The 113104-nt window shown below is 71.7% G+C and carries 96 protein-coding genes and 1 tRNA gene (1 of these 97 running past the window's edge); 66 read left to right on the top strand and 31 right to left on the bottom strand.

Annotated features, from left to right (window positions below; all coding sequences use genetic code 11):
- Window positions 1-71, top strand: partial view of a phospho-sugar mutase gene (locus EDF27_RS17520; protein ID WP_132050238.1) — the 3' portion only. It extends 1600 nt beyond the left edge of the window; only the last 71 of its 1671 coding nucleotides appear in the window; its start codon lies beyond the left edge, outside the window; the stop codon is at window positions 69-71.
- Between the two features lie 255 nt (window positions 72-326).
- Window positions 327-1280 carry a hypothetical protein gene (locus EDF27_RS17525; protein ID WP_132050240.1) on the top strand — a complete coding sequence of 318 codons (954 nt, stop codon included), beginning with the start codon at window positions 327-329 and terminating at the stop codon, window positions 1278-1280.
- Window positions 1281-1493: 213 nt separating this feature from the next.
- Here the strand turns inward: EDF27_RS17525 and EDF27_RS17530 are convergent, their stop codons facing one another.
- The gene (locus tag EDF27_RS17530; protein ID WP_132050242.1) at window positions 1494-3275 is read right to left on the bottom strand and encodes a biotin carboxylase N-terminal domain-containing protein; all 1782 of its coding nucleotides are present in this window, start codon (window positions 3273-3275) and stop codon (window positions 1494-1496) included.
- 79 nt (window positions 3276-3354) lie between these two features.
- Window positions 3355-4134 carry a Maf family protein gene (locus EDF27_RS17535; protein WP_132050244.1) on the bottom strand — a complete coding sequence of 260 codons (780 nt, stop codon included), beginning with the start codon at window positions 4132-4134 and terminating at the stop codon, window positions 3355-3357.
- 14 nt (window positions 4135-4148) lie between these two features.
- Here EDF27_RS17535 and EDF27_RS17540 point away from each other — a divergent pair, with 14 nt between their 5' ends.
- The 4 genes from EDF27_RS17540 (at window position 4149) to EDF27_RS17555 (ending at window position 8579) form a co-directional block, all read left to right on the top strand.
- Window positions 4149-5408 carry a TRAM domain-containing protein gene (locus EDF27_RS17540; protein ID WP_123702441.1) on the top strand — a complete coding sequence of 420 codons (1260 nt, stop codon included), beginning with the start codon at window positions 4149-4151 and terminating at the stop codon, window positions 5406-5408.
- A gap of 105 nt (window positions 5409-5513) precedes the next feature.
- Window positions 5514-6230, top strand: a complete 717-nt coding sequence (locus EDF27_RS17545; protein ID WP_123656123.1) for a response regulator transcription factor — start codon at window positions 5514-5516, stop codon at window positions 6228-6230.
- A 13-nt stretch (window positions 6231-6243) separates the two neighbouring features.
- The gene (locus EDF27_RS17550) at window positions 6244-7527 is read left to right on the top strand and encodes an ATP-binding protein (protein WP_132050246.1); all 1284 of its coding nucleotides are present in this window, start codon (window positions 6244-6246) and stop codon (window positions 7525-7527) included.
- Window positions 7524-8579 carry a hypothetical protein gene (locus tag EDF27_RS17555; RefSeq protein WP_243698412.1) on the top strand — a complete coding sequence of 352 codons (1056 nt, stop codon included), beginning with the start codon at window positions 7524-7526 and terminating at the stop codon, window positions 8577-8579. The genes EDF27_RS17550 and EDF27_RS17555 overlap by 4 nt, the downstream gene beginning before the upstream one ends.
- Window positions 8580-9667: 1088 nt before the next feature.
- Here EDF27_RS17555 and EDF27_RS17560 read toward each other — a convergent pair.
- Together EDF27_RS17560 and EDF27_RS17565 are read right to left on the bottom strand one after the other, a co-directional pair.
- Window positions 9668-9925: an acyl-CoA carboxylase subunit epsilon gene (locus EDF27_RS17560; RefSeq protein WP_243698413.1), complete on the bottom strand. Its 258-nt coding sequence runs from the start codon at window positions 9923-9925 to the stop codon at window positions 9668-9670.
- Window positions 9922-11517, bottom strand: a complete 1596-nt coding sequence (locus tag EDF27_RS17565; protein WP_123656125.1) for an acyl-CoA carboxylase subunit beta — start codon at window positions 11515-11517, stop codon at window positions 9922-9924. Before EDF27_RS17565 ends, EDF27_RS17560 begins: the two co-directional genes overlap by 4 nt.
- Window positions 11518-11591: 74 nt before the next feature.
- Between EDF27_RS17565 and EDF27_RS17570 the strand changes: the two genes are divergently transcribed.
- Genes EDF27_RS17570 through EDF27_RS17580 form a run of 3 tightly spaced genes read left to right on the top strand, consistent with a single transcriptional unit; the run spans window position 11592 to window position 14387 of the window.
- Entirely contained in the window at window positions 11592-12470 is an 879-nt protein-coding gene (locus EDF27_RS17570; RefSeq protein WP_132050248.1) for a biotin--[acetyl-CoA-carboxylase] ligase, read from the top strand.
- 4 nt (window positions 12471-12474) lie between these two features.
- Window positions 12475-13023: a PH domain-containing protein gene (locus EDF27_RS17575; RefSeq protein ID WP_165931557.1), complete on the top strand. Its 549-nt coding sequence runs from the start codon at window positions 12475-12477 to the stop codon at window positions 13021-13023.
- Between the two features lie 47 nt (window positions 13024-13070).
- The gene (locus tag EDF27_RS17580; protein ID WP_123656128.1) at window positions 13071-14387 is read left to right on the top strand and encodes a UDP-glucose/GDP-mannose dehydrogenase family protein; all 1317 of its coding nucleotides are present in this window, start codon (window positions 13071-13073) and stop codon (window positions 14385-14387) included.
- A 110-nt stretch (window positions 14388-14497) separates the two neighbouring features.
- Here the strand turns inward: EDF27_RS17580 and EDF27_RS17585 are convergent, their stop codons facing one another.
- Together EDF27_RS17585 and EDF27_RS17590 are read right to left on the bottom strand one after the other, a co-directional pair.
- Complete coding sequence (locus tag EDF27_RS17585) at window positions 14498-16024, bottom strand: DUF2142 domain-containing protein (RefSeq protein ID WP_132050250.1); 1527 nt, start codon at window positions 16022-16024, stop codon at window positions 14498-14500.
- The gene (locus EDF27_RS17590) at window positions 16021-16560 is read right to left on the bottom strand and encodes a GtrA family protein (protein WP_132050252.1); all 540 of its coding nucleotides are present in this window, start codon (window positions 16558-16560) and stop codon (window positions 16021-16023) included. Before EDF27_RS17590 ends, EDF27_RS17585 begins: the two co-directional genes overlap by 4 nt.
- 103 nt (window positions 16561-16663) lie before the next feature.
- On the opposite strand from EDF27_RS17590, the gene EDF27_RS17595 reads away from it, so the two are divergent.
- The 4 genes from EDF27_RS17595 (at window position 16664) to purE (ending at window position 21876) form a co-directional block, all read left to right on the top strand.
- Window positions 16664-17827 (top strand): 5-(carboxyamino)imidazole ribonucleotide synthase, encoded by a 1164-nt coding sequence (locus EDF27_RS17595; RefSeq protein ID WP_311316794.1) that lies wholly within the window; start codon window positions 16664-16666, stop codon window positions 17825-17827.
- A 213-nt stretch (window positions 17828-18040) separates the two neighbouring features.
- Window positions 18041-20095: a glycoside hydrolase family 6 protein gene (locus EDF27_RS17600; protein WP_132050254.1), complete on the top strand. Its 2055-nt coding sequence runs from the start codon at window positions 18041-18043 to the stop codon at window positions 20093-20095.
- 35 nt (window positions 20096-20130) lie between these two features.
- Window positions 20131-21348 carry a glycosyltransferase gene (locus EDF27_RS17605; RefSeq protein WP_132050256.1) on the top strand — a complete coding sequence of 406 codons (1218 nt, stop codon included), beginning with the start codon at window positions 20131-20133 and terminating at the stop codon, window positions 21346-21348.
- A 9-nt stretch (window positions 21349-21357) separates the two neighbouring features.
- On the top strand, window positions 21358-21876 hold the full coding sequence (purE, locus tag EDF27_RS17610; RefSeq protein WP_132050258.1) for a 5-(carboxyamino)imidazole ribonucleotide mutase: 519 nt from the start codon (window positions 21358-21360) through the stop codon (window positions 21874-21876).
- Window positions 21877-21943: 67 nt separating this feature from the next.
- On the opposite strand, the gene EDF27_RS17615 is transcribed toward purE, so the two are convergent.
- Both EDF27_RS17615 and EDF27_RS17620 read right to left on the bottom strand, forming a co-directional pair.
- Window positions 21944-23086, bottom strand: coding sequence for a glycosyltransferase family 1 protein (locus EDF27_RS17615; RefSeq protein ID WP_123656135.1), 1143 nt, complete (start codon window positions 23084-23086; stop codon window positions 21944-21946).
- A 67-nt stretch (window positions 23087-23153) separates the two neighbouring features.
- Entirely contained in the window at window positions 23154-24119 is a 966-nt protein-coding gene (locus tag EDF27_RS17620) for a lysylphosphatidylglycerol synthase domain-containing protein (protein ID WP_123656136.1), read from the bottom strand.
- Window positions 24120-24238: 119 nt separating this feature from the next.
- On the opposite strand from EDF27_RS17620, the gene EDF27_RS17625 reads away from it, so the two are divergent.
- Complete coding sequence (locus EDF27_RS17625; RefSeq protein WP_243698414.1) at window positions 24239-25303, top strand: glycosyltransferase; 1065 nt, start codon at window positions 24239-24241, stop codon at window positions 25301-25303.
- 243 nt (window positions 25304-25546) lie between these two features.
- Here the strand turns inward: EDF27_RS17625 and rfbD are convergent, their stop codons facing one another.
- From rfbD to EDF27_RS17645, 4 genes are all read right to left on the bottom strand, one after another.
- The gene (gene rfbD / locus EDF27_RS17630; protein WP_132050260.1) at window positions 25547-26398 is read right to left on the bottom strand and encodes a dTDP-4-dehydrorhamnose reductase; all 852 of its coding nucleotides are present in this window, start codon (window positions 26396-26398) and stop codon (window positions 25547-25549) included.
- A complete protein-coding gene (gene rfbB / locus EDF27_RS17635) occupies window positions 26395-27381 on the bottom strand; it encodes a dTDP-glucose 4,6-dehydratase (RefSeq protein ID WP_132050262.1) in 987 nt (328 codons plus the stop codon). Before rfbB ends, rfbD begins: the two co-directional genes overlap by 4 nt.
- A 65-nt stretch (window positions 27382-27446) precedes the next feature.
- Window positions 27447-30284, bottom strand: coding sequence for a hypothetical protein (locus EDF27_RS17640; RefSeq protein ID WP_132050264.1), 2838 nt, complete (start codon window positions 30282-30284; stop codon window positions 27447-27449).
- Between the two features lie 16 nt (window positions 30285-30300).
- Complete coding sequence (locus EDF27_RS17645) at window positions 30301-31242, bottom strand: glycosyltransferase family 2 protein (RefSeq protein WP_123656140.1); 942 nt, start codon at window positions 31240-31242, stop codon at window positions 30301-30303.
- A 107-nt stretch (window positions 31243-31349) separates the two neighbouring features.
- Here EDF27_RS17645 and EDF27_RS17650 point away from each other — a divergent pair, with 107 nt between their 5' ends.
- From EDF27_RS17650 to EDF27_RS17665, 4 genes are read left to right on the top strand one after another with little or no spacing between them, the layout of a single operon-like run.
- On the top strand, window positions 31350-32822 hold the full coding sequence (locus tag EDF27_RS17650) for a glycosyltransferase family 39 protein (protein ID WP_132050266.1): 1473 nt from the start codon (window positions 31350-31352) through the stop codon (window positions 32820-32822).
- Between the two features lie 9 nt (window positions 32823-32831).
- Entirely contained in the window at window positions 32832-33440 is a 609-nt protein-coding gene (gene rfbC / locus EDF27_RS17655; RefSeq protein ID WP_123656142.1) for a dTDP-4-dehydrorhamnose 3,5-epimerase, read from the top strand.
- 12 nt (window positions 33441-33452) lie between these two features.
- Window positions 33453-34316: a glucose-1-phosphate thymidylyltransferase RfbA gene (gene rfbA / locus EDF27_RS17660; RefSeq protein WP_123656143.1), complete on the top strand. Its 864-nt coding sequence runs from the start codon at window positions 33453-33455 to the stop codon at window positions 34314-34316.
- 8 nt (window positions 34317-34324) lie between these two features.
- On the top strand, window positions 34325-36265 hold the full coding sequence (locus tag EDF27_RS17665) for a glycosyltransferase (protein ID WP_132050268.1): 1941 nt from the start codon (window positions 34325-34327) through the stop codon (window positions 36263-36265).
- Window positions 36266-36439: 174 nt separating this feature from the next.
- On the opposite strand, the gene EDF27_RS17670 is transcribed toward EDF27_RS17665, so the two are convergent.
- The 5 genes from EDF27_RS17670 to EDF27_RS17690 form a co-directional block, all read right to left on the bottom strand.
- Complete coding sequence (locus EDF27_RS17670; RefSeq protein ID WP_123702662.1) at window positions 36440-37303, bottom strand: glycosyltransferase family 2 protein; 864 nt, start codon at window positions 37301-37303, stop codon at window positions 36440-36442.
- Window positions 37300-38532 (bottom strand): glycosyltransferase family 1 protein, encoded by a 1233-nt coding sequence (locus EDF27_RS17675; RefSeq protein ID WP_132050270.1) that lies wholly within the window; start codon window positions 38530-38532, stop codon window positions 37300-37302. Before EDF27_RS17675 ends, EDF27_RS17670 begins: the two co-directional genes overlap by 4 nt.
- 107 nt (window positions 38533-38639) lie before the next feature.
- Complete coding sequence (locus tag EDF27_RS17680; RefSeq protein WP_207909658.1) at window positions 38640-39764, bottom strand: glycosyltransferase family 2 protein; 1125 nt, start codon at window positions 39762-39764, stop codon at window positions 38640-38642.
- A complete protein-coding gene (locus EDF27_RS17685) occupies window positions 39683-40909 on the bottom strand; it encodes an ABC transporter ATP-binding protein (RefSeq protein WP_123656146.1) in 1227 nt (408 codons plus the stop codon). The genes EDF27_RS17680 and EDF27_RS17685 overlap by 82 nt, the downstream gene beginning before the upstream one ends.
- A 3-nt stretch (window positions 40910-40912) precedes the next feature.
- A complete protein-coding gene (locus tag EDF27_RS17690; RefSeq protein ID WP_123656147.1) occupies window positions 40913-41815 on the bottom strand; it encodes an ABC transporter permease in 903 nt (300 codons plus the stop codon).
- Window positions 41816-41996: 181 nt separating this feature from the next.
- Between EDF27_RS17690 and EDF27_RS17695 the strand changes: the two genes are divergently transcribed.
- Together EDF27_RS17695 and EDF27_RS17700 are read left to right on the top strand one after the other, a co-directional pair.
- Window positions 41997-42572: a hypothetical protein gene (locus tag EDF27_RS17695; protein WP_123656148.1), complete on the top strand. Its 576-nt coding sequence runs from the start codon at window positions 41997-41999 to the stop codon at window positions 42570-42572.
- Between the two features lie 11 nt (window positions 42573-42583).
- Window positions 42584-45025 (top strand): hypothetical protein, encoded by a 2442-nt coding sequence (locus EDF27_RS17700; protein ID WP_132050272.1) that lies wholly within the window; start codon window positions 42584-42586, stop codon window positions 45023-45025.
- Between the two features lie 115 nt (window positions 45026-45140).
- Here EDF27_RS17700 and EDF27_RS17705 read toward each other — a convergent pair whose 3' ends face one another.
- A complete protein-coding gene (locus EDF27_RS17705) occupies window positions 45141-46463 on the bottom strand; it encodes a glycosyltransferase (protein ID WP_132050274.1) in 1323 nt (440 codons plus the stop codon).
- Between the two features lie 212 nt (window positions 46464-46675).
- Here EDF27_RS17705 and EDF27_RS17710 point away from each other — a divergent pair, with 212 nt between their 5' ends.
- Complete coding sequence (locus tag EDF27_RS17710; protein WP_123702477.1) at window positions 46676-49165, top strand: glycosyltransferase; 2490 nt, start codon at window positions 46676-46678, stop codon at window positions 49163-49165.
- Window positions 49162-49905, top strand: coding sequence for a polyprenol monophosphomannose synthase (locus EDF27_RS17715; protein ID WP_132050276.1), 744 nt, complete (start codon window positions 49162-49164; stop codon window positions 49903-49905). The genes EDF27_RS17710 and EDF27_RS17715 overlap by 4 nt, the downstream gene beginning before the upstream one ends.
- Here EDF27_RS17715 and EDF27_RS17720 read toward each other — a convergent pair.
- Both EDF27_RS17720 and EDF27_RS17725 read right to left on the bottom strand, forming a co-directional pair.
- Entirely contained in the window at window positions 49853-51226 is a 1374-nt protein-coding gene (locus EDF27_RS17720) for a hypothetical protein (RefSeq protein ID WP_132050278.1), read from the bottom strand. The genes EDF27_RS17715 and EDF27_RS17720 overlap by 53 nt on opposite strands.
- A gap of 17 nt (window positions 51227-51243) precedes the next feature.
- Window positions 51244-52557, bottom strand: coding sequence for an exopolysaccharide production protein (locus EDF27_RS17725; RefSeq protein WP_123656154.1), 1314 nt, complete (start codon window positions 52555-52557; stop codon window positions 51244-51246).
- Window positions 52558-52639: 82 nt separating this feature from the next.
- On the opposite strand from EDF27_RS17725, the gene EDF27_RS19865 reads away from it, so the two are divergent.
- Window positions 52640-54007 (top strand): hypothetical protein, encoded by a 1368-nt coding sequence (locus tag EDF27_RS19865; RefSeq protein WP_165931559.1) that lies wholly within the window; start codon window positions 52640-52642, stop codon window positions 54005-54007.
- 42 nt (window positions 54008-54049) lie between these two features.
- Here EDF27_RS19865 and EDF27_RS17740 read toward each other — a convergent pair whose 3' ends face one another.
- Complete coding sequence (locus EDF27_RS17740; RefSeq protein ID WP_132050280.1) at window positions 54050-55429, bottom strand: O-antigen ligase family protein; 1380 nt, start codon at window positions 55427-55429, stop codon at window positions 54050-54052.
- Window positions 55430-55473: 44 nt separating this feature from the next.
- Here EDF27_RS17740 and manA point away from each other — a divergent pair, with 44 nt between their 5' ends.
- The 5 genes from manA (at window position 55474) to EDF27_RS17765 (ending at window position 62730) form a co-directional block, all read left to right on the top strand.
- Window positions 55474-56676, top strand: coding sequence for a mannose-6-phosphate isomerase, class I (manA, locus tag EDF27_RS17745; RefSeq protein ID WP_123702487.1), 1203 nt, complete (start codon window positions 55474-55476; stop codon window positions 56674-56676).
- Between the two features lie 67 nt (window positions 56677-56743).
- Window positions 56744-57706: a UDP-glucose 4-epimerase GalE gene (gene galE, locus EDF27_RS17750; protein ID WP_123702489.1), complete on the top strand. Its 963-nt coding sequence runs from the start codon at window positions 56744-56746 to the stop codon at window positions 57704-57706.
- 363 nt (window positions 57707-58069) lie between these two features.
- Window positions 58070-58393, top strand: coding sequence for a WhiB family transcriptional regulator (locus tag EDF27_RS17755; RefSeq protein ID WP_123656158.1), 324 nt, complete (start codon window positions 58070-58072; stop codon window positions 58391-58393).
- A gap of 93 nt (window positions 58394-58486) precedes the next feature.
- Window positions 58487-61339 carry a glycosyltransferase family 2 protein gene (locus EDF27_RS17760; protein WP_123656159.1) on the top strand — a complete coding sequence of 951 codons (2853 nt, stop codon included), beginning with the start codon at window positions 58487-58489 and terminating at the stop codon, window positions 61337-61339.
- The gene (locus tag EDF27_RS17765) at window positions 61336-62730 is read left to right on the top strand and encodes a DUF5719 family protein (protein WP_132050282.1); all 1395 of its coding nucleotides are present in this window, start codon (window positions 61336-61338) and stop codon (window positions 62728-62730) included. The genes EDF27_RS17760 and EDF27_RS17765 overlap by 4 nt, the downstream gene beginning before the upstream one ends.
- Window positions 62731-62795: 65 nt before the next feature.
- Here EDF27_RS17765 and EDF27_RS17770 read toward each other — a convergent pair whose 3' ends face one another.
- A complete protein-coding gene (locus EDF27_RS17770) occupies window positions 62796-63236 on the bottom strand; it encodes a metallopeptidase family protein (RefSeq protein ID WP_123656161.1) in 441 nt (146 codons plus the stop codon).
- A 57-nt stretch (window positions 63237-63293) separates the two neighbouring features.
- Between EDF27_RS17770 and EDF27_RS17775 the strand changes: the two genes are divergently transcribed.
- From EDF27_RS17775 to secA, 8 genes are all read left to right on the top strand, one after another.
- Window positions 63294-63515: a DUF3499 family protein gene (locus EDF27_RS17775; protein ID WP_123702496.1), complete on the top strand. Its 222-nt coding sequence runs from the start codon at window positions 63294-63296 to the stop codon at window positions 63513-63515.
- Between the two features lie 116 nt (window positions 63516-63631).
- Window positions 63632-65110 (top strand): adenosylhomocysteinase, encoded by a 1479-nt coding sequence (ahcY, locus tag EDF27_RS17780; RefSeq protein WP_132050284.1) that lies wholly within the window; start codon window positions 63632-63634, stop codon window positions 65108-65110.
- Window positions 65111-65264: 154 nt separating this feature from the next.
- Window positions 65265-65939 (top strand): MtrAB system response regulator MtrA, encoded by a 675-nt coding sequence (gene mtrA, locus EDF27_RS17785; RefSeq protein ID WP_123656163.1) that lies wholly within the window; start codon window positions 65265-65267, stop codon window positions 65937-65939.
- Between the two features lie 5 nt (window positions 65940-65944).
- Window positions 65945-67606, top strand: a complete 1662-nt coding sequence (mtrB, locus tag EDF27_RS17790) for an MtrAB system histidine kinase MtrB (RefSeq protein WP_243698416.1) — start codon at window positions 65945-65947, stop codon at window positions 67604-67606.
- On the top strand, window positions 67603-69291 hold the full coding sequence (locus EDF27_RS17795; RefSeq protein WP_123702501.1) for an LpqB family beta-propeller domain-containing protein: 1689 nt from the start codon (window positions 67603-67605) through the stop codon (window positions 69289-69291). The genes mtrB and EDF27_RS17795 overlap by 4 nt, the downstream gene beginning before the upstream one ends.
- Before the next feature lie 142 nt (window positions 69292-69433).
- Window positions 69434-70117 carry a phosphoribosyltransferase family protein gene (locus EDF27_RS17800; protein WP_132050286.1) on the top strand — a complete coding sequence of 228 codons (684 nt, stop codon included), beginning with the start codon at window positions 69434-69436 and terminating at the stop codon, window positions 70115-70117.
- 267 nt (window positions 70118-70384) lie between these two features.
- The gene (gene raiA / locus EDF27_RS17805) at window positions 70385-71083 is read left to right on the top strand and encodes a ribosome-associated translation inhibitor RaiA (protein WP_123702665.1); all 699 of its coding nucleotides are present in this window, start codon (window positions 70385-70387) and stop codon (window positions 71081-71083) included.
- A gap of 159 nt (window positions 71084-71242) precedes the next feature.
- Complete coding sequence (secA, locus tag EDF27_RS17810) at window positions 71243-74023, top strand: preprotein translocase subunit SecA (RefSeq protein WP_123702505.1); 2781 nt, start codon at window positions 71243-71245, stop codon at window positions 74021-74023.
- A 109-nt stretch (window positions 74024-74132) separates the two neighbouring features.
- Here the strand turns inward: secA and EDF27_RS17815 are convergent, their stop codons facing one another.
- Entirely contained in the window at window positions 74133-74627 is a 495-nt protein-coding gene (locus EDF27_RS17815) for an Rv3235 family protein (protein ID WP_132050288.1), read from the bottom strand.
- Window positions 74628-74745: 118 nt separating this feature from the next.
- Here EDF27_RS17815 and EDF27_RS17820 point away from each other — a divergent pair, with 118 nt between their 5' ends.
- Window positions 74746-76245, top strand: coding sequence for a PAS domain-containing sensor histidine kinase (locus tag EDF27_RS17820; protein ID WP_132050290.1), 1500 nt, complete (start codon window positions 74746-74748; stop codon window positions 76243-76245).
- Window positions 76246-76826: 581 nt separating this feature from the next.
- Here EDF27_RS17820 and EDF27_RS17825 read toward each other — a convergent pair.
- Complete coding sequence (locus EDF27_RS17825; RefSeq protein ID WP_017888820.1) at window positions 76827-77075, bottom strand: WhiB family transcriptional regulator; 249 nt, start codon at window positions 77073-77075, stop codon at window positions 76827-76829.
- A gap of 265 nt (window positions 77076-77340) precedes the next feature.
- On the opposite strand from EDF27_RS17825, the gene EDF27_RS17830 reads away from it, so the two are divergent.
- Entirely contained in the window at window positions 77341-77763 is a 423-nt protein-coding gene (locus EDF27_RS17830; RefSeq protein ID WP_132050292.1) for a hypothetical protein, read from the top strand.
- 72 nt (window positions 77764-77835) lie between these two features.
- Here the strand turns inward: EDF27_RS17830 and bcp are convergent, their stop codons facing one another.
- On the bottom strand, window positions 77836-78306 hold the full coding sequence (bcp, locus tag EDF27_RS17835; protein ID WP_123656170.1) for a thioredoxin-dependent thiol peroxidase: 471 nt from the start codon (window positions 78304-78306) through the stop codon (window positions 77836-77838).
- A gap of 113 nt (window positions 78307-78419) precedes the next feature.
- Here bcp and EDF27_RS17840 point away from each other — a divergent pair.
- From EDF27_RS17840 to EDF27_RS17880, 9 genes are all read left to right on the top strand, one after another.
- Window positions 78420-78495, top strand: a tRNA-Lys gene (locus tag EDF27_RS17840).
- A gap of 59 nt (window positions 78496-78554) precedes the next feature.
- The gene (locus EDF27_RS17845; protein WP_123656171.1) at window positions 78555-78995 is read left to right on the top strand and encodes a hypothetical protein; all 441 of its coding nucleotides are present in this window, start codon (window positions 78555-78557) and stop codon (window positions 78993-78995) included.
- Entirely contained in the window at window positions 78992-79468 is a 477-nt protein-coding gene (locus tag EDF27_RS17850) for an ImmA/IrrE family metallo-endopeptidase (RefSeq protein WP_165931560.1), read from the top strand. The genes EDF27_RS17845 and EDF27_RS17850 overlap by 4 nt, the downstream gene beginning before the upstream one ends.
- 5 nt (window positions 79469-79473) lie before the next feature.
- Complete coding sequence (locus tag EDF27_RS17855; protein ID WP_132050296.1) at window positions 79474-80397, top strand: hypothetical protein; 924 nt, start codon at window positions 79474-79476, stop codon at window positions 80395-80397.
- A 119-nt stretch (window positions 80398-80516) separates the two neighbouring features.
- Window positions 80517-80729 carry a hypothetical protein gene (locus EDF27_RS17860; protein ID WP_132050298.1) on the top strand — a complete coding sequence of 71 codons (213 nt, stop codon included), beginning with the start codon at window positions 80517-80519 and terminating at the stop codon, window positions 80727-80729.
- Between the two features lie 143 nt (window positions 80730-80872).
- Window positions 80873-81550, top strand: a complete 678-nt coding sequence (locus EDF27_RS17865) for a response regulator transcription factor (RefSeq protein ID WP_132050300.1) — start codon at window positions 80873-80875, stop codon at window positions 81548-81550.
- A complete protein-coding gene (locus tag EDF27_RS17870; protein WP_132050302.1) occupies window positions 81543-82901 on the top strand; it encodes a HAMP domain-containing sensor histidine kinase in 1359 nt (452 codons plus the stop codon). Before EDF27_RS17865 ends, EDF27_RS17870 begins: the two co-directional genes overlap by 8 nt.
- Window positions 82902-82949: 48 nt before the next feature.
- Window positions 82950-83567, top strand: a complete 618-nt coding sequence (locus tag EDF27_RS17875) for a PepSY domain-containing protein (RefSeq protein ID WP_132050304.1) — start codon at window positions 82950-82952, stop codon at window positions 83565-83567.
- 78 nt (window positions 83568-83645) lie between these two features.
- Window positions 83646-84482: a VOC family protein gene (locus EDF27_RS17880; RefSeq protein WP_132050306.1), complete on the top strand. Its 837-nt coding sequence runs from the start codon at window positions 83646-83648 to the stop codon at window positions 84480-84482.
- Between the two features lie 11 nt (window positions 84483-84493).
- On the opposite strand, the gene EDF27_RS17885 is transcribed toward EDF27_RS17880, so the two are convergent.
- A complete protein-coding gene (locus tag EDF27_RS17885) occupies window positions 84494-85069 on the bottom strand; it encodes a TetR/AcrR family transcriptional regulator (protein ID WP_132050308.1) in 576 nt (191 codons plus the stop codon).
- A 74-nt stretch (window positions 85070-85143) separates the two neighbouring features.
- Here EDF27_RS17885 and EDF27_RS17890 point away from each other — a divergent pair, with 74 nt between their 5' ends.
- The gene (locus EDF27_RS17890; protein ID WP_132050310.1) at window positions 85144-86079 is read left to right on the top strand and encodes an aldo/keto reductase; all 936 of its coding nucleotides are present in this window, start codon (window positions 85144-85146) and stop codon (window positions 86077-86079) included.
- Here the strand turns inward: EDF27_RS17890 and EDF27_RS17895 are convergent.
- Together EDF27_RS17895 and EDF27_RS17900 are read right to left on the bottom strand one after the other, a co-directional pair.
- Complete coding sequence (locus EDF27_RS17895) at window positions 86076-86381, bottom strand: hypothetical protein (protein ID WP_123656181.1); 306 nt, start codon at window positions 86379-86381, stop codon at window positions 86076-86078. The genes EDF27_RS17890 and EDF27_RS17895 overlap by 4 nt on opposite strands.
- Before the next feature lie 81 nt (window positions 86382-86462).
- Entirely contained in the window at window positions 86463-88004 is a 1542-nt protein-coding gene (locus tag EDF27_RS17900; protein ID WP_123702527.1) for an amino acid permease, read from the bottom strand.
- A gap of 329 nt (window positions 88005-88333) precedes the next feature.
- On the opposite strand from EDF27_RS17900, the gene EDF27_RS17905 reads away from it, so the two are divergent.
- The 4 genes from EDF27_RS17905 (at window position 88334) to EDF27_RS17920 (ending at window position 92796) form a co-directional block, all read left to right on the top strand.
- Entirely contained in the window at window positions 88334-89659 is a 1326-nt protein-coding gene (locus tag EDF27_RS17905) for a glycine betaine/L-proline ABC transporter ATP-binding protein (RefSeq protein ID WP_123702669.1), read from the top strand.
- Window positions 89656-90633 carry a proline/glycine betaine ABC transporter permease gene (locus tag EDF27_RS17910; RefSeq protein WP_132050313.1) on the top strand — a complete coding sequence of 326 codons (978 nt, stop codon included), beginning with the start codon at window positions 89656-89658 and terminating at the stop codon, window positions 90631-90633. The genes EDF27_RS17905 and EDF27_RS17910 overlap by 4 nt, the downstream gene beginning before the upstream one ends.
- A gap of 14 nt (window positions 90634-90647) precedes the next feature.
- Window positions 90648-91562, top strand: coding sequence for a glycine betaine ABC transporter substrate-binding protein (locus EDF27_RS17915; protein WP_132050315.1), 915 nt, complete (start codon window positions 90648-90650; stop codon window positions 91560-91562).
- 70 nt (window positions 91563-91632) lie between these two features.
- Window positions 91633-92796, top strand: a complete 1164-nt coding sequence (locus EDF27_RS17920; protein ID WP_132050317.1) for a mechanosensitive ion channel domain-containing protein — start codon at window positions 91633-91635, stop codon at window positions 92794-92796.
- A gap of 114 nt (window positions 92797-92910) precedes the next feature.
- Here the strand turns inward: EDF27_RS17920 and EDF27_RS17925 are convergent, their stop codons facing one another.
- The gene (locus EDF27_RS17925) at window positions 92911-93102 is read right to left on the bottom strand and encodes a hypothetical protein (RefSeq protein ID WP_123656186.1); all 192 of its coding nucleotides are present in this window, start codon (window positions 93100-93102) and stop codon (window positions 92911-92913) included.
- 85 nt (window positions 93103-93187) lie between these two features.
- On the opposite strand from EDF27_RS17925, the gene EDF27_RS17930 reads away from it, so the two are divergent.
- The gene (locus EDF27_RS17930; protein WP_132050319.1) at window positions 93188-94339 is read left to right on the top strand and encodes an SLC13 family permease; all 1152 of its coding nucleotides are present in this window, start codon (window positions 93188-93190) and stop codon (window positions 94337-94339) included.
- Window positions 94340-94393: 54 nt separating this feature from the next.
- Here the strand turns inward: EDF27_RS17930 and EDF27_RS17935 are convergent, their stop codons facing one another.
- Both EDF27_RS17935 and EDF27_RS17940 read right to left on the bottom strand, forming a co-directional pair.
- Window positions 94394-95365 (bottom strand): magnesium transporter CorA family protein, encoded by a 972-nt coding sequence (locus EDF27_RS17935; RefSeq protein WP_123656188.1) that lies wholly within the window; start codon window positions 95363-95365, stop codon window positions 94394-94396.
- Window positions 95366-95387: 22 nt separating this feature from the next.
- The gene (locus EDF27_RS17940) at window positions 95388-97829 is read right to left on the bottom strand and encodes a hypothetical protein (protein WP_132050321.1); all 2442 of its coding nucleotides are present in this window, start codon (window positions 97827-97829) and stop codon (window positions 95388-95390) included.
- 133 nt (window positions 97830-97962) lie between these two features.
- On the opposite strand from EDF27_RS17940, the gene otsA reads away from it, so the two are divergent.
- From otsA to EDF27_RS18005, 13 genes are all read left to right on the top strand, one after another.
- On the top strand, window positions 97963-99555 hold the full coding sequence (gene otsA, locus EDF27_RS17945; protein WP_123656190.1) for an alpha,alpha-trehalose-phosphate synthase (UDP-forming): 1593 nt from the start codon (window positions 97963-97965) through the stop codon (window positions 99553-99555).
- Entirely contained in the window at window positions 99548-100345 is a 798-nt protein-coding gene (otsB, locus tag EDF27_RS17950) for a trehalose-phosphatase (RefSeq protein ID WP_132050323.1), read from the top strand. Before otsA ends, otsB begins: the two co-directional genes overlap by 8 nt.
- 91 nt (window positions 100346-100436) lie before the next feature.
- The gene (gene ilvD / locus EDF27_RS17955) at window positions 100437-102131 is read left to right on the top strand and encodes a dihydroxy-acid dehydratase (RefSeq protein ID WP_132050325.1); all 1695 of its coding nucleotides are present in this window, start codon (window positions 100437-100439) and stop codon (window positions 102129-102131) included.
- 47 nt (window positions 102132-102178) lie between these two features.
- On the top strand, window positions 102179-104002 hold the full coding sequence (locus EDF27_RS17960) for an acetolactate synthase large subunit (protein WP_123702539.1): 1824 nt from the start codon (window positions 102179-102181) through the stop codon (window positions 104000-104002).
- The gene (gene ilvN, locus EDF27_RS17965) at window positions 103999-104499 is read left to right on the top strand and encodes an acetolactate synthase small subunit (protein WP_123656194.1); all 501 of its coding nucleotides are present in this window, start codon (window positions 103999-104001) and stop codon (window positions 104497-104499) included. The genes EDF27_RS17960 and ilvN overlap by 4 nt, the downstream gene beginning before the upstream one ends.
- Window positions 104500-104545: 46 nt before the next feature.
- Window positions 104546-105571: a ketol-acid reductoisomerase gene (gene ilvC / locus EDF27_RS17970; RefSeq protein WP_123656195.1), complete on the top strand. Its 1026-nt coding sequence runs from the start codon at window positions 104546-104548 to the stop codon at window positions 105569-105571.
- 213 nt (window positions 105572-105784) lie between these two features.
- A complete protein-coding gene (locus EDF27_RS17975; RefSeq protein ID WP_123656196.1) occupies window positions 105785-106975 on the top strand; it encodes a mannitol-1-phosphate 5-dehydrogenase in 1191 nt (396 codons plus the stop codon).
- A gap of 65 nt (window positions 106976-107040) precedes the next feature.
- Window positions 107041-107505 (top strand): hypothetical protein, encoded by a 465-nt coding sequence (locus EDF27_RS17980; protein WP_123656197.1) that lies wholly within the window; start codon window positions 107041-107043, stop codon window positions 107503-107505.
- Entirely contained in the window at window positions 107502-107879 is a 378-nt protein-coding gene (locus EDF27_RS17985; RefSeq protein WP_123656198.1) for a hypothetical protein, read from the top strand. Before EDF27_RS17980 ends, EDF27_RS17985 begins: the two co-directional genes overlap by 4 nt.
- A 157-nt stretch (window positions 107880-108036) precedes the next feature.
- Entirely contained in the window at window positions 108037-109626 is a 1590-nt protein-coding gene (serA, locus tag EDF27_RS17990) for a phosphoglycerate dehydrogenase (protein ID WP_123656199.1), read from the top strand.
- A 12-nt stretch (window positions 109627-109638) separates the two neighbouring features.
- Complete coding sequence (locus EDF27_RS17995) at window positions 109639-110706, top strand: 3-isopropylmalate dehydrogenase (protein ID WP_132050327.1); 1068 nt, start codon at window positions 109639-109641, stop codon at window positions 110704-110706.
- A gap of 15 nt (window positions 110707-110721) precedes the next feature.
- On the top strand, window positions 110722-111861 hold the full coding sequence (locus tag EDF27_RS18000; RefSeq protein ID WP_132050329.1) for a branched-chain amino acid aminotransferase: 1140 nt from the start codon (window positions 110722-110724) through the stop codon (window positions 111859-111861).
- Window positions 111862-111891: 30 nt separating this feature from the next.
- Entirely contained in the window at window positions 111892-112662 is a 771-nt protein-coding gene (locus tag EDF27_RS18005) for a fumarylacetoacetate hydrolase family protein (protein ID WP_123656202.1), read from the top strand.
- Window positions 112663-113104 lie beyond the last annotated feature (442 nt).

The raw sequence follows: 113104 nt of genomic DNA on the forward strand, positions 1-113104 counted from the left end.
CGGCCACCCCCGCCGAGGCCAAGTCGCTCGTCGACGCCCTCGCCGCCGACATCCGCCCCCGCGTCTCGTAGCGCGCTGCGCGCGCTGCGCGCGCTGCTGCCGCGCGCCGCGCTCGGCGCTGACGTGCCGGCCGCGGTGCGTCTTGGCAGCGCACAACCGAAACCGGCTCGAACCACGGTCATCCGCGGTTCGAGCCGTTTTTGGTTGTTCGAGCTCCGCGCGGAGGACGCGTGGGGGAGTCCTCCACAAGGGGTCGGCCCGCCGAGGTTGTGCACAGATCGGGCGCGCGAGCACCCGTCTTGAGCGGTCCCCGAGACGATGCGGGGATGGAACGACTCGAGATCCTCGTGGGTGGGGCTGCGGACACGACCGGGCGCCGCGGTGCACGGCTGAGCGCCGCGGCGGACACCGGCCGGCTGCTCCGCCTGGCACCTGCGCGCTATGTCGACGCTGACGCCTGGCGTCGAGCGCACCCGGGCACGAGACACGTCGCGCGGGTCCGAGCGGTCCACGGTCGACTCTCCGAACGACTGATCATGTCGCACGCCTCGGCGGCCGCGCTCCACGGGCTCCCCTGGCGGGGTGAGTTCCCGGATGTGGTGGAGGTGATCGACACGCAGCGGACCACGACCCAGTCGCTCCGGTCCGTGCGGAAACATCCCGGACAGAACCGCTCGTTGCAGACCGTCCGGATGACGACGACGGGGCGGCGCGTGACCGACATCGTGGTGACGGCGATCGACATCGCCATCGCGTACGAACTGCGGTTGTCCGTCCCGATCCTCGACGTGGTTCTCCGACGCGGCGTCGATCGGGCTGCGCTCACCACGGAGCTCGCAGGGCGATCGGCGGTGCACGGTCGTGCTCGCGCCACCGCCGCGATCGAGCTCGCGGACGCACTGAGCGGTTCTCCCGGGGAGTCGGTCGCCCGGGTCGCGCTCGATGAGGTCGGGGCACCGCGGCCCGAGCTCCAGCGCGAGTTCCACGACGATGCGGGGTTCGTCGCGCGCGTCGACTTCTGGTTCCCGGAGCAGGGCATCGTGCTCGAGTTCGACGGCCGAGCGAAGTACACCGACGCGTCGATGCGCGACGCGGGCACCACTGCGGCCGATGTCGTCTACGCCGAGAAGCGGCGCGAGGACCGACTCCGTCGGGTTCCGGGGGTGAACGGCATCGGACGCTTCGGCTGGACTGAGGCGAACGACGCAGAACTCCTCCGCGCTCTGCTCCGCTCGTGCGGGGTCCCGATGGTCGAACGCTCGTTCCGCACGGTGCGCTGAACGATGTCGATCGTCACCGCACAACGGAAACCGGTTCGAACCACGGACATCCGCGGTTCGAACCGGTTTCGGTGGTGCGCTGCCGAACGGCACCACGGGGCGCCGCGGCGCGCAGCGCGCAGCGCGCAGCGCGCAGCACGCAGCGCCCGCGGCGCGCAGCGCGCGCAGCGCGCGCAGCGCGCAGCGCCCGCGGCGCGCAGCGCGCGCAGCGCGCTACGCGAGCTCGAGCAGCACGTGGCCGGACGAGATCGTCTGGCCGACGGGGGCGTTCAGCGCGGTGACGACGCCGTCCTTGTGGGCCTGCACGGGCTGCTCCATCTTCATGGCCTCGAGCACCACGAGCAGGTCGCCCTTCACGACGGTGTCACCCTCGGCGACCGCGAGCTTCACGACGGTGGCCTGCATCGGCGACGCCACGGACGACCCGGAGACGGTGCGGCCACCGCGGACGGCCGAGGTGCGGCGACGCGGGGGAGCGGACGGTCCGGCCGGACGACGACCTGCGGCCGCGCCGGCACCGCCGCCGACGATCGACGGCATGGTGACCTCGATGCGCTTGCCCTGCACCTCGACCACGACGGTGTCGCGGGACGCGGGCGCCGGAAGTTCCTCGGGGGAACCGCTCCACGCCGGGATGTCGTTGTCGAAGTCGGTCTCGATCCACTGCGTGTACACGCTGAACGGGACGTCGTCGGGAGTGGCGAACGCCGGGTCCGACACGACCGCGCGGTGGAACGGGATGACCGTCGGCAGTCCGGCGACCTCGAACTCGGCGAGTGCGCGCCGCGAGCGTTCGAGCGCCTCGGCACGCGTGGCGCCGGTGACGATGAGCTTCGCGAGCATCGAGTCGAACGAGCCGGACACGACGTCGCCGGACACGACGCCCGAGTCGACGCGGACGCCGGGGCCGGACGGCGCGTGGAACACGTGCACGGGGCCGGGTGCCGGGAAGAAGTTGCGACCCGGGTCCTCGCCGTTGATGCGGAACTCGAACGAGTGACCGCGCGGGATCGGGTCGGAGTAGTCGAGCACGCCGCCCTCGGCGATGCGGAACTGCTCGCGCACCAGGTCGATGCCGGTGACCTCTTCGGACACGCAGTGCTCGACCTGCAGGCGGGTGTTCACCTCGAGGAAGGACACCGTGCCGTCGGCCCCGATGAGGAACTCGCAGGTGCCGGCACCGACGTAGCCGACCTCGCGCAGGATCGCCTTCGACGCCGAGTACAGCGCGGACTCCTGTGCGGGCGTCAGGTACGGCGCGGGCGCTTCCTCGACGAGCTTCTGGTGGCGGCGCTGCAGCGAGCAGTCGCGCGTGGAGACCACGACGACGTTGCCGTGCTCGTCCGCCAGGCACTGGGTCTCGACGTGGCGCGGCTTGTCGAGGTACTTCTCGACGAAGCACTCGCCACGACCGAAGGCCGCGATCGCCTCGCGCGTGGCCGACTCGAAGAGCTCCTCGACCGAGGACCGGTCGCGCACGACCTTGAGCCCACGGCCGCCACCGCCGAACGCGGCCTTGATCGCGACGGGGAGGCCGACCTGGTCGACGAAGTCGAAGACCTCGGACACGTCCTGCACGGGTTCGATGGTGCCGGGTGCGAGCGGCGCGCCGACCTTCTCGGCGACGTGGCGCGCGGAGACCTTGTCACCGAGACGCTCGATGGACTCGGGCGACGGCCCGATCCAGGTCAGCCCGGCGTCGATGACGGCGCGGGCGAAGTCGGCGTTCTCGGCGAGGAAGCCGTAGCCGGGGTGCACGGCGTCGGCACCGGAGCGGCGGGCGACCGAGATGATCTTGTCGATCACCAGGTACGTGTCGGCGCTCGTGGTGCCGTTGAGCGCGTACGCCTCGTCAGCGAGGCGGGCGTGCAGGGCGTCACGGTCCTGGTCGGCGTAGACCGCGACCGAGGCCTTGCCAGCATCGCGGGCCGCACGGATGATGCGGACGGCGATCTCGCCGCGGTTCGCGATGAGGACCTTGCTGATACGGGGCATGACACATCAGCGTATTCGCGCCGGAGCAGGTCGAATTGACCGGCATCGACAAGAAAGCCGGGCAAATGCAGGTGGATGTCTACAGCGCCCAGAGGTCGTGCCAGGAGACGCCGAAGCCGCGCAGCAGCATGGACCGCAGCACGGGCAGCGACAGCCCGACGACGGCGGACGGTGCACCGTCGATGCGGGTGATGTACGCCGCGGCGCGCCCGTCGATGGTGAACGCACCGGCGACCTCGAGCGGCTCGCCGGTCGCCACGTACGCGTCGATCTCGTCCGCGGACACGTCGTCGGCGAAGGTGAGCACCGCGCTGTCGACCGCGACCACGCGGTCGCCGTCGACGGCCAGGGCGGATCCGCCGGGCGCGACGTCCCCCAGGAGCGGCACGGTGGACACGGGGCCGGCAACGTGCCGGACGGGAGGCTCGGTGCGGGCCGGATCCGAGCCTCCAGGCCGGTGTGTGGTCGGGTCCAGGTCCCGGCGCCGGTCGAGCACACAGTGGCCGCTCCAGAGCGTGCCGCCGCCGGCGGCCAGCATCTGCCGCCACCGGTCCCGCGCGACGGCCGGGTCGTGCGGCTTGCCGTACAGGTGCCCGTCGACCTCGAACGCGGAGTCCCCGCCGAACACGAAGCCGTCGACCGGTGACCCGGCGACGGAGGCGTCCGCGACGGCGGAGGCCTTCGCGACCGCCAGCAGCGAGACGAGCTCCGGACCGGTGAGGTCACGGCCGAGCTCCGCCGCGGCGGCCGCCCCGGCGGCGTCCTCGTCGACCCCGGGTGACACGAGCACCGGCTCGATCCCGGACTGGGCGAGGAGGGCCCGGCGGGCGGGGGAGGTACTCGCGAGGTACAGACGCATGGGAACATCGAACCATGGGTGAATCGGTCGGAACGCTGCTCGAGCTCGACGTCACCGGGATCGCCCACGGCGGGATCTCGGTGGCACGACACGACGGGCGGGTGGTGTTCGTCTCGGACGCGATCCCGGGGGAGCGTGTCGTCGCGCGGGTGACGGAGGACCGGAAGAAGTCGTTCTGGCGCGCCGACACGGTCAGCGTCATCACGCCGAGCGAGCACCGCGTCGACCACGTCTGGCCGGAAGCCGGTCTCGACCGCGACCCGGCGGAGCGACCCGGCGGCGCCGAGTTCGGCCACATCGCACTCGCCCACCAGCGCACCCTGAAGCACGACGTGCTCGTGGACTCGTTCGCACGCTTCGGGCACATCGACCTCGCGGAGGTGCTCGGGCACGACGTCGTCGTCGAGGCGGCACCCGGCGACGACGAGGCGAACGGCCTCGGCTGGCGCACCCGCGTCCGCCTGCACGTCGCCGAGGACGGCACCCCCGGACCGTTCGCGGCCCGCTCCCACGACGTCGTCCCGGTGACCGCGCTCCCGCTCGCGACCGCCGCCGTGCAGGCGAGCGCCCCGCTCGGTCGCGGCTCGATGCCCGGCGCGTCCGTCGTCGACGTCGTCGCGCCGTCGGACTCCGAGGGCGCGCGCCTCGTGATCGACACGCAGACCCCCACGATCGTGACCGAGACCGTCGGCGAGCGGACGTTCCAGGTGGACGACAACGGCTTCTGGCAGGTGCACCACCGTGCCGCCGAGGTGCTGACCGGAGCCGTGCAGGACCTCGTCGACCGCGATCGTCTCGACGCCGACGGCACGCACCTGGACCTCTACGGCGGTGTCGGGCTGCTCGCGGCGGCGCTCGGCGACCTGGTCGGCCCGAAGGCCCGCATCACGAGCGTGGAGAGCTCCGGGCGCGCCACCGAGCACGCGCAGGAGAACCTCGCCGAGTGGATCGGTGCCCGCGCCGAGACCGGACGGGTCGACCGCTGGCTGGCCCGCACCGTGTCCGCCGCGACCGCCGCCGAGAAGCAGCGGTACCGCGCGGGCACGATCGTGCTCGACCCGCCGCGCGCCGGTGCCGGGCGAGAGGTCGTGGTGCAGATCGCCGCGCTCCAGCCGGCGCAGGTCGTGTACGTCGCCTGCGACCCCGTCGCCCTCGCCCGGGACGTCGCCACGTTCGCCGATCTCGGCTACCGGCTCGAGGCGCTGCGGGCCTTCGACCTCTTCCCGCACACCCACCACGTGGAGGCCGTCGCGCGCCTGGTGCCGATCGCGTAGCGGCCTCTTGTGCGGCGGGGACGGAACCTGGGTCCGACCTGGGTATCCTTGCCTCTGACGGCAGTCCGGTTTCAGGGGCCGGGCGCGTCGGAACGAGAGGTCACCGTGCCAGCAGACACGACCACAACACCAGGGACGACCGGACTCACCACGAGGCCGGTTCGCGTCGCGATCGTCGACGACCACGAGTCCGTCCGGCTCGGCATCCAGGCCGCATGCCAGAACGAGGGCTTCGAGGTCGTGCTGACCGCGGCGAGCGTGCCGGAGTACATCGCGAACCTCGACGGGCGGGAAGTCGACGTCGTCGTCCTCGACCTGTCCCTCGGAGACGGCTCGACCGTGACCGAGAACGTCAAGGGCGTGCAGGGGACCGGCTCGGCCGTGCTCGTGCACAGCATCGCCGACCGCGTCGCGAACGTGCGAGAGGCACTGGCGGCGGGGGCCGCCGGCGTCATCCCGAAGTCCTCCGCGACGAAGACCGTGATGGCCGCCGTCGCGACCGTCGCGCGCGGTGACGTGCTCAACAACCTCGAGTGGGCGAGCGCGATCGACGCCGACCGGGACTTCGCGAAGGCCCAGCTCGGGCGCCGTGAGCGCGAGATCCTGCACCTCTACGCATCGGGGCTCCCGCTGAAGCTCGCCGCACAGCAGCTCGGCATCGGCTACTCGACGGCGCGCGAGTACCTCGACCGCATCCGCGTGAAGTACGTCGAGGTCGGGCGTCCCGCACCGACCAAGGTCGACCTGCTCCGTCGCGCTGTGGAGGACGGCATCCTGCCGGGCCTCGACTCCGGGATCGACCCGGACGGCGACGGGCGCTGACGCGGTCACGACCATGACGACCGAGGTCTCGCCGTTCGGTGCCGACCCCGCGCGGAGCGTCCGGGCGACGATCACGCAGGGGTCCACCGAGCGCGCCTTCGCGATCCTGCTCGCCGTCGCGGCGATCGGGTTCGGCGCGGCCTTCGCGCCGTCGGTGGTGGCGCAGCTGCCGTACCTCGACCCGGTGTGGGGACCCGTCTCCGCACTCGCCGTCGGGGCGTCCTTCCTGCTCGTCGGCGTCTCCGCCTTCGTGCAGCGGCTCGCGCAGCCGGCGCAGATCATCTGCGCCGTCCTGTTCCTCGTCGTGCTGGTCACGTGGCCGTCCACGGTGCGCGACGCGCTGCCGTCGACGCAGCTGCCGTGGCCGTGGTGGCTGTGCAACGTCGGCACGATCGCCGCCGCCATGGGGTTCGCCACGTGGCGGGCGACCGTGTACAACGCGCTCGTGCCGGCGGTCTACATCGTGATCCGTCTGACGCCGGCCGGCGGCGAGGTCGGCATCACCCGCGCGCTCCTCGACGGCGTGTACACGGCGATCCTCGGCGGTGCGGCGCTCGTGCTCATCGTCGTGCTCCGACGTGCTGCGGCCGCCGTCGACACCGCGCAGGCGACGGCGGTGCGGCGGTACTCCCGGGCGATCCGTGAGCACGCGACCGAGGTCGAGCGGGTGCAGGTCGACGCCATCGTGCACGACAGCGTCCTCACGACGCTGCTCTCCGCCGCGCGTGCCGACACCGTGGAGGCGAAGACGCTCTCCGCCCGGATGGCCCGGAACGCGATCGACCACCTCGCCGCTGCGGCGTCCGACGGCCCGGGCGAGGTCCCTCCCGTCCCCCTCGTCGAACTGCGGCAGCGCATCACCTCGGCGGTGTCGGCGCTCGCCGCCCCGGTGACGGTCCGCAGTGGGGTGCTCGGCTCCCGACGGTTGCCGGCGGCAGTCGCGGACGCGATGGCCTCCGCCGCGCTGCAGGCCGCGGTGAACAGCGTGCAGCACGCCGGAGCGGACGTCGCCCGGTGGGTGACCGTCGAGCAGGACCGCAGCGGTGTCGTCCGCGTCGAGATCGGGGACGACGGCGCCGGCTTCGACGTCGCGGCGATCCCCGCGGAGCGGCTCGGCGTCCGCCGCTCCATCATCGAGCGGGTCGCGACGGCGGGCGGGCTCGCAGAGATCACCACCGCGCCCGGAGCCGGTACCCGGATCACGCTGACCTGGCCGGCACCGGAGGCGTCCGCGCCCTCGTCAGCGGCGGCGTCCACGTCGTCCGGTTCCGCCGGTGTGTCGGGGGTGTCCGCGTGAAGGTCTCCATCCCGGCCGGCATCGCCACCGGCCTGGCGGCGCTGTTCTCCGTCTACCACCTCGTCCTCGCCGCGACGACGCTGACCCGGGTCACGGACGCCGGTCCGGTCGTCGCGTGCATGGCGCTCTACGCGGCCGCGACGGGCGTCGTGCTGTTCGTCAAGGGCCGTGCGCTGCCGGTGTGGGCCGCGTGCTTCTCACTGGCGACGGCCGTCGTCATGCCCGTCGTCGCCGCACCCGTCGTGGAGCTCGGCGACGCACCCGGGTACGCCACGTGGTGGATCGCCGCGGTCGGCACGCTGATGGTCATCCTCGTCGTCCGGGGGCGCGGGCCGTTCGCCTGGGTCGGCGTGGGCTTCCTCGCGCTGCACACCGTCGCCTGGGCCGGCGTCGGCGCGCTCGGCTCCCTCGGCGTGCTGGGCAGCATCTCCTGGGTCCTCGTCGCGACGGCGTTTGCCGCGGCCATGAACCGCGCCACCCGGATCACCCGGGACTTCGTCCGCGCCGAGCAGGAGACCGCCGACTGGCAGGCCGCGCAGGACGCCCACGTGTTCGAGCGCCAGTTCCGCCTCAGCCAGACCACCCGGATGGCGCTGCCGATGCTGCAGCGGATCATCGACTCCTGCGGCGACCTCAGCGAGGCCGAGCGGACCGAGTGCCTGCACCTCGAACAGGCCATCCGTGACGAGATCCGCGGACGCTCCCTGCTCTCCGACGACGTCCGCGACGAGGTGATGCGCCTGCGCCGTCGCGGGGCCGTCGTCCAGCTGCACGACGACGGCGGGCTCGACGAGCTCGAGGTCGACGACATCCGTCGCATCCACGGGCGCCTGGCGGACGCGCTCCGGCAGGCGCACGACGCCGACAACGTCATCGTGCGCACGGTCCCCGAGGGCTCGGGCGCCGCGGTCACGGTCGTCGGGCTGCGGCTCGACGGCGAGGCGAGCGAGTCGGCAGCGCTCGGCGCCGGACTCCACGACGACGAGGACGACGGCGACGAGGACGACTCCGTCGCGCTCTGGCTCGAGATCCCGCGGCACGAGCCCGCGTAGCCCCCGCCGGGCGCGCCCGGGTGCCCGTCTGCCGTGCTTGCGTGTGCTTGCGTGTGCTTGCGTGCGCATGTTCCGACACAGCAGTGGTGGATCGACTGGCGCGATGTCGATGCATGCGGACGCAGCTGATCCGTCCGCATGTCCCGACACGGCAGAAGTCGATCGACTGGCGCCGTGTCGATGCATGCGGACGCAGCTGATCCGTCCGCATGTTCCGACACCGCAGAAGTCGATCGACTGGCGCCGTGTCGATCGTTGCGTGCGCAAGGAGCGACATCGCGGGTGTCGTACGACAGCGAGCTCGTCGGTGTCGGGCGTGCGCAACTGTTGCGGACGCGCGGGAGCGACAGGACCGCTGTCGTACGACAGCGACGGTGTCGTTCCGCATCGGCAGCGCCCCGTGGCGGGCGGGCTGGCGCCGCACGATCCCCGGCAGCACCGCCATCGTTGCGGACGCAAGGAGCGACATCGCGGGTGTCGTACGACAGCGAGTTCGTCGGTGTCGGGCGTGCGCAACTGTTGCGGACGCGCGGGAGCGACAGGACCGCTGTCGTACGACAGCGACGGTGTCGTTCCGCATCGGCAGCGCCACGGGGCGGACACGCGGCAGCGGCACCACGCGGCGGCACCATGCGGCAGCACGGCGGCGGCACCATGCGGCAGCGCAGCGGCGGCTGCGGCTGCGGCGGCGCGGCGCGGCGGCAGCGGCGCAAGCGCCCGGAAACGGGGAACGGGCCGGTCAGGAAACCCGACCGGCCCGTTCACGACCCGAGGCAGAGCGACAACCCGAATATCGCCCTGGCTCGCAGCGGACAGTGACGTCGTACCCTAGTCGGTCACCGTCCGGCGATGTCTTTCGTTGAAGGACACCGAACACCAGTAACTATGCCGACTACCAAGCCTCGTGTCAGTCGTCATTATGGGGGACAATTCCGACCTTTTCGGTCCCCATCCAGAAACTGTGCCCCCCGTGTGAGGGGAGACCGACCAGGAAGTGCACCCTGCAACGGCGATGCGGTCCACCAGTTCAGGGGTACATCGGGGGACGGATCCCACCAGGGGGGAGCGCGCGCCGGGACGCAAGCGGCTCAGCGCAGCGAACGCGACCAGGCGCCGGGCCCGTGCGGCAGCGGCTTCCGCAGCCCACGAGCGGAGGTCTCCCACCCGACGCGCGGCGAGACCTCGACCTGGGCACGCCCGGCAGCCGCGGCCTCGTCGGCCTGCCGCTGCAGCACGGCGACGACCGCCGCGAGTTCCTCCGGGGTGGGGTCGCCGGAGACGACCTGCACGTCGGCGACCGGGGTGGGCGCCCCCGCGGGGACCGCTGCGGCGTGACGGCCGCTCACAGCGGGATGTTCCCGTGCTTCTTCGGCGGCAGCGTCGCCCGCTTGCCGCGCAGTGCCCGCAGCGCCTTGATCACCGAGACACGGGTGGCGTGCGGCTGGATGATCCCGTCGAGCTCCCCGCGCTCCGCGGCGAGGTACGGCGAGGCGACGTTGTACGTGTACTCGTTGGCGAGCCGGGAGCGGACCGCAGCGACGTCCTCGCCGGCCTCTTCGGCGCGCTTGATCTCCGAGCGGTACAGGATGTTCACGGCGCCCTGGCCGCCCATCACGGCGATCTCCGCGGTCGGCCACGCCAGGTTGATGTCGGCGCCGAGCTGCTTCGAGCCCATCACGATGTACGCGCCGCCGTAGGCCTTGCGCGTGATGACGGTGACGAGCGGCACGGTGGCCTCGGCGTAGGCGTAGAGGAGCTTCGCGCCGCGGCGGATGACCCCGGTCCACTCCTGGTCGGTGCCGGGAAGGTAGCCGGGGACGTCGACGAGCGTGAGGATCGGGATCCCGAAGGCGTCGCAGAACCGCACGAAGCGTGCGGCCTTCTCGCCGGCGTCGATGTTCAGCGTGCCGGCCATGGCCTGCGGCTGGTTCGCGATGATGCCGACGGTGCGGCCCTCGACCCGGCCGAACCCGATGAGGATGTTCGGCGCGAAGAGCGGCTGCACCTCCAAGAAGTCACCGTCGTCGACGATGTGCTCGATGATCTGGGTGACGTCGTACGGCTGGTTCGTGGAGTCCGGGATGACGACGTCGAGCTCGCGGTCGGCGTCGGTGGTCTCGAGCTCGGGGGCGACGTCGTAGGCCGGGGCGTCGGAGAGGTTGTTGTCCGGCAGGAACCCGATCAGCGAGCGGGCGTAGTCGAGCGCGTCGTTCTCGTCGTCGGCGAGGTAGTGCGCGACACCGGAGACCGCGTTGTGGGTCTGCGCGCCGCCGAGCTCTTCGAAGCCGACGTCTTCGCCGGTGACGGTCTTGATGACGTCGGGGCCGGTGACGAACATGTGGCTGGTCTTGTCGACCATGATCACGAAGTCCGTCAGGGCGGGGGAGTACACCGCACCGCCGGCTGCCGGGCCCATCACGATGGAGATCTGCGGGATGACCCCGGACGCCTGCGTGTTGAGGCGGAAGATCTCGCCGTACTTGCCGAGCGCGACCACGCCTTCCTGGATGCGGGCGCCGCCGGAGTCGAGGATGCCGATGATCGGCACGCCGGTCTTCAGCGCGTGCTCCATCACCTTGACGATCTTCTCGCCCGCGACTTCGCCGAGGGAGCCGCCGAAGACGGTGAAGTCCTGCGCGTAGACCGCGACCTGCCGGCCGTGGATCGTGCCGAGCCCGGTGACGACCGCGTCACCGTAGGGCCGCTTCGACTCCATGCCGAAGGCGTGCGTGCGGTGCCGGACGAACTCGTCGAGCTCGACGAAGGAGTTCTCGTCGAGGAGCAGCTCGATGCGCTCGCGCGCGGTCATCTTGCCCTTGGCATGCTGCTTCGCGATCGCGGTTTCGCCCGCGGCGGTCACGGCTTCGTGGTACCGGACGCGGAGGTCGGCGAGCCGGCCGGCCGTCGTGGAGAGATCGGGGGTGTCGCCTGAAGTCACCCGCTCACCCTACCGGGGCGGCTGTGCCCGCCGGTTGGAGGACCCCCACGGTTCCTGCCCGTACATTTGCGTGCATGTCCACACCCGCGTTCCCGGCCTCGCGCGCCGCAGTCGAGTCCACCGGCGCCGTGTTCGACCTCCGGCCGACCACCGGATCGACGAACGCGGACCTGCTGGACGCGGCCCCGACCCTGCCGGACGGCAGCGTGGTCGTGACGCTCGACCAGACCGCGGGGCGCGGCCGCCTCGACCGCACGTGGACGGCGCCGGCCGGGCAGACCCTCGCGGCGAGCCTGCTGGTCCGTGCGCCGCTCGACGACCGGGACCGCGGCTGGCTGCCGCTCGTGGCGGGCGCCGCGATGCGGGACGCGGTGCGCGCGGCACTCGAGCCGGTGCCGGACGACGTGCCCGACCAGGTACCGGACGACGTGCCCGACCAGGCACCGGACGACGTGCCCGACGCTGCGGACACGAGCCGAGCCTCCAGGGCGACCGTGAAGTGGCCCAACGACGTCCTGGTCGACGGCCGGAAGATCTGCGGCATCCTCTGCCAGGTCGCCGCCGACGGCTCCGTCGTCGTCGGCGCCGGCGTCAACCTGACCATTCCCGAAGCCGATCTGCCGACCCCCACGTCGACCTCGCTGGCCGCGTCCGGCGCGACCGGCGACGCGGGCACGCTGGCAGACGCGGTCTTGTCCGCCTTCTGGACGGGCGTCCGGGAGGCGGTGGTCGCCCTCGCCGGCGGCGGCGCGGCTGCCGAGGCGGTCCGGTCGCACGTCCGCGCCGGCTGCGGCACGATCGGCGCGCGGGTGCGCCTGGAGCTGCCGGACGGTTCCGTGGTCGAGGCCGACGCCACCGGCATCGACGACGAGGGCCGCATCACGATCCGGGATCAGGACGGCTCGAGCAGGGGCGTCGCCGTGGGGGACGTCACCCACCTGCGGTATGCATGACGCCATGACCGCCGAGCCCCCGCCCGAACGCGTCGTCGCACGCCTGCGGCCGCACGCGCGGAGCCTGGTGCGCCCGGCGGTGTTCGTCGTGGTCGTCGCGGTCGCCGGCGGGTTCGGGTTCGGCGTGTTCCGGGCGCAGCTCGCGTGGATCAACGTGGCGATCGCGCTGCTCGTCCTCGTCCTCGTCCTGTTCGGCGGGCTGGTGCCCCTGGTCCGCTGGCTGACGCAGCGCTACGTCGTGACCACGAGACGGCTCGTCGTGGTGCGCGGCCTCGGCACCCGGACACGGCAGGAGCTCCTGCACTCGCGGGGCTACGACGTCACCGTGCGCCGCCGGGGCCTGCAGGGGCTGTTCCGCTCCGGCGACGTGCTCGTGTTCCCCGGTGACGACCCCGCCGTGGTGCTCGCGGACGTCCCGCACGCCGACCTCGTCGTCGCGGTGCTGCACGACATGGTCGAGGCGTACGAGGCCCGACGGCGCCACCGGGAGCCGGACTGGGACGAGATCGTCGGCGGCCCGGACCGGCCGTCGTGGGGGCCCGTCGGCGGGTAGCGCCGGGCGCGCAGGCAACGGCGCCGAGAACCCGGTACCGTCTTCCCGTGCGTATCTCTGTCATCGGCTGCGGGTACCTCGGTGCCGTGCACGCCGCATCCATGGCCAAACTCGGACACGAGGTCGTCGCGGTCGACGTCGACCCGGTGAAGATCGAACGACTCGCAGCCGGGGACGCCCCGTTCTTCGAGCCCGGTCTCCCGGAGATCCTCGCCGAGGCGATCGGTTCCGGCCGCATCCGCTTCACCACCGACATGGCCGAGGTCGCCGGGGCACGCGTGCACTTCCTCGCCGTCGGCACCCCGCAGGGCCCGACCGGTGCCGCCGACCTGAAGTACGTCGACGCCGCCGTCGCCGCGCTCACCGAGCACGTGTCCGCCGGGGAGTTCATCGTCGGCAAGTCGACCGTCCCCGTCGGGACCGCCGCGCGGCTCGCCGGTGAGGTCGCCGAGCGCGTGCCCGGTGCGACGCTGGTCTGGAACCCGGAGTTCCTCCGTGAGGGCTTCGCCGTCCAGGACACGATCTCCCCGGACCGCCTGGTCTACGGCGTGCCGGCCGGCGCCGAGGGCGAAGCGGCCGTCGCCGTCCTCGACGAGGTCTACGCCACCACGCTCGCCGAGGGCACCCCGCGCCTGGTCGTCGACCTGGCGACCGCGGAGCTCGTCAAGGTCAGCGCGAACGCGTTCCTCGCGACCAAGATCTCGTTCATCAACGCGATGGCGGAGATCGCCGAGGTCGTCGGCGCCGACGTCACGGCGCTCGCCGACGCGATCGGCCACGACGCCCGCATCGGCCGGAAGTTCCTGAACGCCGGCCTCGGCTTCGGCGGCGGCTGCCTGCCGAAGGACATCCGCGCGTTCCAGGCCCGCGCGTCCGAGCTGGGCGTGGGGGAGTCGCTCGAGTTCCTCGCGGACGTCGACGCGATCAACCTGCGCCGCCGCGCGCACGTCGTGACCCTCGCCCAGGAGCTCCTCGGCGGCGACGGCGGCGACGTCGCGGGCAAGCGCGTCGCCGTCCTCGGCCTCGCGTTCAAGCCGAACTCGGACGACGTCCGCGACTCCCCGGCGCTCGACATCGCCGCGCGCCTGCTGGAGCTCGGCGCGACGGTCGCCGCGTACGACCCGGAGGCGAACGGCACCGCCGCCCGCATCCACCCGGAGATCGCCTACGTCGACTCTGCGGCCGCGGCCCTGCAGGACGCGGACCTGGTCCTCGTGCTCACCGAGTGGACCGAGTTCCGGGAGCTCGACCCGGCCGCCGTCGCGGCGCTCGTGGCGAGCCCCGTCGTGGTCGACGGCCGGAACTGCCTGGACCGCGACGCCTGGACCGCCGCCGGCTTCACGTACCGCGGGATGGGTCGCTGACCCGCTCGCGGCGCGGGATGGGTCGCTGACCCGGAGGGGGTCCTGACAGCAACCGACGGGAGGCCCGGTGCCGGTCCACGGGACCGGTACCGGGCCTCCCGTCGGTCAGGTCACGGACGGAAGGCGCGCTGGGTGGTGAACCCGCGTCGGGCGACGGCCGTGACCGTCAGCACCAGGCCGGTCGCGACGAGGACCGCGAGGACCACGACGGCGGCGAACGGCACGGTGCCGGACACCTCGAACCGGGCGATGCCGGCCGCGGTGACCGGGAAGCGGGCCGCGTTCCAGAACCAGCTCGCGACGACGGACAGGCCGTAGAGCCCGACCACCGGTGCGGCGGCGGCGATGCCGACGGCCAGCGCGCGGCGGCCGCCGGTGGACCGGGGGATGCGGCGCCACGCGACCGCGCTGATCGCGATGAGCGCGACGATCCCGGGGAAGTAGTAGCGGCCCTGCGTCGCGGCGACCTCGGTCGTCGTCAGGTACGACTCGACGCTGTTCTGCATCTGCAGCGCGACGAGGAGCGCCGGGAACACGGCGAGGCAGACGACGGCGGTCCGCTCGGGGCCGCGGCGGAACGCCCAGACGACCACGACCGCCAGGGTCACCACGGTCAGGACGGCGGTCAGCAGGTCGCCGATGCTGACCTGCGCGCGCATGCCGGGGCTGCCCCAGAACGTCCTCGCGACGGTGCCCCACGCGACGTCGAGGAAGTGCCCGACGGTGGGGTGCTCACCGGGTGGGAAGGCCCGTGGCGGCCGCATCGAGGAGTACCCGTCGGTCTGGAGCACGTGGTACACGAGCAGGTTCCGGAGCCACCACCAGCCGCCGAGCGCGCCGCCGATCGCCAGGGCCCCGAGCGCCCGCAGGGCCCGGACACCGAGCGACAGCGTGCCGGCGCCGGCGACGAGGACGACGAGGGCGACGAACGGGATCGCCGGCAGCCCGGTCGCCTTGAGCGAGACGAGCAGCCCGAGCGCCACGCCGAGCGCCACGAGCGTGCGCCGGCGGAGGTCGCCGGTGAGGAGCCGGGTCGCGAGCCACACGACGACCCCGCCGAACAGCATCACCGGCGCGTCGTTCGTGACGGACGCGCCGATCGAGGCGAGCTGCGGCGTGGCGAAGAGCGCGAGCCCGCCGACCAGGGCCGCCCGCGGTGAGCGGGTGAGGCGCCGCACGGTCGCCCACGCGAGCAGGGCGAGGGGCGCCACGAGCACGGCGTCGAACAGGCGCAGCGCGAGGAGGGCGTGGTCCCAGCGGAGGGACCCGAAGTGCACGATGCGGAGGACCGCGGCGTCGAGGACGTAGGCCGTCGGCGGGTGCTGGGTCATCTGGTCGACGGTCGCCGAGTCGCCGGGGTTCGCCGCGAGCAGCTCGCTCATCGTCGACCAGGTCGAGGACGGTCCCGCCGCCTGTTCGGCCTGCGCCGCGACCAGGGCGTTCGAGACGTGCAGCGTGCCGGGAGCAGGCCAACCACCGCCGGTGGCGACGTGCACCGCCGCGCCGAAGTGCGCGGTCTCGTCGGGGGCCTGGAACGGCGGGACGACGACCGCCCAGAGCACCAGCCAGAGCCCGAAGGCGGCGGTGAGCACGGCGATCGCGACGCGCTCCCGGCGCGCGAGCGGCGGTGCCGTCATCGCTCGGTGGTGGCCGTCGCGGGCGCTGCGCTCGTCGGGGTGGTGCTGGTGGTGCTGCTGGTGCCGGTGGTGCTCGTGGTCCCGGTCGTCTCGTCCGCGGGCTGCCGCTCGGTCCGGTCGGGGTGGTAGACCCACACCTTGTAGAGCCAGAACCGGAACGCGGTACCGAGCACCAGGCCGATCACGTTGCCGGAGATGTTGTCCGCGAGCGCCGACGTGAAGCCGAACACGTAGTGCGAGAGCCCGAGGCAGCCGAGCGAGATCACCATGCCGCCGAGGGAGACGACGACGAACTCGATGCCCTCACGGGTGGCGACCGAGCGGCGCTGGTCGCGGAAGGTCCAGTAGCGGTTGCCCATCCAGTTCACGAAGATCGCCACGATCGTGGAGATCACCTTCGCGATGAACGGCCCCGCGTGCACGTCGTCCGGGGAGAGCACGGTGGCACGCAGCAGGTTGAACAGCCCGGTGTCGACGACGAAGCCGATCGCCCCGACGACGCCGAAGCGTGCCAGCTGCGCAATGAGTCGCCGCACGAGGTCTCCAGGATCCGTAGAGTTGTGGATGGCCGGTGTCCCGGCACTTCCCCGGTCGAACACCGGACGAAGAGGATTGTAGACAACTCGCGCTCGTCGGACGATGAGAGCGACGGAAGGAACACTCAGCATGGCGTTGCGGGTCGGGGTCATCGGCGGAGGACAGCTGGCGCGGATGATGGTCCCCGCAGCCGTCGAACTGGGCATCGACATCCGGGTGCTCGCGGAGGGGCCGGGCATGTCCGCGGCGATCGCGGCCACCGCCGAGGGCGACTACCACGACGCCGAGACGGTCCTGGCGTTCGCGCGGGACGTCGACGTCGTCACCTTCGACCACGAGCACGTGCCGCAGGACGTCCTCCGGGCACTCGTCGACGCCGGTGTCGCCGTCCGACCCGGACCCGCGCCGCTCGGCGTCGCGCAGGACAAGATCGAGATGCGCACCCGCCTCACCGAGCTCGGCATCCCGGTGCCCGACTGGGCCGCGGTGCAGGACCCGGACGAGCTCCGCGCGTTCATCGCCGACCACGGCGGCCGCGCCGTCGTGAAGACCGCCCGCGGCGGCTACGACGGCAAGGGCGTCCGCGTGGTGTCCGACCCGGCCGAGGTCGAGGACTGGTTCACCGCCGTCGCCGAAGCGGGCGGCGACCAGGCGCTCCTCGTCGAGGAACTCGTCCCGTTCACCCGGGAACTCGCACAGTCCGTGGCCCGCCGTCCCTCCGGCGAGATCGTCGCCTGGCCGCTCGTCGAGACGGTGCAGCGCGACGGCGTCTGCGCCGAGGTGATCGCCCCGGCACCGGACAGCGCCGGTCGCCTGGCCGACCTCGCTGAGTCGATCGCGGTCCGCGTCGCCGAGGAGCTCGGCGTCACCGGCGTCCTCGCCGTGGAGCTGTTCCAGACCGACGACGAGCGGATCCTCGTCAACGAGCTCGCGATGCGCCCGCACAACACCGGGCACTGGTCGATCGACGGCGCGACGACCAGCCAGTTCGAGCAGCACCTCCGTGCCGTGCTCGACCTGCCGCTCGGGGCGACCGGGATGCACGCCCCCGTGGCGGTCATGATCAACGTGCTCGGCGGGCCTGCCGACGGCGACCTCGCCGCGCGGTACCCGGCGGCGCTCGAGGCGTTCCCGGAGGCGAAGTACCACTTCTACGGCAAGGCGCCCCGGCCCGGGCGGAAGATCGGGCACGTGACGGTGGTCGGGGACGACGTCGAGGACGTCGTGTACCGGGCGCGGTCGGCTGCGTCGCACTTCGACGACTAGTCCGCGGGTCGGGGACACCCCGATCGGCGGACGACTAGTCCGCCGGTCGGGACACCCCGTCGGCGGACGACTGGTCCGCCGATCGGGGGACACCCCCTCGGGTGGCACCCGCACTGGGCGGTGGTCGCCGTCGACGACGCGTGTTGCCATGGATGGGCCGAGGCGCCTGCAGGGGGTGCCGTCCCACGGCGTCGTCCCCAGGGGGTCCAGCGCATGCGCCGTCGTCCGTTCCGTGCTGCCGTCGCACTCGCGACGACCCTCGTGGTCGCCGGTGGCGTGATCGTCGCGGCGGCCCCGCCGGCGACGGCTGCGACGGCCGCGACGGCCGCGACGGCTGCGACGGCCGCGACGGCTGCGACGGCTGCGACGGCCGCGACGGCTTCGGCTGCTGCCGCGACGACCGCTGCCGCGATGCGCCAGGCGTCCGCCGCGTCCCTCTACGGCGCCGGCCAGTACCGCTCACCCACGAGCGAGGCCGCGAAGGCCGCCACCGCCCTCGCCACCACCGACCCCGCGGGCGCCCGGGCGGCGTCGACCATCGCCCAGTACCCCGTCGCGACCTGGCTCGGGGAGTGGGCACAGGGGACCACGCTCACGAAGACCATCGACACCGCGGTCGCCGGCGCCGCGCAGACCGGCACCACGGCCGTCTTCGTCACCTACGCGATCCCGTCCCGGGACTGCGGCGGGTACTCGGCCGGCGGCTTCGACGAGACGACCTACGACGCATGGGTGGACCAGGTCGTCGCCCGGGTCGCCGGCAAGCGCGCCGCCGTGATCGTCGAGCCGGACTCGCTCGCGATGCTCAGCAACGCCGCGTGCAGCACCACGCTCGACCAGCAGCGCTACCGGATCCTCGCGCGCGAGGTCGCCGCGTTCACCGCCGCCGGGGTCCCCGCGTACCTCGACGCCGGCAACTCGAACTGGGTCCCGGCCGCCACCATGGCCGCACGGCTGAACAGCGCCGGCGTGCAGAACGCCCGCGGGTTCTTCACGAACGTCGCGAACTACTACCCGACCGCGCAGGAGCAGGCGTACGCGCAGAAGGTGTCGGCGGCCACCGGGAACTCGCACTACGTCATCGACACGTCCCGCAACGGCCAGGGCTGGCGCGGCACCTGGTGCAACGGTCCCGGCGCCGGCCTCGGCACCTCGCCCCGGGTCGCCACCGACGGCACGGCGCTCGACGCCCTGCTCTGGGTGAAGACCCCGGGCGCGAGCGACGGCACCTGCAACGGCGCCCCGGCCGCGGGGAAGTGGTACTCGGCCTTCGCCCAGGCCCTCGTCGCCAACGCGGTCCTCGGCGTCCCCGCGGCCGCGCTCGCACCGCAGGGCGCGTTCGAGTCGCTCACCGGGACCGCGGCCGCGCTGCGGATCCGCGGGTGGGCGTTCGACGAGGACGACCCGACGCGTCCGGTCACCGTCCGGGCGACCGTCGACGGTGTGGCCGTGGGAACGGTCGCCGCAGCCGCCAGCCGGCCCGACGTCGACACGGCGTACGGCGTCGGCGCGCCGCACGGCTTCGACGTCACCGTGCCCGCGACCGAGGGCACCAGGAAGGTCTGCGTCACCGCCGTCGACGTCGGTACCGGCCCGGACACCGCGCTCGGGTGCCGGACGGCGACGGTGTACCGGCACGACCCGTACGGGCAGCTCGACTCGGTGTCGGTCCAGGCCGGCGGCATCGGCGTCGTCGGCTGGGCGTTCGACGCCGACCAGCCGTCGGCGTCGACGAGCGTGGCGATCACCGTCGACGGCCGGACCGTCCGGACCCTGACGGCGAACCGTCGGCGCGCGGACGTCGACGGCGTCTGGCACACCGGCACCGCGCACGGCTACACCGGCACCGTCCCCGGGGGAGCCGGGAAGCACACCGTCTGCGCCGTCGCGAAGAACGTCGGATCCGGTACCGACCGGAAGTCCACCTGCCGCTCGGTCACCGTGCCGGCAGCGGCGCCGGCCGCGCACCGCGACAGCGTCCGGTCCTCGGCGCACCGGCGGGTGACCGTCCGCGGGTGGGCCTTCGACCGGGACGCGACCGGGTCGGCCGTCACGGTCCGGGTGAGCGTGGACGGGAAGGCCGCGGGGTCGTTCGCCGCCTCGGGGACACGCGCGGACGTGGACGCCGCGTACGCGGTGGGGACGCAGCACGGACTCGCCGCGGTGCTGGTGGCACCGAGCGGCCGGCGCACGGTGTGCATGACGGCGGTCGGGATCGGCAAGGGCGGGAACACGTCGCTCGGGTGCACGACCCTGACGGTGCGCTGACGCCGCCGGTGGTCCTCCTCCGGGAGAATGGCCGCATGTCAGACCCCCTCCGCCGTGCCGCCGGACGACTCCGCCGCGTCGCGGGACGCGTCCGTCGGGGGATCGCCCCCGGCCGTGCACCCGAGAACGCACCGGCATCGGCACCGGCAGCGGCACCGGCACCGCCGCCCCCTCCGCTCCCGCTCGTCGGGTACGTCGTCGCCGGCGGTGGTGGGGCGCACCCGGCCTCCGCCCACGTCCGCGTCGTCCGCCGGACCGAGCAGCTCGCGGCGAGCGGGACGGCCGAGGTGCACCAGGTGGACCCGGAGACCTTCGTCGACGGTTCCGACGAGCGGCCGTACGTCGCGGTGCTCGTCCAGCGGGACATCCTCCCCGTCGCGAGCGTCGCGCCGTTCCTGGCGGCGGCCGCCGACCGGGACGTGCCCGTCGTGGCCGAGGTCGACGACGACTTCTTCACCGCGTCCGGCCGCGACAGGCTGGCCCGCGCCGAGTACGACCCGGACCGCCTGGCGTCGATCGACGCGCTGGTCCGTGGCGCGGATGTCGTCGTGGTCAGCACGCCGGAGCTCGCGGACGTCGTCCGGCCGATCGCCCGGGAAGTGGTGGTCGTCCCGAACGCGCTCGACCCGACGCTCTGGGTCCCGGAGCCACCCGACAGCGGACCCGACACAGCGGCGCAGCCGGACGACGGCGGTCCCGAGCACCGCGTCCTCTACATGGGCACGCTCACCCACGCCGCCGACCTCGAGCTCCTCCGCGACGTCTTCGACGACCTCACCGCGCGGGACGGCACCCCGATCCGCCTCGAGGTCATCGGCGTCACCGAGGACGACGGCCCCGCCTGGTACCGCCGCGTCGAGGTCCCCGACGGCCACTACCCGGCGTTCGCCCGGTGGCTCGTCGACCACCGGACGCGCTGGCGTGCGGGCGTCGCACCCCTCCGCGACGAGGAGTTCAACCGCGCCAAGAGCGACCTGAAGTTCCTCGAGTACACCGCCCTCGGGCTCCCCGCGGTCGTGTCCGACCGGCCGTCGTACCGGCTGGCGGGGGAGCACGGCGCGGTCCTCGTCCCCGACGACGTCGCGGCGTGGCGGGACGCGGTCCGCACCGCGGTCGAGTCCGGTCGCGCCCCGGAGCGGGCGACCCGCTGGGTGGCGTCGGAGCGGACGCTCGGCGCCGACGGCGATGCGTGGTCGCGGGTGCTCCTCGGCGAGCGTCACCACCGCCCTGGAGGCACGGTGCAGCACCGCTAGGCTCGTCCCGTGACCGACACCGCCGCCTCCACCCCGCCGCTCGTCTCGATCATCATGGGTTCCGACTCCGACTGGCCCACCATGCGTGCGGCTGCGGAGATCCTCACCGAGCTCGGGATCCCCTTCGAGGCGGACGTCATCTCGGCACACCGGACGCCCGACAAGATGACCCGGTTCGCGCGCGGTGCGGCCGAGCGCGGCATCCGCGTCGTGATCGCCGGGGCCGGCGGAGCAGCGCACCTGCCCGGCATGGTGGCGTCGATGACGACCCTGCCGGTGATCGGTGTCCCGGTGCAGCTCGCACGCCTCGACGGCCTCGACTCGCTGCTGTCGATCGTGCAGATGCCCGCCGGCATCCCGGTCGCGACGATGGCGATCAACGGTGCCGCGAACGCCGGGCTCCTGGCCGCGCGGATCATCGGCTCCGCCGAGCCCGCGGTCGCCGCGCGGCTCACGGAGTACGCGGACGGCCTCGAGCGCCTCGTCGAGGAGAAGGCCGCGCGCCTGCGGGACTCCCTCGGCGCCTGACACCGAAGCGATCCGACCGCGTCGGGGACGACCCGCTGCGACCGCGTCGGGGACGACCCGCTGCGGATCAGAGGTCGGCGTGCAGCTGCCAGGTCTCGATCGCGGAGTCGTTCCAGTCGAACATCCGTGCCCGGTCCGGGCCCGCGACGGCGAGCTGCCCGGCGAGGTACGGGTCGTTGACGACCTGGTAGATCGCCTGCGCGAGCCGCTCCGGATAACCGGCACGGGGGTCACGCGCGACCGTCACACCGGCGTCCGAGGCGACTTCCCGCACCGCGGGGTCGTCGGAGTGCACCACGGGGGTGCCGAGGCTCATCGCCTCGATCACGGGGAGGCCGAAGCCCTCCGCGAGACTCGGGAACACGAACACGCTCGCGCGGTCGTAGACCACGGCGAGGTCCGGGTCGTCGACGCGGCCGAGGACCTTGACGCGGTCCGGTGCGAGCCCGGCGCGCTCGGCGGTGCCGATCACGTCGACGTCGCCCCAGCCGTCGGGGCCGGAGATCACGAGGGGGATGTCGGCGGGCGCGTCCGGGTGCGCCATCGCCTCGATCAGGTACGACAGGCCCTTCCGGGGCTCGAGCGTGCCGACGGCGAGGACGTAGCGCTCGGGGAGGCCGAGCCGCTCGGCACGGAGGTCGGCGTCCACCGGGATCCGGAGCCGTCCGCTCGGCGCACCGCCGATGACCCGGAGCCGGTCGTCGAACCGGTGGATCTCGTTGAGGTGCCCGGCGACCGCGTGGGTCGGGACGACGACGGCGTCGGCGTACTTGTACGCCCGCTTCACCATCGCCTTGTGGAAGTGCACGCCGCGCGGCGTCAGGGTCTCCGGGTTCGTCCACGGGACCGTGTCGTGCACCGTGACGACCGTCTGCCGGCCGGGTTCCTGGAAGCGGTTGTGCTTCACGAGGGGCGCGAGGACGCTCGGGGCGTGCACCATGCCGTGCGATGCGCCGCGGGCCACGCCGCCCTGCCAGGCGAGCGCGAGTTCACGGCGGGGCAGCGCCAGGCGGTCGAGACCGGAGAGGCCGGGGAGCAGGGTGCGCAGGTGCTCGACTTCGGCCGGGGAGACGGCGGAGACCACGGCTTCCACGTCGCAGCCGGCGGGTGCCGTCTGGATGAGCTGCCGGGTGAGTTCCTCCGCGTAGCGGCCGATGCCACCGGGGACCGGTGCGACCACCTGGTCGACGATCACGCGGAGAGTGGTCATCTGGTGTTGCTCCTCGAAGGTCGTGCGGGATGGCTGCCCGGCGCGTCGCCAGAGCGTACCAGCGGGGTCAGGGAGTTCCCGGAGTGCGGGCGCGGGTCGCGGCACGACGACGTCGCTCGCCGAGCACCGCGGCGCCGGCGAAGACGAGGTCGACGACGGTGAGCAGCACGCGGGACATCACGGCGACGCTGACTGCTGCGGACGCGCCGAGCGGGACGCCGGCGGTGAGGAGCGCGGTGAGCACGGCCTCGCGCCCGCCGAGCCCGGCCGGCAGGAAGAACACCAGGAACCCGACGAGCCAGGCCAGGGCGTAGGCGCCGATCGTCAGCGTGGTGACGCGGAGGTCGACGTGGCCGAGGGGTGCGAGCACGAGCACGATGTGCACGCCGAACACGACCCATGCCAGCGCCGCCCAGCCGAACGCCCGGGCGATCGCGCCGATGCCGAGGTCGATGGTGCCGAGGTCGCGGCGGGTGACCTTCGACGCCAGGCGCAGCCCGAACCGGAGGACCGCCGGGTGCAGCGCGGCGAGCACGATCGGGACCAGGAGCACGACGAACCAGTAGCGCGCGAAGGCGTCCGGCTGCACGAACGGGATCGTCACGGCGGCGACCGAGACGCCCGCGCCACAGCTGATGAGGAGCGTGAGCATCCCCACAGCGACACTGCGCGCCGCCGGCACCCGGTGTTCGCGTCCGAGGTCCGCCTGCGCCACGATCGGCCACACCGACCCCGGGATGTACTTGCCGATCTGGGAGAGGAAGAAGACCCGCTGCGCCGCGCCGATCGGGATGTGGTGGCCGGCGCCGGACATCAGCGCGCGCCACGACAGGAACGTGATGTACGTCGCGAGCGCGCCGGCGACGAGTGCCGCGACCAGGGTCAGCGGCTCCTGCCGGGTGAACGCCTCGGCGATGTCACCGGCGCGGGGCACGAGGAAGGCGATGCAGAGCGCGAGGGCCACGACGAGGCCGACGACACGGACGACGGTCTTGGTCCGGGAGCGCTTCGCGGGCTGGGGGAGGTCGGTCATTCTCACCTAGGGTTGATCGGGTGCGCCAGGACCGGGACGGCGCGCGCGACCACGGAGAAAGGGCGGCCCACGTGCGGATCTTGGCCTTCGGAACATACCAGGCGGCAGATCACCCTCGGGTGCGAGTGCTCGCCGACGGCCTCCGTGCACGGGGGCACGTCGTGGCCGAGGCGAACGTCCCGCTCGGCCTGTCCACGAAGGACCGCGTCGCGATGCTCGGGTCCCGCTCGGGCGCGCTGTCGATGGCCGGACGCCTGGCCCGCAGCTGGTCGGCCCTCGTCGGCAAGGCGCTCCGTGTGCGGCGTTCCGGCCGTCCGGACGCGGTCCTCGTCGGCTACATGGGGCACTTCGACGTGTGGCTCGCACGCCTGCTGTTCCCGCGCACCCCGATCGTCCTCGACCACCTGATCTTCGCCGCGACGACCGCCCAGGACCGCGGTGTCGGCGACGGCGGCCTCAAGCAGCGCCTCCTGCGGTTCCTCGACCGCGCCGCGCTCACCATCGCGGACGTCGTCGTCCTGGACACCGACGAGCACCGCGACCTCGTCCCGGCAGCGCTCCGGGAGAAGGCCGTGGTCGTGCCGGTCGGCGCCACCGAGAACTGGTACGACGCCGGCGCACACGCGGTGGAGCGACCCGCCGACGACCCGCTCCGCGTGGTCTTCTACGGGCTCTTCACCCCGCTGCAGGGTGCCGGCACGATCGGCGGGGCAATCGGCGCACTGCCCGACGACGGCAGCGTCCTGGTCACGATGATCGGCAGCGGCCAGGACCTCGACGAGGCGCAGTCACGGGCCGCCGGGGGCGCTCCGACCGAGTGGCTGCCGTGGGTGGACGCCGCCGACCTGCCCGCCCTGGTCGCCGGCCACGACGTCGGCATCGGCATCACCGGCACCACCCCGAAGGCGCTCAAGGTCGTCCCGAACAAGGTCTACCAGTGCGCGGCAGCGGGGCTCGCCGTCGTCACGAGCGACACCGCCCCGCAGCGCCGGGCCTTCGGCGACGCGGTCGTCGCCGTCCCCGCTGGCGACGCCGACGCGCTCGCCGCCGCGATCCGCGGGCTCGCCGCCGACCGTGCGCTCCTCGCCGAGCGCCGGGCCGCCGCGTCCGCCGCGGCCGACCGCTTCCGTCCCGCGGCGGCCGTCGAGCCGCTGGACGAGCGCCTCCGCACCGTCACCCGCTGACCGCAGCCGAGCTCGCGAGACGCCGCCGACTTGGCGAGACCCCGCCGAGCTCGCGAGACGCCGCCCAGTTCGCGAGACGCCGCCGACTTGGCGAGACGTCGCCGGCCGGGGCGGCGTCTGGGCCGTTCGGCGGCGTCTCGACCGGAGAGCGGCGCCTGGCAGGGCAACGGACGGGAGGCCCTGCTCGCGTGCCGCGCGTGGCGGACGTGAGCAGGGCCTCCCGGTCGGAGCCTGGTGGGGGTCTCAGGAACTGAGCACGCCCGCCTCGGCTGCCGCGTGCAGTGCTTCGCGCCAGTCGCGCATCGGGGCGATCCCCGCGCGTGACCAGGCGTCGTGGCCGAGCACGCTGTACGCGGGGCGCGGAGCCGGACGCACGAAGGCCGAGCTGTCGGTCGGCAGGACCCGCTCCGGGTCGAGGCCGACCTCGGTGTAGATCGCCTTGGTGAAGTCGAGCCAGGACCCCTGGCCGCCGTTCGTGCCGTGGTAGATGCCGGCCGGAGCATCCGCGTCGAGGAGCGCGACGATCTGGCGGGCCAGGTCACCCGTCCACGTCGGCTGCCCGATCTGGTCGGTGACGACGCTCACGGTGTCGTGCGACCCGGCGAGGCGGATCATCGTCTTCGCGAAGTTCGGACCGCCGGCACCGTAGAGCCACGCGGCCCGCACGACGTACGAGGAGTCCGGGGCGATCGCGCGCACCGCTGCTTCGCCGGCCGCCTTCGTCCGGCCGTAGGCGCCGATCGGGTCGGTCGGCTCGTCCTCGGCGTACGGCGAGGTGCCGTTGCCGTCGAAGACGTAGTCGGTGGACACGTGCACGAGCTTCGCGCCGGCGGCGACCGCAGCGGTGGCCAGGACCTCCGGGCCGCGGGCGTTGACCGCGAAGGCCGCCGCCTCGTCGGACTCGGCGTCGTCGACCTTCGTGTACGCCGCCGCGTTGATCACGACGTCGTGGCCGGTGACCGCCGCGGTGACGGCGTCCTGGTCGGTGATGTCGAGATCCGCGCGCGAGAGCGCGGTGACGTCACGACCGGCGAGTGCCTGCTGGAGGTCCTGGCCGAGCATGCCGGCGGCGCCGGTGATCAGGTACCGAATCATGCGAGCGCCGCGCGCTCCTTGAGCGGCTCCCACCAGGCGCGGCTGTCGCGGTACCACTGGACCACGTCCGCGAGGCCCTGCTCGAACGGGACCTGCGGCTCGTAGCCGAGCTCGGCCTGGATCTTGGAGATGTCCACCGAGTAGCGGAGGTCGTGGCCGAGGCGGTCGGCGACGCGGTCGACGTACGACCAGTCCTTGCCGGTGGCCTCGAGCAGCATCTCGGTGAGCTCCTTGTTCGTGAGCTCGGTCCCGCCGCCGATGTTGTAGATCTCGCCCGCGCGGCCCTTGACGAGCACCATCGCGATGCCGCGGGTGTGGTCGTCGACGTGCAGCCAGTCGCGGATGTTGTTGCCCTCGCCGTAGAGCGGGACGTGCTTGTCGTCGATGAGGTTCGTGACGAACAGCGGGATGACCTTCTCGGGGAAGTGGTACGGCCCGTAGTTGTTCGAGCAGCGCGTGATCGAGAGGTTCAGCCCGTGCGTGCGGTGGTAGCTGCGGGCGAGGAGGTCGCTGCCGGCCTTCGACGCCGAGTACGGCGAGTTCGGCTCGAGCGGGCGGTCCTCGGCCCACGAGCCTTCGCTGATGGAGCCGTAGACCTCGTCGGTGGAGACGTGCACGAAGCGCGCGGTGCCGTGGCGGAGCGCGGCGTCGAGGAGACGCTGGGTGCCGACGACGTTGGTCTCGACGAAGATCCCGGAGTCACGGACGGAGCGGTCGACGTGGGACTCGGCGGCGAAGTGCACGATCGCGTCGATGCCGGGGATCACCTCGTCGAGCTTCGCGGCGTCGGTGATGTCGCCCTGCACGAACGTGTAGCGGGGGGAGTCCGCGACCGGTGCGAGGTTCTCGAGGTTGCCCGAGTACGTCAGGGCGTCGTAGACGACGACCTCGGCGCCCTCGAGCCCCGGGTAGGCGTCCTGCAGGGTGCGGCGGACGAAGTTCGAGCCGATGAATCCGGCTCCGCCGGTGACGAGGATCTTCACGTGGTCTGGTTCCTTTGGGTTGCCGTTGGCGTTGGATCGATTCCCGATTGTAGGGGGAGCGTCTGTCAATCGAGTATTTCAGTGCTGCCGGTCGGCTCGGCGCCGGGTCCCGCGCGGCGGCGGCGTCGGCCGAGCACCACCACGAGTACGCCGACCACGATCGCGACGAGGACCGAGCCGATGGTCGCGACCAGACCGGCCGACAGACCGGGGACCGTGTACGAGACGGCGACGGTGTGCTTGCCCGCCGGCACCCAGACGGCACCGCCGGCGTGGTCGGCGGCGACGAGCGGGGTCGACTTGCCGTCGACGGTCGCACTCCAGCCGGGGCGCTGCAGCGAGTCCTCGACCACGACCCAGCCGCCCTGCTCCGCGTCCACGTCGACCGTGGTCGCGTTCGGGTCGCTCGAGTCCACGTCGAGCTCGGCGTCGCCGCCACCCGCCGTGTGCTTCGTCGGCTTGCTCAAGACGACCTCGTCCGCCGGGGTTGCCGGGTCGTCGAGGGTGTCGACACGGTCTGCGGCCTTCTGGACGACGGTCTGCGACGACGCCCAGCGGACCCGGTCGTCGGTGCCGCCGAGCTCGTAGATCGTCGCGTCGCCGGTGTGCGCGACCGTGACGTCGTCACCGGCCTTCGGACGGACGACGGTGATCGCGGCCTTGCCGTCCGCGTCCGTGCCGATCGGGACGCGCTTGTCCTGGCCGGTGACCGTGATCTCCGCGTGCCACGACGTGGACGCCGGGATGTCGTCGCCCTCGAGCGCCACCGCGCGACCACCGCCGAGCCCCGGGACCCAGGTCTCGGTGGAGGTGAGGGTCTTGCCGGTGTCGTCGGCGACGATCGACACGGTGAGGTCCATGCCGTCGGCCGAGTTCGTCGGCGCCGGGGGACCGGTGAACTCGATGCCGTTGATCGGCCCGGTGTTGCTCGGGGAGTCGACCGACGGGTTCGTCTTCGTGAGGTCGGCCCACGCCGTCGACGGCGTGCTCGGGTCGGCCTGGCCGACGAGGGGCGCCGACGGGTCGGAGATCACGTAGCGCACCGCGAGGCGGTCCAGGAGCGGGGAGGAGATCGTCGACGGCAGGTTCGTCGGCCGCAGCGACGAGTACGTCGGTGTGACGTAGACGTCCGGGTCGATCGCCGTCATGAGCTGTTTCCACTCCTGCGTCTGGAAGGTGTGCCCGGTGAGGGAGCGGATCTGGAAGTACGACGCCGAACCGGGCAACCCGGCCTGGCCTGCGGTGGCGAAGCGCTCCTGGTCGGTGAGGTGGTTCTCCAGGTACTTCAGCGCCGGCGTCGACGGGTAGAAGGTCGAGACGGGGGCGATCGGCCACCACGCCTGGACGGAGGAGATCGCCGGGACGACGACCATCGCGATGACCCCGACGCCGGCGACCGCCGCGAGGACGCGGGACCGGAAGAACCAGACCAGCGCGATCGCCAGGGCGGTGAGCGCGCCGATCACCGCGGTGCGGACGACGTCCACCTTCAGCTCGTGCAGGTGCGGGACGGGGACGGAGTAGAGCGCCATCCGCGTCTGGTAGGCCACGCCGGCCGCCGCGGCGAGCACGATCAGGACGACCAGGCCGCGACCGATCCAGGCGAGCGGTCGCGACGAGCGGAGCCGACGGAGCTCGTCGAGCAGGTGCTCCGGCTCGACCAGTCGCCCGAACCCGATGCCGGCGAGTGCGGCCGCGAGGAACCCGACGATGCAGCGCATGCGCCCGATCGGGTTCGAGTCGAAGACGGGGAGCTCACGGATCGCCGCGAGGACCGGGCCGCCGACGTAGACGAGCACCACGCTGAGGGCGAGGAGGCCGAGGAGGATCCAGACGATGCCGGCCGCACGCTGCACCCGCGGGCGCACGAGCAGCGCCGCTGCGATCAGGACGACCACCGCGATGCCGACGAACGACGCCGTCTCGACCGGGTTGCGACCGCTCCAGGCGTCGCCGCGGCTCTCGTCGTTGGCGATGTCGGCCACCCACGAGCTGACGAGCGACAGGTACCCGAGGGTCCCACCGCCGCCGGACTGCGCGCGGGCGCCGAAGTCGATGACGTTCGCCGCGTTCACCGCGAACGGCAGGAGCTGCCACGCGGAGAGGAACAGGCCGAACACGATGCCGCCGACCGCGATCGCCGCGCTGACGAGCACTCCGCGGACGCTCCGGAGCGCGACGATGCTGCGCGCGACGAAGTAGATGCCCCCCGTGAACAGGGCGTACCCGACGATCGCGGGGAACCCGCCGAGGAGCATGCACGCGAGCGCGACCCCGACGGCGACGACGTCACGGAGCTTCCGCTCGGTCGCGGCACGGTCGATCGCCCAGAACAGCAGCGGGATGAACGCCGCGACGCGGGTCTGCGGCCAGTTCGTCCACGCGACCATGAACCCCGAGGCCGAGTACACGATCGCGGCGATCGGCCAGCCGGCGCGCGGGACGCCCCAGCGGCGGAGCAGCAGCGCCATGCCGACCGTCACGACGACGATCTCGAGCAGCTTCACGGCGCCCGGTGCGTACGAGAAGGGCAGGACCCACCACGGCAGGGAGAGCGGGGACCACGCGCCGGAGTCGGGCAGGCCGCCGAGCTCGGTGCCGCCGGCGACGTACGGGTTCCAGGCGCCGAACACGCCTTCCTGCGCGAGACGGACCAGCAGCGACACCTGCGGTGCGGCACTGTCGATCGTGTCGCTGTCGAACACGTTGCTCGACTGCGTCGTCGACTGGAACGTGTCCGCCCACGGGGTGAAGCGGTTGAGCAGTCCGGTGTTCAGGAAGGTGCCGTGCCCGAGCAGGGCGGGCCCGATCGTGAAGAGCACGAAGGCCACCAGCGCGGCCCACGACGCGATCTCCACCCAGGCCCCCGGACGACGGATCCAGAGGGCGGCGCGGGTGCTCATCGAGAGCGTCCGCGCCTCAGTCGCCATACCGCTGCAGCTTCTGCAGGTCCAGCTGCTCCTCGGCGAGGGTGCGGTTCAACCGGGTGAGGTCGGCGACGACGCCGATGACCAGCGACAGCACCGCCGTGATCAGCAGCACCACGCCGAGGATGATCGACTGCAGGTGGTTCCCGCCGGTGTTCGTCCAGAGGAGCACGAGGTACCGGATCAACGGCCAGGCCCCGAGTCCGCCGAGGACCACGGCCACCCAGGCGAAGAGCGCCATCGGGCGGTACATCAGGTAGACGCGGGCGATCGCCGAACCGGACTGGAACATGTGCTGCCAGATGTTCTTGAACAGCCGGGACTCGCGTGTCTTCGGGTTCGTCGTGATCGGCACGGACGCGATCGCGAGCCGCTTGTAGCCGGCCTGCACGATGGTCTCCATGCAGTAGCTGAAGCGTGTGACGATGTTCAGGCGGATCAGCGAGTACTTCGTGTACGCGCGGAAGCCGCTGGCCGCGTCGGGCAGGTCGAGGCCCGCCGCTCGGCTGGCCACCCAGGACCCGAAGCGCTGCATGAGCTTCTTGAAGCCGGAGAAGTGCTCGATCGTGCGGGTCTGCCGGTCGCCGATCACGATGTCGGCTTCCTTCCGCAGGATCGGCTGGACCAGCTCCGCGATCTGCGCCTGCGGGTACTGGTTGTCACCGTCGGTGTTCACGACGATGTCGGCACCGTGCAGCAGGGCGTAGTCGACGCCGTCGCGGAACGAACGGGCGAGGCCCATGTTCGTGGTGTGGTGCACGAAGTGGTGGACACCGTGCTCCCGGGCGACCTCGACCGTGCGGTCGGTGCTGCCGTCGTTGATGACCAGGACCTCGATCTCGTCGATGCCGTCGATCTGCGTCGGGATCGTCTCGAGGACGCTGGCGAGGGTGTTCTCCTCGTTGAGGCAGGGGATCTGGATGAAGAGCTTCACGGGGCTGCGGTATCTCGTTTCGGGATGCGGGCGCACGGCTTCCAGGTGCGAGGAGGCCATGACAGCCTAAGCGAACGACCGATGGACCCGTGGGAGAATCGCTCACCGTGCGACGCTTCCTGCCACGGCTGCCCACGGCGGTCGTCATCACCGCCGCCGTCTTCGCCGTCCTCGCTTCCCTCGCGGTCGGCTGGAGTGCCGCCCCGCTGAACACCGCGGACGAGACGGCCCACCTCGACTACGCGATCGGGCTCTGGCACGGGCACCTGCCGGTCTTCGAGCAGGGACTCGCCATCCGGCCGCCCTTCGGCATCGTCCCGCCGGTGCAGTGGGTCGCCCAGCACCCGCCGCTGTTCTACGCGCTCGTCGCCCCGGTCGTCGGGCCGCTCTGGGACGGCGGACACCCGTACGCCGCGGTGCTCGCCGGGCGCTCGGTGAACGCGCTGCTCGCCGGGGGAGCCGTCCTCGCCACCGGGTTCGCCGGGTTCCGCGTGGTGCCGCGCCGACCGGCCGTCGGTGCCGTCGCCGCGATCGTCATCGCCTGCACGAGCATGCTGCTGCTCGTCGGGGGCGCGGTCTACAACGACCTGCCGAACACGATCCTCGCCGCGCTCGCGATCGCCGTCGGCGCGACCGCGCTCCGCCGGGGCCTCTCGACGCGCCTGGTCGTCGTCGCGGGGGTCGTCACCGGGCTCGGCATGCTGAGCCGGGCGTCCTTCGCGGTGTTCGTCGTCGCGGTCGTCGTCGCCCTGGTCCTCGCGGCGCGCTCCGGCTCCCGCTCGGCGCCGGGCTCCCGCTCGGCGCCGGGCTCCCGCTTCTGGGACGGGTGGGGGCGCCTCGTCGCCGCAGCCGTCGCGGCGCTGGTGCCCGTCCTCGCCGCCGGGTGGTTCTACCTCCGCAACATCGCACTCACCGGCAACGCCGAGGGGTCGCACCCGGAGTGGGCCGCCGAGCACCTGCACCGGCACACCGCGTCCGCATCCCAGGTGCTCACCGACCACGACTTCTGGACGGGGTTGTTCTCGGTGTTCCTCGGGCACCTCGCCGAGGACGGCGCCTGGACCTGGCTGCTGCTGCTCGGCCCGCTGGCGCTGGCGCTCGCCGCCGCGGTGGTCGGCGTCGTCCGACGCGCGGGCCACGGCAGCGCGGGCCGCGGCAGCGCTGGCCGCGGCGGCGCAACGCCCGCCCGCGCGTCCTCCACCCGCGCCGACTGGCTCGTCGCCGCGATGCTCGCCGCCGTCGTCCTGCTCGTCGTCGTCGCACAGGTCCGGTTCACGATGAGCGGCGGTTCGGCACACGCCCGGTACCTCCTCGCCGTGATGCCGGTGCTCGCGATCCCGATGGCGATCGGCCTCACCGGGTTCGGCCGGATCGCGTCCTCGGTGCTCACTGTCGTGTGGACCCTGCCGGCCGCGTGGGTGTGGTTCACCATCCTCGACCTGCAGGCACCCGTCGCGGGGTCGAGCGCGGTCCTCGTCGTCGCCCGGGTCGTCACCGTGCTCGCCGTCGTGGTGCTCGCCCTCGCCCTCGTCCTGACGGTCCGTCTGCTGACCAGGAAGGCGCCTGGAGTGCTGCGGTAGGCTGCCCCGGTGCAGATCCGCGAACTGAAGATCCAAGGCGCGTGGGAGTTCACCCCCGTCCAGCACGGCGACGCACGAGGAGCCTTCCTCGAGGCGTACCGTGCCGACGTGCTCGAGGACACGGTGGGCCACCCCCTCGACCTCCGCCAGGTGAACATGTCGATCTCGTCGCGCGGCGTCGCGCGCGGGATCCACTACGCGCTCGTCGCCCCGAGCCAGGCGAAGTACGTCACCGCCGTGCGCGGTGCGTTCATCGACTACATCATCGACATCCGCGTCGGTTCGCCGACGTTCGGGCAGTGGGACTCCGTCCGCATCGACGACGTCGACCGCCGCGCCGTGTACCTCTCCGAGGGCCTCGGCCACGCGATCGTCGCGCTCGAGGACCAGAGCACCGTGAACTACCTCGTCAGCGCCCACTACGACCCCCAGCGCGAGAAGGGGATCAGCATCCTCGACCCGACCGTGGGCCTGGAGCTGCCGGACGGCATCGGCGAGCCCGTCCTGTCCGAGAAGGACACCAGCGCCCCGACGCTCCTCGACGCCGCTGAGCAGGGCCTCCTGCCGACGTACGAAGAGTGCGTCGCCTACACCGAGTCCCTCCGGACGAAGAAGTAAGAAGGAGACCCGATGAAGGGCATCATCCTGGCCGGCGGTTCCGGCACCCGCCTCTGGCCCATCACCAAGGGCATCAGCAAGCAGCTCATGCCGATCTACGACAAGCCGATGGTCTACTACCCGCTGTCGACGCTGATGATGGCCGGCATCCGTGAGGTCCTGGTCATCACCACCCCCGAGTACAACGACCAGTTCCGGGCACTGCTCGGCGACGGCTCGTCCCTCGGCATGGACATCCAGTACGCCGTGCAGCCGAGCCCGGACGGCCTCGCGCAGGCGTTCGTCATCGGTGAGGAGTTCATCGGGGACGACAGCGTCGCGCTGGTCCTCGGCGACAACATCTTCCACGGCACCGGCCTCGGCACGAGCCTGCAGAAGAACACCGAGGTGCAGGGCGCCACGATCTTCGCGTACCACGTGGCAGACCCGAAGGCGTACGGCGTCGTGGAGTTCGACGACGACTTCAGCGCCGTCTCCATCGAGGAGAAGCCGGCCGAGCCGAAGTCGAACTACGCCGTCCCCGGCCTGTACTTCTACGACAACGACGTGGTCGAGATCGCGAAGACCATCGAGCCGAGTGCGCGCGGCGAGCTCGAGATCTCCACGGTCAACGAGCGCTACCTCGAGGCCGGCACGCTCGGCGTCGAGGTCCTCGACCGCGGCACCGCCTGGCTCGACACCGGCACGTTCGAGTCGATGATGCAGGCGTCCGAGTACGTCAAGGTCATCGAGGACCGTCAGGGCCACAAGATCGGGTGCATCGAGGAGATCGCCTGGCGGAACGGCTGGATCGACGACGCGGCCCTCGCCGCGCTCGCCGCGCCGCTCGCCAAGAGCGGGTACGGCGTCTACCTCCAGCAGCTGCTCGCTTCCTGACACGCCCCGTGGCGCTCTTCCGACGCCGCCGTGCGGACACGACGGTCTCCGACTCCGGTCTGGAGGCCCGACCCGTGTCCGACACGGCGGCGTCCGTCGTCCGCGTGGCCGGGTGGCAGAGCACGCCGGTGGCCTCCGACAAGTGGGTCACGGTGCTCCTCGTCAGCCGCTCGGACCGGTACGCGGCGCTGCCGGCGATGGTCGCTGCCGCTCGGCTCGCCTTCGGCCCGGACGTCGACGTCCGGGCCGTGGGGTACGTGGCCGACGCGTCACCGCAGGACCTCCAGCAGCGGGGCGTGCACTGGGTGCGTCCCGACCCGGTCGACGGCATCGGCTCGGCGATCAACGCCGGGGTGGCCGCCGGTGTCGGCCGGGTGCTCGTCGTCGTCGACTCGACGGTGGGCGTGACCGATCAGGACCTCCAGGTGCTCGCCGCTGCCGGGTCTGACCAGGTCGTCCAGGCCCGGGTGCGGATGCCCGACGGCGGCCGACGCGACGGTGCCCTGCTGCTCCGCCCGGGCGCGCTGCCCTGGACCGACGACGGCCGCCGGACCGACGACGGCAGCCGGACCGACGACGGCCGCCGGACCGACGACGGCCGCCGGACCGACGACGGCCGCCAGACCGAGGGCGCCAGCCGGACCGACGACGGCAGCCGGACCGACCGCGCCGCGGACCCGGACGACCTCGACACGATCCCGGTCGTGCCGGTCTTCGCAGCGGACCAGCCCGTGGTCTCGATGCCGCGGGCCGCGCTCCTGCCGGCACCGTGCCTCCCGGACGAGCGGATGACGCTGACGGCCTGGACCCGCGCCGCCGCCGACCGGATCGCCGGAGACGTGCGCCTCGTCTGGTCCGTGCGGCGGAACGCCGAGGCCGGGCGGACGATCGACGCGGCCACGGTCGACGCGTTCACCGCGTGGCGGGACCGCGGAGCGCAGGACGGCGCCGTCGTCGCCGGACCGCCGCTCCCGCCGTGGGGCGCGCGTCCGGTCTCACCGTCGGTGGACCGTTCGCGTGCCGACACGGGGTTGTCGTGGTCGCTCAAGATCGCCGCTCCCGCCGGGGCCGAGGGCGACGGCTGGGGCGACGTGCACTTCGCGGCGGAGCTTGCCGAGGCGCTCGAGCGGCTCGGGCAGCGCGTGCGCGTCGACCGCCGCGACGCCCACGTCCGGGACGACGACGCCGAGGACGACGTGACGCTGGTGATCCGCGGTCTCGACCGGGTGCCGCCGAACCCCGCGTCCGTCAACCTCCTCTGGGTGATCAGCCACCCCGACGACGTCGCGGACACCGAGCTCCGCTCCTTCGACGCCGTGTTCGCCGCCGGTCCGGTGTGGGCCGCCGCGGCCGCCGAGCGTGCGGGCGTCCCGGTGCGGACCCTGCTGCAGGCCACGGACCCGGCGGTGTTCACGCCGAGCGCCCCGGGAGCGTCGGCGGACGCCGGGCGCGTCGTGTTCGTCGGGTCGACCCGCGGTGCCGAGCGGCGGATCGTGTCCGACGCGGTGGCGCTCGGGGCGGACCTCCGGGTGCACGGGCCGGGCTGGGCCGACGTGCTGCCGGCCGCGATGGCGGGGGAGTCCTCGCTCTCCCGGACAGCGGTGGCGGCGGCCTACCGCGACGCCCGCGTCGTGCTCAACGACCACTGGCCGGACATGGCGGCCGGGGGCTTCCTCTCGAACCGGGTGTTCGACGTGCTGGCATCGGGCGGGGTCGTCGTCACGGACCCCGTCGCGGGGCTCGCCGACGTGCTCGAGGTCCCCACGCTGGCGGTCGCGTCGTCGCGGGAGTCGCTCGCCGCGCTGCTCGACCCCGCGTACGCGTGGCCGTCGCCCGCGGAGCGGGCCGCGGTCGCCGCGCGGATCGCCGCCGAGCACTCCTTCGATGCCCGCGCCGCGGTGCTCGTCGAGGCCGCGCGCGCCGAGCGCGAGCGGCTCCGCCGCCGCTGACGCGGCGCCGCGCCGCGGCGCGGCCGCGCCGCTGCGCGGCCGCCGGCCGCGGGCGCCCGCGGCATTGCCGCGGATACGCCGCACAACCAAAACCACTCCGAACCACGGGAATCCGTGGTTCGGAGTGGTTGCAGTTGTGCGCAGGCATGCCGAACCGCCGGCGGCCGTGCGCCGCTACTTGCGCGTGACCCAGCGCGCGCGGACCGCGAGGCCGGTGCGCAGCACCACGCGGAGCGGCCACAGCCACCACGCCCGGTACTTCCGGGACAGGAAGCGGTACGCGCTCCGGTGGTGCTCGACCTCCATGCGCCGACGGTTCGACGACGTGGAGTGGGCACCGGTGTGCACGACCGTGGCGCTCGGGACGTAGACGTTCGCGTGCCCGGAGCGTCCGACCCGCTGCCCGAGGTCGACGTCCTCGAAGTACATGAAGTAGGACTCGTCGAACCCGCCGAGCTGCCGGAACAACGACGTGCGGATGAGGAAGCACGCGCCGGAGAGCCAGCCGGCGTCCCGCTCCACGACCTGGGTCGTCGACCAGTACCGCTGGCTCCACGGGTTCCCCGGCCAGAAGCGGGAGAACGCCGCGTGGCCGAGCCCGGTCCGGAGCGAGGGGAGCTGCCGGGCGGACGGGTACGTCTCGCCGTGCTCGTCGAGGATCTGCGGCCCGAACGACCCGCCACGGGGGAGCCGGTCGGCGGCGGCGACGAGCTCGTCGACGCTGCCGGGGCGGAACACCACATCGGGGTTCGTGACCAGGATGAACTCGGGTCGTTCGTCGGGCAGGACGTCGTCGAGCGCCGCGAAGGCCGCGTCGATCCCGCCGCCGTAGCCGCGGTTGCTGCCCGAGGAGACCACGACGGCGCCGTGTGCCTCGGCGATCGCCCGGAGCGCGTCGAGGTCGTCGGAGCCGTTGTCCGCGATGACGACGGGCAGCGGACCGTCGGAGGCCAGCGCGGCGCTCTCCAGGAACGGCCGGATGGTCTCGCCGGTGTTGTACGTCACGGTGAGGACCGCGACACGGGGCCGCGCGCTCATCGAGAGCCCCCGGCCGACGACGAAGACGACGACGACGATGACGACGACGACGATGACGACGAGGAAGACGAGCCCCGCGACGAAGCCGCCGCGGCACCGTACGCGCCCACGTGCACCCGCGCGGTCGCCTCCCACGTGAAGTCGTCCGCCCGCAGCACGGCACGACGCCGGTGCTCGTCGCGGAGCGCCGTGTCCGCGAGCAGGGTGCCCAGCGCCGTGGCGATCGCGGGAGCGGACACGTCGGTGTAGACCGCGGCGTCGCCGCCGACCTCGGGCAGCGAGAGCCGCCGCGTGGTCAGGACGCACGCGCCGGCGGCCATCGCCTCGACCACCGGCAGGCCGAAACCCTCGCCGAGGCTCGGGTACACGACGACCTCGGCACCGCCGAGGAAGCCGGAGAGGTCCTCGAGCGGCAGGTAGCCCGCCTCGACCACGTGGTCGTCGGGCTGCAGCGCGTCGAGGGCGGCGATCGCCTGGTCGTCCCAGCCGCGGGCCCCGGAGAGCACGAGCCACGGGGTGTCCTGCCCGGCGGCGGCACGCTCGGCGCGGACGGTCCGGTAGGCGTCGAGGAGTGCTGTGACGTTCTTCCGCGGCTCGATCGTGCCGAGGAACGCGATCCACTCGGCGTCGTCCGGCAGCCCGGCGGCGATCCGGGCGTCGGCGACCTCGGCCTCGTCCGGCGCGTGGAAGACCGCGCGGTCGACGCCGAGGTGCGCGACCCGGACGTCGGCCGTGATCCGCGGGACGGCGCGCCGGACCTCGGTCCGGGTGGCCTCGCTCGGGACGACGACGATCGGTCGGCTCCGGAGCGACCGGCGGCTCCACCACGTGAAGAACGTGCGCTTCAGCCGGGAGTGCCACTCTGGGTTCGAGAAGAACGTGGCGTCGTGCAGCGTGACGACCGACCCGCCGCGCCAGGCGAACGGGAACGTGTAGTGCGGGGAGTGCAGCACCCGGGCGTGCAGTCGGCGTGCGAGGGCGACGAGCCCCGTCTGCTCCCAGAGGAAGCGCAGCGGCACGGAGCGGATCCACGCCGGTGCGACGTGCACGGTGACCCCGGGAGCGACACCGCGGAAGTGCGCGGCGTGCTCGCTCCGGACCACGAGGTGCACGGTGAGCGCGGGATCGGCGCCCAGCAGGTGCGACACGACGCCCTCGACGTAGCGGCCGACGCCCCCGAGGTTCCGCGGTACGGCGGTCCCGTCGATGAGGACGGTGAGCTGCGGCACGCGTGGTTCCTTCCGGGCGGGGCCGTGGGCGGGTCCGTGGGCAGAGCCCGGGCCGGGAGCAGGGCCGGGGCCGTCGACGGACGACGACCCAGCGTATCGCGCTCGGCTCATGCCCCCGTGTCCACCCGGCTGCTGGGCACGACGGCGCGAGCGGACTCGGCCCGTCGGCGCGCGAGGTGCCGGGGGAGGTGGCGCACGACGTCACCGAGCGCTGCCAGGACGAGCCGGGCCTCCCGTCGGTCCGATCCGCCCGGACCACCGGACGCACCGGACGCACCCGACAGGCCACGCAGCGCACGGCCCGCCGTGCGCACGAGGGCGCGTCCGACGACCGGCCAGGGTGCGTGCCAGAGCGCGACGAGGACGCGGTTCCGTGCGTTCCGGTACACGAACAGGTCGCTCCGGACGCCGGAGGAGGCCGAGTGGTCGTGCTCGACGACGGCGTCGGCCACGTACTCGACGCGGTACCCGCGACGTGCGAGGCGCCAGGCGAGCTCGGTGTCCTCGTAGTACATGAACAGGGACTCGTCGAGCAGGCCGACGTCCTCGAGCGCACTGCGCCGGAGCGCGCTCGCCCCGCCGGAGAAACCGAAGACGGTGGTCGCGGCGACGGTGTCCGCGGGCGCCAGCCAGTCGCGGTCGGAGCCGTTGCCGACGAGGTCGACGCGGACGCCGGTCGAGTTGAGCCGGACGGTCCCGTCCGGCGACGGCACCCACAGGCGGCCGTCGTGCCCGGCCAGCGCGCGTTCGTCCGGCCCGGGCTGGGCACCGGACGGGAGGCTCGCCCAGCGTCCGGCGAGCACGATGCGGCCCGTCACGGCCGCGACCTCCGGCGCCGCGTGCGTCAGGTGGTCACGGAGCGCCCCGACGAACCCCGGAGCGGGGACCGCGTCGTTGTTGAGGAGCACCACGATGTCCGCACCGGTCGCCGTGATGCCCGCGTTCGCCCCCGCGGCGAACCCGCCGTTGTGCTCCCGGACCACGATCGTGGCGTCCGGCAGCTCCCGCCGGAGCACCGCGACCGAGTCGTCGGAGGACCCGTTGTCGACGACCACGACGTCGTCGGCGGCACCGTCGGCGAGGACGGCGCGCGCGGCCCGCACGGTCAGGTCGGCGTGGTTCCAGTTGACGACGACGACCGCGGTCCGGGTCAGTCGACGTCCTCGAGCGAGGGCTCGGCGTAGACCGTGCCGACGGCGTTGCCGAAGGCCGGGACCTCGAACGAGTCGCACTCCGGCAGGTCGTGCAGGTGCCGCCCGGCGGAGTCCATCATCGACACGTTGATGAAGTACTTGCCGGTGCCGAACGCGGTGTCCGCGATCCGGATGCGCAGCTTCTTCCGGCCGTGCAGCGGCGGCAGGTGGACGCCCATGATGCCGGTGGTGGTGCCGAACACGACCTGGCCGGCGGTGTTGTTGATCTGGACCGCGGCTTCCCAGTCGGTGACGCCGTCGAGGTGCTCGAACTCCATGTCCACCACGAGGTCGTCGCCCGGGTACACGCCGTCGCGGGTGCCCTTGCCCTCGGCGTGCACGGTCGCGCCGAGCACGGTGCCACGGCCGACGGCGACGTCCTTGCTGAGCTCGCCGGCGCGACGTTCCTCGAGCACGTCGCGGAACATGCTGACCGCGCCGATCGGGTCGCCGTCGTGCAGGACCTTGCCCTTGTTCAGGAGGACGACGCGGTCGCACATCTCCTGCACCTGGCTGAGCGAGTGGGTGACGATGATGATCGTCTTGCCCGCCTCTTGGAAGGTGCGGATGCGGTCGAGGCACTTGCGCTGGAACGCCTCGTCGCCGACGGCCAGGACCTCGTCGACGAGGAGCACGTCGGGGTCGGTGTGCACGGCGACCGCGAAGGCGAGTCGCACGTACATGCCGGACGAGTAGAACTTCACCTGGGTGTCGATGAAGTCGCCGATCCCGGAGAACGCCAGGATGTCGTCGAACCGCTCGTCGGTCTGCTTGCGGCTCAGGCCGAGCAGGCTCGCGTTGAGGTAGACGTTCTCGCGACCGGAGAGGTCCGGGTGGAAGCCGGCGCCGAGCTCGAGGAGCGCGGCGAGGCGACCGCGGCGGGACACCGTGCCGGACGTCGGCTGGATGATGCCGCCGATCGCCTTGAGCAGCGTCGACTTGCCGGACCCGTTCTGGCCGATGAGGCCGACCGTGGACCCGGCGCGGATCGTGACGCTGACGTCGTCGAGCGCCCAGAAGTCCTGCCGGTGCTTCCGGCCGGCGCGTCCGAGCGTGACGATGCGCTCGCGGATGGTGTTGTCCTTGCGGACGGTGAAGCGCTTGGTCACGTGGTCGACGACGATGACCTCGGGGCGCTCCGGCTCCGTGGCGGTCGTCGTGGCGACCGGGGTGCTGATGGCCATGGTCTAGAGCTCCTGTGCGAAGTTGCCCTGCAGGCGGGAGAAGACCCGCTGCGCGCCGAGGAGGCAGAACAGCCCGATCACCAGTGCGATGAGCAGGCGCATCATGAGGTGGTCGGGGTAGTCGACGATGCCCGGCTTGTGCAGCCAGATCGCGTTCTGGAGTCCCAGCACCGAGAGCGTCAGCGGGTTGTTCGTGTAGATCGCGAGCAGCCAGCCGATGTGCAGCCGGTCGACGACCATCGAGTACGAGTACACGATGGGCGATCCCCACAGCAGCACCATGAGGCCGACGTCGATGACGAACTGCACGTCGCGCAGGTAGACGTTGAGCGCGGAGAGCACGAGGCCGACCGCGGAGCCGTACACCAGGATGACGAGGAGCGACGGGACCAGGTAGACCAGTCCGCCGTGCCACGGGAACATCCCGAGGACCACGGTCGCGGCGATGAGGATCGCGAACTGGATCGCGTAGTTCACGATCGCGGCGCCGACGCTCGCGAGCGGGAAGACCTCTCGCGGGACGTAGACCTTCTTGATCAGCCCGCTGTTGCCGACGATCGATCCGGTGGACCCGGCGACGATCTCGCTGAACAGCGTGTACGCCGTCAGGCCCGTGAAGACGTAGATCGCGAAGTTGTCGATGCCCTTCGCGGCGTTGAGGATCTGGCCCATCACGAAGTAGTAGATGAGGAGCTGCGTCAGCGGCCGGACGAGCGTCCACACGAAGCCGAGCGCCGAGTCCTTGTAGCGCGCCTTGAGGTCGCGGCGGATGAGCATGCCGAGCATCTCGCGCTGCGCGAAGACGTCCCGGAGCTCCCGCCACGTTCCACGGATGGCGCTCCGAGGAGCACCGATCACGACGAGGGGTTCCTCGGCGAGCGTCGCCATGCGGGCTTGATCGACCATGCGTCTCTTCGTTCGTGGGGGCAGGACCGGAACAGCATACTCACCCCTCCCGGGGCGTCCCGTGCGCCCCGTGCGGGGGTGAAAGCGCGCAGATCCAACCCTCAGGCTCGACTTTGGGGTTACCGTTGACGCAACCCGGACCCTTGTCAACATCCACAGGACGGCCCGCAGCATGCACCACGTGTCTCGGCCGATCGCTGCGCTTGCGGTGGTCGGTGTACTCAGTCTCCTCTCGGCGGGTTGTTCCGCCGGCGGCGACGACCCCTCTCCCTCACCCACCAAGTCGGCGTCCCGGACGCCGACCTCGTCGGCGACGGTCGCACCCACGGCCACCTCGTCCGCGAGCACGTCGACGAGCCCCTCGGCCGTCGCGTCGGAGCCCTCCGACGACGACACCGACCTCGGCGACTTCCCGGGGACCGGCTCGACCGGTCAGGCGGACACCGACCCCGGTGACTTCCCGGCGACGGCGATCGTGACGTTCGCGTCCTGGGACGCCGGCTCGAAGACCCTGCAGACCGCCGGACTCGTCTCCGGCACCACGAACGCGAAGGGCACCTGCACCTTCACCGCGAAGAACGGCGGCACCACCCGCACCACGACGAGCGCGCCGTCCGCGAGCGCCTCGTCCGTGAGCTGCGCGCAGGCCACGTTCCCCGCGGGGCAGATCAGCACCGGGAACTGGTCGGTCACGCTCAAGTACACCGTCGGCACGCAGTCGACGACATCCGACCCGATGACGGCGGAGGTGCCGTGATGCGACTGTTCATGACCAGGGACCGAGACGGATCAGCGTCTCGGCCCCGATTCCGGGCCACGCTCGCGCTGCTGGCGTCCTTCGCCGTCGCCGCGAGCGGGCTGACCCTCGGCACGATCGTCTCCGAGGCGACGACGACGCAGTCCGCGTCAGCCGCCACCGCTGCGGGCTTCGACCCGGGCAACATCATCAGCGACGCGAACTTCTACAACGGTTCCGCGATGAGCGGTTCGAGCGTGCAGTCGTTCCTGAACAGCGCGGCACCGAGCTGCAAGCAGGCATCAGGGGGGCCGGCCTGCCTGAAGAACTTCACGCAGAACATGAGCGCCATCAAGGCCGTCTCCGGCCGGTGCGCGGCGATCGCCGGCGGCAGCAAGTCCGCCGCGACGGTCATCGCGCAGGTCGGCGCCGCGTGCGGCATCAGCCAGAAGGTGCTCCTCGTCCTGCTCGAGAAGGAGCAGGGGATCGTCACGACGTCGAAGCCGACGTCCTACATGTACCTGCACGCCACCGGCTTCGCCTGCCCGGACACCGCTCCGTGTGACCCGGCGTACTACGGCTTCGGCCAGCAGGTCTACGCGGCGGCGCTGCAGTTCAAGCGCTACCAGGCCAGCCCGACCTCGTGGGCGTACCAGGCCGGCCGCAACAACGCGATCCTCTACAACCCGAACGGCAAGTGCGGGACGAAGACGGTCTACATCAAGAACCAGGCCACGGCCGGGCTGTACATCTACACCCCGTACACCCCGAACGCCGCCGCCCTGTCGAACCTCTACGGCACCGGCGACAGCTGCTCCGCGTACGGCAACCGGAACTTCTGGCGGATGTACACCGACTGGTTCGGCTCGCCGACCGGTGGGTCGTCGCCGATCGGCAGCGTGGACTCCGCGACCGCCGGCTACCGGCAGATCACGGTCGGTGGCTGGGCCGCCGACCCGGACACGACCGCCCCGATCCGCGTGGCCTACTACCTGGACGGCAAGGGCAAGTCGACGGACGCCGCCGACAACACCCGCTCCGACCTGGCCAGCCGCCTCGGCGCGAACAACACCGCGCACGGGTTCACGACGACCCTCACCGGGGTCAGCGCCGGCAAGCACAACCTCTGCACCTTCGCCATCAACACCGGCGCCGGCGCGAACTCGCTGCTGAACTGCCGCGACGTGACGGTCCCGTCCGGGACGCCGATGGGCACGCTCGACGCCGCCAGCGTCGCCGCGGACACCCTGTCCTTCCGGGGCTGGGCGATCGACCCGGACACGAACGCGTCGATCTCCGTGCAGATCCGTGTCGACGGCAAGGCCGTCAGCACCCTGACCGCGAACGCGAAGCGCGCCGACGTCGGCAAGGTCAAGCCGGGCTACGGCGACAACCACGGTTACACCGGCACCTGGAAGGGCGTCGCGGGCGGGACCCACACGATCACGGCCTGGGCGAAGGACACCTCGTCCGGCGTCTGGAAGCAGATCGGGTCGAAGTCCGTGAAGAAGCCGACGGGCTACCCGTGGCTCGCGGTCGACGAGGTCGCCTCGAAGTCGCCGGGCACGCTCCTCGCCCGCGGCTGGACCATCGACCCCGACTCGACCGGGACCGTCCGCGTCCACTTCTACCTGGACGGCAAGGCGCTCACCTCGATCGCCGCCGACGGGACGAAGGCGAACCTGAACGCGTCCTACCCGGGCTACGGTGACCAGCACGCCTACCGCCTCGAGCGTCCGGGCATCTCCGCCGGGAAGCACACGCTCTGCATCATCGCGATCAACGTCGGTGCCGGCACCTCGAACGCCAGCATCTGCAAGTCGTTCTCGACCCCGACGGGTTCGCCGAAGGTCGGCATCGACTCGGCGGCATCGGCCGGTCTCGGCAAGATCGCGATCAGCGGTTCCGCCGTGGACCCGGACACCGTGTCCGCGGTCGCGATGACCTACACGGTGGACGGCAAGACCGTGGCGACCGGCAGCGCGAACACCGCGAAGGCGTCGCTCGCGACGACCTACCCCGGGTACGGCGCGAACCACGCGTTCACGCAGACCCTCAGCGGTGTCGGCCCCGGCACGCACACGGTGTGCGCGATCGGGAAGAACACGGGCGGCGGATCGAACACGAGCACCTGCCAGAAGGTCGCCGCGGCGACCGGGTCCCCGACCCTGCTGCTCGACGAGGTCTCCTCGCCGGCCACCGGGCAGGTCAAGGTCCGTGGCTGGGCGATCGACCCGGACACCAAGGACGCGATCCGCGTGCACGTCTACCTGAACGACACCGCTGCGGCGTCGATCGCGGCGGACCAGGCGAAGGCGTCGCTCGCGACGACCTACAGCGCGTTCGGTTCGGGACACGCGTTCTCGACGACGCTCACCGGCAAGGCCTCCGGGTCCACGAAGGTGTGCGCGTTCGCGATCAACACGGGGGCGGGCGCCAACGTGAGCGTCTGCCAGACGCTCACGGTCAAGTGATGCGGTGATCCTCACCACGTGACGGACGGGAGGCCCGGTACCAGCTGGTACCGGGCCTCCCGTCCGTCCGTGGTCGCGCCCCATGGCGCCCGGTGACCGGTCCTGCCGGTCCGGGTCAGCGTCGGCCGGTGATGCGGGCGATGCGCTCCGCCAGGCGGAACGTGCGGCTGCGGGTGACCTCGTCGAGGCGTCGTGCCAGACGGTCCCGCTCCTCGCTGAGGGCGCGGATCGTGGCGTCGGAGGCCGCGGCGGCGCGCTGGGCGTCCTCGATGGCGGTGATGAGCCGGCCGTTGATGTCGTGCACACCCGACAGGTGCGTGTCGCGCTCCCGCTCGGTCCGGCGCAGCTGCTCGCGGAGGTGCGTCGTCCAGGTCAGGAAGGCGCCGCGGTGGGCACCCGGCCGACCCGCGCGTTCCGCGACGATCTCGGTGAGGGCGGCGTCCGCGACCGCCGCGCGTGCCGCGTACGAGTGCCGCTCGACGACCACCGCACGGAGGCGTGCGACCAGGTCGTCGTCCCGCTCGCCGACCGCGTCGACGAGGGACGGGCCGTCGTGGTAGGTCGGGACGTCCTCGAGGCCGAGGTCGGCGAGACCGTCGGCGCAGTTCGTCACGACGAGCGCGCCGGAGGCCAGGCCCTCGAACAGCCGGGAGTTGTGCGTGGCGTACTTCCGGGCCGGCGGGATGAGGTCGTCGACGACGAACGCACTCGACGCGTAGACCGCGGGGAGGTCGAAGAAGGACGCGATGCCGCGGTGGTCGATGCGCTCGGACCGGACCAGGTGCTCCCGGTTCGCGCCGTACCAGACGACGTCGCGGGACTCGGCGAGGACGTCGATGGCGGCGGTGCCGAGGCGCTCGGCGCCCCAGAAGTTCACGGTCGTGACGACGTCGATCGGGTGCGTGCCCTGGTGCTGGGGCGGCTGCGTGCCGTCGAAGAGCTCGAGGTCGACGCCGATCGGCATCAGGGACACGCGGCGACGGTGCTTCGCGGCCATCCGCTCCACCGCACGGGTCGAGGACGCCCACACGGCGTCGAACTCGTCGAGGTACGGCAGGTCCGCCCAGGTGTCGGTCCAGTTGCGGACCCAGGCGACGAGCGCGGTGTGCTCCGGGACCAGCCCGGGCACGAACGACTCGACCATGGACACCAGGACCGTGACGTCCTCGGGGACCGGGGTGTCCCACTGCTCCATCGGCCAGAGCTGGACGCCCCACCCGAGCCGCTCGAGGTACTTGCCCAGTCCGAGCGCGACGTACACGTCACCGGCGCCGGAGTCGACGTCGGCGGTGGAGACGGCGAAGGCGACGGTGCCGCGCGGGCCGACACGACGGTCGCCGGCAGCGAGGGCGCGGTAGAGACCGGCACCGCGGTCGTCCGGGTGGACGGCCTCGGTCCCGGGGGTCTCGGTCCCGGTGGGGGAGAGCGGAGCGGGCATCCGTCCATCATGCCCCAGTCCTCTCGGCGCCCGGTGTCGCTGGCCGTCCGTGTCCGGGTCTCCCTGTCGGTGGGTCCGGGTCTCGATCCCGGTCCGTGTCCGGTCCGTCTTCACGGCCCGGCCTTGTAGGGTGTTCACCGCACGACGCCGGTCGTGACGGTCCGCTCTGGGCCGAACCGTGCGGGAAACATCCGTGTGACGAAAGGGTTCGTGTGAGCGAGCGCAGGACGGGGGTCGTCTCGGTCGTCCTCGTGAACTACAAGGGCACCGACGACACCCTCACGAGCATCGTCGGTCTGACCGAGCAGGACTGGCCGGCGGACCGCCTCGAGATCATCGTCGTCGACAACGACTCCGGTCCGGAGCACGTCGGCCGCCTCAAGGCGTCGGACCTCCCCTTCACGCTCGTCGAGTCCGGCGGCAACCTCGGCTTCACCGGCGGTTGCAACCTCGGCGTCGCGAACACCACCGGTGAGTACGTCGCGTTCCTCAACAACGACGCGCGCCCCGACCCCGGCTGGATCCGCGAGGCGATGGCGACCTTCGCGTCCGGTCGCGACATCGGCGCCGTCGCCAGCAAGGTCCTCGACTGGGAGGGCGTCAACGTCGACTTCACCGAAGCGGCGATGACCTGGTACGGCATGGGCTACAAGCCGTTCGCCGGCTCGCCCGACACCGGCCGCTGGGAGAACGAGACCGACGTCCTGTTCGGCACCGGCGCCGCGATGTTCATCCGCGCCGACCTGTTCGAGCAGCTCGACGGCTTCGACGACCGCTACTTCATGTTCTACGAGGACGTCGACCTCGGGTGGCGCCTCAACCTGCTCGGCTGGCGCTTCCGCTACCAGCCGAAGTCCGTCGCGTTCCACAAGCACCACGCGTCGATGAACAAGCTCGGCGACTTCCGCGAGACGTACCTGCTCGAGCGGAACGCCCTCTTCACGCTCTACAAGAACCTCGGCGACGAGCAGCTCCGCACCGCACTGCCCGGTGCCCTGGCACTCGCGGTCCGTCGCGCCGTCGGTCGGGGCGAGCTCGACTCCGCCTCGCTCGACATCCGTCGCCCCGGCAACGACGCCGAGCCGACCATGCCGGTGTCGAAGACGACGATGGCCGGCGTGTTCGGCATCGACCGCTTCGTCGAGGAACTGCCCTCGATGACGGAGTCCCGCCGCCTCGTGCAGGCCACCCGCGTGCGCAGCGACCGGGAGCTCCTCGGGCTCTTCGGCAACCGCGACGAGCCCGCCTACCCGATCGAGCACTACCTGGCCGGGTACGACAAGATCGTGCACTCGCTCGGCGTGCTCGAGGTCGGGCAGCGTCGCCGCATCCTCATCGTCACCGGTGACGCCATCGGCGAGAAGATGGCCGGCCCCGCGATCCGCGCCACGAACATGGCCAAGGAGCTCTCCGGCGAGCACGACGTCCGCGTCATCAGCCTGACCCGCTCCGTGCAGATCGACCCCGCCTACGACGTCGTGACGGTCCCGCACCGCCACCCGCGCCAGATGGTCGAGCACGAGGCCTGGGCCGACGTCATCATCGTGCAGGGCCACGCGCTCCGCCTGTTCCCGGTGCTCGAGTCGACGGCGAAGATCCTCGTGGTCGACGTCTACGACCCGCTGCACCTCGAGCAGCTCGAGCAGGGCCGCAGCGAGGACGTCGACGCCTGGGACCGCCAGATCCTCGACGCCTCGGACACGCTGAACCACCAGCTCGAGCTCGGCGACTACTTCATCTGCGCTTCCGAGCGGCAGCGCCTGTTCTGGCTCGGCCAGCTCGCCGGGTCCGGGCGCATCAACGCCAGGACCTACTCGCGCGACCCGGAGCTCCGGAGCCTCATCGGCGTCGTGCCGTTCGGCCTGTCCGCCACCCCGCCGGTGCACACGCACAACGTCGTCAAGGGCGTCGTGCCCGGCATCGGCCCGGACGACAAGCTCGTCGTCTGGGGCGGCGGCATCTACGACTGGTTCGACCCGATCACGCTCGTCCGTGCGATGGGCGAGCTCGCCGAGCGCCGACCGAACGTCCGCCTCTTCTTCATGGGCGTCCAGCACCCGAACCCCGACGTCCCAGAGATGGACATCGTCGCGAAGGTGCGGAAGGAGTCCGAGGACCTCGGGCTCACCGGCAAGAACGTCTTCTTCAACGAGTCCTGGATCCCGTACGAGGAGCGCGGCGCGTACCTCGCCGAGGCCGACGCCGGCGTCTCCACGCACTACGAGCACCTCGAGACCACGTTCTCGTTCCGCACGCGCATCCTCGACTACCTCTGGGCGAGCCTGCCGATCGTGACGACGGACGGGGACTCGTTCGCCGAGCTCGTCGCGCAGGAGCACCTGGGGGAGGTCGTGCACGAGCGCGACGCCACCGCGATCGCCGACGCCCTCGAGACCGTGCTCTTCGACGACGACGCCCGTGCCACCTACCTGGAGAACGTCACCCGCGTGCGGCAGGACTTCACCTGGCAGAACGTGCTCGAGCCGCTCGTCGAGTTCTGCCGGAACCCGGTCCGTGCGGCGGACAAGACCGTCCGCGCCCAGGCCGGGCTGCCCGCGCCGCACGAGATGCGGGTCCGCGTGCCGGACCGGCAGAAGCTGTACGGCGTCCGCTACGACATCGGCCGGGTCGCGCACTACCTGCGCACCGAAGGGCCGCGGAGCGTCGCGGCCAAGGTGAAGCACCGCATCACGAACCGATGACCCCTGGTACGGCCCTGGTCATCGTCCCCACCTACGACGAGGCCGAGAACGTCGCGCACATCGTCGGCGCGGTGCTGGACGCCGTCCCGAACGCGCACGTGCTCGTCGTGGACGACGCCAGCCCGGACGGCACCGGTGACGTCGTCGAGGCGATCGCCGCGCGGGACGACCGCGTGCGGCTGCTGCGGCGCACCGGGAAGCTCGGGCTCGGCACCGCCTACGTGGCCGGCTTCCGGTGGGGACTCGAGCACGGGTACGACCTGCTCGTGGAGATGGACGCGGACGGGTCTCACCCGGCCGACCGGCTCCAGGCGCTGATCGACGCGGTGCAGGGCTCCGAGGACGTGATGCTCGCGATCGGGTCCCGCTGGACCCCCGGCGGCTCGGTCGTCGACTGGCCCTGGTACCGCCAGGCGCTCAGTCGCGGCGGGAACGCCTACGCGCGGTGGATGCTGCGGATCGACGTGCGGGACATCACCGCCGGCTTCCGGGTCTACCGCTCGGACGCGATCGCCCGGATGGCGCTCGACGAGATCGACTCGAAGGGCTACTGCTTCCAGGTCGACATGACGCTGCGGGTGCACGACCTCGGCGGGCGGATCATCGAGGTGCCGATCCGGTTCCGGGACCGCGTGCGCGGGGTCTCCAAGATGAGTCAGGCCATCGTCGTCGAAGCGATGCTCCGGGTCACGCAGTGGGGGCTGCAGCGACGGTTCGGGCGCTCCGCCGTCCGCGTGTAGGCGGCTGCCCGTCCAGCTGCTGCTCGTCGCCCTGCTGGTCGTCGGCCTGCGGCTGCTCGTCCGCTCCGCGCAGCAGTGGCGGGGTGACGACCTCGGCGCGCAGGAACAGCACGACGAACGCCACCAGCAGTGCCGCACGTCCCCAGATGCCGACCGTCATCGCCTGGTACGCCCACGTCTGCATCCCGGCGCCGAGCGCCGTGTAGTACGTGTTCCGGAAGAACCCGACCACCGCGCAGACGTCCGCGACGAGGTACGCCGCGATCCACCAGCCCCCGATGCGCAGCACCACGAGGAACGGCAGCAGCCACAGCACGTACTGCGGTGACGCGACCTTGTTCGCGACCATGTAGACCGCCAGGAGCGCCGCGGCGGACTGCACCCAGGGCGTGGTCCCGCGTCGGAGCCCGAGGACCACGGTGATCGCGAGCACGACGAGGATGCCGATCGCGGTGGCGGCCGTCGACATCACGCTCATCGTGTGCTGGAACGGTCCGTCCAGGTCGCCGGACCACGGCAGGAAGCCGTAGTACCAGATCGACAGGGTCGAGGCCCCGATCGGTCGGTCGGCCTGGAACCGGATGACGGAGGCCCACCCGGGGAAGTTGATCAGCATGAACGGCACGTTCGCGGCGAGGAGCACCCCGATCCCGGCGCCGAGCGCGGCGGCCGTGCGGCGGACCCGGGCACCGAGTGCGGCGTCCGCGTCCAGCAGCGCGGCGACGGCGAGCGGGGCGAGGAACATCAGCGGGTACAGCTTGAACGCGCCCCCGAGGCCGAACGCCGCACCGGCCACCGTGTACCGCACGAGCGGCGACCACGACGCCGGTGCGCGGAGCACCGCGACGACCCCGGCGACCGTGCAGACCACCGCGAGGAGGTCCCAGTTGTAGACCGCGTACAGGGCGAGCGGGGGCGTCGCCGCCCAGATCCACGCGCGCCGGCCGGCGACCCGGACGAGCAGCAGGGTGACGACGACGGCGAGGACCGCGGCGACCACCGCGGTGACGACGAGGAACCCGCGCGCCGAGCCCACCGGCAACCCGGTCAGCCACACCCAGACCCCCGTCAGGGTCGGGTACTCGACGGTCCCGTTGCCGAGCTCGGAGCCCGTGACGTACGGGAAGACGTGTCCGGCGAGCTGGCGGTTGTTCCAGAGCGCGGCGACGTCGGACCAGCAGCCGTACTGCGACACGAACGCGCCGCGGGGCACGTCGGCCGGCCCGGGGACCGAGCACGGGAGCTTCAGCAGCAGGTTGAGCGCCGTGAAGACGGCCGCGACCACGCACATGGCGGTCCGTTCGAGCAGTCGGGGGTGCACCCGGCCACGCTAGCGGCTCAGGAGAGGTGTTCGGAGCGCGGGAGGTGCCGACGCCACGACCGACGTCGTGCCGCGACGACCAGCACCGTCGTGAAGACCATCAGTCCGGCACCGTGCAGCAGGTAGCTCTCCGCCGCGCTCGTCACGCCGAGGAGCACCAGCACCGCGGCCGGCCAGACGTAGGCGACGCCGGGGAAGGTCGTCGCGGTGACCCAGGCGCGACCGAAGGCGAGGAGGGCCGTGATCAGGAGGATCAGGGCCCCGGCCAGGCCGATCTGCAGCCAGGCGTCGACGAAGGCGTTCAGGCCGGAGGTGAACCGCGCGCCGTCCGGGTCGACGAGCGTGACGAAGGGGAACACCGGCTCGTGCGGCCATGTGCCGACCCAGCCCCAGCCCTGCATCGGGTACTGCTCGGTGAGCAGGCGGATCTGGGACCACAGGCCGAGCCGGGTCGCGGTCCCGCCGGCAGCACCGATCTCGGCGAGCACCCGGTGCCGGAAGAGCACCGCGACGACGAGCATCAGCACGACGGCACCCCCGAGCACCCCGTTCACCACCGGACGGGTCGACGCGCGAGCGTGCCGGAGTGACCACAGCGCGAGCGCCGTCACGGCGAGGGCGATCATCGCGAGGCCGGAGATGGGGGACTGGGAGAGCATCAGGGCGATCACCGCGAGGGCGGTCGAGCCGAGCGCACGCCACATCGTCACCGATCGGGTGAGGAACTCCACGACGAACGTCACCAGCGCCATCGCCGCGACGAACGCCATGAAGTTGCGGGTGCCGCCGATGCCCTGGATCGGGCCGCCGTACGCGATGTCGCCGTGGATGCCGAAGGCCGGGATCGGGACGTCGAGCACCAGGCCGGAGAGGACCTCGAGGCCGAGGGCCACGACGAGCAGGATCCGGAACGCGTCGCCGGACGCCCGGATCACCTGCACCAGGTCGCGGCCGAGCGCCAGGTACAGGCCGAGGCCGATGAAGCACGCCGTCGCCACGAACCCGCGGAGCGCCACCCACGAGTACTGGCTCCACAACACGCTCAGCGCGCAGTAGCCGACGAAGGCCATCAGGGAGAGCGGGAGGACGCCGTGCCACTCGATCCGGTAGCGCTGCCCGAGGAGGCTCAGGCCGGCGAGGACGACCAGCGTCACGGTGATGGCCCAGGTGCCGGCACTGCCGACGAGCGCCTGGACGGTGGGCTGCCCGAACGCGAAGAGCAGGATCACGGTCGCGAGGGCCTGGCTGAAGCGCCCGCCGGCCGAGAAGCCGATCCAGGCGGACAGGTACCGGCGTGCGAGCGCTCGCCGCGTCACCCTGCCGTCCGTCACCGGACCATCCTCTCGCACCCCCGGTGTGTATCGCGCCCCTGCATATCGCGAGGTGCGATATCTCGGGTAACGTCGATCCGCGATGGAGCGCGCTCGGAGGACCCTGCTGACGGCGCTCGCCGCGGTGGTCGTCGCCGTCGCCGCGACCGCGCTCGCCTGGTACCGGCTCGGGCCCACGACGCGGGGGACCGTGTGGGCCGAGGACGGCGGGGTGTTCCTCCGCGAACGCCTCGCGTACGGCGAGGCCGGCTCACTGTTCCGTCCGTACGCCGGGTACCTGCACCTGCTGCCCCGACTCGTCGTCGACCTCGGCTTCCGCCGCCCGGTCGAGGACTACGCGGTGACCGTCTCCGCGGCGTCCTGTCTCATCGTCGGGGTGGTCGCCGCCGCGGTGTTCCTGCTCGCCCGCGACGTCGTGCCCGCGTGGCCGCTGCGCGTGGTGCTCGCGGCCGTGCCGGTCGTGCTGCCGATCGCGCCGTACGAGGTCGGCGGGAACGCCGCGAACCTGCACTGGTACATGCTCCTGCTGGTCCCGTGGCTGTTCTCGTACCGGGCACGGACGTGGTGGGGGTCCGCGGCCGTCGCGGCGCTCGCGCTCGGCGCGGTGCTGACCGAGCCGCAGACGCTGTTCTTCGCGCCGCTGCTCGTCCTCGCGTGGTGGCGCGGACGTGCCCGGCTGCTGGCCCTGCCGGTCACGGTCGTCACGGTGCTCGCCGGCGCGGTCCAGGTCGTCTCCGCGCTGACCGACACGCGCATCTCCCGCCCCGGGCACCCCACCGTCGCCGACGTCGTGCACGGGTACCTCCTGCAGCCGCTCGCCGGCGCGTGGACCTGGGACCTCAGCTCGGTCGCGACCGCGGTGGTGCACCACGGCTGGGGCGTCCTCGTCTGGCCCCTGGTGGCGATCGCCGTCGTGCTCGTGGCGGCCGTCGTCCTCGGGCAGTGGCGGGCCCGCGTCCTCGTCGCCGCGCTCGCCGCCGGGTCCGTCGTCGTCTGGACCGCGGCGCTCGTCGCCAACGAGTCCGCCGACCTCCGCTGGGGCGAACTGCCCGTCACCGACTTCACCGCGTCGGCGCCGCTCCGCTACGCGGCCGCGGCGGCGATGCTGCTCGTGTCCGCGGTCGTCGTCGCGGCGTCGGTCCTGATCGACCGGCGGAACTGGTCCGTCCGGGTCCCGGCACGCGGGTCGCGGGCGGCCGGCCGCACCGCCGGCAGGGTCGGCACGGTCGTCGCCGCGGTGGTGGGGTGGGCTGCGATCGCGGTGGTCGTCGCCGCCGCGGTGTCGTCCGTCGCGCCCGGCAACACCCGTCGCGACGACGGTCCGCTCTGGGCACCGCAGATCACCGCGCAGCTCGACGTCTGCCGTGCGGACCCGGCCGGGTCGGTCGAGGTGCGGACGGCCCCGTGGGGTGCCACCCTGCCGTGCAGCGTCCTGCTCGACCGCCGCTGACCAGCGGGGCCCGACCAGCGAGCACTGGTCAGCCGGTCGGTGTCAGCGCGTCGCGGCCCAGCGGAACTCGCGCTTCGCCGGGGGCGTCCTGGGGCCGTCGCCGACCGACACCGGCTCCTCGCCGACGAGCACGATGCGCGACTTGATCGCGATGAGCGCGAAGAGGATCCAGTTGCCCTGGTAGAGCAGCCTCGACTCGGCGAAGGACTGCACGAGCAGCGCGACGACGACCAGCAGGGGCAGCAGCGACACCGGGTCGAAGGGCCGCGGCCGGAGTCCGGCGTCGAACCCGACCCGGGTGGCGCATGCCCACGAGCGGTACAGCGTCGTCACGACGTAGATCGCGAAGAGGAGCAGCCCGATCAGCCCGGTCTGCATCCAGACGTCCAGGTAGGCGTCGTGCGCCTGCAGGTACGTCACGCCCTTCCGGTGCGCCAGGTCGGCGAGCGTCGAGACGTCCGGCCACCAGTAGCCGATCCACCCCCACCCGAGGACCGGGTGCACGTCGATCAGCCCGAGGACCTTCGTCCAGATCTCGCCGCGGCCGGTGAAGTCCGAGCTCTTGCCGAGGACACCGGCGATCGCACCGCGACCGAGCACGCCCGCGACGACGATCACCACGGCGACCCCGGTCAGCAGCAGGTACCGCGGGGTGCGCCGCTCGGTCGGGACCCGGCGGATCCACACCGCCAGTAGGAACACCACGGCGACGACGGCCGCGGCGACGATCACCGTCGACGAGCGCGTCAGGACGAACACCGCGGCGGCGACGACGAGCCACCCGATCGACTGGTTGCGGCGCATCCTGCCCTCGGCGAGCTGGATCGCGACCGCGATGGCGGCGAGGAGCGCGACCATCGCGAGCAGGTTCGCGTTGCCGGGCAGCCCCTGGATGCGGCCGCCCGTGAAGAGCTCGGCACGGGAGAAGTAGAACGCGTCCGGGATGTCCCGGTCGCCGTAGTGGGTCCAGATCGGCGCGATCGGGTGCCGGACGAACACCGCGACGGCGGCCTCGAACAGCAGCGAGAGCATCAGCACCCACCGCATCGCGAGGCTCACCGCGTCGAGGATCCGGCGCCACGTCAGCGTGGAGGCGATCACGAACGCGACGAGCGCGCAGAGCACCTGCGCGGCCATGCTGGCGAGCGTCGCGGCCCACCAGTGCGACCAGACGACCGAGACCAGACACCAGCCGAGGAAGATCCAGAGCGCCCGCGGCGTCCGGGCGATCGTCGGCTTCGCGCGGACGGTGATCGTGATGCCCCACACCGCCGCCAGGGCCCAGAGTGCGGCCGCGCCGAACCAGGTGAGCGTGTTCGGGACGGCGTCACCGGCGAACACGACGAAGAGGACGGTGGCGCCGAAGGCGAAGGCCTCCCGCTCGGGCACGGCTCCGCGGGCCAACGGCCAGGTGTTCGTCACGGGGTCCAGGCTAACGCGGTGCGCCCGGCCGATACGCTCTGCACATGTTCCTCGGCATCACCAACACCCCGCGTGACTACGCCTGGGGTTCCGTCACCGCGATCCCCGAGCTCCTCGGACGGACGGTCACGGGCGCCCCGCAGGCCGAACTCTGGCTCGGCGCCCACCCGGGCAGCCCGAGCGTCGTCGTCAACCCCGCGATGGTCGGCGGCGCCGACACGGTCCTCGACTGGATCGCCGCGGAGCCGCAGACCGCGCTCGGCTCGGACCGCACCGGGCTGCCGTTCCTGCTGAAGCTCCTCGCCGCGGCGGCACCGCTGTCGCTGCAGGCGCACCCCACGCCCGAGCAGGCCCGTGAGGGCTTCGACCGCGAAGAGGCGGCGGGCGTCCCGATCGACGACCCGGCGCGCAACTACAAGGACCCGTTCCCGAAGCCCGAGCTCGTCGTCGCGCTCAGCGAGCGGTTCGAGGCGCTGAGCGGCTTCCGCCCGGTCGAGGAGACCATGGCCGACGTCGCGGCGCTCGACGCCGGCAGCGGCCGCCTCGGCCCCCTCACCGCGCACCTGCAGCAGGGCCTCGAGGACACCGTCCGGTGGCTCGAGACCGCCGACCCCTCGGCGCTCGCGATCGTCGACGCGGTGAGCCACCTCGCGCAGGACGCCGCCGAGCACTCCCCGAACACCGCGACGGCCGCCGAGCTCGCCGAGTCGTACCCGGGTGACCCCGGCATCGTCGTGTCGCTCCTGATGCACCGCGTGACCCTCCGTCACGGCGAGGCGATGTACCTGCCGGCCGGGAACATCCACGCCTATCTCGACGGTCTCGGCATCGAGCTGATGGCGCCGTCGGACAACGTGCTCCGCGGAGGCCTCACGCCGAAGCACGTCGACGTGCCGGAACTCCTCCGCGTCCTGGACTTCACCGCGTACCCGGCACCCGTGCTCGAGCCGGAGCAGCTCGCCGTCGGCGTCGACCGCTTCGCCCCGCAGGGGGTGGGCTTCGCGCTCGTCCGCGTCACCGGCGACGGCCGCCCGGTCGGTCTGAGCACCGGCGGGGTCGCCCCACTGGCCGGACCCTCGATCGCGATCTGCACCGAGGGTGTTGTGACCCTCGTCGGCGCGCAGTCCGCGACGCTGCTGCGCCAGGGCGAGTCGTGCTTCATCACGCCGGACGAGGGCGACGTCACGGTGGAGGCGGACTCGACGAGCGGACTCACCTCGACCGTCTTCATCGCCACCGGCGTGTAGACCCCGTGCGGGATCGCGCACGGGTCGCGCGGCTGCCCGCGCCCGCCCGTCCGCTAGCGTGGCGGACATGAGTTGGCTGGTCACCGGCGGTGCCGGGTACATCGGATCCCACGTCGTCCGGGCGCTGCGCTCGGCCGGCATCGACACGGTCGCGTTCGACGACCTCTCCAGCGGGTTCCGGGCGTTCGTGCCCGACGACGTGCCCTTCGTCGAGGGCACGATCCTGGACGGCGACCTCCTCGCCCGCACCATCCGTGAGCACGGCGTCACCGGCGTGGTCCACGTCGCGGGCTACAAGTACGCAGGCGTCTCCGTCGAGCGCCCGCTGCACACCTACGAGCAGAACGTCACCGGCATGGCGACGCTCCTCCGCGCGATGGCGGACACCGGCGTCGACAAGGTCGTGTTCTCCTCGAGCGCCGCGGTCTACGGCACGCCGGACGTCGAGACCGTCGTCGAGTCCACGCCGAAGAACCCGGAGTCGCCCTACGGCGAGTCGAAGCTGATCGGCGAGTGGCTCCTCAGGGACATGGAGGTCGCACGCGGCTTCACCACGACGTCGCTCCGCTACTTCAACGTGGTCGGGTCGGGGGAGCCGGACCTCTACGACGCCAGCCCGCACAACCTCTTCCCGCTGGTCTTCGACGCACTGCTCGCCGGCCGCACCCCGCGGATCAACGGTGACGACTACCCGACGCCCGACGGCACCTGCGTGCGCGACTACGTGCACGTCGCCGACCTGGCGCACTCGCACGCGATCGCGGCGGCGAAGCTCGAGGCGGGGGAGACCCTCGACCGCGCCTACAACCTCGGCAGCGGCGACGGCGTGAGCGTCCGGCAGATCATGGACGCCATGGCCCGGGGCACCGGCATCGCGTTCGAGCCCGAGGTGGCCCCGCGTCGTCCGGGCGACCCGGCGCGCATCGTCGCCACCGGCGAGGCAGCGGCCCGCGACCTCGACTGGGCGATGCGCCACACGCTCGACGAGATGGTCACCAGCGCGTGGGAGGCCCGCCGCCGCGTCGGCTGAGCACGGGATCGCGCCCGCGGCGTCGCACTACCGGAAGCAGCCCGAACCACGGACGTTCGTGGTTCGGGCTGCTTCCGGTTGTGCGAAGCCAGTCCGCACCGCGGGCGCGGGCCCACCGCGGGCGCAGGCCCACCGCGGGCGCGGCCCGGCGCCACCGCCACCGCCCGCGCGGACTGTCCCCCGAGGTGCCGACAGAACCGGCGCGACACGCCCGAATGGGGGACATGACACGCCGGAACGGTCAGTGCCTTCTATGATCCGCGACTTGACTCCAGGGAATCACACCGCTGTAATTACAGGCAACGACATCACGGCAGGGTCCCGAGATGACGACCGAGCGAGATGAACCAAGGGGTGATCAGGGTGAGCGGTTCCGACTTCCACGCCGGAGTTCCGGAAGACTGGCACGTCGACCCCGTGGCGCTCGGCGTCCCCGGCGTCCGACGTCCGGAGACCGACGACGAGGAGAACCCGCTCGCCTGGCAGGCGGACTCCCTCTGCGCGCAGACCGACCCGGAGGCGTTCTTCCCCGAGAAGGGCGGCTCGACGCGCGAAGCGAAGAAGATCTGCACCTCGTGCGAGGTCCGGTCGCAGTGCCTGGAGTACGCACTCGAGAACGACGAGCGCTTCGGCATCTGGGGCGGCCTCTCCGAGCGTGAGCGCCGCAAGCTCCGCAAGCGCGCCTAGGCGTGCACCGGGCGTTGATCCCGGCCACAGGTTCACGGCACGCCGATCCGTCGGACTGCTGCCGGGCCTCCAGACCGTAGAGTGACGCCCGTCATGCAGCCCAGTTCCGCTCAGCCCCGTGTCACCGCGATCCTCGTCGTTGCGAACGGGGCGGACCACCTCGACCGGACGCTGGCCGCCCTCGCGAACCAGACCCGCCACCCCGAGAACCTGGTCGTCGTCGACGTCGGTTCCACCGACGGGTCGACCGCCCAGCTGGAGTTCGGGGGATCCGCCCAGCTGACCCGCATCCCGGCGGGCCGCTCGTTCGGCGACGCCGTCGCCGTCGGCGAGAAGGCCGCGCCGCACCCCGAGTCCGACGAGGCCGTGGACGAGTGGCTCTGGCTCGTCGGCCACGACAACGCCCCGGCCCCGACCGCGCTGGCCGAGATGCTCGCCGCCGTCGAGATCGCCCCGTCCGTCGCGGTTGCCGGCCCGAAGCTCGTGTCCGACACCGACCCGGCGCGCATCCGCGCGTTCGGCGAGAGCATGACCCGCTTCGGCCGCTCCCTGACCCTCGTGCAGGACGAGCTCGACCAGGGCCAGCACGACCGGCACACCGACGTCCTGGCGGTCGCCGCCGGTGGGATGCTCGTCCGTCGTTCGGTCTGGGTCGCCCTCGGCGGGTTCGACCAGGCCCTGCCGGACGTCGACGCCGCACTCGACTTCTGCGTGCGCGTCCGTCTCGCCGGCCACCGTGTCGCCGTCGTCCCGGACGCTCGCGCGACGAGCGCCGGCCCGATCGAGGAGTTCGGCCGCAAGCGCGTCTCCGAGGGTCGTCGTGTCCGCCTGCACCGCCAGGCCCAGCTGCACCGCCGGATGACGTACGCGCCGGCCGGGGTCCTCTGGATCCACTGGCTGACACTCGTGCCCTTCGCGATCGGCCGGGCCATCGGGCACCTCGTCGCGAAGCACCCCGCCGCCGTGTCCGGGGAGCTCGCCGCCGCGTTCGCCGTCGCCTTCGGCGGTGGAGCCGGACGCTCGCGGAAGTCCCTCGCCCGCACGAAGCAGCTCGGCTGGGCCGCCGTCGAACCCCTGCGCGTCAGCTGGCGGCGGGTCCACGAGCACCGGACCACCTCCCGCGACGTCGAGCTCGCCCGGGTCGAGGACGCCCCGGTCGCCCGCGCGTCCTTCCTCGGGGACGGCGGCATCTGGGTCGTGCTCGCGGCGGCGCTCCTCAGCGTCGTCACGCTCTTCCCGCTGCTCGGCTCGCCCGCGCTGACCGGCGGCGGGCTGCTGCCCCTGTCGACCACCGTGTCGCAGCTGTGGCAGAACGTCGGCTACGGCTGGCACACGCTCGGTACCGGCTTCACCGGCCCGAGCGACCCCTTCGCCGCGGTCCTCGCCGTCCTCGGGTCGATCACGTTCTGGTCCCCGTCGACCGCGGTGGTCATCGTGGTGCTCCTCTCGTTCCCGGTGTCGGCGCTCGGCGCCTGGTTCGTCGTCCGGAAGCTGACGACCCGCACCTGGGTGCCGGTGATCGGCGCGGCGCTCTACACGATCGCCCCGGCGCTCGTCGGCGGTGTCACGACCGGGCACCTCGGCGCGGTCATCGCGCACGTGCTCCTGCCCTGGTTGTTCCTCACGGTGCTCGAGGCGCACCGCTCGTGGGCCTCGGCCTCCGGTGCGTCGCTGCTCTTCGCCGGGGTCGCCGCGTCCGCGCCGTCGCTCCTGCCGGTCCTGCTCGTCGGGTGGCTCGTCGCGCTGGCCGTCGGCTGGCGGCACGCCCACCGCCGGGTGTTCATCCCGGTGCCCGCCGCGGTCCTCTTCGTGCCGCTCGTGCTCGCGCAGGTCGCCAGGGGCAACCCGCTCGCGGTCTTCGCCGACCCGGGCGTCCCCTCCGCCACCCGTGCACCCTCCGCGCTGCAGCTCGCCATCGGCCAGCCCCTGCCCGACTGGAACGGCTGGCTGCCGGTCAGCACGCCGCTCGACGTCGTCGTCGCCGCGCTGCCGATCGCCCTGGCGGTCCTGGCGCTCCCGATCGCCGCGACCGCCATCGGGTCGATGCTCGGACACCGCTGGTCGGTCGCCGGGTTCGCCCTGATCGCCGCGCTGCTCGGGTTCGCCACCGCGTTCGGTGCCACGCACCTCACCGTGACCGGTGTCGGCGCGACGACCACGATCGTCTGGCCGGGCAGCGGGCTGAGCGTGTACTGGTTCGCGATCGTCGTGGCCGCCTGCATCGGCATCGACACGGTGCCGCGCCAGGCGCCCGTCGTCGGTCTCGTCGCGACGGTGTTCGCCGGCGTCGCGGTCGCACCGGCCTTCGCCGCGTTCTACCTCGGCAACGCGGTCATCGAACCGACCACCGGACGGGTCCTCAGCGCGTACGTGAACGCCGAGGCGCAGGCGAACCCCGACGTCGGCACGCTCGTGGTCGACCCGCAGACCGACGGATCCCTCGCGGTGTCGCTCGAACGCGGGCAGGGCTCGACGCTCGACGACCAGTCGACGCTCGACGCCACCGCACTCTCCCTGAGCCCCGCCGGCTCCCGCCTGGCGACGCTCGCGGGCAACCTCGCGAGCCGCAGCGGCTACGACCCGAGGCCGGCGCTCAAGGAGCTCGGGATCAGCTTCGTGCTGCTCGACGACGCCCCGGAGGACGACCTCGCCCAGCAGGTCCACGACCGTGCAGCAGGGGCCATCGGCCAGAACGCGCTGTTCACGAGCATCGGCGAGACCACCACCGGGTCGCTGTTCCACTACGAGGGCGACGTCGACCGCACCGGGACCGGCTCGGCTGCCGCGAAGGCGACCCACGCGCTCTACCTCGTGGTCCTCGGCGTGGTGTTCGGCGCAGCTGCGCTCCTCGCCGTCCCCACCGCACCGCGCCGCCGTCGGGCGACCTCGAACGTGCTCGAGGCCGACGAACCGGCGACCACCTTCGACGAGGAGCGCGACGAATGACCACCCCCGCTCGCCGCTGGATCCTGCGCGGCACCGCGACCGCGATCGCCGTGGTCGTCGCGGCCGGCACCATCGCCGCCGCGAACGCCATCGGCACGACGGAGGCCCCCGGGCAGCCGGCCGGCCGCACCGTCACCCCGGTCGCCGCCGACGCCGAGCGCGTCTGCGCCGGCAGTGCGCTGCGGCTCTCCGACGACGCCGGCAACGACGCGACGACCGCGAGCACCGTCGGCACCGCCACGGTCGCCACCGCGACGACCGGCCGGACCGTCGAGCGGTCCGACCTCGCCGCATCGTCGACCGGCAGCAGCGACCCGACCCTCCTCACGGCCCCGGCGGGGAAGACCACGCCGCAGGTCGCGGGGTCGAGCTACCAGAGCGTGTCGAGCGGGGACCTCGTCGGCGTCGCGGCCGCGTCCTGCGACGACCCGACCCAGTCGACCTGGCTCGTCGGCGGCTCGACCGAGACCGGGCGGACGAGCCTCATCACCCTCGCGAACCCGACCGACGTCAACGCGACCGTCGACCTGACGATCTACGACGCCACCGGCACGGTCAGCGCGCCCGGCACCACCGGCATCGTCGTCGCGCCGAACTCGCAGAAGGTCGTGCCGCTCTCCGGCTTCGTCTCCGACCAGGGCTCGACCGTCGTGCACGTGGCGTCCTCCGGCGGGCAGATCGTCGCCCACATGCAGGAGACCGTCGTCCGGACGCTGACCCCCGGCGGGTTCGACATCGTCTCCGGCGGCGCTGCTCCCGCGCGGAGCCAGGTCATCCCCGGTGTCGTCCTCCGCGGCGCCGAGGACGCGCAGCGCGGCGACGACACCGCCGACGCCGCCCCGATCGTGCGGCTCTTCGTCCCCGGCACGACGGCCGCCAGGGTCACGCTCGGCATCACCACCGCGGACGGGGGCGGCACCACGGTGAACACCACCGCCGAACCCGGCGTGGTCACCGACGTGGCGCTCGACGACTTCCCGGACGGGCGCTACTCGTTCACGGTCAGCTCGACCGTCCCGGTCGTCGCCGGCGCCCGCACCACGACGACCACCGACGGTGAGCAGACCGACCTCGGCTGGTTCGCGTCCGCAGAGCCGCTCGGCGCGACCACCACGACGGCGGTCGCCCCCGGCGACGGCGGGTTGCTCAACATCGTCAACCCGACGACCGAGGACGCCTCCGTGGTGATCCGCTCCGGCGACGACCGGTCCACGGTGCAGGTCCCGAGCGGATCGACCGAGACGGTGGGCGTGGCCTACAGCCGACAGCTCACGATCACCGGTGCGAAGGGACTCGTCGCCGGGGTCACGTACGCGGGACAGGACGGCGTCGCCGGGTTCCCGATCCGCGCGTCGACCGAGGTCTCCACCCCGGTGCGCGTCTACCCCTGACGCGGCGGTGCGCGTCTACCCCTGACGCGCCGGTGCGCGTCCACCCCGGACGCGGCCTCCGGCACTCACCAGTGCCGGTAGCGGTCGGGCGCCAGGTCCCACGGGTCCTTGTCGATGAGCTCGGCCACCGCGCGGAACACGGCGGTCTCGACGATCACCCGCCGGTCGGTGTCGTCCTTCTCCGGGGAGCGTGTGACGCGCTCGACCGGGATCCGGAAGACGGTCACCCGGCGGGCGTCGTGCTCGACGCGCCAGCGCGGCATCCGGTCCGGCAGCGTCGGGTCGGTCGGCATGTCCGCGACCTGGAACACGACGCCGTGCAGTTCGTCCGGCCAGAGGCCGAGCAGGTAGTGCGCGGTGTCGCCGACGATGCGGTCGAACGCTTCTGCCCGGGTGATGATCGGGGCGAGGTCGGGTCCGGTGATGCTCGAGCGGTACCCGCGGCCGTGCCGGGAGCGCCCCCGGGCGCGGTCGACCGGGGTGACGAGTCGGGGCTTTCGGCGCATCCCCACATCGTACGCGGCGGCACGGACACGGACGGGTTCGGTAGGGTCGACATCGGTATGGACGTGCGGATCTGCAGCAAGGTCGCCTGCGGGGCGAGCGCCTCGGCGACGCTGACGTACGACTACGGGGACTCGATGGTGGTCGTCGGACCGCTCTCCACCCGGGTCGAACCGCACGGGTACGACCTCTGCGCCCGGCACGCCGCCCGCCTGCGGGTCCCGCAGGGCTGGCAGGTCATCCGCCGTGAGCCGCTCCGCGAGGAGCGCGCGGTCGACTGAGTCGACCACCCGCCCGCGCAGGCCGGCCCACCCGGGTGGTCCGAGCCTCCCGGCCGGTCTGGAGGCGCGACCCGCGTCCGTGACGTCCCTCACGGTCACCGTGGGAGACTTGACCCATGCCCACCGAAACCCAGGCCGCAGCAGAATTCCGCGTGGCCGACCTCGGCCTCGCCGAGGCCGGTCGTCACCAGATCCGCCTCGCCGAGAACGAGATGCCGGGCCTCATGGCCCTGCGTGAGGAGTTCGGTGCGTCGCAGCCCCTCGCCGGTGCGCGCATCGCCGGGTCGCTGCACATGACGGTGCAGACGGCCGTCCTCATCGAGACGCTGACGGCGCTCGGCGCGCAGGTCCGCTGGGCCAGCTGCAACATCTTCTCCACGCAGGACGAAGCCGCCGCGGCGATCGCGGTCGGCCCGACCGGCACCCCGGACGCCCCCGCCGGCGTCCCGGTGTTCGCGTGGAAGGGCGAGACGCTCGAGGACTACTGGTGGTGCACCAACCGGATCTTCGACTGGAGCGCCGAAGCAGCCGAAGCCGGGGCTGACTGGGCCGGCCCGAACCTGATCCTCGACGACGGCGGCGACGCCACCATGCTCGTGCACACCGGCGCGGACGCCGAAGCGGCCGGCCGGGTGCCGGACGCCGGCCCGGACGCCAGCGCCGAGTACCGGATCGTGCTCGACACGATCGCGGCCTCGCTGACGGAGTCCTCGGACCGCTGGACCCGCATCGCAGCGGACATCCAGGGCGTGACCGAGGAGACCACCACTGGCGTCCACCGCCTGTACGAACTCGCTCGCACCGGTGAACTGAAGTTCCCCGCGATCAACGTCAACGACTCCGTCACGAAGTCGAAGTTCGACAACAAGTACGGCATCCGGCACTCGCTGCCCGACGGCCTCAACCGCGCCACCGACGTCCTGATCGGCGGCAAGGTCGTGTTCGTCGTCGGCTACGGCGACGTCGGCAAGGGCGCGGCAGAGGCGCTGCGTGGCCAGGGCGCCCGTGTCATCGTCAGCGAGGTGGACCCGATCTGCGCGCTGCAGGCGTCGATGGACGGCTACCAGGTCGCACGGCTCTCGGACGTCATCGGCGAGGTCGACATCGTCGTGACCTGCACGGGCAACCTCGGCGTCGTCGGCGTCGACGACATGCTCGGCCTCAAGCACCTGGCGATCGTCGCGAACGTCGGGCACTTCGACAACGAGATCGACATGGCCGGGCTCGAGTCCCTGCCGGGCGCGGAGAAGATCGAGATCAAGCCGCAGGTGCACGAGTGGCGCCTGCCCACCGGCCGGTCGATCCTGGTGCTCAGCGAGGGGCGCCTGATGAACCTCGGCAACGCGACCGGGCACCCGTCCTTCGTGATGAGCAACTCGTTCACGAACCAGGTCCTGGCGCAGATCGAGCTCTGGACCCGGCACGACGCGTACCCGACCGGGGTGTACGTCCTGCCGAAGCACCTCGACGAGAAGGTGGCGCGCCTGCACCTCGACGCGCTCGGGGTGCGGCTGACCACGCTCCGCCCGGAGCAGGCCGCGTACATCGGCGTGCCGGTCGAGGGGCCGTTCAAGCCGGACCACTACCGGTACTGACCCCGGCCGCGCTGCGCGCTCGCGCGCGTTGTGCGCTGCCCGCGCCGCGCGCTCGCGAGTGCGCGCTGCGCGCGGTGTTCGGGCAGGCCCTCGGCTACTGTGAACGAGAGGTGCCTGCCCGGCACCACCGCACGCCACCCGGAGTCCACATCACATGACACCGCGCATCCTCGTCGTCGACGACGACCAGGCCCTCGCCGAGATGATCGGCATCGTCCTCCGCGCCGAGGGCTACGAGCCGGAGTTCAGCGGCGACGGCAACGACGCCGTCGACGCCTTCCACGCGACGAAGCCCGACCTGGTGCTCCTCGACGTGATGCTCCCCGGCATCGACGGCATCGAGGTCTGCCGGCGCATCCGCGCGGAGAGCGGCACGCCGATCATCATGCTCACCGCGAAGGGCGACACCTCGGACGTCGTCGCGGGCCTGGAGAACGGCGCCGACGACTACGTCGTGAAGCCGTTCAACCCGAAGGAGCTCGTCGCACGCATCCGCACCCGGCTGCGCCCGACCGCCTCCGACGCGGCCGTCCTGCACGTCGGTGACCTCACGGTCGACGTGCCCGGGCACGAGGTCCGCCGCGACGAGGCCGTCATCGCGCTGACGCCGCTCGAGTTCGACCTGCTCCGCGCCCTCGCCGAGAAGCCGAACCAGGTGTTCACGCGCGAGATGCTCCTCGAGCAGGTCTGGGGCTACCACTACAAGGCGGACACCCGCCTGGTGAACGTGCACGTCCAGCGGCTCCGCGCGAAGATCGAGCACGACCCGGACAACCCGCGGATCGTGACCACCGTCCGCGGCGTCGGCTACCGCGCCGGGGGAGCCTGAGCACCGTGCCCGCATCGTCCGGCCTGACGTCCTTCGGTCGGGCGCGCCGCCGCCTGCGCACCTGGGCACGGCGGGGCTGGCGGGGCATCGCGTACCTGTGGCGCCGGTCGCTGATGTTCCGGTCGGTGGCGATCACCGTCACCACCACCGGACTCGCGGTCGCCATCATCGGCACCGCGGTGATGCTGAGCATCTCGAGCAACGTGTACGCGCAGCGCCGCGACCAGATCGAGGCGGAGTCGGCGCGTGCGACGAACGTCGCGCAGGGGATCTTCGACGCGGCCACCGCCGCGGAGGACAACAACCAGTCCGAGCTGGAGACCCTGCAGAACGAGGCGCAGCGGGCGATCCTGTCGAACACGACGAGCCCGGGTGGCACGAGCATCGCGATCGAGCGGTCCCCGAACCAGTCGACGGCGCAGACGCTGCAGAACATCGCGAGCCAGGACTTCCCGGACGCGGTGATCACCGACTCACTGCGGAAGGCCGTCGGGAAGAACTCCGGGAACCTCAGCCTGCAGGCGGTCCGGCTCGAGGACGAGGGCCGGAGCGAACCGGGCCTCGCAGTCGGGTCGACGCTGCAGATCCCGAGCGCCGGCCAGTACGAGCTCTACCTGGTCTACGACCTCGCCGACGCGCAGCAGACCCTCGACTTCGTGTCGCAGACGCTCTCCATCGGCGGTGTCGCACTCATCGTGCTCATCGCCCTCGTCACCTCGCTCGTGGTCCGGCTCGTCGTGGTGCCGATCCGCGGTGCTGCCGAGACCAGCCGGAAGATCGCGGCCGGACGCCTCGACGAACGCATCCCCGTCAAGGGACAGGACGACGTCGCCACCCTCGCGCGGAGCTTCAACGGCATGGCGGACGCGGTCAGCCGGCAGATCACCCAGCTCGCCGAGCTCTCCCGAGTGCAGCAGCGCTTCGTGTCCGACGTCTCGCACGAGCTCCGGACCCCGCTCACCACGATCCGCCTCGCCGGCGACGTCCTCTACGACGCCCGCCACGCCTTCGAGCCCGCCGTCGGTCGCTCCGCTGAGCTCCTGCACGACCAGATCGACCGGTTCGAGCTGCTCCTCGCCGACCTGCTGGAGATCTCCCGGTACGACGCCCAGGCCGTCGAGCTCGAGACCGAGCCGGTGCAGCCCGCGTCACTGACCGCCGACATCGTCGACGAGTTCCGGCCGCTCGCCGACCGCCTCGGCGTCGACCTGCGGCTCGCGACCCCCGGCGGCCACACCACCATGCAGCTCGACGCCCGACGGATCCGGCGCATCCTCCGGAACCTCGTCGGCAACGCGATCGAGCACGGGGACGCCAAGCCCGTGCACGTCGTCGTGGACAGCGACGCCCGGACCGTTGCGATCGCCGTCCGTGACCACGGGGTCGGGATGCCGCCGGAGGACGCCGCCAGGGTGTTCGACCGGTTCTGGCGCGCGGACCCGAGCCGCAAGCGGACCATCGGCGGGACCGGGCTCGGACTCGCGATCAGCCTCGGCGACGCGAACCTGCACGGCGGCCGCATCGACGTGTGGTCCCGGCCGGGGGAGGGCTCGGCCTTCGTGCTCACCGTGCCGCGGCAGGGCCAGGAGCCCACGGCGACGTCGGCGATCCCGCTGCCGGAGCTCGACGAACCGTACGACGGACCCCGGGAAGGCGGCCCCCGATGACCAGCACACGTCCTCGTCGCGCGCTCGCCGCCGTCCTCGCCGCCGTGGCGGTCGTGGTGCTCGCCGGGTGCGCCGCCATCCCGACCGGAGGCCCCGTCCGTGACGGCCAGAGCCTCAAGGACGAATCGGTCTCCGGCGTCGACTTCCGCCCGAACAGCCCGACGCCCGGCGCCGACCAGGACACGATCCTCCGGCAGTTCATCGACGCCGCGACCGGTGCGCAGGACAACTACGCGATCGCCCGGGAGTTCCTCAGCGACTCCTTCGCCCAGAAGTGGAACCCCCGTCAGAGCGTCACGATCCGGCAGGGCAGCGGCGCGGTCGACCGCACCGGCACCCGGGAGCTCACGTACACGCTCACCGCGAGTGCCACGGTGGACGCCGACGGCGAGTACACCCAGGCCGTCCGCCCGACCTCCTCGACGCTGACCTTCCAGTTCGTGAAGGAAGACGGCGAGTGGCGGATCGCCTACGCGCCCGACGGCGTCATCCTCACGCCGGTGAGCTTCGAGCAGGTGTTCCAGGCGCACGCGCTGTACTTCTACGACCCGACGTACCGCTACCTGGTGCCCGACGAGCGCTGGTTCCTGGCTCGCTCCTCGACGAGCACCCGCATCGCCAGCGCGCTGCTCTCCGGACCGGCCGACTGGTTGAAGGGCGCCGTGGTGTCCTCGTTCCCCGAGGGAACGCAGCTCTCGCTGAACGCCGTCACCGTGGACAACGGCAGCGCGCAGGTCGACCTGTCGAGCGACGCGCTCCGGGCGACCACGGTGGACAAGGTGCGGATGCGGGAGCAGCTCGCCCGGTCGCTGTCGTCCGTCGCGACGATCTCCTCGGTCGAGCTCACCATCGAGGGCGCCAGCTTCTCGGTGCCCGACTCCAGCGGCACCAGCGCCGTCGTCAACCCTGACGTCGACCCGCGTCCCCTCGTCGAGGACGGCGGCGCCGTCGGCTTCGCCGCACCGGGCACGGGCGACGTCGCGAAGCTCGGCAGCGGCCTCGGTGACGCGATCGCGAAGCTCGACCCGACGTCGATCGCGCTGAGCGCGTCCGGTGCCGACGCTGCGGTCGGGGACGCGGACGGCGTCTTCGTGGTCCGCAGCGGCAAGAAGCCGCTCCGCATCGACGCGCGGGACCACCTCATCGCACCCTCCATCGACGACCAGGGCTTCGTGTGGACGGCGCAGTCGACGAACACGCGCGCGATCACCGCGTACGGCCTCGGCGGCGACCCGCACCAGGTGTCCTCGACGCTGCCGGACGGCGACCTCGTGTCGTTCCAGGTGTCCCGCGACTCCACCCGGGCGCTCGCGCTCATCGACACAGACGACGGCCCCGCCCTGTACGTGATGGCGATCACCCGCGACTCCGACCGCACACCGACGGCGCTCGGGTCCCCGGTGCGGCTGCAGGCGGCGTCCGGCACCGCGGTCGGGGCGACGTGGGTGAGCGACCTCGACGTCGCGTCCCTCGGGCAGACCTCGAGCGGTCCGAGCATCGTCCGCTCCACCATCGGCGGGCAGTCGACGGTGCTGCAGCGGCCGGACGGCCGGGCCACGCAGATCGCCGGCGGCAGCGGGGGCACGCTGCTCCTGCGGACCGCCGACGGGCAGGTCCTGCAGTCCACCGGGGGCGGATGGGACCGCACCGGCGTCACGGCGTCGGTGCTCGGCACGCAGCGCTGACGGTCGGTGCTCGGCACCGGGTGCTGACGGTCGGTGCTCGGCGCTGACCGTCCGCTCCTCCACAGGAGCACCGGCCGGGAGGCCCGTCCACCGTTCCGCACGATCCGCCCGGCCGGGTGCCTCCCGCGGCGAGGATCGCCCCATGACCACCGCTCCACACCCCTGGCGCGACGCGTTCCTCGCCGTCGTCGCCCTGTTCCTGCCCGTCTCGTGCCTCGGCTGCGGTGCGCGCGACCGGCCCCTGTGCGACTCCTGCCGCGCCGACCTCGCCGGGCGTCCGGGTCGGGTCCGGCTCGTCGGGGGTGTCCGCCTCGACGCGGCCTTCGAGTACGAGGGGCTGGTCCGTACCCTGGTGCTCGAACTGAAGCTCCGCGGGCGGGTGGACGTCGCGGCACCGCTCGGGCGGCCGACCGGGGCGCTGGTGCGCCAGGCGCTGGCGGACGCCCCGCCGGGCACGCTCGTGCTCCGGGTGCCGCCGTCACCGCGTGGGCGGCGGCGGCGCGGGTTCGACACCGTGGTGCTGCTCCTCGCTCGCGGGGGCGTCCGCCGGACCGGGCGGCTGCGGCGGCAGCGTGCTGCCGGGCCGCCCGGCGTCGGACTCCGCGGTGCCCGGCCGCGTGGCGCGGGGCAGAAGGAGCGGACGGCGCTCGAGCCGGTGGACGCCACGGTCGGCACGCTCCGGGCGGTCGGGGTCGCCGGGCGTGACGTGGTGCTCGTCGACGACGTCGTCACCACCGGGGTGACCATGGCGGAGGCGGTCCGTGCCGTCCGTGCCGCCGGTGGCCGGGTCGTGCGCTGCGTCGCGACGGCGAGCGTCGAGTCGTGACGGTGCGCGGGTGCGCGGGTGTCGGCACGCGCGTGCGCGGGTGTGGCGTACGCGCGTACGCGGGCCTGCGACTTACCAGTGCGCGGCGCGACCCGCCCGGGTTACCTCGTGCGTGAACACCCGGTGTCCTCTGTGCATCCGGTGGGTGTCCGGCACGACTCACGGCGAACCGGTGACGCGAGTGCTCCGGCGGGTCTAGCGTCGCTGGGACAAGGCGTTGACGATCGCCGGATGGAGGCGACGCGCCGAGTCTGGATGGGAGCCGCCATGGACGTGACGATCACGGGCCGGAACGTCGGGATCACCGACCGATTCCGCACCTACGTCGAACAGAAGTCCGACAAGATCGACGTGCTCGCCGACCGCGCCCTCGCGTTCGAGGTGCGCATCAGCCGCCACAACGAGAAGAGCGGCAGCAACCAGGGCGAGGACCGGGTCGAACTGACGCTGATCGGTCCCGGGCCGCTCGTCCGAGCGGAGTCCGCGGCGTCGGACAAGTACGCCGCGTTCGACCTGGCGTTCGCTCGGATCATGGAGCGGCTGCGCCGAGCGCGCGACCGCAGGAAGGTGCACCGTGGGCGTCACCGCCCGACCTCGGTGGCCGAAGCCGCGGGGACGGCCTTCGACGGCATGGACGTCACCCCGGCCGACGGCAAGCTCATCGACGACGTCGCCACCGGTGCCGTCACGGTCGTCGACGAGGAACCGCACGAGGAAGAGGACGAGGTCTACTCGCCCGTCGTGATCCGGGAGAAGGTGTTCGAGGCAGCGCCGATGACCGTCGACGATGCGCTCTACTTCATGGAGCTCGTCGGACACGACTTCTACCTCTTCGTCGACGCCGAGACCCACCGACCGAGCGTGGTCTACCGCCGGAAGGGCTGGGACTACGGGGTCATCGGGCTCGACGGCACCGCTGCCGCCGACTCCGACGCCGCTCAGGAACCGGCCGCGGCGCTCGCCTGAGCGTCCGGGACCACCCGAACCGGGGGTGCGCGGTCCGTTCGCGGGCCGCGCACACCCGCGTTCGGGGCCGGTGTTCACAGCCCAAGGTTCGACCGGGTTGCTAGCATGACTGGCTGATCGGACGCGCCGACCGCGCGCGACGACCTGTAAGGAGTTCACGTGGCAAACGTGCTGGAGAAGGTCCTCCGCATCGGCGAAGGACGCACCCTGCGTCGGCTGAAGGCGTACGCCTCGGCGATCAACGACCTCGAGGACGACTTCTCGACCCTCACCGACGAGGAACTCCAGGACGAGACCAAGGAGCTCCGCGAGCGGTACGCCAACGGCGAGACCCTCGACGACCTCCTGCCCGAGGCGTTCGCCGCCGTTCGCGAAGCCGCGAAGCGCACCCTCGGCATGCGGCACTTCGACGTGCAGCTCATGGGTGGCGCCGCGCTCCACCTCGGCAACATCGCCGAGATGAAGACCGGTGAAGGCAAGACCCTCGTCGCGACGACGGCCGCGTACCTCAACGCCATCCCGTCCCGCGGCGTCCACGTCATCACCGTCAACGACTTCCTCGCGTCGTACCAGTCCGAGCTCATGGGCCGCGTCTTCCGCGCGCTCGGCATGACCACGGGCTGCATCGTCGCGAACCAGTCCCCGGCGGAGCGTCGCGAGCAGTACGCCGCCGACATCACCTACGGCACGAACAACGAGTTCGGGTTCGACTACCTGCGCGACAACATGGCGTGGCAGGCCGCCGACATGGTGCAGCGCGGACACTTCTTCGCGATCGTGGACGAGGTCGACTCGATCCTCATCGACGAAGCCCGCACGCCGCTGATCATCTCCGGCCCCTCCTCCGGCGAAGCGAACCGCTGGTTCACCGAGTTCGCCTCGATCGCCAAGCGCCTCACCGCGGGCGAGGACTTCGAGGTCGACGAGAAGAAGCGCACCGTCGGTGTCCTCGAGCCCGGCATCGAGAAGGTCGAGGACTACCTCGGCATCGACAACCTCTACGAGTCCGCGAACACCCCGCTGATCTCCTTCCTGAACAACGCGATCAAGGCCGACTCGCTGTTCAAGCGCGACAAGGACTACGTCGTGATGAACGGCGAGGTGCTCATCGTCGACGAGCACACCGGCCGCATCCTGATGGGCCGCCGCTACAACGAGGGCATCCACCAGGCGATCGAGGCGAAGGAAGGCGTCGAGGTCAAGGCCGAGAACCAGACCCTCGCGACCGTCACGCTGCAGAACTACTTCCGCCTGTACCAGAAGCTCTCCGGCATGACCGGTACCGCGGAGACCGAAGCGGCCGAGTTCATGTCGACGTACAAGCTCGGCGTGGTCCCGATCCCGACGAACCGCCCGATGCAGCGCCTCGACCAGACCGACCTCGTCTACAAGAACGAGAAGGCGAAGTTCGAGCAGGTCGCCAACGACATCGAAGAGCGCCACGAGAAGGGCCAGCCCGTCCTCGTCGGCACCACGAGCGTCGAGAAGTCGGAGTACCTCTCGAAGCTCCTCGCGAAGAAGGGCGTCAAGCACGAGGTCCTCAACGCGAAGAACCACGCACGTGAAGCTGCGATCGTCGCCCAGGCCGGTCGCCTCGGCGCCGTGACCGTCGCGACGAACATGGCCGGTCGCGGGACCGACATCATGCTCGGCGGCAACGCGGAGTTCCTCGCCGTGCAGGAGATGCACGCCAAGGGCCTCTCGCCGACCGAGACCCCGGACGAGTACGAAGCCGCCTGGGACGAGGTCTTCGCCAGCCAGAAGGCCGTCGTCGAGGAAGAGGGCGACAAGGTCCGCGACGCCGGCGGTCTCTACGTGCTCGGCACCGAGCGCCACGAGTCGCGCCGCATCGACAACCAGCTGCGCGGTCGTTCCGGCCGTCAGGGCGACCCGGGCGAGAGCCGGTTCTACCTCTCGCTCACCGACGACCTGATGCGCCTGTTCAACTCCGGTGCCGCCGAGAGCCTGATGGGCCGCTCGAACGTCCCGGACGACCTCGCCATCGAGAACAAGCTCGTCGGCCGTGCGATCCGTTCGGCACAGTCGCAGGTCGAAGGCCGCAACGCCGAGATCCGCAAGAACGTCCTCAAGTACGACGACGTCCTGAACCGCCAGCGCGAAGCGATCTACAGCGACCGCCGGCACATCCTCGAAGGCGACGACCTCCATGAGCGCACGCAGTCGTTCCTGAAGAGCGTCATCGACGACGTGATCGACACGCACACCGGCGAAGGCTCCCCGGACGACTGGGACCTCGACGCGATGTGGACCGAGCTCGGCACGCTCTACCCGATCTCGATCACCATCGACGAGGTCATCACCGAAGCCGGCTCGAAGGGCAAGGCGACGCGGGAGTTCCTCGGCCGCGAGATCCTCTCCGACGCCAAGCTGGCCTACCAGCAGCGCGAGGAGACCCTCGGCGACGAAGCGATGCGCGAGCTCGAGCGTCGCGTGGTCCTCTCCGTGGTGGACCGCCGCTGGCGTGACCACCTCTACGAGATGGACTACCTCAAGGACGGCATCGGCCTCCGTGCGATGGCCCAGCGCGACCCGCTCGTCGAGTACCAGCGCGAGGGCTACGCCCTGTTCCAGAACATGATGGGGCAGATCCGCGAAGAGTCGGTCGGATTCCTGTTCAACCTCGAGGTGCAGGTCCAGTCCGACGGCGAGAACGCCGTGATCGAGGCGAAGGGCCTCGCCGAGGAAGAAGTCGCCGGTCTCGAGTTCTCGGCACCGTCGATCGACGGTGAGGTCGAGGTCCGCGACGAACGCGGTCGCCTCGAGCAGGCAGCGACGGCGCTCGCGCAGCGTGCGCAGGCCGAGGAAGAGGCGGCAGCGGTTGCCGAGAAGGGGTCCGCGTTCGGTTCGGCCGCCACGGCGACCGGCCAGGCCGCCGCGACCAACCGCGCCGACCGTCGTCAGGCCGCCAAGAAGGGCTGACGCGACAACGCTCCTGACGGGAGGCCCGGTGCCGGCTGGCACCGGGCCTCCCGTCCGTGCACCCCGCGCCCCACGCCCCGACCGGAACGACCTGACACGAGCCGATCCGTCAGAGCATGCCGATGGCCGTCGCGCGCCACCGGCCGGCTCGCTCCTCGAGCCGGATGGCGACGGCGCGCGCATGCGAGCGGGTGTGCACGACGACGCTCACCTCGGCGACACCGTCCGCCGGGCGGCAGACCAGCACGCTCCCGACGCGGATCGACGGCCGTCGGTTGCGACGTCGGGCGACCGAGCGGGCCCGCGCGGCGAACGCTGCCCGTTGCTGCAGGTGGCGCTGCACGTCCTCGGTGATCCACCGGGCGATGCTGTCGACCTCCCGCGCTCCGGAGAGGATCTCCGCGACGCACAGGGCGAGCGCTCGCGCGGTCTCCGCGGGATCGGGGAGGACGTCCTCGGCCGTGGAGGACCCGTCGGCGCCCGGTGGGTCCTGCGCGCTCGACAGCCGTTCCGTGGCGGCGACCACCGCCGACCCGACGGCCACCTGCTCCGGCTGCGTGGACCCGCCCGCATCGTCCTCGATCCGCTGTGCTTCCCGCGCCACCCCGGCCCCTTTCGTTGGTGGGCTGAGCGTAGGACGTATGCAACATGAGAAATTCCGAAGCTCGATGCCTGTGGACGGAGCAGATCTGTCCACAGCCCGTCGCACCTAGACTGGGCCGGTGTCGACCCTCAGTGATCTCGTCCTCGCACAAGGCCGATCCTCCGAAGCAGACGTGGAGTGGCTCCACCTGCTCGTGGGGGACTGGCAGCTCCTCTCGGACCTGTCCTTCGCGGACATGGTCCTGTGGGTGCCGACCGCCGAGGACGGCTCGTTCGTGGCCGTCGCGCACGCCCGACCGTCGTCCGCGGCGACGCTGTTCTACCGCGACATCGTCGGCCAGGAGATCCGCGAGGAATGGCGCGAGCAGGTCACCGAGAGCTTCGCCGGCGCGAAGGTCGTCGACTCCGCCGAGCCGGACTGGTACGAGGACACCCCGACCCGCGTCCGCGCGATCCCGGTGCTGCGCCGCCTGAGCCCGAAGAGCAAGCAGACGACCGACCGTCCCATCGCGGTCGTCACGCGGCACTCCAACCAGGACGAGATGCGCACGCCGAGCCGCCAGGAGCTCAACTTCACCGCGAGTGCGAACGACCTGTTCGGCATGATCGCGACCGGCGACTTCCCGGACCTCGGTGCGCCGGCCGGACCCCGTCGTGGCGCGCCGCGTGCCAGCGACGGTCTGCTCCGCCTCGACACGAACGGCATCGTCACGTTCGCGAGCCCGAACGGCCTCAGCGCCTTCAACCGGATGGGCTTCGAGGGCGAACTCGAGCGGAAGTCCCTCGCCGAGGTGACGACCGAGCTCCTCGGGCAGCAGCTCGACGTGGACGAGTCCCTGCCCCTCGTGGTCACCGGCCGTGCCCCGTGGCGAGCCGACATCGAGTCGAAGGGCGTCACCGTGACGCTCCGCTCGATCCCGCTGCGCGACCACGGTGAGCGCATCGGTGCCGTCGTGCTCTGCCGCGACGTCACCGAGATGCGGCACCAGGAGCGCGAGCTCATCACCAAGGACGCCACCATCCGGGAGATCCACCACCGGGTGAAGAACAACCTGCAGACCGTCGCGTCCCTGCTCCGCATCCAGGCGCGCCGGACCCACTCGGACGAAGCACGGACGTCACTGCAGAACGCGATGCGCCGCGTCGCCGCCATCGCCGTCGTGCACGACACCCTGTCGACGGGCCTCAGCCAGAACGTCGACTTCGACGAGGTCTTCGACTCCGTCCTGAAGCTCGTCACCGAGGTCGCCGCCTCCCACAACACCACGGTCCACCCGAAGAAGACGGGGGAGTTCGGGGTGCTCCCGTCGGAGGCTGCGACCCCGCTCGCGCTCGGGCTCACCGAACTCGTCACGAACGCGGTGGAGCACGGACTCGACGGCCGCGACGGCGAGGTCGAGATCGTCGCCCGCCGCTCCGACGACCACCTGTCGATCCAGGTGCGGGACAACGGCGTCGGGCTGCCGGAGGGCAAGGTCGGCTCGGGCCTCGGCACGCAGATCGTCCGCACGCTCATCCAGGGCGAGCTCGGCGGCACGATCGACTGGCACACGCTGACCGGCAGCGGCACCGAGGTCACCATCTCGATCCCGTTCCGCTGGGAGACCGCGGCCGCGTAGCGGCGCCGCGGGGCGCGCGGCGGGCGCGCGGCGGGCGCGCGGCGGGCGCGCGGCGCTGGCGCCGGGCGGCGGCGCTGGCGCGGGGCGGCGGCGCACAACCGAAAGCAGCCCGAACCGGGGAATTCCGTGGTTCGGGCTGCTTTCAGTTGCGCGGAGGCACCGCACCGCCGGCGGCGCACCGCGCGGTGCGCTGTCGCATCGCGCGTCGGCGCGAGTGATGTCCGTCGCGCAGCGCGGCGCGGGGTCGCGCCCGCGCGTGGACGTCGCGCCCCGGTGCGTGGGGGCGCGGCGTTCGTAGTGGGTGCAACCCGACCGCCTGGAGGCTCGGCGCGCGCCCGGCGGGCTGGCACCGGTCCTCCAGGCGGTCGCGGTGACCCCGCACAACCGAACGCAGCCCGAACCACGGGATCGAGTGGTGCGGGCTGGTTTTGGTTGTGCGAAGCGCCGCACCGCCCGGCGGCGAGGCCGCCCACCGCGGCGCGGGACGCCGCGCCCGCCGCGCGGCGCGGCGCGCCGCGCACGACGACGCCCGCCGCGCCCCGAAGGGCCCGGCGGGCGTCGTCGTCAGTACTGCTGCTGCGTCAGGAGGCGCGGCGAGCCCGAGCGGCGCGGCGCTTGAGCGCGCGACGCTCGTCCTCGCTGAGACCGCCCCAGACGCCCGAGTCCTGGTTGTTCTCGAGGGCGTACTGCAGGCACATCTCGGTCACGGTGCACCGTGCGCACACCGACTTCGCCTTCTCGATCTGGTCCACGGCCGGCCCGGTGTTCCCAACGGGGAAGAAGAGCTCGGGGTCCGCGGTGAGGCAGGCAGCCTTGTCACGCCAATCCATGTGGTGGTGCTCCTTGATGTCGATGCTCGAACGGCAGGCCGGGGCCGTGGTTCGGGGCTCGAGGACTCTGCACATGATCATGTGACGTACGGGGGGATCCTGTGGGGAGGAGAAACCGTGCGGGGAGAGTCCGACGCCCGCGAACGCTCGGGAGAAGAGCGTCGAACCACGGGAGACGCACACCACATCGTGCCGTCCAAACGACCTCGAACATCGTTCCATACTGGTATGGCCAAATCAAGGGTTGCAATCCTGGAGGATCACTGTGTCTGAGCCCACCTCGAACTCACCCGAGGCCCCCGAACCGAGGTCTCGGGCCATGCTCGGGCTGCTCGTGGTCCTCGCGCTGGAGTTCCTCGCGCTCGTGGTCACGACCGTCGCACTCATCGTGGAGCTGCTCGTGTCGCCGGCGTCGAGCGTCGCGTCCGGCATCGCCCTCGTGATCCTGACCGCCATCGCGGCGCTGTGGCTCGGGTCGATGCTCGTCGGCCTCTGGCGTGGCCGCTCCTGGGTGCGCAGCGGGATCATCGTCTGGCAGGTACTGCAGGGAGCCCTGGCGATCGGTGCGTTCCAGGGGGTCTTCCGCGTCCCGGCCGTCGGGTGGGCGCTGCTCCTGCCGGCGCTCGTCGCCATCACGCTCGTGCTCTCGAAGTCGGTGACGACCGCCCTGGCACGTCGCGTCGAGTAGGTCGTCACCACAGACGGACGGGAGGCCCGGTGCCAGCTGGCACCGGGCCTCCCGTCCGTCTGTGGGCCGGGTTCAGACCAGGCCGAGCTTCTTCCGCAGGCTCGCCACGTGCCCGGTGGCCTTGACGTTGTAGAGCGGCAGCTGCACGGAGCCGTCCTCGGCGACGACGATCGTCGACCGGATCGTGCCGGTGACGATCTTGCCGTAGTTGTTCTTCTCACCCCAGGCGCCGTAGGCCTTGTGCACTGCCAGGTCCGGGTCGCTCAGCAGCGGGAAGGTCAGGGCCTGCTCGTGCTGGAACTCCTTGAGCGCCGGCAGCTCGTCCTTCGACACGCCGAGGACCTCGTACCCGGCGGCCTGGAGCGAGGACATGTTGTCGCGGAAGTCGCACGCCTCGGTGGTGCAGCCCGGGGTCGACGCGGCGGGGTAGAAGTACACGATGACCTTGCGTCCCCGCAGGGATCCGAGGGTGTGCTCCACCCCGTCCTGGTCCTGCAGGGTGAAGTCTGGGGCGGTGTCGCCGGCGGCGAGACGGTCGGTCATGGGGCTCCTGTTCGGTCGGTGCCCGGCGGTGGTCACGGGCACGCGGATCCCATGCTATTGTTGATTCCCGTTGCGGCACACAAGCCAAGACAAGCTCCGGGTGACCGGTGCATGCACCTCTAGCTCAATTGGCAGAGCAACTGACTCTTAATCAGTGGGTTCTCGGTTCAAGTCCGAGGGGGTGCACCACGATCCGAACCCCTGCTCCGGCAGGGGTTCTCGTGTATCCGGAGGGGGATCGGGGAACGATGATCACCAGGGAGCCCAAGGGCGGAGCGCTCGACGCGGCGGAGCTCGCGCGGCGTCTCAACCTCCTGCTCGACTTCGAGGAGTCGCAGCGCGGCGCGCCGGTGCCGTTCTCCGCGATCGAGGAGTACGTCGACGCCCGGGGCGGATCGCTCTCCCGTGCGAAGTGGACGTACATGATCTCCGGCGCCGGTCGTCGGAACCGCGACACCGAGCTCCTGCAGCTCCTCGCCGGCTTCTTCGAGGTCGACGAGCGCTTCCTGCTCGAGGACAGTGACGTCCCGGAGCGGATCAGTGCGCAGCTCGCCCTCGTGCGGTCGCTCCGGTCGGCACGCGTGAGCGGGTTCGCCGCGCGGACGTTCCCGGGGGAGCTCTCCCCGGAGGCGCTCCGCCGCATCGCCGCGGTGATCGAAGAGGAATCGCAGCGCGGGATCGTCCCGTGAGCACGCGCGCCGGGGACTCCGCGCGGCTCGACGCGTTCTGGGAGCGTGGACGCGCCGAGAGCTGGGCGGACGTCGACCAGGCCGTCACCGCCGCCGCCGAGATCGTCGGGAAGCCGATCGTCGTGCGCGAAGAAGCGTTCCTGGCGTCCGAGCCGGTCTGCGGGTTCGTGGCGACGCTCGAGCGGGCGCACCTCATCATGATCTCGCCGACCTCGTCCGGCACCTTCCGGTCGTTCGTGATCGGCCACGAGCTCGGCCACGTCCTGCACGCCCACCAGGAAGCGTCGGCGCAGTCCGCGTACATCCGCGACGTCATCCCGGACCTGCCGGAGTACAAGGTCGAGCGAGCGATGGCCCGAGGACTCTTCGAGAACGAGTTCGAGCGCGAAGCCGAGCTGTTCGCCGACCGCCTCGCACAGCTCATCCGCGGTCACCGTGACCGGCCGAGCGCCTTCCGGGGGGTCTTCGGGTGACGGCGGTGCTCGCCGTCGTCCAGGCCGTCCTGCTCGTCGCCGGGGCCGTGACGCTGTTCGTGCTGCAGCGCGGGCAGGACCGGACCCTCGCCGTCACGTTCCTGCTCTTCTGCGCGACGATCGTCACGAACGTGGACCCGTTGTACCGCTGGCTCGACCCGCTGTTCGGCGGGTTCAATGTCGTGACGGTGATCAGCGACTGCCTGATGATCGCGGGGACCAGCACGCTGCTGTGGGGTGTGGCGAAGGCCGTCGGTGCCGCCGGTCCCTGGCTCCGGAACGCGATCATCGTCTCCTGCGCGGTCGTCGGTGTCGTGATCGTCACCGCGTTCGTGGTGCTGGACAAGCCGCCGACCACGACGACGTTCATGCTCGTTGCGGGTGACCACGCCGCCGCGGCGGTGTACTCGATCGCGCAGACGCTGTACCTCGGCGTCGCGCTCGGCGCCACCGGGGTGATCTGCGTCCTCCGCGTCCGTGAGGCGCGGACCCGCACCGACCTCGTCGGGCTGTGGGTGCTCGTCGTCGGCGGGCTGTTCGGCGTCGTCCGGATGGTCGTCGTCGTGGTGATGGACCTCGCGCACGTTAGCGGCGACATCGCCGTCACGCGGGCCCTGTCGACGCCGTACGACATCACGACGCCGGGTGCCGTGATCTGCGTCGCCTCCGGGATGCTCCTCCTGGTGATCGGGCACCGCGTCGCCCGCGCCCGGCGTGCGAACGCCGTCGAGTCCGCGATCCGGACGCTCGAGCCCCTGCACACGCGGCTCGGCACCGACAACGAGTACCCGGCGTCGGACGACCCGGCGACCCGTCTCAGCCGGCTCATCGTCGAGATCAACGACGGCGCTCGGAGCTCCCGTGCAGCCCTCAGCGACCGGGAGCGCGCGGTGCTCGCGCGTGCCGAAGCCGCACTGGACGTCGCGTAGCACCCTCCGGCCGTGTAGGGTCTGTAGCAATTGCTACGTTTCTCTGTGGTGATCGCCGGTGGGACTCGGCCGCGTTGGGGGCGGCCGAGCACCACCGATCTCCTCGGTAGGCTGCTGGGGTGTTCGTCTTCGCCGCAGTCGTCCTGTTCGTCGGTGCCCTGTTCAACCTGATCGCCTGGCCGCGCTTCTTCCAGCGGGTCGCGAAGGACTCGCGGGCCCGTGACGCCGCCGGTCGCCCGACCACGTTCTACACGGTGCACCTCGTGCTGCTGCTCGTCGCGCTGGCGATCACCGCCGCCTCCATCGTCGCGGGCATCCTGCTGCTGGTCTGAGCCGACGGCGCACGCGCACGCGCGCGCCCGCGCCCGCGCACCCGCGCACCCGCGCCCGCGCACCCGCCCGCGCCCGCACCCGCGCCCGCGCCCGCGCGGTCCGCTTCAGCCGCGCCTCAGCGCCGCCCGGGACAATACGGACCATGCGTGTGCTGGTGGTCGACGACGAGGTCCGCCTCGCTGACGGCATCCGCCGTGGGCTCGAGGCCGAGGGGTGGGCGGTCGACGTCGCCCACGACGGCATCGACGGGCTCTGGCACGCGCGCGAGTTCACCTACGACGCCGTCGTGCTCGACCTGATGATGCCCGGCATGAGCGGGTGGGCCGTCTGCGAGCAGCTCCGTGCGGAGGAGAACTGGACGCCCGTCCTCATGCTCACCGCCAAGGACGGCGAGTGGGACCAGGTCGAGGCACTCGACGCCGGCGCCGACGACTACGTCACGAAGCCGTTCTCGCACCCGGTGCTCGTGGCCCGACTCCGGGCGCTGGTCCGGCGCGGGACCCGTGCCCGGCCGAGCGTGCTCACGGTGGGTGACCTGCGCCTCGACCCTGCCGCCCGGACGGCATCGCGCGGCGAGGTTCCGCTCGACCTCACGAGCCGGGAGTTCGCGGTGCTGGAGTTCCTGGTCCGCCGAGCCGGCGAGGTCTGTTCGAAGCGCCAGGTGATCGAGAACGTCTGGGACGTCGACTTCGACGGCGACCCGAACATCGTCGAGGTGTACGTCGGGCACCTGCGGCGGAAGGTCGACCGGCCGTTCGGGCGGGCGAGCATCGAGACGGTCCGGGGCGCGGGCTACCGGCTGATGGCCGACGATGCGTGAGCGCAAGAGCCGCCGGCCGCCGAACGCCGGCGGGCCGAACGCCCACCGGCCCCGGAGCGTCCGTGCGCGCACCACCCTCGCCGCGGTCGTCCTGGTCCTCGCCGCGCTCGTGATCGGCTCCGCCGCGTTCGTCGTCGTGCTGCGCCTGGTCCTCGTCGACGGCGTCCGGGCGAGCGCCGAGAGCGGGCTGGAGCAGGCGTCCGCCCGCGTCGAGGCCGACGGCGCCTCCGCGGTCGACGGGTACGACGAGGTCCTCGTGCAGGTCGTCGGCGAGGGCGGCCAGGTCATCGCCCACGGCGACGACGCCGACCCACCCGCGCTCCCGACCGCCGACGAGTCGCGGTACGACCACGACGGTGAACGCTGGCTCCTCGTCGCCGACGACGTCGACCTGCCCGGTGGGTCCGAGGCGACCGTGGTCTTCGGGGCGTCGCTCGACGCGGCGGACACCGCGACGACGGCGGTGACGACCCTGCTGGCGGTGGGCGTCCCGGTGCTCGTGACGCTGATGGGGATCGGGACGTGGATCGTCGTCGGGCGGTCGCTCCGTCCCGTGGAGCGGATCCGCCGCGAGGTCGCGGACGTCGGCGGCGCGTCCCGTGGGGCGCGCGTCCTCGTGCCCGACACCGGGGACGAGGTGGCCCGGCTCGCCGCGACGATGAACGACATGCTCGACCGCCTGGAGCGGTCCGCGGCGGCGCAGCGGCGGTTCGTCTCGGACGCGTCGCACGAACTCCGGTCGCCGATCGCCTCGGTCCGCCAGCACGCCTCGGTCGCGCGGGCGCACCCGGACCGGATGGAGATGACGGAGCTGACCGACGTGGTCCTGGCGGAGAACGACCGGCTCGCGGCCCTGGTCGACGGCCTGCTCGAGCTCTCCCGCCTCGACGAACGGGGCATCGGGGAGCGTCGGCCGGTCGACCTCGACGACATCGTGCTCGCGGAGGTCGCCCGGATCCGGTCTGCCGGTGTCGTCCGGGTGGACGGCTCGGGCATCGGCGCGGCCCGGGTGCTCGGCGACGAGCGGGTCCTCGGACGGGTGGTGCGGAACCTGATCGACAACGCCGCACGGCACGCGTCCACGGGCATCGCCGTCGGCGTCCGCGCGGTGGGTGGCACCGCCGAGCTGGTCGTGGACGACGACGGCGCGGGGGTCCCGCCCGAGGACCGGCAGCGGGTCTTCGACCGCTTCGTCCGGCTCGACGAGGCGCGCGCCCGGGACGACGGCGGTTCCGGACTCGGGCTCGCGATCGTGCGGGACGCGGTGGTGGCGCACGGTGGGACGGTGACGGTCGAGGACGCTCCGACGGGAGGCGCACGGTTCGTCGTGCGCATCGCACTCGGTGGCTGAACAGGCGGCTTCAGGTCTGCTTCAGCACTCCCACGGCACGCTCGTCCCATGAACCTCACCACCACGCCCCGCCTCCGCCGGGCCACCGTCTCCGCCGCCGTCCTGTTTGCCGGGGCACTCGCCGTCACCGGCTGCGCCGGCACCGACTCGGACTCCGGTTCGACCGCCGGGTCCCGCACCTCGTCGTCCGCCACGGCGGGCAGCGGCGGCGCGACGACGACCGCCGCCACGAACGACGCCCTCGCCGCTGCCGTCGCGACCGCTCGTGACGCCGTGGGCTCCGGCACGGTGATCTCGGTCGAGCAGGAGCAGAACGGCACCGCGTGGGAGGTCCTCGTCGTGACGGCCGACCACGCCGAGCACGAGGTCCACACGGACGCCAGCGGGGAGGAGACCACGGGCACGCCGCGCGTGGACGACTCCGACGCCGAGGACCGCGCCGAGAACCAGCGCTTCGTGGACGCGGCCGAGATCGACGTGGTCGACGCCGCCGGCCGACTGCAGGACACCGTCGCAGGGACGGTCACGGAGCTCGGTCTCGACGACCACGCCGGCACGGTCGTCTGGGAGGGTGACGTCCGCGACTCCTCCGGCACGAAGCACAGCATCCGCATCGACGCCGGCTCCGGGGACGTCGTGACGAACACCGTCGACACCGACGACTGACCCCGCACGGCGAGCCGACCGGTGTCGGCGGAGCGGTGTAGACCGGGGCACACCACCCGGACGGGATCGGAGCCGACGATGACCGATGCAACACCGCGCAGCTACCCGCAGGGCGTCCCGAGCTGGATCGAGGCCCGCCACCCGGACCCGGACGCCGCCGCCGCGTTCTACGGCGCGCTCTTCGGCTGGGACCTCGAGGAGCGGATGCCGCCCGGAGCGCCGGGCTCCTACCGGATCGCCACGATCGACGGCCGTGACGTCGGGGCGATCACGACGAGCGAGGACCCGGCGGCCTGGACCACGTACATCGCCGTGGACGACGCCGACCTGACCGCCGCCCGGGTCGTTGCGCTCGGCGGCAGCGCGGGGGAGCGGTGGGACACCGGTCCCGGTGGCAGTGCGGGCCGCGGTGCGGACTGCATCGATCCCCGCGGCGCCGCGTTCTCGCTCTGGCATGCGCGGGAGCGGCTCGGGTCGCAGCACATCAACGCCCCGGGCGGGTGGGTGTTCAGCGACCTGCGGTCCCGCGAGCCAGAGGAGGCGTTCGTCTTCTACGAGCAGCTGTTCGGCTGGCAGGTGTCCGGCATGGACGAGGGGCCGAGCGTGATGGTGCGGCTGCCCGGGTACGGCGACCACCTCGCGGCGACCTCGGACCCGGACATCCGGGAGCGCCAGTTCGGCGCGCCGGAGGGGTTCGCGGACGTCGTCGGTGCGCTCGCTCGGATCGATGACGGACCCGACGACTGGCACGTGTCCTTCAGCGTCGCCGACCGGGACGTCGCAGCGGACCGGGTGGTGGAACTCGGCGGCCGGCTCCTCGGGACCTGGGAGGGCTACTGGACCCGGGCCGCGGAGCTCGAAGACCCCCAGGGCGCGACGTTCCGCGTGACGCAGTTCGCCCCCGACGCGGGCTGAGCGCGGGCCGCCTACGGCTGGGCGCGGAGCCCGCCGACGACGATGTCGAGCAGCCGCCCGGTCTGCTCCGGGTCCTCGGTGTCCCGGGTGGAGAGCAGCACCCCGATGAGCGCCGCCGTGACGTCGTCCGCGACCATGTCGCTCCGGAGGGTCCCGTCGAGCGCCCCCGCGTCGAGGAACCGCTGCACCGCGGCGTTCACGCGTTCCCGCGTGTGTGCCGTCTCGGCCGCTCCGCGGATCGCGCCGACCCGGACGGTCTCCGCCATGCCGCGCTTCGCCGCCACGAACCGGGCGTACCGGTCCGCGAACGCCCGGAGCGCCCGGTCGGCCGGCGGATCGGCGAGCAGCGCGTCGACGGTGCCGAGCACCGCGTCGAGCTCGGCGCCGTAGACCGCCGCGACGAGGTCTTCCCGCGTCGGGAAGTTCCGGTAGAGCGTGCCGATGCCGACCCCGGCCGCGCGGGCGACCGCCTCGAGCGAGGCGTCCTCGCCCGCCGTGGTGAACGCGGTCCGTGCGGCGTCGACGAGCGCGGCGCGGTTCCGTGCAGCATCCGCGCGGGGACGTCGCGTCGTGCCGAGGCTGGACAAAGTGGAGGCTCCTCCGGTTATGCTGCAGTCAAGCGGAGGTTCCTCCGCTTCCCGTCACCCTACCGGAGGCACCCATGCAGCAGCACACCGAGAACACCCGCCCGGGCGGCACGTCCCGGCTCGGCGCCCACGAGGTGGCCCGGATCGGCTACGGCGCGATGGCGCTCGAGCGCTTCGCGGACGACCGGGACGCCGGCGTCGCCCTGCTGCACCGGGCGGCCGAACTCGGCGTCGACCACGTCGACACCGCGGACTTCTACGGGCACAGCGTGGCGAACGACCTGATCCGCCGGGCGTTCGGCAGCGGCGACGCCGTGACGGTCGTCAGCAAGGTCGGCGCGGTCCGGGTCGACGCTCCCGTCCCGCTCGCCCTCGCACAGCGACCCGCCGAGCTCCGTGCCCAGGTCCAGGCGAACCTCCGCACCCTCGGTCGCGATCGCATCGACGTGGTGAACCTCCGCCGTGCTGACCTCGGCCCGGGGCTCGTCGCCGAGGGGGAGCAGCTCGTCGACCTCGACGACCAGCTCGCCGAGATGACCGCGATGCGCGACGAGGGGCTCATCGGCGCGATCGGCGTCAGCGCGGTGTCGGCGGACGTCGTCCGGCGGGCGCTCCCGGCCGGCATCGTGTGCGTGCAGAACGCCTACTCGATGGTCGCCCGCGGATCGGAGGAGCTGCTCGACCTCTGCGTCGCCGAGGGCATCGCCTGGGTGCCGTTCTTCCCGCTCGGCGGGGCGTTCCCGGGGCTGCCGAAGGTCGCGGACGAGCCCGCCGTGCAGCGCATCGCCGCGGAGCTCGGGGTCACGCCCGCGCAGGTCGGACTCGCCTGGCTCCTCGGCCACGCACCGGACGTCCTGCTCATCCCGGGGACGTCGAGCATCGAGCACCTCGAGGAGAACGTCGCCGTCGGGTCGATCGTGCTGGACGCCGCGCAGACGACCGCACTCGACGCCGTGTGGGCCGAGCGGCACGCGCACGCGGCAGCTGCCGAACCCGAGTGGACCGCCTAGGACGACGCGGGTGTCGGCGCGCCGAGCACCCGACGGAGCGCCAGGGCGGCGACCTGCTCGTCGGACGTGTCGAGCAGCACGCGGTAGGTGTCGTCCGGGGTCAGGAACTCGACGCACACGGCGTCGAAGTCGCACGGCTCGATGCGCCAGCCGCGCACCGCGTCCATCGGCACCGCGGTGACCGCGTCCCGCTCGTAGCTCGTCTCGGCGTGCACCCGGTCCGGGAACACCCGGACGCGTCCGACGCTCCCACGCCACGTGAGCTGCAGGTCGAGGGTCGGTGATGCAGAGAGGTCCGGCACCCGCTGATCGTACTGGCGGATGCCGGACCTCCCGGCGACCGTGCGACGCTCGTCGCGCTGCGCGGACAACCGAGGACGTGTTCAGTGCTGGTCGTCGTCCTCCGGCGCTCGGCGCACCTGGTTCGCCGGGTCGCGGCCGGTGATCGGGTACGGACCGGTCACGCCCTGGCGGAGCGCCGCGATGCGGAGGATCCGGTCGCGCTGCAGGAACCAGCCGACGATGAGCAGCGGGATCACGATCACGAGGGACGCGATCGTGTACGTGCCGACGGGGTAGTCGATCGCCATCAGCACGATGACGGACGCCAGGAACGCGAGGGTCAGCCACGAGGTCACCGGGGCGCCGGGGAGCTTGAACGTCGGCTCCTTCGCCAGACCCTGCTTCGCCCAGGAGCGCAGGCGCATCTGGCAGAGGATGATCGTGCCCCACGCCGTGATGATCCCGAGGCTCGCGATGTTCAGCGCGATCTCGAACGCCTGGCTCGGGACGAAGTAGTTCAGCACGACACCGGCCACCGTGAAGCAGGCGGTGAGCAGGATGCCGGCGTAGGGGACCCCGCCGCGGGACATCTTCGTGGTCCACTTCGGTGCCGACCCGTTCATGCCCATCGAGTGCAGGGCGCGGCCGGTGGAGTACAGCCCGGCGTTCAGCGAGGACAGCGCGGCGGTCAGCACGACGAAGTTCATGATCGAGCCGACGACGGCGCCCACCTGCGGGTTCCCGATCGAGGAGAAGAACGTGACGAACGGGCTCTGCCCCTCCTTGTACGCCGTGTAGGGCAGCAGGAGCGAGAGCAGGACGACCGACCCGACGTAGAAGACCGCGATGCGGAAGACCACGGAGTTGATCGCGCGGGGGATGACCTTCTCGGTGTTCTGCGTCTCGCCGGACGCGGTGCCGACGAGCTCGATCGCGGCGTACGCGAACACGACGCCCTGCACGACGAGCACGGTCGGCAGCAGTCCGTTCGGCAGCAGCCCGCCGTTGTCCGCCCAGATCGAGAACCCGGTCTGCACCTGCTGGCCGCCGGCCTCCACCGGGAACGCCCAGATCAGCCAGATGAGTCCGATCACGAGGAAGGCGACGAGCGCGGCGACCTTGATGATCGCGAACCAGAACTCGAGTTCGCCGAACAGCTTCACCGCGACCATGTTGGCGGCGAGCACGACGAGCAGGGCGATCAGCGCGAGGAGCCACTGCGGCGCCGAGGTGAACGCCGACCAGTAGTGCAGGTACACGGCGACCGCGGTGGTGTCGACGATCGACGTCATCGCCCAGTTGAGGAAGTACATCCAGCCGGCCGCGTACGCGAACTTCTCGCCGTAGAACTCGCGGGCGTAGGAGATGAACGACCCCGACGACGGACGGTGCAGGACGAGTTCGCCGAGCGCACGCAGGATGAAGAAGCCGAAGACGCCCGCGATCAGGTACACGACCGCGAGCGCAGGGCCCGCGGTGTGCAGCCGTCCACCGGCGCCGAGGAAGAGCCCGGTGCCGATCGCGCCGCCGATGGCGATCATCTGCAACTGCCGGGGCTTCAGACCGTGCTGGTAGCCCTCTTGCTCGTGCGAGAAGTCGTTCGCGGGCGCTCGGTCCACGCCGGTGTCGTTCTGCGCTGTCATTCCCGTCACGGTACAGGTGCAGCGGAATCGTGGTGCCACGACGAGGACCCTCGATTCGCGATGGGGGACAAGTGTCGTTACCGTTGAACGTCCCCTCAGGGACACCGACGATCAGGACGCGTCCACCGCAGCAGCTGCCGCGGAGGCCGTACGGTCGGCCGGACCGGGGTCGTCCCGAGTACGACCCCCGCGTGCGAGATCGCTCGCCCAGCGCTGACGCGCCGGGCTCGACGCGGTCACGACGAACAGGGTGCCGGACGACCCGTTCGCAACCACACCGTGTCGCCGTGCGCCCGTGCGCCGCGATCACGCGAGGAGTCCCGTTGACCATCGCACCACCCCAGGAAGCGCAGGACCTCCGCACGCCGGAGGACCCGAGCGCGACCCCTGCCGTCCGCGTCCGTGACGTCACCAAGGTGTTCGGCCGTCGCCCAGGCGAGGCCGTCCGCCGTCTCGCCGCCGGCGCATCGCGCGACGACGTCCGCGAGTTCGGCTCCGCGGCCGTCATCGACGCGTCGTTCGACGTCCGACCCGGCGAGATCTTCGTCGTGATGGGCCTCTCCGGCTCCGGCAAGTCGACGCTCATCCGGATGCTGAACGGGCTGCTCGAGCCGACGGCGGGCTCGGTCGAGATCGGCGGCCGGACCATCACGAAGGCCCCGGCGAAGGAGGTCCGGGACATCCGCCGGTCGAGCGTCTCGATGGTGTTCCAGCACTTCGCGCTCCTGCCGCACCGCACCGTCATCGAGAACGTCGCGTACGGCCTCGAGGTGAACGGCGTCGGGAAGGCGGCACGGCTCGCGAAGGCCCGGGAGGTCATCGACCTCGTGGGCCTCGAGGCTTGGGCGGACGCGAAGCCCGACGAGCTCTCCGGCGGCATGCAGCAGCGCGTCGGCATCGCCCGCGCGCTCGCCGCGGAGACCGACGTCCTGCTCATGGACGAGGCGTTCAGCGCCCTCGACCCGCTGATCCGCCGCGAGATGCAGGAGCAGCTCGTCGACCTGCAGCAGCGGCTCGGCAAGACCATCGTCTTCATCACGCACGACCTCAACGAGGCGATGTTCCTCGGCGACCGGATCGCGGTGATGCGTGACGGCCGCATCGTGCAGATCGGCACCCCGGAGGACATCCTCACCGATCCGGCGAACGACTACGTCGCCCAGTTCGTGCAGGACGTCGACCGCGCCCGCGTGCTCACCGCCGCGAGCGTGATGGAGCCGGCGCGCGCCGTCGTGCCGGTCACGGCCGGACCCCGTGGCGCGCTCCGCGTCATGCGAGACCTGCAGACCGCCGCCGTGTTCGTCACCGGCCGCGGCCGCACCCTCGACGGCTGGGTCCGCGACCGCCACGTGATGCGCCAGGTCAAGGCCGGCGACACGAACCTCGACGCGATCGTGAACACCGAGTACGCCCGGGTCGCGCCGGACACCGCGCTCACCGACCTGTTCGAGCTCGCCGTCGAGTCGCCGCTGCCCATCGCGGTCGTCGACGCCGAGGGTCGCCTGCTCGGGGTCGTCCCGCGCGTCACGCTCCTCGCGGCGCTCGGCAACGTCCCGACGACGACCAGCCCCATCCAGACGCTCGAGCCGGTGACCCGCATCTCGAACGACGACCTCGACGAGACGCTCGCCACCACGGAAGGGACGAACGCATGATCACCCCCGGCACCAACTCCTTCGGGGACTTCCACCTGCCGCTCGGCACGTGGGTCGCCGCGGTCGTCGACTGGATCACGACCTACCTGTCCAGCTTCTTCGACGTCGTCCGGTACGTGTTCACCTGGATGGACGCGTGGATGGAGTACTTCCTCTCCACGCCGCCGTTCTGGGTGATCACGCTGATCCTCGTCGCGCTCGCGTTCGTCGCGAAGGGCTGGAAGCTCGCCCTCGGAGCCGCGATCGGCCTGCTGTTCATCGTCAGCGTCGGGCAGTGGACCAACGCGATGGACACCCTGGCGCTCGTCATCGTCGCCGCCGGGCTCGCCGTGGTGTTCAGCATCCCGCTCGGGGTCTGGGCCGCGCGCTCCGACGGTGCCAGCCGGGTGATCCGGCCGGTGCTCGACTTCATGCAGACGACCCCGGCGTTCGTCTACCTCATCCCCGCGCTGCTGCTGTTCCGCGTCGGCGTCGTCCCCGGCATCGTCGCGACCATCGTGTTCGCGATGGCCCCGGGCGTCCGGCTCACCGAGCTCGGCATCCGCGGCGTCCCGAGCGAGGTCGTCGAGGCCGGCGCCGCGTTCGGCTCCAGCCCGTGGCGCATCCTCCGCCAGATCCAGCTGCCGCTCGCGAAGGCCAGCATCATGGCCGGCGTCAACCAGGTCATCATGCTCTCGCTCTCGATGGTCGTCATCGCCGGCATGGTCGGTGCCGGCGGCCTCGGCGAGCAGATCGTCGCGTCGCTGAACCGCATCGACGTCGGACTCGGTGCCGAAGCCGGTCTGTCGGTGGTGGTACTGGCGATCCTGCTGGACCGCCTGACCGCAGCGCTCGGCGGCGGGGCGAGCGGAGCCTCCCGGCTGTGGAAGCGCAGCCGGAAGCCGGCCGTGACCGCGACGCCGAACGCGGCGACCGCCCAGACCGCCGCCACCGCGGAGGCGACCGCCGCCGACCGCCAGACCGTCGACGCGTGAGGAAGGAACCCACCATGAAGCGCACCAAGCGGGTCGTCGCGACCCTCGCCCTCGCCGCCGCGACCGCCGTCGGCCTGACCGCCTGCATGCCGCCCGGCTACTACGGCGCATCCGGCACCGTCGACAACGGCGACCAGAAGTCGATGTCCATCGTCGTGTTCAACGGCTGGGACGAGGACACCGCCGCCAGCCAGCTCTGGAAGTACGTCCTCGACCAGAAGGGCTACGACGTCCAGCTCACCAACGCGGACGTCGCACCCGCCTACCAGGGGCTGTCCTCCGGGGACTACGACGTCGTACTCGACACCTGGCTGCCGAACACGCACAAGCAGTACATGGAGAAGTACGGCGACCAGCTGACCGACCTCGGCGCGTGGAACGAGCAGGCGTCACTCGAGCTCGCCGTGCCTGAGTACTCGAAGATCGACTCCATCGAGGACCTCGAGGCGAACGCCTCGGACTTCGGGAACAAGATCGTCGGCATCGAGCCGGCCGCCGGTGAGACCGCGGTCGTGCAGGACGAGGTGATCCCGCAGTACGGCCTCGGCGGGATGGACTTCATCACGAGCTCGACGCCGGCGATGCTCGCCGACCTCAAGGCCGCGATCGCCAAGAAGGAGGACGTCGTCGTGACCCTGTGGCGTCCGCACTGGGCGTACGACGCGTTCCCGATCAAGGACCTCAAGGACCCGAAGGGCGCGCTCGGCAAGAACGAGGAGATCCACACCATCGCCAAGAAGGACTTCGCCAGCGACTTCCCGCAGGCGTCGAAGTGGATGCGGGACTTCTCGATGGACTCCGACACGCTCTACTCGCTCGAGAACGCGCTCGTGAACAGCGGCGCGACGGCGAGCGAGTACCCCGCGATCACGAAGAAGTGGGCGTCCGAGCACCAGGACTACGCGGATTCGCTCACGTCCTCGAAGTAGCAGCCCCACCCTGACAGGAGGCACGGTGCCGGCTGGCACCGTGCCTCCTGTCCGTTGGTTGCATGGTGGGATGGACATCCTCCTCCGACTCCTCGTCGCGGTCGGGTTCGCCCTGCTCGTGACCGCCGTCGCCTCGCTCGTCCTGCACCTGGTCTTCCGGGCGCTCGGCCGCCGCGAGCGCTGGGCGGCCTCGTTGTCCAGGCGCACGAAGCACCCCACCAGGACCCTGCTGCTCGTCGCGCTGCTGTGGACGGCGTTCGCGTCCTCGATCCCGGACACCGACGCGTACCCGTGGCGGGACACCGTCTCGCACGTGTTCCTCGTCGTCACGATCGGCGTCGGCACCTGGTTCGCCTGCGGGCTCGCGATCTTCCTCGAGAGCCTCGGCCTCCACAAGTACCGCGTCGACGTCCCCGACAACCGCGTCGCACGCCGCATCCGGACGCAGGTCCTCATCCTCCGCCGGCTCACGGTCGCGGTGCTCGTCATCATCGGCGTCGGCGCGATCCTGCTCACGTTCCCCGGTGTCGAGGCGGCGGGCGCGAGCGTCCTCGCCTCCGCCGGACTCATCTCGGTGATCGCCGGGCTCGCGGCGCAGTCCACGCTCGGCAACGTCTTCGCCGGCATGCAGCTGGCGTTCTCCGGCTCGATCCGCGTCGACGACGTCGTCGTGGTCGAGACCCAGTGGGGCCGCATCGAGGAGATCACGCTGACGTACGTGGTCGTGCACCTCTGGGACGACCGCCGGTTCGTGCTGCCGTCGACCTACTTCACGTCGACGCCGTTCGAGAACTGGACCCGGACCAACAGCGAACTGCTCGGCGCGGTGGAGTTCGACCTGGACTGGCGGGTGCGGCCCAGCGAGATGCGCGTCGAGCTCGACCGGATCCTCGACCGCACCGAGCTGTGGGACAAGCGGGTCAAGGTGCTCCAGGTGACCGACGCCGTGCAGGGGTACGTGCGCGTCCGGGTCCTCGCGACGTCGCACGACGCGCCGTCGCTGTTCGACCTGCGCTGCTACATCCGCGAGGAGCTCGTCGACTGGATCCAGCGCACCCACCCGGACGCGCTGCCCGTCCAGCGGGTGCTCATGGTGGACGAGGTCGCGACGCCGCGGCGGCGTGGCGCGTCGACCGCGTCGGACTCGGCGCTGTTCACGCCGGACCAGCAGGACCGCGCCGCCCTGTTCACCGGGCCGATCCAGACGTCCGGGATCCGGCCGTCGGAGCGGTAGACGGCGCGGGAGCCGGCGCGGCCGTCCGCGCTGATCCGGTCGCCACCACGGACGGACGGGAGGCCCGGTGCCAGCTGGCACCGGGCCTCCCGTCCGTCTCGTGGTGACCTCAGATCACGGCTGCTTCGCGCGGACCGCGCGGTCGTCCTCGACGACCGTGCCGATCGCCACGATCGTCGTCGAGAGCCACGCCACCCACGTCAGCGCCAGGCGCCAGTCGCGCGGACCCCGCCTGGTCGTCTGCAGCACGCTGTAGCCGCTGATGATCGAACTCCACACCGCACCGTTGAACAAGAACTTGCGCACGGATTCCTCCTGTCGTCGTCCCGACCACCGTACTGGTCTGTACATTGGAGCGCCGCCGGTCGCGGCCGCGCACCGAGGAGACACATTGCGTCAAGCCGTCATCGGGGGAGCCCTGCTCCTCGTCGGAGCCGTCTGTGTCGCGCTCGGGCTGCTCCCGCTGCCCGACCTCGCCGAGCTGGCAGACCGGGTGCTCCCCGTCCTCGGGTTCGTCCTCGGGCTGACCATCGTGTCCGAACTCGCCGCCGACGCCGGGGTCTTCGACCGCCTGGCCGACGTCGCCGCCCGGATCGGTGGCGGCCGGACGATCGGGCTCTGGGGCGCCGTGGTCGTGCTCGCGGTCCTCTGCACCGTGTTCCTGTCGATCGACACCACCGCGGTGCTGCTCACCCCGATCGTGATCGCCCTGGCCCGGCGGGTCGGGCTGCCGCCGATGCCGTTCGCGCTGACGACCGTCTGGCTCGCCAACACCGCGTCCCTCCTGCTGCCGGTGTCGAACCTGACGAACCTGCTCGCCGTGGACCGGATCGGGCTCGACGGGCCGATCCCGTTCGCCGGGCTGATGGCCTGGCCGGCGCTCGCGGGCGTCGTCGTCCCGTGCGCCGTGCTGCTCGTCGTGTTCCGCGGGAAGCTCTTCGGCCGGTACACGCCGGTGGCGGTCCGGCGGCCGTCCGACCCGGTGTTCTTCGGCGCTGCGTCGGTCGTCCTGGTGGCGCTCGTCATCGCGCTGACCGCCGGCGTCACCGTCTGGATCGCCGCGCTCGCCGCGGCAGCGCTGCTCGTCGTCGTCGCGGCGTTCCGGGCCCCGTCCGAACTCCGGCCGTCACGCGTGCCGTGGTCGACGCTGGTGTTCGCCGCCGGGCTGTTCGTCGTCGTCGAGACCCTGCACACCACCGGCATCACCGACCCGATCGTCCGGGCGCTCTCCGGCGGCACCGGGACCGGGTCGTTGCTGCTGCTCGGGGGAGCGGGCGCGGTGGCGGCGAACGCGATCGACAACCTGCCCGCGTACCTGGTGCTCGAGCCCGCTGCCGGGCATGATGCGCTGCGCTACGCGGCGCTCCTCATCGGGGTGAACGCCGGGTGCCTCATCACGCCGTGGGCCTCGCTCGCGACGCTGCTCTGGCACGCGCGGCTGTCGGCGGAGGGCATCCGGCTCTCGTGGGGGCGCTACATGGCGCTCGGCTGCGTGGTCGCCCCGCTCACGGTGGTCGCCGGCGTCCTGGCGCTCGCGCTGTAGCGCGGCTGCGCCTCGCACCGTGCGACGTCAGCGTGCGACGTCAGCGTGCCGCGGCTACAGCCAGTCGCGGGCCTTGAAGACCCGGTAGAGCACGAGCGACGACACCACGATGAGCGCGACCGAGACGAGCAGTCCGCTCCACTGCCCCTCGCCCGGGAACGTGACGTTCTGCCCGAAGAACCCCGTGATCGCGGTCGGGATCGCGATGATCGCCGCCCAGCTCGTCACCTTCTTCATCACCGTGTTCTGGCGGTTCGACGCCAGGTTGAGGTTCGTGTCCAGCACGCTCGACACGGCGTCCCGCAGCTGGTCGACCGAGTCCGCGATGGTGACGAGGTGGTCCTCGACGTCCCGGAAGTACGGCCGGATCCCGTCCGAGATCGTCTCCGCGTCGCCGTGCAGCAGCGACCCGACGCTGTCCTTCGTCGGGACCACCAGCCGCCGGAGCACCCCGAGTGCCTTGCGCAGCCCGAACGAGCGGCGCTGGATCTGCTTCTCGCGGGCATCACCGCGCTCGAAGAGGTCGTCCTCGAGCGTGTCGATGTCCTTCTCGATCGCCTCGACCGTGGCGCTGGCGTGGTCGACCACGGCATCGAGGAGCGCCCACACGAGCCACGGGACCCCGTGGTCCGACATGTCGACGTTCGCCTGGAGCCGCCGCTCCATCGCGCTCGCGTCCACGTCGGCGCCGTGGATCGTGACCAGGGCGCGCCGCGTCACGAAGGCCTTCACCTCGTGCGTGACGAGCTCTCCCTCGTCGTCCCGACCGCTGACGTCGTAGACGACGAGGAAGAGGCTGTCACGGTACCGGTCGAGCTTCGGGCGCTGCCCGCGCTCCACCGCGTCCTCCACGGCGAGCGCGTGGATGCCGAGCTCCTGCTCGATCTGCTCGAGGTCGGCGGCGCTGGGGTCGGTGTAGTCGACCCACACGACGACGTCCTCGTCGGCGACGAGGTCCGACACCCGCTCGATCGGGAAGTCCCGCTCCGATGCCGAACCGTTCCGCCACGAGCGTGTGCTGACCATGCGCCCGAGCCTACTGACGGGCTCAGTACCCGGCGACGAGCTTGCCGTCCTCGACCTTCAGGTACTCGTAGACATCGAAGGAGTCCTCGTCGTGACCGGCGTCGCCGAAGAACGACTTGTAGTCGTAGGCGACGACCCCGTCCGACGTGCTCGTCACCTGCACGCTGCCGGAGCCCGAGGTCTCGACCTTGAGCTCCGGCATCGTCGTGACCCGGTACTTCACGGCGCCGTCGGCGTCGTAGGGGCCGTACCAGGGGCACCCGTCCAGCGCGGAGACGTCGGTCTTCGCGGCGCACGCGGTGATCTGGTCCGTGACGAACGCCTCCGCGTCCGTCGTGAGCTGCTTCGTGGCCTTCGGCTCGAAGTCGACGTACGGGCTGGTGGAGGCGCCGACGGACACCGTCTTCGTGCCGCCGGTGAAGTACTTCGACCCGCCGACCTGCACGCTGTAGGTGCCCGGGTACGCCAGCGAGCGGAAGGAACCGTCGCTGATCTTCCCGATCCGCTTCCCGCCGACACTCACGGGAGCGCCCTCGAGCGCCGACGCGGCGGTGATCGACACGGTGTCCGCGAGCGGGGTCGTCACGCGCCACTCGTCCTTCACGAGCCAGCTCGTCCCGGTGCGGCGCAGCTCGACCTGGCCGGAGCGGTTCTTGCCGCCCTGCGTGTAGGTGACCGTCGCGGTGGCGCGGTCCCCGGCGGTGGTGACACGGCCCACGCGGACGTCGCTCGGACGGTTCTCCGCGCTCTTCAGGACGGTGGCGTCGAGCATCGCGGCGTCGTCCGGGACCTCGCTCATGTCCTCGGCCGTGGCGGCGTCACCGCGTGCGATCGCGTCGACGTAGTTCCGGACCGTCGGTGCCGGTCCCCAGACGTTCGAGCGGAGCACCCCGGTGGTGACGGCGCCCGCGACGATCACGACGACGACGGCACCGCCGGCGATCAGGGACCGGACGAGGACCTTCTTCGCCCGCGGCGACATCGGCGCGGCGGCGCTCGCCGACGCCCCGACGAACGGAGCGGACGTCCCGGCGCCCCAGCCGGCCGGAGCACCCTCGGTCGCAGCGCCGTCAGCGGCAGCCCCGCCCGCGGCACCGGGCGTGGCCGACCACGACGGCACGGCGACGGCCCGCGGGTCCGACCCGACGAGCCGTGACGTCACCAGCAGCACGCGACCACCGAGCAGGGGGAGGAGCACCGGCGCGAGGTACCGCGCGACGACCTCGATCGCCCCGCCCCACAGCGCGAACACGATCGGCGTCCACGGTGCGACGCCCATCGACCCGGTCCCGGAGACGGCGCTCGACCCGGTCGCGCTGTACGAGAACACCCCGGTTCCGAGCACGAAGAGGACCAGTCCGGCGACGAGCCAGACCGCGGGCGTGACGACCCAGTCGAGCGTCGTGCGTGCCCGGTCGTTGCGGCGGACGGCGAGCGCGAGTCCCGCGGCGACCGCGGTCACCAGGACGAGGAGCACGACGAGCCAGAGCCAGCCGGAGGACCCGCTGAACACGGACGCGGTCTGCGTGACGCCACCGGCGCCCGCGACGCCGACCCCGCCGAGGAACCCGAGGGCGACGAGGGCGATCGACAGGTTGCCGATGACGAGCGGGAGCGCGGCGCCCCACGACGGCTGGGCGACCAGGGCGACCACGATCAGGACGACCGCGACGAGGACGACGACGGCCCCGATCTGGAACACGGCCACCCGGGCGGTGCCGAGGACCCGGGTGGCGAGCACCCGACCGCGAGCGAGCACCGCGGGGCTCGCGAGGAACGCGGACAGCGCACCGACGACGAACGCGCCGAGGATGCTGCCGACGCCGACGGCGTGCACGGCACTGATCGCGACGCCGGACGACGACGGGAAGCGGATGGCGAGCACGAGGCCGGCGAGCGTGGTGAAGGCGGTGAGCACGAGGCCGGTGACGACTGACGTGACGACGAGCTGCCAGGTCCCGAGGGCACGGCTGCGGACCCGGCGGGTGAGCACCACCGCGAGGACGACCTGTGCGGCGAGGACCAGCGCGGGGACGAACCCGAGCGACGCGGCACCGGAGACCCCGAGCAGCGGGATCGACCCGGCGAGGTGCAGGCGACCGAAGTCGGCGAGGGCGACGAGCTGCGCGGGCGCGCCGAGCAGCACGCTGACGCCGGAGAGGAGGCTCTGCACGTCCGGCGCGGCGCTGCCGAGCGTCGACCCGGAGTCGGGCAGGGTGGCGCCGCCGATCGACGAGTCGCCCGAGCCGCCGGCGGCCGCCACGGCCACCGTCAGCAGGAGCGAGATCCCGGCGACGACGTACGCCGCGACCCAGGCACCGACGCCGGCGAGCACGGCGGCGAGCCAGTCACGCCCGCCGATCGACCGGAGCAGCCGTCCGAACGGATCGCTCGCACCGGAACCGGCAGGACCGGCACCAGAGCCAGGTACGGGCGGACCGGGCACGCCAGGGTTGTCGCTCACGGCGGATTCCTCTCCGGCCGGGCAGCCGCGCACCGCCCTCCGGCACGCTGTGTCCCCCCGACACGGGATGCAGCATATGGGAAGCCGCGGATCCACCGGGAATCCGCTGTCGGCGCGCTGGTAGTTTCGACCCGTGTCAGCACCTCACAGTTCGTCCAGCAAGTACTCCTTCGTCGTGGCCTCGAACCGGCTCCCCGTGGACCGCGTCGTCGACGAGGACGGCAACGAAGGCTGGCGGCACTCGCCCGGTGGACTGGTCACCGCGCTCGAGCCGGTGATGCGTGCGAACGACGGCGCCTGGGTCGGCTGGGTCGGCCAGCCCGACGTCGAGGTCGAGCCGTTCGACAACGAGGGCATCCACATCGTCCCGGTCCCGCTCAGCGGTTCCGACGTCGAGGACTACTACGAGGGCTTCAGCAACGACACCCTCTGGCCGCTCTACCACGACGTGATCGAGCACCCGAGCTACCACCGCGACTGGTGGAACGCGTACAAGAGCGTGAACAAGCGCTTCGCGGAGCAGATCGCCGAGATCACCGAGCAGGACGGCATCGTCTGGGTGCAGGACTACCAGCTGCAGCTCGTCCCGGCGCTCCTCCGCGAACTCCGCCCGGACGTGACGATCGGCTTCTTCAACCACATCCCGTTCCCGCCGGTCGGCATCTACGCGCAGCTCCCGTGGCGTGCGCAGATCCTCGACGGGCTGCTCGGCGCGGACGTGATCGGCTTCCAGCGCCACGACGACGCCAGCGACTTCCTCCGTGCCGTCCGGCACATCAAGGGCTACACGACCAAGGGCACCACGATCGACGTCCCCGTCGACGACCCGCAGGCTCCGCGGAGCCGCAAGGGCATCACGGTGCGCCACGTCGAGGCCCGGCACTTCCCGATCTCGATCGACGCGGAGAGCTTCGAGGACATCGCGCGGAAGCCCGAGGTCCAGGAACGTGCCCGTGAGATCCGCGAGGGCCTCGGCAACCCGAAGACGGTCCTCCTCGGCGTGGACCGGCTCGACTACACCAAGGGCATCCGGCACCGGATCAAGGCGTTCGGTGAGCTCATCGAGGACGGCCGCATCAAGGTCGAGGACGCCACCCTGGTGCAGGTCGCGAGCCCGAGCCGTGAGCGCGTCGACACCTACCGGACCCTCCGCGACGAGATCGAGCTGAGCGTCGGCCGGATCAACGGCGACCTCGGCACGATCGGCCACCAGCCGATCTCGTACCTGCACCACGGCTACCCGCGCGAGGAGATGGTCGCGCTCTACCTGGCCGCCGACATCATGCTCGTGACCGCCCTCCGCGACGGCATGAACCTCGTCGCGAAGGAGTACGTCGCGACGCGCTTCGACAACGACGGCGTGCTGATCCTCTCCGAGTTCGCCGGGGCCGCCGACGAACTCAAGCAGGCCGTGATCATCAACCCGCACGACATCGGCGCCATGAAGGACTCGATCGAGCGTGCGATCGAGATGCCCCGTCGCGAGCGCTCCACGCGGATGCGCGCGCTCCGGAAGCGCGTCCGGGACAACGACGTGGCCCGCTGGTCGCGCTCGTTCCTCGAAGCGCTCGACCGCCACGCCCCACGGAACGCCCGCATCGACCCGTCGGCGACGGATCCCGCGGACCGTCACCGCGAGGCCCAGACCGACAACATGTCGATCTTCGACCAGGACGCCCAGAAGGCGCGTGCTGCTGAGGACACCCGGGAGGCCCGTGATGCCTGAGACGACCACCAACGTCGACGAGACGACGACCCCAGAGCTCGACACGGCCCTCGCGGACCTGGCTGCGGCCGACCGCCTGCTGGTCGCGTTGGACTTCGACGGCACCCTGGCGCCGTTCGCGGACGACCCGTCCCAGGTCGGCGCCCTGCCGGGCAGCTGGGCCGCGGTGCTGACGCTGCAGCGCGCGAAGGACACCGAGGTGGTGCTGGTCTCCGGCCGGCCGCTCGGCAGCCTCGCGCGGGTCACGCACGCCCCGGACGACATGTCGCTCGTCGGCTCGCACGGTGTGGAGTGGCGCGTCGACGGCCACGACGAAGCCGCGCTGACCGAGGACGAGCAGGCACGGGTGGCCCGCATCGGTGCCGCCCTCGACGAAGTGGGCGCACGGTTCCCCGGTGTCGTCATCGAGCACAAGCCCGCCGGGCACGGCGTGCACACCCGACGTGTGAGCGCCGAGGTCGCGGCCGAGGCGAACGCCGCGGCCAGCCGGGCGGCGCACGACGCCGACCCGGAGGTCCTCGAACGTGGCGGCAAGGACATCGTCGAGTTCGCCGTCCGGCACGTCACGAAGGGCGACGCCATCGCCCGGCTGCGGGACCTCCGTGGCGCGGACGGGGTGTTCTTCGCCGGCGACGACGTCACCGACGAGGACGCCTTCCGCGTGCTGGGTGCCGGTGACGTCGGCGTGAAGGTGGGGGAGGGCGACACGCTCGCGGGGTACCGCGTGAGCGATCCTGCGGCCCTGACCGACGTCCTGAAGCAGCTCGCCCGCCTGCGGGCCACGCGCTGAGACCCGAGCCGAGCCTCCCGTCCGATGATCGGAACCATGCATATGCATGAAGGTGCACGATTGGTATCCCAATCGGTCCTAGACTCGCTCCATGCCTGATATCGACGTCAAGCCGCGTAGCCGAGTCGTCACCGACGGGATCGAAGCAACCACCTCGCGTGGCATGCTGCGCGCCGTCGGGATGGGGGACGAGGACTGGGAGAAGCCGCAGATCGGCATCGCCTCGTCCTGGAACGAGATCACCCCCTGCAACCTGAGCCTCGACCGGCTCGCCCAGGGCGCCAAGGAAGGCGTCCACGGCGGTGGCGGGTACCCGCTCCAGTTCGGCACCATCTCCGTCTCGGACGGCATCTCGATGGGCCACGAGGGCATGCACTTCTCCCTCGTCTCGCGCGAGGTCATCGCGGACAGCGTCGAGACCGTCGTCAACGCGGAGCGCCTCGACGGCACCGTGCTGCTCGCCGGCTGCGACAAGTCGCTCCCCGGCATGCTGATGGCCGCCGCGCGTCTCGACCTCGCGAGCGTCTTCCTCTACGCGGGCTCGGTCATGCCGGGCTACGTGAAGCAGGCCGACGGCACGATGAAGGAAGTCACGATCATCGACTCCTTCGAGGGCGTCGGCGCCTGCAAGGCCGGCACCATGAGCGAAGAAGAGCTCAAGAAGATCGAGTGTGCGATCGTCCCCGGCGAAGGCGCCTGCGGCGGGATGTACACCGCGAACACGATGGCGTCGGTCGCCGAAGCACTCGGGATGTCGCTCCCGGGCTCGGCCGCGCCGCCCAGCGCCGACCGCCGCCGCGACTACTACGCGCACCGCTCCGGCGAGGCCGTGGTGAACATGCTCAAGCACGGCATCACCGCGCGCCAGATCCTGACGAAGGAGGCGTTCGAGAACGCGATCGCCGTCGCGATGGCCCTCGGAGGCTCCACCAACGTCGTCCTGCACCTGCTGGCGATCGCGCACGAGGCCGAGGTCGAGCTGGACCTCGACGACTTCAACCGCATCGGCTCCAAGGTCCCGCACCTGGCCGACATGAAGCCGTTCGGCAAGTACGTCATGGTCGACGTCGACCGCAACGGCGGCATCCCGGTGATCATGAAGGCGCTGCTCGACGCCGGGCTCCTGCACGGCGAGTGCATGACCGTCACGGGCAAGACCGTCGCCGAGAACCTGGCCGAGATCGACCCGCCGGAGCTCGACGGCGAGGTCTTCCGCAAGCTCGACAACCCGATCCACGAGACCGGCGGCCTGACGATCCTGCAGGGCTCCTTCGCACCAGAGGGTGCCGTCGTGAAGACCGCGGGCTTCGACGCCTCGGTGTTCGAGGGCCCCGCGCGGGTGTTCGACCGCGAGCGCTCCGCCATGGACGCCCTCACCGAGGGGCGGATCCAGAAGGGCGACGTCGTCGTCATCCGGTACGAGGGTCCGAAGGGCGGCCCGGGCATGCGCGAGATGCTCGCCATCACGGCGGCCATCAAGGGCGCGGGTCTCGGCAAGGATGTACTACTGTTGACCGACGGCAGATTCTCAGGCGGCACAACCGGCCTGTGCATCGGCCACATCGCACCGGAAGCAGTGGACGCAGGTCCAGTTGCCTTCGTGCGCGATGGCGACCGCATCCGTGTCGACATCGCGGCTCGCACGCTCGACCTACTGGTCGACCCTGCCGAGCTGGCATCCCGCCGTGACGGCTGGGAACCGCTGCCCCCGCGCTACACCCGCGGAGTCCTCGCGAAGTACGCCAAGCTCGTCCAGTCCGCCGCCAAGGGCGCGGTCACGGGCTAGCGTTCGACACCCGCACCACCGCCATCTCGTAAGGCAAGGAACCCTTCATGCCCACGGAAGCCACACCGCTGTCCGCGGCCACCGGAGCACGTCGATCGCCGGAGGTCCTGACCGGCTCGGGAGCCGTCCTGCGGACGCTCGAGCACCTCGGGATCACCGACGTCTTCGGCCTGCCCGGCGGCGCGATCATCCCCTTCTACGACGAGCTCATGGCGTCGACGACCATCCGGCACATCCTGGTCCGGCACGAGCAGGGCGCCGGCCACGCCGCCGAGGGCTACGCGTCCGCGTCCGGCAAGGTCGGCGTCGCGATCGCCACGTCCGGCCCCGGTGCCACGAACCTCGTCACCGCGATCGCCGACGCCTACATGGACTCGGTCCCGTTCATCGCGATCACCGGCCAGGTGTTCTCCACGCTGATGGGCACCGACGCCTTCCAGGAAGCGGACATCGTCGGCATCACGATGCCGATCACGAAGCACTCGTTCCTCGTGACCGACCCCGCCGACGTCCCCGCGACGCTCGCCGCCGCGCACCTGATCGCGACGACGGGTCGCCCGGGCCCGGTGCTCGTCGACATCACCAAGGACGCCCAGCAGAAGTCGGCGCCGTACGTCTGGCCGCCGAAGGTCGACCTGCCCGGCTACCGTCCGGTGACCAAGGCGCACGGCAAGCAGATCACCGCCGCCGCCCAGCTCCTCGCGGAGTCGAACCGTCCGGTGCTCTACGTCGGCGGTGGCGTGATCCGCTCCCGCGCGACCGCCGAGCTCATCGCCTTCGCCGAGGCCACCGGCGCCCCGGTCGTGACGACGCTGATGGCCCGCGGCGCGTTCCCGGACTCGCACCAGCAGCACCTCGGCATGCCCGGCATGCACGGCACCGTGCCCGCGGTGCTCGGGCTGCAGGAGAGCGACCTCATCATCGCCCTCGGCGCCCGCTTCGACGACCGCGTCACCGGCAAGGTGGACGAGTTCGCGCCCGACGCCAAGGTCGTGCACGTCGACATCGACCCGGCGGAGATCTCCAAGATCCGCTTCGCCGACGTCCCGATCGTGGGCGACGCGAAGGACGTGCTCGTCGACCTCCTCGACGCCTGGCAGGGGATCCCCACGGACTCCCGCGCGAGCATCGCGACGTGGTGGAGCCGGCTCGAGCAGGTCCGTGCGGACTTCCCGCTCGGCTTCGCACCGCCGCAGGACGGACTGCTGGCACCGCAGGCGATCATCAGCCGCATCGGTGAGCTCACCGGCCCCGAGGCGATCTACGCCTCCGGTGTCGGGCAGCACCAGATGTGGTCGGCGCAGTTCATCAAGTACGAGCGCCCGAACGCGTGGCTGAACTCCGGCGGCGCCGGCACCATGGGCTACTCGGTCCCCGCTGCGATGGGTGCCAAGGTCGCCGAACCGGACCGTGTGGTCTGGGCGATCGACGGCGACGGGTGCTTCCAGATGACGAACCAGGAACTCGCGACCTGTGTCATCAACGACATCCCGATCAAGGTCGCGATCATCAACAACTCCTCGCTCGGCATGGTGCGCCAGTGGCAGACGCTGTTCTACGACGGCCGTCACTCGTTCACCGACCTGGAGACCGGCCACTCCTCGCGCCGTGTCCCCGACTTCGTGAAGCTCGCCGAGGCGTACGGCGCCCTCGGCATCCGCGTCGAGAAGGAGGACGAGGTCGACGCCGCGATCCAGCTCGCCCTCGCCACCAACGACCGTCCGGTCGTCATCGACTTCGTCGTGAGCCGTGACTCGATGGTCTGGCCGATGGTCCCGCAGGGGGTCAGCAACTCGTCCATCGAGTACGCCCAGACGATCGCACCCACCTGGGACGACGAAGACGCCGACATGACGGGGGAAACCGCATGAGCCACGTCCTCTCCCTCCTCGTCGAGGACAAGCCGGGCCTCCTGACCCGTGTCGCCGGGCTCTTCGCCCGACGCGGCTTCAACATCGAGTCGCTCGCCGTGGGCAACACCGAGGTCGCGGGACTGTCCCGCATCACGGTCGTCGTCGACGTCGAGGACCTGCCGCTCGAACAGGTGACCAAGCAGCTCAACAAGCTCGTCAACGTCATCAAGATCGTCGAACTCGACTTCTCGCAGTCGGTCCAGCGCGAGCACATGCTCGTGAAGGTCCGTGTCGACAACCAGACGCGCTCGGCCGTGCTCGAAGCAGTGAACCTGTTCCGCGCCCAGGTCGTCGACGTCGCGAACGACTCGCTCATCGTCGAGGTGACCGGCGACCCCGGCAAGATCCAGGCGATCCTCCGCGTGCTCGAGCCATACGGCATCAAGGAGCTGGCGCGCGCCGGCCTCCTCGGTGTGGGCCGCGGACCCAAGAGCATCACCGACCGGGTGCGCTGAGCGCCACCCGGCTCCGAACGAACCACTACCAAGGAGATCACGCACCGTGACTGACATCGTGTACGACGCCGACGCCGACCTGTCCCTCATCCAGGCCAAGAAGGTCGCGGTCATCGGCTACGGCTCGCAGGGCCACGCCCACGCCCTCAACCTCCGCGACTCCGGCGTCGAGGTCAAGATCGGCCTCAAGGAGGGCTCGAAGAGCCGCCAGAAGGCCGAAGAGGCCGGCTTCGAGGTGCTCACGCCCGCCGAGGTCACCAAGTGGGCCGACGTCGTCGTGATCCTCGCGCCGGACCAGGTCCAGCGCATCGTCTACAAGGACGACATCGAGCCGAACCTCAAGCAGGGCGCGACGCTCGTCTTCGGACACGGCTTCAACATCCGCTACGGCTACATCGAGGCGCCCGCCGGTGTCGACGTGTCCCTCGTCGCACCGAAGGGCCCTGGCCACACCGTGCGCCGCGAGTACGAGGCCGGCCGTGGCGTCCCCGTGATCGTCGCCGTCGAGGTCGACGCGTCCGGCAGCGCATGGGACCTCGCCTGGTCCTACTCCAAGGCGATCGGTGGCCTCCGCTCCGGCGGCATCAAGACCACCTTCACCGAGGAGACCGAGACCGACCTGTTCGGTGAGCAGGCCGTCCTCTGCGGTGGCACGTCGCAGCTCATCCAGTACGGCTTCGAGACCCTGGTCGAGGCGGGCTACCAGCCGCAGATCGCCTACTTCGAGGTGCTCCACGAGCTCAAGCTGATCGTCGACCTGATCTGGGAGGGCGGCCTCACCAAGCAGCGCTGGTCGATCTCCGACACGGCCGAGTTCGGTGACTACGTCTCCGGCCCCCGCGTGATCTCGCCGGAGGTGAAGGAGAACATGAAGGCCGTGCTCGCCGACATCCAGGACGGCACCTTCGCGAAGCGCTTCATCGACGACCAGGACGCCGGTGCTCCGGAGTTCAAGGCGCTGCGCGAGAAGGGCGAGGGCCACCCGATCGAGGCCACCGGCCGCGAGCTCCGCAAGCTCTTCGCGTGGAAGCAGTCGGACTCGGACTACGTCGACGGTTCCGCCGCGCGGTAGTCTTCCCCAGACCACTCGACGACGAGGCGGCGGTGTGCACCCGTGCACCGCCGCTTCTCGATGTGACCCGAACGACATGAACCATCTCTTCACCACCCCCGACGCCGCGGACCGGCGTCCCTCCGGCGACCCCCGGGGCGTTGCACGACAGGCGTCGCGCGCACCGCTCACGACGTGGCAGAACCGTACCGATCGGCATGGGATGATCATCGGATGGCGGTGACGAAGCGAGCGGTCCACATCGGCGCCGGCAAGATCGGGCGCGGCTTCGTGGGCCAGTTCCTCGTGGCGAGCGGCTACGAGCTGACCTTCGTCGACGTCGACGAACGTGTGGTCGCGGCACTCAACGAAGCCGGCAAGTTCGTCGTGCACGAAGTCGGTGACATGCCCGTCGAGCACCTGGTCTACGGGTTCAGCGCGCTGAGCAGCAAGACCGACCGTGAACGCGTCATCCAGGCCATCGCGGAAGCCGACGTCGTCACCACCGCGGTCGGTGCACGCACGCTGCCGCTGGTGGCCCCGGTGATCGCGGAGGGCCTCGCAGCCCGCCCGCTCGAGCGCGGCGACGTCACGATCGTGGCGTGCGAGAACGCCTACAACGCGACGGACTCGCTGCACGCCAGCATCCGCCGCGCCCCCATCCTCGAAGACCGGGACATCGCCGCGGTCTTCGCGAACTGCGCGATCGACCGCATCGTCCCGGACCAGTCCGGCGTCCTCGGCCAGTCCGGCGGCCTCGACGTGGTCCTCGAGCCCTTCTACGAGTGGGTCATCGAGCGCACGCCGTTCGCGTCCTCCGATGCCGAGCCGCCGGAGATCGACGGCGTGACGTGGGTCGACGACCTGCAGCCCTTCGTCGAGCGGAAGCTCTACACGGTGAACACCGCCCACGCGACGGCCGCCTACCACGGCTACGTCCGCGGGATCCGGCTCATCCGCGAAGCCCTCGAGGACACCGCCGTCCGCGCCGAGGTGGACGGCGTCCTGGCGGAGACCACCGAGCTCCTCATCGCCAAGCACGGCTTCGACCCGGACGAGCACGCGCGCTACGTCGCCGCGAACCTGTCCCGCATCGCGAACCCGCACCTGCCGGACACCACCGTCCGCGTCGGCCGGAACCCGCTCAGGAAGCTCGGCCGGCGGGAACGCTTCGTCGGCCCGGCCGCGCAGCTCGCCGAACGCGGGATGCCCGTCGAGCACCTCGTCGGCGCGATCCGCGTGGCCCTCGCCTTCGACGACCAGGACGACCCCGAGTCGATCGAGCTGCACGCGCTGCTCCGCTCCGGCGCGACCGCACACGCGCTCACCGAGATCCTCACCGGACTCATGGAGAGCCACCCGCTGTTCCCGGCGGTCCGCGACGTCGTCGCCGAGGTCCTCGAGTCCCAGGCCGCCGACGCCTGAGCCGCGTCGACGCCTGAGCGACCTCGCGGTCTCGCGTCGCGCCGTGCTCTCGTAGAATCGAGGGCATGACCCCGGCACCTCCCGCACACGACGGCGCCGCGGCGTCCCCGCCGGACGGCGCGGTCGACCACGACGACGAAGCCGCCCTCTCCTGGGACGACGCGGACGACGCCACCCACGTCGACGCCGCCCACAACCCCGTCCGGGTGAAGGCGCGCCGCGAGCACGACACCGAAGAGCCGCTCGGCTCCGGGGCGCTCGTCGGCATGGGCGTCTTCGGCGGCGTCTACCTCCTCTACACGGTGGCCTGGCTCGTCAGCGCGAGCCTCCTGACGGTCACCGGCACCGGCGTCGCGAGCATCGTGTCGGAGATCATGCGCGTCCTCGCGATCATGGCCCCGGCGTTCTGGTTCGCCGCGACCCTCTGGCTCGGGCAGGGCACCCGCAACCGCACGAAGTTCATCTGGCTGCTCGTGGGCGCGGTCGTCCTCATCCCGTGGCCCTTCATCCTGACCAGGAGCTTCGGGTGAGCGCCGCCGTCTCCGAGCAGCCGCGCGTGTTCACCGTCGGCAAGCTCGTCGTCTGGATCGTCGCCGCCGTCTGTCTCGCCTACGTCACCTGGCAGGCCGTCGGCAACCTGGTCGGTGTCACGCAGTCGGTGTCCGCGTTCAACGAGTTCGTCCGGAAGAACGGCGGCTCAGGCCTTGAGACCTCCACCCCGTGGCCGGCCCTCGTCCTCGACGTCGCGATCGCGCCGGCGGGGTTCGTCGCCGCGTGGCTGGTGTCGCGGCGGATGGAGCTCGTCCGGACCGTCGTGGTGTTCGTCGCCGCGCTCTGCGCGGTCTCCGCGCTCTGGTTCACGCTCCTGCAGTACGTGTCCTCGACACTGCGGATCGGTTCCTGACGGAACCACATGACGGACGGGAGGCCCGTGGCGACACCGCCACGACCCTCCCGTCCGTCATGTGGTTCTCCACAGAGCCCCGGTTGCGGTCGTAACGGCCTGCTCGCGTCGATACGATGGTGGGATACCGCCCGTCTCGTGTGAGGAAACAGCAGCTGTGCCGAAGCCGGTCGTCCTGATCGCCGAAGAACTCTCGCCCGCCACAGTCGACGCCCTCGGGCCCGACTTCGAGATCCGGAACGTGGACGGCACCGACCGCCCCGCACTCCTGGCCTCCCTCGCCGACGCGCACGCCATCCTGGTGCGTTCCGCCACCAAGGTCGACGCCGAAGCGATCGCCGCAGCACCGAACCTCAAGGTCGTCGCCCGTGCCGGCGTCGGCCTCGACAACGTCGACATCAAGGCGGCCACCACGGCCGGCGTGATGGTCGTGAACGCGCCGACGTCGAACATCATCTCGGCGGCCGAGCTCACGGTCGGTCACATCCTGTCGCTCGCGCGCCACATCCCGGCGGCGCACGCGTCGCTCGCGGCCGGCGCGTGGAAGCGCTCCGCGTACACCGGCGTCGAGCTCTACGAGAAGACGGTCGGCATCATCGGCCTCGGCCGCATCGGTGCCCTGATCACCCAGCGCCTGCAGGCGTTCGGCGTCTCGGTCATCGCGTACGACCCCTACGTCACCACGGCCCGTGCGCAGCAGCTCGGGGTGGAGCTCGTCTCCCTCGACGACCTGCTCAAGCGCGCGGACTTCGTCACGATCCACATGCCGAAGACGCCGGAGACCCTCGGCATGATCTCGGACGAGCAGTTCGCGATCATGAAGCCGACCGCGTTCGTCGTGAACGTGGCCCGCGGCGGCCTGATCGACGAAGACGCACTGCACCGTGCGCTCACCAGCAACCAGATCGCCGGCGCCGGCCTCGACGTCTTCGTGTCCGAGCCCCCGACGGACTCGCCCCTGGTGTCCCTGCCGAACGTCGTGGTCACGCCGCACCTCGGCGCCTCCACCGACGAAGCGCAGGAGAAGGCGGGCGTCTCGGTCGCCAAGTCCGTGCGCCTCGCGCTCGGCGGCGAGCTCGTCCCGGACGCGGTCAACGTCGCCGGTGGCGTCATCGATCCGTACGTGCGTCCGGGCATCCCGCTCGTCGAGAAGCTCGGTCAGGTCTTCACGGCCCTCGCCACCTCCCCGGTCACCAGCATCGACGTCGAGGTCCACGGCGAGCTCGCCGAGTTCGACGTCAGCGTGCTGAAGCTCGCAGCGCTGAAGGGCGTCTTCACGGACGTCGTCAGCGACCAGGTCTCCTACGTCAACGCCCCGCTCATCGCGGAACAGCGCGGGGTCAGCGTCCGGCTCATCACCGACTCGGACAGCCCGGAGTACCGCAACGTCCTGACGATCCGCGGCGCCCAGTCCGACGGCCCGGCGATCAGCGTCTCGGGCACGCTCACCGGCCCCAAGCAGGTCGAGAAGCTCGTCGAGATCAACGGCTACGACGTCGAGGTCGCCCTCGACAAGCACCACGTGGTCATGGACTACACGGACCGCCCGGGCATCGTCGCGGTCTACGGCAAGGAGTTCGGCGAGGCGGGCATCAACATCGCCGCCATGCAGATCGCGCGCCAGGCCGCCGGCGGACAGGCGCTCAGCGTCCTCACCGTCGACTCGCCGGTGCCCGCGGAGATCCTCGAGCACGTCCGCAAGACGATCGACGCCTCCTCGCTCCGCGAGATCGACATCACGCTGTAGGGGAGCACCCACATGACGCAGACGCTCAAGCTCGCGGTCATCCGCGGTGACGGCATCGGACCGGAAGTGGTCGACGAGGCCCTCAAGGTCCTGCATGCCGTCACCCCGGACGACCTCGTGATCGACGAGACCCCGTTCTCGCTCGGTGCCACCCGGTACCTCGAGACCGGCGACATCCTCACCGAGGACGACATGGCGGCCGTGGCGTCGCACGACGCGATCCTGCTCGGCGCGGTCGGCGGGGACCCCCGCGACCCACGCCTTGCCGGCGGGATCATCGAGCGCGGACTGCTGCTGAAGCTCCGGTTCGCGTTCGACCACTACGTCAACCTGCGTCCGACGAAGGTCTACGACTCCGTGGTGACGCCGCTCGCGGCACCCGGGGCCGTCGACTTCGTCGTCATCCGCGAAGGGACCGAGGGGCCCTACGTCGGCAACGGCGGGGCGATCCGCGTCGGGACCCCGCACGAGATCGCGACAGAGGTCTCCCTGAACACCGCGTACGGGGTGGAGCGCACGGTCCGGTACGCCTTCGACCTGGCGAATCGGCGCCCACGGAAGCACCTGACGCTCGTGCACAAGAGCAACGTGCTCGTGCACGCCGGAGCGCTCTGGCAGCGGACCGTGGCGGCCGTCGGGCAGGAGTACCCGGACGTCACCGTGGACTACCAGCACGTGGACGCGGTCACCATCCACATGGTTCGGGAGCCTGCTAGGTTCGACGTCATCGTCACCGACAACCTCTTCGGCGACATCATCACCGACCTGGCCGGCGCGATCAGCGGCGGCATCGGTCTGGCGGCCTCGGGCAACATCAACCCGGACGGCACCTTCCCCAGCATGTTCGAGCCGGTGCACGGATCCGCGCCGGACATCGCGGGTCAGCAGAAGGCCGATCCGACGGCCGCCATCCTCTCCGTCGCCCTCCTCCTCGACCACATCGGTCGTGGGGACCTGGCGACGGCGGTGACGCGGGCCGTTGAAGCGGACCTGGCTGACCGGGGCACATCGCAGCGCAGCACGGCCGAGATCGGCGACGCCATCGCCGCCGCGGCCGCGGAGCGCACCACCACCGCCTGAAAGGGAGCCACACCGATGAGCACCGACACCGCCAGCACCGAGACCGCGAACCCCGAGACCGTCTTCGGGCTCGAGTTCTCCACCACCCCGTCTGCCGAGCGTCGGGCGGAGGCGGAGCGTGACGTGATCCTGGCGGACCCCGGGTTCGGCAAGCACTTCACGGACCACATGGCCACGGTGGAGTGGACGATCGACGCCGGGTGGCACGATGCCGCGATCCACCCGTACGGTCCGCTCTCGCTCGACCCGAGCGCCAGTGTCCTGCACTACGCGCAGGAGATCTTCGAGGGGCTGAAGGCCTACCGGCACGCCGACGGCTCGGTGTGGACGTTCCGCCCGGATGCCAACGCCCGTCGCTTCCAGCGGTCGGCCCGGCGCCTGGCGCTGCCGGAGCTCCCGGTCGAGGTCTTCGTCGAGTCCATCCGCCAGCTCGTGCAGACCGACGTGGACTGGGTGCCCTCGGCGCCGGAGACCAGCCTGTACCTGCGGCCGTTCATGATCGCGACGGAGTCCTTCCTCGGGGTCCGTGCGGCCCAGGCGGTGGCGTACCACTGCATCGCGAGCCCGGCCGGCGCGTACTTCACGTCCGGGCCGAAGCCGGTGTCCATCTGGTTGTCGTCGAACTACGCCCGCGCGGGCCGTGGCGGCACGGGGGCGGCCAAGACCGGTGGCAACTACGCGGCGTCCCTGCTCCCGCAGCAAGAGGCGTACGAGCACGGCTGCCAGCAGGTGATGTTCCTCGACTCCGAAGAAGGCAAGTACCTCGAGGAGCTCGGCGGCATGAACGTCGTGCTCGTGAAGTCCGACGGCACGCTCGTCACCCCGGACTCCCCGTCCATCCTCGAAGGGATCACCCGTGACTCGATCCTGCAGCTCGCGGAAGACCGCGGCCTGCAGGTCGAGCGTCGTCGGGTGACCCTCGACGAGTGGCGGGACGGCGTCGCGGACGGCTCCATCACCGAGGCCTTCGCGTGCGGCACCGCCGCCGTGGTGACCCCGATCGCGGAGCTCCGCGGCGACGGCTTCACGATCGGTTCGCCGACCGTCGGTGCCGGCGAACTCACGATGTCCCTGCGCGAAGAGCTCACGGACATCCAGTCCGGCCGTCGTCCCGACGCGCACGGGTGGATGACCAAGCTGACCGACGCGTCCTGATCCGGGCTCGGGCGTCGGTAGGGTCGAACGGTGAAGATCGCACGGTTCAGCAGCAAGGGTGAAGACCCCCGGTACGGCATCCTCGACGAGCGCGCCCTGGTGGTGCTCGCGGGGGACCCGATGTACCAGGGGTTCGAGACCACGGGGGAGCGGGTGCCCCTGTCCGAGGCGAAGCTCCTGGCCCCGGTGATCCCGAGGTCGAAGGTGATCGGCGTCGGGCTCAACTACGCCGAACACGCCGCCGAGATGGACGACGTCTCGGGCGACGACCCCGTGGTGTTCCTCAAGCCGAACACCTCGGTGATCGGTCCGGACGACCCCATCCGCCTGCCCGAGGGCATCGGACGCGTCGACCACGAAGGCGAACTCGCCATCGTGATCGGGTCCCTCGCGAAGAACGTCAAGCGTGAGGACTTCGCCAGCGTGATCCTCGGGTACACGATCGCGAACGACGTGACCGCCCGTGACCTCCAGGCGCGGGACGGCCAGTGGACCCGCGCGAAGGGGTTCGACACGTTCTGCCCGCTCGGTCCGGTGATCGAGACCGAGATCGACCCGTCGGACATCCGGCTCGAGACCCGTGTGGACGGTGACCTGCGCCAGGTCGCCTCGACGAGCGAGATGGTGCACGACATCCCGTCGCTCATCGAGTTCGTGTCGGCGATCTGGACCCTGCTGCCCGGGGACGTGATCCTCACGGGGACCCCGTCGGGCGTGGGGGAGATCCGCGACGGCGAAGTCGTCGAGGTCACGATCTCCGGCATCGGCACGTTGAAGAACCCCGTCATCGCGCGTCGCTGAGCATTCCTTCTGCGTTCGACCGAGGGCCCGTCATCCACCCGGATGGCGGGCCCTTCGTCGTTCCCGAGACACGATCCCCGTCGTTCCGGGCGACACGCCGTCGTGCGCGCTCGGTTTGCCGGATCCGCCGATCGCCCGTAGAGTTCTTACTCGTCACCCCAAAGGTGCGGCGGAGAAGCCGAGACGGTCACCCGGAGCGAAAGCCCCGGAAGATGCAGTCCGACCACGCCGACCTCAAGCGGGACCACCCACTCCAATGAAGCCGGTCGATTCGACCGCCACTGAAGTAGTGGTACAGTACCGAAGTTGCCCGAGCGGGCATTCCTCCAGGGGAGAAGAAGCTCGGCGCGTCTGGTCCTTGAGAACTCAACAGCGTGCACATTGTCAATGCCAATTTATTGACCCCGTGGCGTTCCACTTGTGGGACGTCCGGAGACAATTC

The organism is Curtobacterium sp. PhB136 (genome assembly GCF_004346855.1).
In the GTDB taxonomy this organism is placed as follows: domain Bacteria; phylum Actinomycetota; class Actinomycetes; order Actinomycetales; family Microbacteriaceae; genus Curtobacterium.

Bases quoted from the DNA above. Each gene is read 5' to 3' on its own strand.
- EDF27_RS17880 (WP_132050306.1), top strand. From the start codon at position 83,646: ATGACCGATGCAACACCGCGCAGCTACCCGCAGGGCGTCCCGAGCTGG.
- ahcY (WP_132050284.1), top strand. From the start codon at position 63,632: ATGCCCACCGAAACCCAGGCCGCAGCAGAATTCCGCGTGGCCGACCTC.
- EDF27_RS17700 (WP_132050272.1), top strand. From the start codon at position 42,584: ATGACCAGGGACCGAGACGGATCAGCGTCTCGGCCCCGATTCCGGGCC.
- EDF27_RS17605 (WP_132050256.1), top strand. From the start codon at position 20,131: ATGTCAGACCCCCTCCGCCGTGCCGCCGGACGACTCCGCCGCGTCGCG.
- galE (WP_123702489.1), top strand. From the start codon at position 56,744: ATGAGTTGGCTGGTCACCGGCGGTGCCGGGTACATCGGATCCCACGTC.
- EDF27_RS17535 (WP_132050244.1), bottom strand. From the start codon at position 4,134: ATGCGTCTGTACCTCGCGAGTACCTCCCCCGCCCGCCGGGCCCTCCTC.
- EDF27_RS17975 (WP_123656196.1), top strand. From the start codon at position 105,785: ATGGCGGTGACGAAGCGAGCGGTCCACATCGGCGCCGGCAAGATCGGG.
- EDF27_RS17865 (WP_132050300.1), top strand. From the start codon at position 80,873: ATGCGTGTGCTGGTGGTCGACGACGAGGTCCGCCTCGCTGACGGCATC.
- EDF27_RS17690 (WP_123656147.1), bottom strand. From the start codon at position 41,815: ATGGTCGATCAAGCCCGCATGGCGACGCTCGCCGAGGAACCCCTCGTC.
- EDF27_RS17825 (WP_017888820.1), bottom strand. From the start codon at position 77,075: ATGGATTGGCGTGACAAGGCTGCCTGCCTCACCGCGGACCCCGAGCTC.
- EDF27_RS18000 (WP_132050329.1), top strand. From the start codon at position 110,722: ATGAGCACCGACACCGCCAGCACCGAGACCGCGAACCCCGAGACCGTC.
- EDF27_RS17765 (WP_132050282.1), top strand. From the start codon at position 61,336: ATGACCACCCCCGCTCGCCGCTGGATCCTGCGCGGCACCGCGACCGCG.
- EDF27_RS17715 (WP_132050276.1), top strand. From the start codon at position 49,162: ATGACCCCTGGTACGGCCCTGGTCATCGTCCCCACCTACGACGAGGCC.
- EDF27_RS17890 (WP_132050310.1), top strand. From the start codon at position 85,144: ATGCAGCAGCACACCGAGAACACCCGCCCGGGCGGCACGTCCCGGCTC.
- EDF27_RS17760 (WP_123656159.1), top strand. From the start codon at position 58,487: ATGCAGCCCAGTTCCGCTCAGCCCCGTGTCACCGCGATCCTCGTCGTT.
- bcp (WP_123656170.1), bottom strand. From the start codon at position 78,306: ATGACCGACCGTCTCGCCGCCGGCGACACCGCCCCAGACTTCACCCTG.
- EDF27_RS17615 (WP_123656135.1), bottom strand. From the start codon at position 23,086: ATGACCACTCTCCGCGTGATCGTCGACCAGGTGGTCGCACCGGTCCCC.
- EDF27_RS17775 (WP_123702496.1), top strand. From the start codon at position 63,294: ATGGACGTGCGGATCTGCAGCAAGGTCGCCTGCGGGGCGAGCGCCTCG.
- ilvD (WP_132050325.1), top strand. From the start codon at position 100,437: ATGCCTGATATCGACGTCAAGCCGCGTAGCCGAGTCGTCACCGACGGG.
- EDF27_RS19865 (WP_165931559.1), top strand. From the start codon at position 52,640: ATGGAGCGCGCTCGGAGGACCCTGCTGACGGCGCTCGCCGCGGTGGTC.
- EDF27_RS17935 (WP_123656188.1), bottom strand. From the start codon at position 95,365: ATGGTCAGCACACGCTCGTGGCGGAACGGTTCGGCATCGGAGCGGGAC.
- EDF27_RS17995 (WP_132050327.1), top strand. From the start codon at position 109,639: ATGACGCAGACGCTCAAGCTCGCGGTCATCCGCGGTGACGGCATCGGA.
- mtrA (WP_123656163.1), top strand. From the start codon at position 65,265: ATGACACCGCGCATCCTCGTCGTCGACGACGACCAGGCCCTCGCCGAG.
- EDF27_RS17920 (WP_132050317.1), top strand. From the start codon at position 91,633: ATGGACATCCTCCTCCGACTCCTCGTCGCGGTCGGGTTCGCCCTGCTC.
- EDF27_RS17770 (WP_123656161.1), bottom strand. From the start codon at position 63,236: ATGCGCCGAAAGCCCCGACTCGTCACCCCGGTCGACCGCGCCCGGGGG.
- EDF27_RS17800 (WP_132050286.1), top strand. From the start codon at position 69,434: ATGACCACCGCTCCACACCCCTGGCGCGACGCGTTCCTCGCCGTCGTC.
- EDF27_RS17550 (WP_132050246.1), top strand. From the start codon at position 6,244: ATGACGACCGAGGTCTCGCCGTTCGGTGCCGACCCCGCGCGGAGCGTC.
- EDF27_RS17585 (WP_132050250.1), bottom strand. From the start codon at position 16,024: ATGACGGCACCGCCGCTCGCGCGCCGGGAGCGCGTCGCGATCGCCGTG.
- rfbA (WP_123656143.1), top strand. From the start codon at position 33,453: ATGAAGGGCATCATCCTGGCCGGCGGTTCCGGCACCCGCCTCTGGCCC.
- EDF27_RS17570 (WP_132050248.1), top strand. From the start codon at position 11,592: ATGTCCACACCCGCGTTCCCGGCCTCGCGCGCCGCAGTCGAGTCCACC.
- EDF27_RS17960 (WP_123702539.1), top strand. From the start codon at position 102,179: ATGCCCACGGAAGCCACACCGCTGTCCGCGGCCACCGGAGCACGTCGA.
- otsB (WP_132050323.1), top strand. From the start codon at position 99,548: ATGCCTGAGACGACCACCAACGTCGACGAGACGACGACCCCAGAGCTC.
- EDF27_RS17795 (WP_123702501.1), top strand. From the start codon at position 67,603: ATGACCAGCACACGTCCTCGTCGCGCGCTCGCCGCCGTCCTCGCCGCC.
- EDF27_RS17595 (WP_311316794.1), top strand. From the start codon at position 16,664: ATGAGAGCGACGGAAGGAACACTCAGCATGGCGTTGCGGGTCGGGGTC.
- EDF27_RS17600 (WP_132050254.1), top strand. From the start codon at position 18,041: ATGCGCCGTCGTCCGTTCCGTGCTGCCGTCGCACTCGCGACGACCCTC.
- EDF27_RS17900 (WP_123702527.1), bottom strand. From the start codon at position 88,004: ATGACAGCGCAGAACGACACCGGCGTGGACCGAGCGCCCGCGAACGAC.
- EDF27_RS17980 (WP_123656197.1), top strand. From the start codon at position 107,041: ATGACCCCGGCACCTCCCGCACACGACGGCGCCGCGGCGTCCCCGCCG.
- manA (WP_123702487.1), top strand. From the start codon at position 55,474: ATGTTCCTCGGCATCACCAACACCCCGCGTGACTACGCCTGGGGTTCC.
- EDF27_RS17685 (WP_123656146.1), bottom strand. From the start codon at position 40,909: ATGGCCATCAGCACCCCGGTCGCCACGACGACCGCCACGGAGCCGGAG.
- EDF27_RS17910 (WP_132050313.1), top strand. From the start codon at position 89,656: ATGATCACCCCCGGCACCAACTCCTTCGGGGACTTCCACCTGCCGCTC.
- EDF27_RS17845 (WP_123656171.1), top strand. From the start codon at position 78,555: ATGATCACCAGGGAGCCCAAGGGCGGAGCGCTCGACGCGGCGGAGCTC.
- EDF27_RS17670 (WP_123702662.1), bottom strand. From the start codon at position 37,303: ATGAGCGCGCGGCCCCGTGTCGCGGTCCTCACCGTGACGTACAACACC.
- EDF27_RS17540 (WP_123702441.1), top strand. From the start codon at position 4,149: ATGGGTGAATCGGTCGGAACGCTGCTCGAGCTCGACGTCACCGGGATC.
- ilvN (WP_123656194.1), top strand. From the start codon at position 103,999: ATGAGCCACGTCCTCTCCCTCCTCGTCGAGGACAAGCCGGGCCTCCTG.
- EDF27_RS17640 (WP_132050264.1), bottom strand. From the start codon at position 30,284: ATGAGCACCCGCGCCGCCCTCTGGATCCGTCGTCCGGGGGCCTGGGTG.
- EDF27_RS17870 (WP_132050302.1), top strand. From the start codon at position 81,543: ATGCGTGAGCGCAAGAGCCGCCGGCCGCCGAACGCCGGCGGGCCGAAC.
- EDF27_RS17575 (WP_165931557.1), top strand. From the start codon at position 12,475: ATGACCGCCGAGCCCCCGCCCGAACGCGTCGTCGCACGCCTGCGGCCG.
- EDF27_RS17530 (WP_132050242.1), bottom strand. From the start codon at position 3,275: ATGCCCCGTATCAGCAAGGTCCTCATCGCGAACCGCGGCGAGATCGCC.
- EDF27_RS17875 (WP_132050304.1), top strand. From the start codon at position 82,950: ATGAACCTCACCACCACGCCCCGCCTCCGCCGGGCCACCGTCTCCGCC.
- EDF27_RS17705 (WP_132050274.1), bottom strand. From the start codon at position 46,463: ATGCCCGCTCCGCTCTCCCCCACCGGGACCGAGACCCCCGGGACCGAG.
- rfbD (WP_132050260.1), bottom strand. From the start codon at position 26,398: ATGATTCGGTACCTGATCACCGGCGCCGCCGGCATGCTCGGCCAGGAC.
- EDF27_RS17915 (WP_132050315.1), top strand. From the start codon at position 90,648: ATGAAGCGCACCAAGCGGGTCGTCGCGACCCTCGCCCTCGCCGCCGCG.
- EDF27_RS17620 (WP_123656136.1), bottom strand. From the start codon at position 24,119: ATGACCGACCTCCCCCAGCCCGCGAAGCGCTCCCGGACCAAGACCGTC.
- raiA (WP_123702665.1), top strand. From the start codon at position 70,385: ATGGACGTGACGATCACGGGCCGGAACGTCGGGATCACCGACCGATTC.
- EDF27_RS17525 (WP_132050240.1), top strand. From the start codon at position 327: ATGGAACGACTCGAGATCCTCGTGGGTGGGGCTGCGGACACGACCGGG.